This window comes from Coprococcus phoceensis (assembly GCF_900104635.1).
In the GTDB taxonomy this organism is placed as follows: Bacteria; Bacillota; Clostridia; order Lachnospirales; family Lachnospiraceae; genus Faecalimonas; species Faecalimonas phoceensis.
The window spans coordinates 515,780-631,122 of the sequence record NZ_FNWC01000007.1 but is presented as its reverse complement, the minus strand read 5'-3'; the positions used below and the strand labels follow the sequence as shown (position 1 = coordinate 631,122).

Genomic DNA, 115,343 nt, shown 5'->3' with positions numbered 1-115,343 from the left:
AATCCGGTTCCCTCAGAAAGTTCTACAATCTTTCCTTCATTCGTATCATTTGTCAGTTTTGCAAAAATATGCCCTTCATTGTCCGAATAAAAGTAATCACTGTCGATAATACCAACCGTATTATTAAGCTGCAGACGAAATTTAAAACCAAGTCCACTTCTCGGATAACATTTTAAAACCCAGTTTTCTTCCATCTCCACACGGATTCCGGTCGGAATCTTCACTGTCTCTCCCGGTTGAATTGTCAACGATATCGGGGTATAGAAATCATATCCCGCCGAACCCGAAGTTGCTCTTTTCGGCAGTTTGACAGCATCATAAATCTTTTGGATCTCGCTTTCTCCCGCCTCACCAAATGTATCTATCCATCCTTCTTTAAATTGTTCAAAACTTACTTTGTGAAACTTAGCAATCCTCTTCATGTAATACAATTTCTCCTTTTTCTAATGTCTTTTGTACATCAATCACCTTCTGATTGGAACTTCCCTTCCAATGTAGCGTAGCATCCTTTTTATCTACTTCAAACTCTCCATCCACAAGCACATCTACATATTTCATCAGTTTCATCGTCTGAATCTGTTCCCACGTAGATCCGGTATATAACCAAATTGTCTTTGTCGGATATTTTTCTTTGATTTCTTTTGCAAGCGCTGTCACTTCATACACGTTGTTGATATGAAGCGGATCACCTCCACTAAAAGTGATACCGCTGACATAACTTTTCTCTAATTCATCAAAAATCTCCTGTTTTGCCGACTCATCAAATTCCAATCCTCCATTCGGATCCCAGGTGATAGGATTATGGCATTCCTTACAGCAATGCACACAACCAGATACCCATAGTACAACACGAAGACCATCTCCGTTTAACATATCATCTTTTGTAATATTATGATAACGCATATTACATGCTCTTCCTTTCCGCTATTTCCGCCATTTTTGCGTCGTTCAGACGTGTATCTCCCTTGACGCGGGAGTAAGATAAATATCCATTCATACGCTCAATCTTTGTCAAGTTAGTACTTCCGCATTCCGGACATACATCCATCGACAACTCTTCATGTCCGCAGTCATCACAATATGCAAGCGACAGATTAACCCCCTCATAGAAGCCCATATCCATCGCTCTTCTTACAAGCGATTTGATTGCTTCCTTATTATAGTTAATCGGATATTTGACATACTGGATCTTACCACCGTTACTCAAATCCCAAAAACGTCCTTCTAAATCCTGTTTTTCAATCGGCGTAATATCTTCCGTTACATGACAGTGAAAACTGTTACTTACATATTCTCTGTCAGATACATTCTCGATAATGCCGTATTTTTTACGGAACTGCTGAACCTGCACTCCACACAGATTTTCTGCCGGTGTTCCATAAATTGCATATAAGTGACCATCTTCCTCTTTGAACTGATTGACTTTCTTATTAATATATTCCAGCACCTCAAGTGCAAATGCCCCATCTTCTACCAATGATTTTTTATTGTGCAGCTGTTGCAATTCGTTGAATGCTGTGATTCCGAAAGATGCAGTTGCTGATTTTAACAACGGCTTGATTTTGTCATACAGCCCCAAATGTCCGCCATAGAAACCGCCTTCACAATATGCAAGCGGGTTCGTTGATGCCTTCATCTCTCCAAGATAATCATATGTGCGGATATGAAGCTGACGAATCAGTTCCAAATAATAATCCAGCACCTCATAGAAATCTCTGCTTTCCTGTTTTGCTTTTGCATAAATCATAGGCAGATGCAGACTTACCGCACCAATATTAAATCGTCCCACAAATACTGGTGTATCTTTTTCATCCGCCGGAGTCATGCCTCCTCTTTCATACCATGGTGAAAGGAATGCACGGCATCCCATCGGGCTGATAATCTTTCCGTATTGCTTGTACATACTTGCAACATACCCTTTTCCTGTCAGACTCAGCCAATCCGGATACATTGTTTTTCTGGAGCATTCGATTCCCGCTTCAAACACATCTTCCAACGGTTTCCCCGGTCCATGAAGATTCTCATCATATAAAAATACAAGTTTCGGGAAAAGAACCGGCTTCTTATGTCCTTCCTTGCCCTGTCCTTCCTGACGCACCTGAAGCATCTTGATCGTGGCAAGTTTTCCATATTTTGAAGTATTTGTCCCTGCTGTCACAGTGATAAACGGATAATCCCCACGGCTGGATGACACGGAATTAAATTTATATTCCCATCCCTGGAATCCCTGCTCCATCTCTTTTTCCAGATCTTTCCACGCTACTTCCTCAGCTTTTTCTTGCGGAAGTCCTAAAGATATATATTTTTCCAAATGTCTTTTATAAGATTTTTCTGCATATGGCTCTAAAATATCATCTACGCTTGGCACTGTAAATCCGCCGTACTGCTGACTCGCAGCACTTAACACGATATCTCCAATTACATCAAATGCTGTATCCAATGTCTTCGGCTCATTATACCAAAGATTACCCATCTCAAATCCGCCGCTCAAAACATTCTGCACATCAAACAGGCAACAGTTCATTGTATCTCTTCTCGCAGACATATCATGAATATAAATATAACCTTCACGGATTGCCTGAATTTCTTCCACTGTCAGGAAAAATTTCTTATAAAGCTCTTTATTCAGTTCGTTAAAAATCAAACTTCTTTTTGTAGACACAAGCGCACTGTCTGTATTACTGTTCTCTTTATCTCCGATATACATGATAGACTGGCTTTTTTTGTAAACCTCATCTAACATCTGAACAAAATCCTGCTTATAATTGCGGTAATCTCTATAACTTTTTGCAACAGTCGGGTTGACCTTTTCAAGAGCTCCCTCCACAACATTGTGCATCTGTGCGATACGGATCTCTTCTGTGTCCATCTTTTCTACTTCTTCTTCTACAAACTGGCAGATAAATTGCAGCTCCTCATCTGTAAACTTGATCAACGCACGATATGCTGACTTATTGACCGCAACAACCACTTTCTGTACGTTAAACTCTTCTTTTGTCCCATCTTTTTTGATTACTCTGATCATCCGTCTCTTCCTTTCCATTTTATATTATCATCTATATTTAGTGTTAATCCAATTTCAAATCACTATATACAGTATTTCCGTGTAATACTAATACTATCACTCTGATGGTCTTTCGTCAAATCGGAATAATAGACAAAAATATCAGATTCTCTCTTCCATATTTTTGGATAAAAAAATAGGCCGTCATCTATTGACAGCCTATTTTGAAGTTCTTTGTACTCCCATGCTCTGGCGCTAATCGTGATACCGAATTACAAGTTATCGTATATCAATACTGGAATACCGATGAAGTGGTAGCGGAAATCGAAGCAGAACATAACCAAATCAATGGAACTCCCACTATCCTTGCAATCAATCTATATCACTCTAAATGGTCTTTTCACAACGGATATGAACCATTTTATAGCACCACTATCAATTATGATTAAAAAGAGAAAAGCAGACAGTCAATCAAAAAACTGTCTGCTACAACTGAAATTTGTTATTACCAAAATTCATTTAATCATGTTCTTTAATATATTGAAATACCTTTTTATCATTCTTTGATTTTTTATACCAACCTATACCTATCATTATAATTGCAACAATAATGACTGTAGTTCTTATCGATGAATCTGGGGAAAATAAACAAGATACAGCAATTCCTGTTCCAGCACCTGTAAAAAAATCTACAATTGATTTTTCATGTTTTATTATGCCCATTGCTCTTTCTTTATCCATAGATTGTACCATCTTCGAATCCTCCTTTAATAATGTATCAAGAGAAATATCAAATTGATTACTCATGCTTACAAGAATTTGCAGATCAGGATAACTTTTTCCGTTTTCCCAATTTGAAACAGTTTGTCGAGTAACATGAAATAATCTGCCAAACTCCTCTTGTGTTAATTGTTTTTCTTTACGAATATTCAATATTTGATTTCCTATATTCATAATATCTCGCCCTTTCCTGTGTTGTTACCTTGTTCATATTTTCGTCCTCCTTTGAATATTATTATCCCCAAAATAATATCTAAAGTAAAGCAATCAACATCTTACATTACATATATAGTTACGCAAAGATTCTTTGACAGGTACTTTTCTCTATAATTTTATGCTTTTCAGTTCTACAAGCTGGAAGTTATAGCAAACTTCCTTTTAGCCCTTTTTTGAAAATCAACACAACTTTATCTGTTCCCCAAAAGGACATGGTTTTAATCTGATAACCGTCTTTTCCCATTTCTTGTACTTTTTCATTTATTTTTTCTGTTACATTCTCAATGGTAATTTCTTCAATCAATATAGTTTTGTGCATTACTACACCTCCATAATTTCAAATCTGTTTATTCCTGCCATTCTATCACATTTCCTAGTCTTTAGCATTACTTTTCTCATAAATTTAAGGGCATATTGCACTTACACAATACGCCCTCATAATATTGTTCCAAAAGACAGTTTATATCATACTTTTTGTACTCCCATAAGGGCTTTTTTATACTCCCTTTGTACTCCCAATTTTGCAATACTGCCCGATATTTAACATCATTTTACGATACTTTGACTTTTCAACAAATCCCGTAGATCCCGCATTAAAACGGTGTTCCGTACAAGTCATACGGCGTCACCTGATATACATAATAATTCACCCAGTTTGTATATAAGTTATTTGCATGTGAGCGCCATGTCAAAAGCGGTCTGTTCTCAAAATTGTCATCTGGATAATAATTTTTAGGAAGTGCAATCTCCAATCCCTTATTCTTATCTCGCATGTATTCGTTATTCAATGTCACACGGTCATATTCCGGATGACCCATCACAAAGATCTGTTTTCCATCCAATGACATCGTCAGAAATACTCCGGCTTCTTCTGATTCCGCAAGAATGATCAGCTGTTCTTCACTCTCAATTGCTTCTGTCGGAACCGTTGTATGACGAGAATGCGGTGCATAAAACACATCATCAAATCCCCTCACCAATGGTGTTTTCCGATTTTTTACACGATGTTCAAACACGCCAAATACCTTTTCATCCAACTGTACTTTTTCAATTCCATAATGATAGTAAAGTCCCGCCTGCGCTCCCCAGCACAAGTGCATTGTAGAAGTCACATGTGTCTTTGTCCATTCCATAATCTCTTTCAGTTCTTCCCAGTAGTCAACCTCCTCAAACGGCATCTGTTCTACCGGAGCGCCTGTGATGATAAAGCCATCAAATCTCTGGTCTTTGATTTCTTCAAACGACACATAAAACTTGTTGAGATGGCTGGTCGATGTATTTTTCGATTTATGGCTGGACACATTCACAAAAACCACATCTACCTGCAATGGTGTATTTGACAGTGATCTTAAAATCTGAAGTTCTGTATCCTCCTTCAAGGGCATCAGATTCAACAGACCAATCTTGATCGGACGGATGTCCTGATGCATCGCACGATGTTCATCCATCACAAATATATTTTCTTGTTCCAGTATTTCTTTTACCGGCAAATCATTTTGTACACGAATCGGCATAAATTATTCTCCTTTTTCTTCACATTCAATAAATTCTCCTTCATCATTCACATAGCTTTCACTGCCATACCTTTCAGATGATGTTGGAAGTTTTTTGCGCTCCAACTTTTGGTTGATAAACATTTGCGCAATATAATATAGGACAGCGAAAGTCGGCACTCCCATGATCATTCCGACAAACCCGAAAAGTCCTCCTCCAAGCAGTATGGAAAAGACAACCCAGAAAGCGGACAGACCGGTAGAGTCTCCCAAAATCTTCGGTCCAATGATATTCCCGTCAATCTGCTGCAAAATCAATATAAAAATAGCAAAATACAGCCCCTGTATCGGTTCTGCAATCATAATCAGAATCGTACTCGGTATTGCTCCGATATAAGGTCCGAAAAACGGAATTACGTTCGTCACTCCGACAATCACGCTGACAATAAGGGTGTATGGCATCTTCATAATGCTAAGTGCTATAAAACACAATACTCCGATAATCGCAGAATCAATGATTTTTCCAATGATAAACCCGCCAAAAATCTCATTGCTCTTTTTCGTAATATGAAGTGTCATGTTTGCGTGATCCGGTTTCATCAGTGCATATACAATCTTTTTGCACTGACCGGAAAACAGTTCCTTACTAAACAGTACATAGACAGAGACAATAAACCCGATCAACACATTCATAATCTCACTCACAACATTGATTACTCCTACCGTCAGATTCGACATTAAAGTGTTCGCCTGTTGGAGTAAATCCGTCTTCAGCCAGTTTTCCACCGTATCTGTTCCCTCTGTAATGATATTCTTCAGCATCGTATCCAAAGTTGAGTTACTGATTAAAAATGCATTCATATCTTGTGCCCAGCTATTCATCTGCTCTGGAAGTGTCACAATCAAATCTCGGATACTTTTATATAATTCCGGAATCAGCATGTTGCACAGTGCCACAATCACAAACACCGAAAAAATCAAAGCTGCGAAAATTCCGCTCCCCCGCCCAATTTTATGTGCCGTCTCTTTTTTCTTTAGTTTTTTCTCCAAAAAAGGAGTAAGATGTCTTTCCACCAATTTCACAATCGGATTCAGAAGATATGCAATCACAAGACCATATATAATTGGTTTTAATATCTGAAATATCTTTTCAAAAATATTAGAAATTCCATTAAAACGCAAAAATGCAAAATAAAAAACAATGCTTGCTGCAACAACAAGAAATGCTGTCATTCCTTTTCCAAACTGCTGTCTTAATTTTGAAGGACCTTTATTTCGAAACTGAGGTCTTTTATCATGATAAGTTTTCGTTTCCTTTGAATTTTCCATAATATGTATTCGAATCCTTTCCTCGCTCAATTTACATCTATGTTTCATTATAACGCTACCTTCTTAAAAACGTCAACAAGAACACAGTTAAGGGCGCAGCAAAAGTTTCAAACCTTTACTGCGCCCAACCTTATTCACTATTTACTGCATTCAAAACTTGCACATTCGGTCTCGCCGCATTTGCATGCGTTGCTGCCCTCCACGCTGATCTTACCCGCATGGCATCTGCACGCATTGTTATACATGCATTCAACTGCTTTGCAGTCGACATTGCTTGTCGGAGACGCCTCTCCTGTTACATTGCTGTAAGAATCTCCTTTTCGCTTCACGAAGCTTCCACAACATGTCTCATCTGACTTTCTTGCAGAATCCCCCTGAACCTCGATAGCATCAAGGTCACAATAAAATTGCTTATTGTGCGTACATGTCTGTACTGTACATTTCAACTCTGGCATGATCATACCTCCTTATATTTTTTCTAATTCTATCAGAGATAGTATTTCACACCTGTTTTTATTTTATACATCTATTCTTCTGTCTTGTGCTTTCGCAGTCTCAGAAACAGAGCGAGCACTGCAAAGAATTCTCTCACCATATAATTTGGAAATACAGCAAGATTACTGCTTGCTGTAATCGCGTAAACTTTTCTGTATCCGATTGATTTTGCCAATTTCACAGCTCGGTAAATATGAAAGTTATTTGTAACAATTCCTATTTTATCCCGTCGCTCATCATCTATAAAAGCAAGACTTTTTTTCAGATTCTCATATGTTGACGTCGATTTTTCTTCCAGGCAGATTCTGTTTGCATCAATCCCACAATTTTCCAAATATTCTGCCATCGCTTCTGCCTCCGTGATATCCTCACCTTTCCCTCTGCCTCCCGATACGATTACAATCGTCTCTGGATTCTCATTGAGATAACGAATTCCACGGTCAAGTCTTCTTTTCAATGCCTCAGTCACTCTTTTCCCGCGAATCTGTGCCCCTAAAATAATAATGTATTTCATATTTTTCGGAGCAACTGATATCATCGCACAAAGAATCAACACTTCCACACAGAAAAAAATCATCCACAGAACAATAAAAATACCGGTTAAAATATACTCAAGCCAAACCGGAATTCCCCTGGTCAGTATTCCGATTCCGATATTCGCCAATCCAAACACCGCCCAGAACCATGTAAACGTTCCATTCCATCGCTTCGTATACCATACAACAAATCCATAATACAGGATACTTAAAATTCCAAGTGCAATGAATCCTGATGCCATGGACTATTTACCGCAGCATTTTTTATACTTTTTCCCGCTTCCACATGGACAAGGATCATTTCTTCCAACTTTCTTTTCTTTGCGGACTGTTCCCGAATTTTTCTGTTCTTTATACAATTCTCTCTTGCGTTCTGGTGTAAAGATGTTATTCCACTGTGGTAATTCATACAGCCAGTCAGCTTTTGCATCCACCATATTCTTATATAACTTTTCTTTGTCAAAGATCAGGTTTACAACTGTATCTTCTTCCATTGTCTCAATTGGATTCTCTTCTTTTAAGCTTTCATTGATTCCATCCAAAAATCCTGTCATTGTAAACACGTCAATTTCATACTTTTCTGCAAGTTCTTTGACTGTTCCTTTTACTTCCTCATCCGGATTTGTCAATAATTTCTCATAGATATTTTTTTCAATTTGAAAATAGGTTCCCCAAAATTTTTGTAATGCTGCACGATCCATCTCCTTTGAATATGCAACTGCTCTCCATTCTTCTAATAATGCCATGTTTATAACTCCTTTGTATTTTCATTCTTATCGCTTTATTATATCTCATTTTTCTTCATAAAACAAGCATACCGAAACTGTTTTTTCTCAGTATGCTTTGTTTTACACTTCAAAATTTAGCAGCTGTTTTTGCTTCCAATGCATTTTGTTTCACTTCTTCAAAATCAGCTCCTGCGGATGCTGCAACCGTGGCCGCCACTGCTCCTTCTACAATCGGGCAGTCTATCATCTCAATTTTCTTGTCAGACATCTCCTCCAGAACCATCTCTGTTGTCATAACAGCACTGCCCATGTCCATCATCACAAGCACTCCGTCTTCGGAATAAACGTCCTCGATTGCCTGATATATTTTTTCATAACTCGTCCCGAGTGTTCCGTCATCCATACCTCCCGCCGCACGGATAAGCGCTTCCGGAGCCATCATCTTTGTAAACTCCACAATGCTGTCCGCCAACTCCCGACTATGAGATACAATTACAATTCCTACCATACTTACCCTCCTTACAAACTTTTGGCAATCACGCTTAGCATTAATGTAAACGAAGTAGCTCCCGGATCCTGATGCCCAATACTGCGTTCTCCCAAATAGCTTGCTCTTCCCTTTGTGGCAATGATAGTCTTCGTATATGCGACACCATCCTCTGCTGCCTCCACTCCTTCCAACAATATTTCTTTCGGATCTTTTGCCGCCTTAAGAGCACCTTCCATTGCAGCAAGCGCCGGAACCATTGCATCCAGCATCGTCTTTTCACCGGTTGTGGATTTGCCGCGCATTTTAATTCCCTCTATGGAAACCCTTAGAATTTCCACAAAATCATTGATGTCCACCGCATCTTTTCCTGCCATCAATTGCCCTGCCTTCATAAATGCAGTCCCATAAAGTGGTCCTGATGCGCCTCCCACCGTAGATACAAGTGTCATTCCAACCGTCTTTAAAATCGTTCCAATGTCTTTATCAGCAAGCGTATCTAACTTTTTTTCCACCTCCTGAAAACCGCGTGAAAGGTTAATTCCATGATCCCCATCACCGATTACATTATCAAGTTCCGTCAAAAACAGTTTTTCTTTCTCAATCGTCTCTCCGATGTTTCTTAAAATTTCAATTACCTTTTGTTGATTTACCATAAGTCGTTCCTTCTTTCTACATTATGCCTTAAATGCGGGTGTATCTGCCTTTGCATCCAGCAGTTTCTTCATCTCGTCATCCAATCTCAACAGAGAAATTGAAAATCCGTCCATTTCAATCGATGTCATATAATTTCCGACAAACGTCTTATATACTTTGATTCCTTTCGCAGCGAGTACATCTGACACATGGTTGTTTACAATAAATAATTCCATAAGAGGAGTTCCTCCTGCGCCGTTGATCAAAACAGCCACTTCGCTATCCGCATAATCGATATCCGCCAGAATCTTTTCCAACAGCATATCTACAATCTCATCTGCCTTTTTCAACGATTCCCTGTGCGTCCCCGGTTCCCCGTGAATTCCGATTCCTACCTCCATCTCATCGTCACTCAGCTCAAATCCCGGTTTCCCTGCTGCCGGAACCGTGCAAGGCTTGATTGCCATTCCCATGGTTCTCACATTGTCGACCACTTTTTGTGCAACTGCCTGTACCGCTTCAAGCTCTGCACCTTCCTCCGCTTTCGCGCCTGCTATTTTATGTACAAAAATTGTTCCTGCCACACCACGGCGCCCAACTGTATACAAACTGTCCTGAACCGCAACATCATCATTCGTAACAACATATTTGACTGGAATACCGTCCATCTCCGCCATCTCTGCTGCCATCTCAAAATTCATAACATCCCCGGTGTAGTTCTTTACAACCATAAAGACACCTTTGTCCGTCTCTATCGCTTTGATACCTTCATAAATCTGATCCGGTGTCGGAGAAGTAAAGACCGGTCCTGCAACGGCAGCATCCAGCATACCTTCTCCTACAAATCCACCATGTGCCGGCTCATGCCCGCTTCCGCCACCACTGATCAGAGCAACTTTTCCTTCTTTTTTTCTGGCTCTTACTACTACATTTCCGCAATCTAATTTTTTTATATATTGCGGATATGCTTTTACCATTCCCAAAACCATTTCATTCTCTACCGCATCCACATTGTTCATAATTTTTTTCATTGTCGAAACCTCCTTGATTCTTTACATTTTCACCATTTTGTATAGTTTTTCATCATTTAAAAGCTTCTTTTTATAGAATATCACCATACAACTTTCTGGTCAATAGTTTCTATTTGCATTTTTGAAAATCTATCGCTATAATCAAACTATCATATATGAGGAGACGATAGTTATGAGTAAGACAAAACGAATTCTTGCGCTCTTAGGCGTTATTCTGTTAGCAGCGCTTTATCTGAGCACTCTTTTCTTTGCAATTTTTGATTCACCAAATACAATGTGGCTATTCAAAGCTTCTATTGCTGCGACAATCCTGCTTCCGGTTCTTTTATATGCATACTCACTGTTTTACAGATTGTCGCACAAGAATAAGGATGACTAACTCTGTGTTACACATATAGCTCTGCCGCAAAAAAGGCAGGGCTTTCTTCTTGTCTGAATTGTCTGTCTTCGATTTCTTTTTGTTTTCGTCTCTTCATCAGGTATTCCTCAATCGATATCATTTCCTGATATTTCTGTTTCTTTTCTTTCTGCATACTAAATTCCTCCATCTATATCTATTTCCAACTTTATCATTATATTCATACTCTTACATTTATATTCCTTTTTGAAACAATTTTATTTTAACAACAATTCATGACTAACTTGTGTCAGTTATATAAAATCTTTCTAACTCAATTCTTAAGTTTTTCTATGCGAATTCCTTATTTTCTCTTGACACATTGCCATTACTGACACTACACTATTACTATCGTTTGTGTAATTCAAATCCACACGTTCGATAATCTTAGTAAAAAGGAGACTTGCATATGGAACATTTAATCATCCCTGAAGGATACACTGCACCACTTACGATTCGTGAGACAGAAGTTGCAATCAAAGAAATCAAAGACCACTTTGAGCGTGCCCTCGCAAAATCACTGCATCTGACACGTGTATCCGCTCCACTTTTTGTCAAACCGGAGTCTGGACTGAACGACAACTTAAATGGTGTGGAACGTCCAGTAGCGTTTGGAATCAAAGAGCAGAACGATACCCCGGTGGAAATTGTACATTCCCTTGCAAAATGGAAACGCTATGCATTAAAGCGCTACGGTTTTCACTCAGGTGAGGGTTTATATACAGATATGAATGCAATCAGAAGAGACGAGGATACCGATAACATACATTCGATTTATGTCGATCAATGGGATTGGGAAAAAGTAATTTCTAAAGAAGAACGCAATATGGAGACATTGCAGTACACTGTCCGCAAAGTATACGCTGCGCTTCGCGAGACAGAAGAATATATCTCGAGAAGATATAACTACATAGATCCGATTCTTCCGGAAGAGATCACTTTCATCACTTCACAGGAATTGGAAAATCTATATCCTTCTTCCACTCCTAAGGAAAGAGAATATAAGATTGTCAAAGAAAAGGGAGCTGTCTTCATCTCTCAGATCGGAAAAGAATTGATTTCCGGCGAGAAGCATGATGGGCGTGCACCGGATTATGACGACTGGGAATTGAACGGCGATATCATTGTATATTATCCGGTTCTTGACATTGCATTAGAACTTTCTTCCATGGGAATCCGTGTTGATGAGGAAGCATTAGAACGTCAGCTTGGCTTGGCCGGCTGTCCGGAACGGGCGGAACTTGATTTCCAAAAAGCTCTTTTGAATCATGAACTTCCATATACAATCGGCGGAGGTCTTGGACAGTCCCGTATTTGTATGTACTGCCTAAGAAAAGCTCATATCGGAGAAGTACAGTCTTCTACATGGCCGGAAGAGATTGTAGACACAGCTTTTGCTAACGGAATTCGGTTATTATAATTTCTGGTACACCTAAAAATGGTGCTGCATATATTATGCAGCACCATTTTTTTATTAGTTTGTATAATTATCAAAATATCCCTGAACCAATACAACCGGTGTTCCTTTATCTCCTGAGCCACTTGTAAGGTCACACAAAGAACCGATAAGATCTGTCAACTGTCTCGGAGTTGTTCCCTGAGACGCCATATCTCCAACAAGATTATCGCTCTTTTCTCTGATACGCTTTGAAATTGCTTCTTTCAATGCTTCCCCACTTAAATCTTTGAAATCATTATCTGCAAGATATTTTAACTTCACTTCATTCGGTGTTCCAATCAGACCTTCTGTGTAAGCTGGTGATACAACCGGATCAGCAAGTTCCCAGATCTTTCCTTGTGGATCTTTGAACGCACCATCTCCATATACCATAACCTCTACATGCTTTCCAGTCTTATCCAAAATCTGTTTCTGAATATCTTCTACTAAATCAAAACACTCATTCGGGAATAATTTAATTTTGTCTTCTGTCGATTTATTAGATCCCAATAATCCATATTTTGTATTGTATCCGCTTCCATTTACCGATGCATTCAAAATATCGTCTAATCCGCATACTCTTTCTGCGCCATTCTCCCGTAAAATACGTTTTGTTCTAACGCGTGTATGAATATCACAGTTCAACACATTCTTTGTATAGTTTAAGATTGTTCTTGGATTGTTCGCAAAAATAACTTCTACTTCTGCCCCTGCTTCTTTGATGATATTTGCATAGTAATCTACATAATCTACACCTGTAAATTCGTGCTTGTTCTCGCCAAATAATTCTCTGTATTTTTCCAATGTAAGGACATCGCTGTATGGGTTGATTCCTGCCTCATCTAATTTATCCAGTGATACAAGTTCATTTCCCACTTCATCACTTGGGTAGCTTAACATCAAAACAACTTTTTTTGCTCCGGCAGCGATTCCTCTGAGACAGATAGCAAATCTATTTCTTGATAAGATTGGGAAGATTACTCCGATTGTCTCTCCGCCTAATTTTGCTTTTACATCTTCTGCAATGGTATCAATAGAAGCGTAATTTCCCTGTGCTCTTGCTACAATTGACTCTGTAACAGAAATAACATCTCTGTCTCTCAGTTCAAATCCTTCGCTTTTTGCAGCGTCCAATACGCTTTCTACTACAATATCAGCTAAATTATCATTTTCTCTAATGATTGGACAACGAACTCCTCTTGAAATTGTTCCAACTTTTCTTTCCATGTGTTTTTCTCTCCCATCTTACTTTGTAATGTCACGCATTTACAAATCACTTTATTATTGTGTCTTCTTATAAAATACTTTAGCACTGCTTATAAAGCACCGATAGAATTATACTATACTTTCTCCGTGTTATGCAATATTTTTTTCGATATTTGTTTGTTTACATCAAAGGTGCAATCAGTCTTAAAACTCTTCCGACCATCTTCATACCGATTCTTCTTGCTTTCACATCAAGCATCGTAATCTTCTGACATGCTTTTAAAGTATTTTGGAAATCACGTTCAATCTCCCACACGACTGGATTGTTATAAATGAATGTACCACATTCAAAATGGTGATACAAACTGCGATAATCAAGATTGATCGTCCCGACCGTCGCAGTATCATTGTCCGACACAAACACTTTCGCATGTACAAATCCCGGTGTATATTCATAAATCTGCACTCCCGCACTGATCAGTTCTTCATAATAGGTCTGCGCTACTGCAAACGCATACCACTTATCCGGAATATGCGGCATAATAATGATAACTTCAATTCCACATTTTGCTGTATAAGTAAGATTTGTCACCATCTCATTATCTAAAATCAGGTATGGCGTCATAATGTGCACGTATTTTTTTGCATGATTCAGCAAATGAAAGTACACCTGCTCTCCAATATTTTCATGATCAAATGGGCTGTCTGCATACGGAAGCACAAAACCAAGTTCTCTTCTGATGTCAAGTGACTTAGGGGTAAGATATTTCGCATAATCTTCCTTTCCCCGCTCGCTGACATTCCACATCTGAAGAAACATCATCGTAAAGTTCTGAACTGCCTCTCCCTTTAACATGACTGCCGTATCCTTCCAGTGTCCGAAACGGACTTTCTGATTAATATACTCATCCGCCAGATTGATTCCCCCAGTAAACGCAACACGTCCATCGATCACACATATTTTCCTGTGATCTCTGTTATTCTGATGTGAAGAGAGAACCGGTTTGATCGGGCTGAACATCTTACATTTAATTCCATATTTTTTCATCGTCTTCGGATAATGGTAAGGCAGTTGTACCATACTGCACATTCCGTCATACATGAAACGGACCTCCACACCTTTCGAGACCTTATCAATGAGAATATCCAGTATCTCATTCCACATGATACCTTCTTCCACTATAAAATACTCTAGAAAAATATATTTTTCTGCAAGTCTTAACTGCTTTTTCATCTCCTTGAATTTATTTTCACCAAGGGGAAAATACGTCACTTCTGTATTGCGATGCACAGGAAATGCCGCCTGATGTGTCAGATAATGTGCAAGATTGGCATTGGCAGGCTTCGATACACGAAGCGCCTCCACCGTCTCCTTATCCTGTTTCATAAATGGCGATGTCGCATCATTCAATGTCCTGAGGCGATGGTCCAAATAACTTGTTCCAGGCTGTATTTTCATAAACAGATAAAACACTGTTCCCACAATCGGAATTAAAAGGATAAACAATATCCACGAAGTCTTAAACGCAGGATTGCTTTTACTGTTTATAATATAAACGACAGAAATCACTTCCAACACGATAAAAATCACATAAATGTAAGTTGCATAGTCTTCCAAATATGTGACTGTCCCTACAATCAAAGCAATCTGGATGATCAATAATACCGCAAGCAACGAAATTCTGCTAAATACAATACTCAATATTCCCTTTTTCGCTTTTTTTACAGGTTCTTTGTTCAATACTCTCACTTCCTTTTCTACTATATAAGAGTTAGTCTAACACAATTCTGATACAGAAACAACAATCGGCTGAATTCCCCTTTCATTTTTCCGACAAAAGTATTATAATGTTTTTCAATGAATCATATTATTTTCAGAAAGGAGTCATCATATGTCAAAAAAATGGAGTAAATTTTTATTAGCACTTGCAGGCATTGGTGCTGCAATCGGCATTGGAATTGCATTTTTCAAGAAAAAGCAACATACACTTGACGATAACAGTGAATTTTCAGATGATTTTGAAGATGAGGATTTTGATCTGGACAGTGACTTAGAACCAGTCACCCAAAGATCTTATGTTTCGCTCAATCAGGAGACAGAGGAGACACCCGCCGAGGAAGAAACCTCATCTGAACAGGACGCAGAAGTATAAAAGAAATAAAAGGAGTTCCACAGTTGGAACTCCTTTTATTTCCATATCTCACACAGGATGTTGCTCGCATCTCGAATCGCTTCTTCACTCATATTTGCATATCCGAGCAATATCGTTGCTTTTGCGTTTTTTTGTTCATCAATATCATATTCTGACAATCCATAAACTCTGATTTCTTTTTCTTCCGCCTGTCTGATCAGTTCTTTTTCTTTTTCTCCCGATGGAAACGTTAAAAGTAAATGTACTCCTGCATGCTCTCCCGAAATGCTGCATCTCGTAAGCAACGGTTTTAACCCAGCCATTAATATATCATGTCTGTTTTTATAAAGTGCTCTCATTTTATTCAGATGACGCTCATAATATCCTTCTTCGATAAACCGTTGGATAATAAACTGATCGACTTTTGAGACCGTCGAGCTTAAAAATCTGCACTTTTCATTATATGCTGTAAGAAGTCGTTTTGGAAGTACCATGTAACTGATTCGGATTGCCGGCGCCAGCGACTTTGAAAAAGTCCCAAGATAAATCACTTTATCATTCATATCATATCCCTGCAATGCCGGAATCGGTCTTCCTTTGTACCGAAACTCACTGTCATAATCGTCTTCTATAATATATCTTTCTTCGGATTCTCCCGCCCATCTGAGCAGTTCCATTCTTCTTTTGATCGGCATAACGATACCAAGCGGATATTGGTGAGACGGCATAACATATGCGGTGTCTGCATTCGATTCACACAATTTTGAGACTTCCATTCCATATTTATCCATATCAATCGTCATCACTTCACAGGAAAGATTTCGAAACAAACGATACGCCTGCTTGTAAGTAGGATTCTCAAATGCAACCTTTCGTTGCTCTCCCATCACCATGCTAAGCAGCATAAGCAGATAATCATTTCCCGCACCGACAATAATCTGTTCCGGCTGACAATTCACTCCACGTGCCTGATACAGGTAGTTACGGATTGCATTTCGAAGCCCCTCTTCTCCCTGTGAATTTCCGAGACGGAACAAGTCCGTTCGATCGTCCACCAATATTTCTTTTGATAATTTTCTCCACACATTATACGGGAAGCTGCTCAAATCAATTCCACGCGGGCTGAAATCATAACGGTATTTTTTCTTCTCGGTTTTCTCTCCTGCTTTTGATACCATGTTAAGCTCCGCAAATTGATACAATCCTTCCAATTGTGCGGCAAAAAAGCCTTTACACGGCTCCGACTCAATATACCCTTCCGACAAAAGCTGTTCATATGCCAGCTCTACCGTACTTCGGCTCACCTCCAAATGTCTGGAGAGAGCCCGTGTAGAAGGCAGTTTTTCTCTGCAGGCAATCCGCCCGCTTTGAATCTCTGTCTTAATATGCCGGTAAATCTGCTCATACAGTGGCATATCCGATTTTGTCTTCAAATTGATTGTCAATTCATTCATCTGTTTATTTTGGCAGTTTGAAAGAGCTCTTCAAGGATACGATACGGTTAAATACAAGCGCATCCGGTTTTGAATCTTTCGCATCAATACAGAAATATCCGTTTCTCACAAACTGGAAGCTGTCATATGCTTTTGCATCGTCAAAGCTTGGCTCTAAATAGCAGTCTTTCAAGATTGTCAATGAATTTGGATTCAAGTTCAAAGAACCGTCCTCTTTATTGTAAACACCTTTTTCTTCGTCAACAATATTTTCATAAAGACGTACTTCTGCTTTCACTGCATATGGAGCTGGTACCCAGTGAATCGTACCTTTTACTTTTCTTCCTGTAAATCCACTTCCACATTTTGTCTCTTGATCATACGTACAGTGAATCTCTGTGATATTACCGTTTTCATCTTTTACAAAGCTTTCACATTTTACAAAATACGCATGCATCAGGCGCACTTCGTTTCCTGGGAACAAACGGAAATATTTTTTCGGTGGCTCTTCCATAAAGTCTTCTCTCTCAATGTAAAGCTCTCTGCAGAAAGGTACTTTACGGTATCCTAATTCTTCATTTTCCAAATTATTTGCCACATCCAAATATTCAACCTGTCCTTCCGGATAATTGTCGATGATCAGCTTGATCGGATCAAGCACTGCCATCATACGTGATTTTTTCATCTTCAAATCTTCACGGATACAGTATTCTAACATTGCGTAGTCCACAGAGCTGTTGCTCTTAGACACTCCGCAGAGATCTACGAACATCTTCAATGATTCCGGTGTAAATCCACGTCTTCTAAGTGCCGCAATTGATACAAGTCTTGGATCATCCCATCCATCTACAATACCGTCTTCGACTAATTTTTTGATATATCTCTTTCCTGTCACCACATTTGTCAAATATAATTTTGCAAACTCAATCTGTCTTGGTGCCGGTTCAAACTCACATTCTCTTACAACCCAGTCATACAGTGGTCTGTGATCTTCAAACTCTAATGTACAGATAGAATGTGTGATTTTCTCAATCGCATCTTCAATCGGATGTGCGAAATCGTACATTGGGTAAATACACCATTTATCACCTGTATTGTGATGCGTCATATGTGCCACACGGTAAATGATCGGGTCACGCATGTTGATGTTCGGTGATGCCATATCGATTTTTGCACGGAGCACTCTCTCCCCATCTTCAAACTCTCCATTTTTCATCGCCTCGAACAGCTCTAAATTCTCTTCCACCGTACGTTCACGGTACGGGCTGTTTCTTCCCGGTTCTGTCAAAGTTCCTCTGTACTCGCGAATCTCTTCCGCTGTCAGATCACATACATATGCTTTTCCTTTTTTGATTAATTTCACAGCACATTCATACATCTGGTCAAAATAATCTGATGCAAAAAACAGATTGTCTTTCCAGTCTGCTCCAAGCCATTTGATATCTTCTTTAATAGACTCTACAAATTCCACTTTCTCTTTTGTTGGATTCGTATCATCAAAACGCATATGGAATGTACCGTTATATTTCTGTGCCAATCCATAGTTCAGCAAAATAGATTTTGCATGTCCGATATGAAGATATCCATTCGGCTCCGGCGGGAATCTTGTGCATACCGTATCATATACACCTTCTCTTAAATCTTTTTCAATTTCCTGTTCTATAAAATTTTTTGAAACTACTTCGTTTTCCATGTCATTCCTCCACTATCTATTCTTCTTCCGTAAAATCCAAGACCACTTCACAGAAGATTCACTTTATTCTATAGGATACCATAAAATAAAGTTTGGAACAACACGTAATCTGCATTTTGCTATGATTTCTCTGTAACTTTCACGTAGGTACATCCATGCTCCATAAAATTGTCTTCATCTATTAGACAGCGAATTCCCTAAAATGGTTTCACTTCGAAAATTTTTTACTAAAAATAACATTGACAGATGAAACAAGCTATAGTAATATAAATTTGTTGTAAAAATATATGCTGCTGTGGCGCAGTCGGTAGCGCGTCGCCTTGGTAAGGCGGAGGTCACGGGTTCAAGTCCCGCCAGCAGCTGTACTCAGAACCTTTGATTTTTCAATGGTTCTTTTCTTTTTATCATATCAAATTCAAAATTCCACGATTTTTTACAATATAAGAAATACTGTACATTGGTAATAGTATACTTACCCAGGGAGCTGATGAGGTGCTATGCCAGCCACCCAGTAGAAAGGGGGTTGGTGCTTATGGTAACATGGTCTGATTTGTTTTCCTTTATCGCTATGCTTTGTGCAGTGATTACCCTTGTAACTAACAACAAACGCAAAAATAGCGCCACACCCGCAAAGTGTAGCGCTATTTTGTAATACATATTTCGCCGGGTGTCTTCTATATCTGTACAATCCCTGCCATTTTCGCTTTAATTCGCTGCAATGCATTATCAATGGATTTTGGGCTTTTATCCAAAAGCTTTGCAATCGTCTGATAATCGATTCCCAACAAATGCAAATGCAGTACCTGATTTTCCAGATCACTCAACCTTTTTTTTAACTCCTGCTCAATCATCTGCAGATATTCTTTATTCAGGAATAACTCCTCTGGATTATTGTCTTTCATTGTCTGAATCGTCTCGATCAGAGGCTGCTGTTTTTCTTCTTGTGTATCCTCTCCCTGCTCGTACAGGGAAATATAAGAGTTCAACGGCATATGTTTCTGCCTCTGAGACGCTTTGATTGCACTGTACATCTGTCTTGATATGCAAAGATCCGCAAAACTTGCAAAGGACGTTCCCTGCTCACTGTCATAATCACGCACCGCTTTGAAAAGTCCGATCATCCCCTCCTGAATCAAGTCATCGTTTTCCCCGCCGAGAAGATACATCTCTTTCGCCTTTTTCTTCACAAGAAATTTATACTTATCCATGACATAATCGGTAATTTCCTGTTCCCCTGCCCGCAGATTGCAGATTAGCTGCTCATCTGTCATTTTTCCATAATCAGACATTCTTTTTCTCCTAAAACTACTGCAAACGCTGTCTTACAATCTCATATGCTAATACACCTGCCGCCACAGATGCATTCAAAGAATCAATGTCACCTTTCATCGGAATAGATGCGATGAAATCACATTTTTCTTTCACAAGCCGGCTTACTCCATCTCCTTCATTTCCAATAACCATCCCGATTGGACCTGTCAGATTCAGTCGGTACATGGATTCGCCGCCCATATCTGCACAGACAAACCATAACCCTTTTTCTTTCAGCTCTTCCATTGTTTTTGCGAGATTTGTCACCTTTGCGACCGGAGTATAATTAAGCGCTCCCGCAGATGTCTTTGCAACAGTAGCTGTAAGCCCGACTGCACGTCTCTTTGGAATGATCACGCCATGTGCCCCTGCAAGGTTTGCGGTACGGATGATCGCACCAAGATTATGTGGATCTTCAATGTTATCAAGCAAAATCAAAAACGGATCTTCGCCCTTCTTCTTTGCCAGTTCCAACATGTCTTCCACTTCTGAATACTCATAGGCCGCTGCATATGCAATCACACCTTGATGTTTCTTTGTCTCAGAAATCTGATCCAATCGTTCTTTTGTCACAAAATTAATGATAGTATCATGTTTTTTCGCCTCTCTGATAATTGTGCGGACCGGACCATCCTGACAGCCGTCAAGCACAAACAGCTTATCCACAGGTTTACCGGAGCGAAATGCCTCAATCACTGCATTGCGTCCCTCAACCATCAAATTTTCTACCTTTATCTCTTCGCTCATATAAGCCTCCTACACTTCTTTTTCTTTCAAACTGTCCAGACCGATTTTCACCAAATCCAACATTCGTTTCCATTCTTTTTTCAAATACAGATATCCGAGCAACGCCTCGAATCCGGTTGCTCTTCTATAATCGGTAATCGATTGATTTTTTGCCGGAGATACCGATTTTGCGTTTCTTCCACGCTTGTAAACAGCATGTTCTTCTTCTGTCAGCTCTTCCTGCATCGCGCGCATCATGAGAGACTGGGTGGACGCCTGAACATACATGCTGGTCTCCTTGTGCAGCTTATTCACCTGGCGGTTGCCTTGATTGATCACAAGGCTTTTGATAATCAAATCATATATACTATCTCCTATATATGCCAATGTAAGAGGTGAATAACTGTGAACATCCACCTCTTTCATTTGAAAAACTTCTTGCATATAGGAATCAAATTCAAACCCTACGCTCTTTTCCATTTTACTCCTTCACGTGTATCCTCTAAAATAATTCCTTTTTCCAACAACTCGTTACGAATCTCATCTGCACGTTTAAAATTCTTTTCTTTTCTCGCCGCCTGGCGCTCCTCGATCAGCTTTTCAATATCTTCTGCAAGCAGCTCCTCTTCTTTTTCTACGATCAATCCAAGTACATCTGCCAGCTTCACAATCAGATCATGAAGTCCTTTCAAATACTCTTTTGAACTTTCTGCTGTCGCAGTCGTATTTGCAAATTTTACAAGTTCAAAAATAGAAGCAATTGCATCGGCAGTATTAAAATCATCTTCCATCGCCGTCTCAAAGCCCTCCACGAATTCTTTCGTCTTTTCGAAGGTTTCCTTCTCCACATCTGTCATCGCCTCAGCCGAAGTTGCATTTTCCAAATGTTTCAGATTATCCACAGCGGTCACGATACGTGTGAGACCATTTTTTGATGCTTCCATTAAATCAGCACTAAAGTTCAACGGGCTTCTGTAATGTGCACTCAGCATAAAGAAACGAAGTACCTGAAGGTCATACTGTTCGCTGATTTCTCTCACTGTTCTGAAGTTACCAAGTGATTTTGACATCTTACGGTTATCAATATTTAAAAATGCATTGTGCATCCAATACCTTGCAAACTCTTTTCCATTTGCCGCCTCACTTTGTGCAATCTCGTTTTCATGGTGCGGGAATACAAGGTCCTCCCCTCCCGCATGGATGTCAATCTGATCTCCGAGATATTTTTTCGACATCACAGAACACTCAATATGCCATCCAGGACGTCCGTCACACCAAGGCGACTCCCACGCCGGCTCTCCTTCTTTTTTCGGTTTCCAAAGAACAAAATCCAACGGATCTTCTTTTTCGTCTTCCCCCGACACTAACAGAGAGCGTCCTCCTGACTGCAGATCATCCAGATTCTTATGAGAAAGCTTTCCATACTCATCAAACTTTCTTGTACGGAAATACACCGTACCATTCTTTTCGTAAGCATATCCTTTGTCGATCAATTCCTGAATCATCTCGATCATGCCACAGATTTCTTCTGTTGCAAGCGGATGCTTTGTGGCAGGCTTCACGTTCATCCCAGCCATATCTTTTTTGCATTCTGCAATGTATCTTTGCGAAATCTCATTTGCAGATACACCTTCCTCAATCGCTTTTTTGATAATCTTATCATCGACGTCTGTAAAGTTTGATACAAAGTTCACATCATAGCCTTTGTACTCAAAATAACGTCTCACTGTATCAAATACAATCATCGGTCTTGCATTTCCGATATGGATAAAATTGTATACCGTCGGACCGCAGACATACATCTTAACTTTTCCTTCTTCCAACGGAATAAATTCTTCTTTTCTTCTTGATAATGTGTTATATAATTTCATAATGTCCTCCTTCTTGTGCATCATCTGCGTCCTTCTTAGTGACACATCTGAGCTGACTTTCTAATTCTTTTAATTGTTTTTTCAATTTCAGATTATCCTGATGAAGTTCTCTTAGGTCATTCAGTACCGGATCCGGTAAATGCACCTGATCCATATCTGTTCTCGGGATTTTTTTATCACCCATTCTCACAATTCTTCCCGGTACACCGACCACCGTACAATTTGGCGGGACTTCTTCCAGAACAACTGAGCCTGCACCTATCTTTGAGTTCTCCCCTATCGTGAAAGAGCCAAGAATCTTCGCTCCGGCGCTCACCATAACATTGTCTTCCAACGTCGGATGCCGTTTCCCCTTTTCCTTTCCGGTTCCTCCAAGTGTGACTCCCTGATACAGTGTCACATTGTCACCGATCACCGTCGTCTCTCCTATGATCACACCGCTTCCGTGATCGATAAAGAGCCCTTTTCCGATGGTCGCCCCCGGATGAATCTCTATCCCGGTCTTTCTGGCAGCACGCTGCGAAACCCATCTCGCAAGAAAATAGTGTTTGTTCAAAAACAGCTTATGTGCCACCCGATAACTCAATATGGCTTTAAAACTGGAATAAAGAAGCACCTCCATCCCTGTCTTGATGGCAGGATCTCGTTCTTTGATTACGTTTAATTCCTCTTTTATATATGATATCATTCCCATCAACGTTCCTCCCAAATTCACAGATCTTCTATGTCGCAATTATTGCACAGGCGAAATTTCCTGTGCAATAAAAAACTTCGCCTCTAATACTCTAGAGACGAAGTTCAATCCGCGGTTCCACTCTAATAAAGGAATCTCCTTCCTTCACTTGATGCATGTAACGTATGCTGCCCGAATTCGACTACTGTCTGTTCGCCAAACCAACTCCCGAATGCACTTCATATATTCTTTCCTCAAAATTGCTTTCAGCCGATGGCAATCTCTCTCTGTCAGTTCCAAATATACTACTCTTTTCGTTCTAAGTCTTTCTCACTATATTTATACAGTTTATGAAAATTTTTTTGTTTTGTCAACCTTTATACTACTTCATTCAAAAAAACTTTTGACAACGGAATAAATTTTTTAAGATTTTCTTTTAATTCTTTTTCGAGATGCCTATCTTCTTTGGAGGGATAGCCAAACATGAAATTTGTGAGTTCTCCAACAGAAATTGCTCCGCAGGAATGCTCCGGTGTTTCACATCTTCCCACAACAGTCACGCCGTTCAGTGCATCTCCAACAATATGAAAGATATGATGGTTCTCTTCCAAAAATGAATCTATAACTTGTACATAAAAATCCACATCTTCTTTTAAAGAAAAGCATTTTAAGAAGGTCTCTAAATGCAAAATCCGCACCATGATCATCGGCACTTCTTTTTCTGTTCCATATGCACCGCATTTTACACGTTCCTGTTCATTTCCAGTTAATGTATAAACGGCATGCAAAAAATCTTCTTCTCTCAAAAACAGTGGTTCACGAATCTCATACCGCTCCCCTTTCGCATAACAGTACATTCCCACGATGTGATCATCTCTCTTTGCCATGACAATTCCACCTTGTTCACTTTTCTGCTCTGCGAGAACCGTTCTATAATACTTCTCATCCCGCACTGCCACAACCTGCTCATCCTCCAGAAATTGATTTGCAAATTCTGCAAGTTTTACACAGTCCTTCTCATCTGCAAGGACAATCTTTAGCGTCTCTTCTTTTTTCTCTCTCCCCGACACTTCACATTGCCCTTGATTGTAGACAAATCGAAAATCATACGGATAGTATATTGCCTCCGCAGCCGGCATCAAAAACGTAAATGGTTCTTTTCTGTCATACATTTCTCGCATCACATGTTTTAAAAGCCGTCCCATCAGCCCACGTTTCCGGTATTTTTCATCTGTCGCAACCGCAATAATGTAGTTCGTAGAAAAGCTGGCTTTGTTCACACGCAGCCGGTAAGGATTCAGTTGGAGCATTGACCGAATCGTTTGATCTTCTTCCATGACAAAAATCTCATTTTCAGCTGTTTTAATACTATAATAATAATCCAAAAACGCCTCCGTATCTTCGGTAAAAATCTCCTCCCAAAGTCTCCGCGTCTTCTCATGTTCCGTCTTTTCTAATTTTCTCAGATTCATTCTTTACGCTTCCTTACCATTGCTTCTTACACACCCTCTGCAACCGACGCAATTTTTTTCTTCACTGTCAGCCACTTTATAGCTGGCAAGATTTGTAATCTTTTCAATCGCACAGATTGCCTGAGAAGAAATTCCATCTCCATTCCCTGTAAATCCAAGACCTTCTTCTGTCGTCGCCTTTACATTTACCTGATCCACCTCGATTTTCAACGCCTCGGCAATATTTTTTCTCATCATCTCTATATGCGGCAGCATCTTTGGGCGCTGTGCAATAATCGTAGCATCAATATTCTCAATCACATAAAGATGCTCGTCCAAAAGTTTTCCCACATGCTGAAGCAGGAGAATACTGGAAATTCCTCTATATCGCTCATCGCTGTCCGGAAAATGCTTTCCGATATCTCCAAGTGCCGCTGCTCCCAAAAGTGCATCCATAATTGCATGAACAAGCACATCCGCATCAGAATGACCGAGCAGTCCTTTCTCGTATGGAATATTCACGCCCCCTAAAATTAAATCTCTTCCCTCTGTCAATTTATGCACATCATATCCTAATCCTACTCTCATCTATGCCACTCTCCTTTTTATGGAATTTTTTATTACGCAAAAAGAGGCTAACGCACCAGCATCAACCCCTTCTTCTTAGTAGCGGGAACTGGATTTGAACCAGCGACACCACGGGTATGAACCGTGTGCTCTAGCCAACTGAGCTATCCCGCCATATTCTGTTTGAAATACACCTCACTGCTAAGTGAAATGTTATGGGACCAATAGGGCTCGAACCTATGACCCTCTGCTTGTAAGGCAGATGCTCTCCCAGCTGAGCTATGATCCCATATAGTAGCGGGAACTGGATTTGAACCAGCGACACCACGGGTATGAACCGTGTGCTCTAGCCAACTGAGCTATCCCGCCTTGCTGTGAACACTTAGTGACAGTTCTCTTGTCACTTACGTGCGATGCACATCGACGCCCTTAGTGAGGTTCTTTCGAACTTAGTAGTCGATGCTATATTACCACATTCGATAATATGATGGTAATATCATGGGACCAATAGGGCTCGAACCTATGACCCTCTGCTTGTAAGGCAGATGCTCTCCCAGCTGAGCTATGATCCCATATGCTTGCGGGTTATCTCTAACCCGCTCTGCTATTATACTATCATCTTCGACAAAATGTCAACACTTTTTTTAATTTTTTTTATTTTTTCAAATTTTTACACAATTCCCTGTGCTGTCATAGCCTCTACAACCTTCTCAAATCCGGCGATATTGGCACCTACTACGTAATTTCCTTTTGCTCCGTATTTCTCAGCAGCATCTGCCATATTGTGGCAAATATTTACCATAATACCTTTCAACTTGCTGTCAACTTCTTCGAATGTCCAGCTCAGACGTTCGCTGTTCTGTGACATCTCAAGCGCAGATGTAGCAACTCCACCAGCATTTGCAGCCTTACCTGGTGCGAACAATACACCATTTGCCTGAAGATATTCCGTAGCTTCCATTGTTGTAGGCATGTTTGCACCTTCTGCCACTGCAATAACACCGTTGGCAACTAACGCTTTTGCATCCTCTAAATGTAATTCGTTCTGAGTTGCACATGGAAGAGCGATATCCACTTTCACATTCCATACGCCTCGTCCTTCATGATATTCAGAGTTTGGACGATAATTTTTATATTCTGTCAAACGCGCACGTTTTACTTCTTTGATCTCTTTCAATGCCGCAACATCAATTCCTTCCGGATCGTATACCCATCCTGTAGAATCACTCACTGTCACAACTTTTGCTCCAAGCTCCTGTGCTTTTTGTGTTGCGTAGATTGCAACATTACCAGAACCTGACACTGCAACTGTCTTGCCTGCAAGTTCGATTCCATTTAATTTCAGCATCTCTTCTGTCAGATATAACAGACCATATCCTGTTGCTTCTGTTCTCGCAAGAGATCCACCATAACTTAATCCTTTTCCTGTAAGCACACCTTCGTATACTCCGCGAATGCGTTTGTACTGTCCGAACATGTAACCGATCTCTCTTGCTCCTGTTCCGATATCTCCTGCTGGAACGTCTGTATCTGCTCCAATATATTTACACAATTCTGTCATAAAGCTTTGGCAGAATGCCATTACTTCTCTGTCTGATTTTCCTTTTGGATCAAAATCAGAACCACCTTTTCCTCCACCGATTGGAAGTCCAGTCAATGAGTTTTTGAAAATTTGTTCAAAACCTAAGAATTTGATAATACCTAAGTTTACAGAAGGATGAAGACGTAATCCACCTTTGTATGGTCCGATCGCACTGTTGAACTGTACACGGTATCCTGTGTTAACCTGAACCTGTCCGTTATCATCTACCCAAGGCACTCGGAATTTGAACTGTCTTTCTGGTTCAACAAGTCTTTCTAAAAGCGCGTCCTTTCTGAATTTCTCTTCATTCGCTTCCACAACAACTCTAAGAGATTCCAACACCTCTTTTACAGCCTGATGAAATTCAGGTTCTGCTGGGTTTTTTTTCACAACTAATTCAATTACCTCATCTACATATGACATATTGTTTTCCTCCTAAATAATAAAATTAGCCGCACAGAATCCATCTGCACGGCCCCATTGCCTCATTACACTTTATCAGTATAACGTGTTGTCCTATGAAAGTCAAGATTTTTTTAGATAATATACTTTTTTTCCTTTTATCATATCCTCTCTCAAAATCTCGTTCTTTGTCATGTATTCAAGAAACGGATTGATAAACTCTTTCGGATTCGTCACACCCATCTTATTTTTACTGTAAAACTGTCCCACCTGAACATCCTTGATCAACTGTTCAATCTCATTTTTCCGAAGATATTCTTTCTTTTTCAGTTCCTTTTTCACAATCTTGCAGCACTTTGCATATAGCATCCTTGCAAGCTCCTGTGACTGGCTCTGTGCTTTTTTCAGTCCCCACGCATAGAGAACTGCCCCAAGAACCGCAAACATTAAAATATAGATTACATATCTACTAAGCATCTTTTCTTTCCTCTTTCAACAACACAAACTTATTGTCCCTCATAATCTCAACAAATTTAATCAGTCTTTCATAAACCGGATCCGCTTTTTTCCCAAACTCCTGCCTCACCAGCTCGGCAACCTCATGCATATCTCTTTTTCCGTCTAACTGTTTCCACACAAAGCTTCCGAGTGCATCCATCGCAATCTCGCTCTGCTTTGGTCTGTGAAATACTTTCTGTGCAAGCCAATGATAGAATCCTTTCCACTCAATGATCAGGTATACCAAACCATCTTCTTTTTCCTTCCATGCATAAGCCGGATTCTTCATAAACACATAATCCAAATAATTCTCTTTCTTTTCTTTCTTCCGTCCCATAGCTCTATCAGCCTTTCCGTTAAAATAGAGTTTTTTATATCATAACAAATTTCATGCAGCCTGTCAAAAGGCTGCATGAACACTTTACTCTTCTAATTAATTTTTATTTTCTTTTGAAAACAGTGTTACTTTGAACAGTGAACCGATAACTACAACTAAGAAGATGAGAATCGCGCCAATCTGTCCAAGTGAGAATCCTCCTAACAATTTTGTCAGATCAAGTTCCACTACAGCGAATACCGCAAGTAAAATTCCGACAAGACCTTCACCGGCAATCATACCGGAAGTATAGAGAATACCTCTGTCGATAGCAGCTTTTTTCTTTTCTTCTGAAAGACCGCGTTTCTTTTCAACAACAAGTCTTACAAGACCACCTGCCATGATACCGGCATTTAAAGAAAGTGGTAAGTACATACCTACTGCAAACGGAAGTACCGGAATTCTCAAAATCTCAACTACAATTGCGATTGCTGCACCGGCTCCGATCAATCCCCAAGGAAGATCTGCATTCATAACACCTTCCACGATCATTCTCATCATTGTAGCCTGCGCTGCCGGAAGTTCTGTTGAACCATATCCCCATGCTTCGTTGAGCAGGTAAAGTACTCCACCGATTGCAAGTGAAGATGTAAGAACACCGATCAATTCTCCCCACTGCTGTTTCTTTGGTGTGGCACCAACGATAAATCCAGTCTTCAAATCCTGAGATGTATCACCCGCAATTGCTGCTACGATACAGATAATAGAACCGATTGCGATTGCACCTTTCATACCTGTCGCACCATCGAGACCTGTTGCTTTTAATAAGATTGTCGCAATCAAAAGTGTTGCGATTGCCATACCGGATACCGGGTTATTACTGCTTCCGATCAGACCAACCATTCTAGATGATACTGTCGCAAAGAAGAAACCAAAGATTACGACGATAACTGCTCCCAATAAATTGATTGGGAATGTAGGAAGCAACCAAATTGCAATTGCAATGACTCCAACACCGATTAAGATAACCGGCATCGGCATATCCTGATCTGTTCTCAGTCCACTTGCTGCTTTTCCCTTATTATTAGACATACTCTTCATTGCCTGAGAGAACGTCTTTACAATCAATGGCAATGATTTGATCAAACTGATGATACCACCTGTTGCAACTGCACCGGCACCTATGTACTTAATGTAAGTTCCCCATAACTCACTTGGCGCAAGCGAACTGATTGGTTTTGTTCCAGGGAAGATGATCGCATCCCCTGCAAACAAGCTGATCAATGGCATCAATACGAACCAGCTGAGCACACTACCGGAGAACATGTAGCTTGCAATTCTTGGTCCACAGATGTAACCAACGCCTACAAGTGCAGGAAGCACATCCATACCGACTGCCGACCCTTTGTATGCCTTAATATCATAGTTTACACTGCTTGGGAACACTCCCAAACCGTCAGCCACAAATTTGTATACTGCCGCAATCCCAAGTCCGGAAAATACGACAGATGCTTTTGATCCTCCCTCTTCACCTGCAAGAAGTACTTCTGCACAGGCAGTTCCTTCCGGATATGGAAGCACACCGTGTTCTTCAACAATCAACGCTTTACGAAGCGGAATCATGAATAAAACACCCAATGTACCACCGACAAGTGCTATCAAGAAAATCTCAAAAAGTCCAGGTGCTTCAATTCCTTCCACACCATCTGCTGCCCACAAGAATAATGCAGGCAATGTAAAAATTGCTCCGGCCGCAACTGATTCACCAGCTGAACCGATTGTCTGTACCATGTTATTCTCTAAGATAGAATCTCTTCTGAGAATCACACGAATAATTCCCATGGAAAGAACTGCCGCAGGAATTGATGCAGACACAGTCATTCCAACTCTCAATCCAAGGTACGCATTCGCCGCACCAAAGACTACCGCCAAAAGAATACCAATGAACAGCGATGTAAATGTGAACTCTGGTACTATTTTGTCAGCGGAAATAAATGGTTTAAAATCTTTTTTGTTATCCATCCTTTTCTCTCCCATTCTTTATTATTTTAATGCTTTATCTCCACAAAGCATTATAGCACCTTTCTGTCCATAAGTCACGTACTTTTGTTTTTATTTTATATTTTTTCGTAATTTTTGCATTTTATTCAGTTTTAAATCCGCCACTTTCAATAAAATTGTCTATACTTCTCATGATGACAAATCCAATCACAAACAAAAGAATCAATGCTAAAATTAATATAAAGTTTCTCATTCTCACTCACCTCTTCTTCTACACTGTATTCTAGCAATCCTCTTGTTAAAATCTGATAAAAACAAATCTGTTTCCGTAAAGATTGTATTAAAACATTTTTTTCTTTATATAATCTTTATATTAATTTTTCTTTCTTAATGTGTTTTTAATTTACTATCTCTTATAATCTATATAGTTTATAAATAATCAAAGAGGTGATTTTTATATCTTCTATACAAAAACTTTATCATCATTTTCTTCACCTTTCGCCTATGAAGATTATTTTATTTGGATACTGCGCGATCATATGTATCGGTTCTATACTTTTGGCTCTTCCTATTTCTACAAGAAATCCGGATGCAGCCAATTTATTTACCGGTTTTTTCACAGCCACGTCTGCAACGTGCGTGACCGGTCTGATCCAGGTTGATACATACACCCATTGGTCTTTCTTCGGTCAGGGTGTCATTCTCTGTCTGATTCAGATTGGCGGAATCGGATTCATGACACTTTGCATTTCGATCATGACACTCACGAAGCGAAAGATTGGTTTGGTATCCAGATCATTGATGCAGAACTCGGTCTCTGCTCCACAAATTGGCGGAATTGTAAAAATGACACGCTTTATCATAATAGGTACGTTTTCTATTGAATTTTTAGGGGCTTTTTTACTTGCCTTTCACTTTTGTCCCAAGTTTGGGCTCTCAAAAGGAATCTGGTTCTCCATTTTCCACAGCATCTCCGCATTTTGCAATGCAGGATTTGATTTAATGGGGAGTGTACAGCCATTTTCCTCACTGACAGGAGAAGTTGGAAACTGGTATGTGAATCTTATCATTATGGCGCTTATTATCATCGGGGGACTTGGTTTCTTCGTTTGGCGGGACATATTAGCAACAAAATTACATTTTCACAAAATGCAGCTTCACACCAAACTTGTTTTGAGTGTCTCACTTTTCCTGATCGCAGCCGGCACGCTTTTGCTTTTTGTATGTGAACGTGGGACAGGTGCCTATCAGGATCTGACACTTTCCGAACAGGTCGCAGCATCAGCTTTTCAGTCTGTCAGTGCAAGAACTGCCGGATTCAACAGTGTTAACCTGTCTGCTCTGACTCAGACTGGTCGATTTCTGATTATCAGTCTGATGCTGATTGGCGGTTCCCCTGGCTCTACCGCCGGCGGAATCAAAACAACAACTTTTGCCGTTTTGGTTCTTTCTGTCATCACGACATTTCGCAGCAGAAAATCTACCGAAGTGTTCGGCAGACGCCTGGAAGACTTCATCACAAGAAAGGCAACCTGCATTTTCTTTTTGTATATTACATTCTCGTTCTCTGCGGCTATGATCATATCCAGAATTGAGAACATTGACTTTTTAGATTCTTTATTTGAAAGTGTATCGGCAATCGCAACAGTTGGACTTTCCACTGGAATCACACCGGAACTGATGCCGCTGTCTCACGCGTTGCTTGCATTTTTAATGATATTCGGAAGGGTTGGTTCCCTTACCATGCTTTTAGCTTTTTCATTTACAAGAAAACAGCTTCCATCGGCTCTGCCACTGGAAAAAATTCAACTTGGTTAAGAGGTATTGATTATGAAATCTATTTTAGTAATTGGACTTGGACGTTTCGGACGTCACATCACACGTAAATTTTTAGAGGAAGGCAATTCGGTACTTGCTGTCGAAAAAAACGAAGGGCGTGCAGACAATGCCATCAACATTCTGCCGGACATTCAGATTGCTGATGCCACAAACGAGACCTTCATCAAATCTCTTGGTGTCAATAATTTCGATCTTTGTGTAGTCGCAATCGGAGATAATTTTCAAAGCGCACTTGAGATCACTGTTCTGTTAAAAGATTTTGGAGCGAAGTACATTCTCGCCCGCGCCTGCAGAGACGTACACCGCAAATTACTGCTTAGAAACGGAGCTGATCACGTCGTCTATGCAGAACGCGAAATGGCAGAGCGTCTCGCCATCAAATATGGCTCAAAAAATATTTTTGATTACATCGAACTCACACCGGAGGTTGCGATCTGTGAAGTGGCAGTTCCAGGCAATTGGATTGGCAAAAGCATCATCGAAAAATCTATACGAAACCGGTACAACATCAGCATTCTCGCAACAAAAAAAGAAGGGAAAATCTCCCCTCTTCCAGAACCGGAACACATTTTCACCCGCGATGAAACTTTAATCATCATGGGCGAAAAGAAAGTTATCCACTCTTTTACTTATTAACAACTCGAAGCATGCGGTAGCCGATGCCGATATGTGTCTGAATATATTGCGGCTGCGACGGGTTTTCTTCAATCTTCTTTCGAAGGGTTGCCATGAAAACCCGAAGCGATGCCACATCATTATCCCACGCACTTCCCCATATTTCTCTTGTAATGTAGGTGTGCGTCAACACTTTCCCTACATTCTTTGCAAGCAGACTCAATAATTTATACTCTGTCGAAGTCAGATGCAGTTCTTTTTCTTTCAAATATACACATCCGGACACATAATCAATCCGCAGATCTCCATTAACAAATTCTGTCTGCTCCTGCGACACACTCATGTACTGCAGCCTTCTTAGCGTCACGCGAAGCCTCGCCAAAAGTTCATCCACAGAAAATGGTTTGGTCAGATAATCGTCCGCCCCTGCATCCAGCGCATCAATCTTATCACGATCTTCGCTTCTTGCGCTGATTACAATAATTGGAAGATTTGACCAGGAACGAACTTTTTTAATAATCTCAATTCCATCCATATCCGGAAGTCCCAGATCCAAAAGCATAATGTCCGGCTTTTGAGACACCGACTCTAAAAGAGCCTGCACGCCGTTTGGCGCTGTATGGAAACGATAGTCCTGTGTCTCTAATGTCGTCGTGATCAGGTTCCTGATCGCTGTATCGTCCTCTACTACTAATATCAATGGTTTATTCACTTATCGTTACCTCCTCAGCCTGTAATGTAAATGAAAATATCGTTCCGCTTGGAACGTTATCCGCAACCCAAATTGTTCCGCCATGTGCATGGATAATAGATTTTGCCAAAAACAGCCCAAGTCCAAGTCCTCTTCTGCTGTCCGCCGGCTTATTCTCAGCCGTATAAAACATATCAAAGATTTTTTCTTTTGCTTCCTCTTTGATTCCCTTTCCATTGTCTGCAACCGATATTTCTATCATATCTGCCTTTTGCACCGCAGAGACCTCTATGCGGGAACCTTCCTGTGTATATTTTATTGCATTTTCCACAAGATTGATCAGCACCTGCACTATCAATCTGGAATCCATCTTCGCAAGAAGCAATTCCTCGGACGGTTCGTACACTAGCTGATGTTCTTCCCGCTTTCTGCTAATATGCTTTAGCGCCTCCTCAATCACCTCGTCCACAAGCTCCACCTGCATATTGAGCTGCATAGAACTTTCTTCCAGGCGCGTCACGGAAAGCAGATTTTCCACAAGGTTGATCAGCCACATCGAATCGTCATAAATTCCCGTATACAGCTGTCTGCGTTTTTCTTTATCAAACGCTTCCTCGTTATTCAAAAGAATTGCCGCATTCCCCGATATACTTGTAAGCGGTGTTCGCAGATCATGCGAAATCGATCGCAGCAGATTTGCTCTCAGCTGCTCATTTTTCGCTTTTGTAACCGCCTCTTCTCGTTTTCGGTTATAGATCTCTTTCTCCAACGCCAATGCACATTCTCCCAAAATCGAGAGAAGCAGATTGCTTTCAAATGTATTTAACTGTACCCCTTTCAGAGCGATCCCGATCACACCATATACATTGTCACAATTGCGGATCGTCAAATACATACAGACTGCATCTTTTTTTACTTCTGTACCCGCACCGGCACGCTTCTTGCTCTCAAATGCATACCGGGCAGTTTCCCGCTCTTTCGCGCTTATATAGATCTCTTTTTCCTGTTCTCCTTGCGCAAGGCAGACCGACGGCTCACAAAGAATTCCGTCTGTACATTCATAATACACGACACTTTTCCCGATCAATTTCACAATCTGTCCTGCCGCCTCTCGTATGATTTCTTCTGCGTTTTCTGCCTTCTGCAGTATCTGATTCGTCTCCAGAAGAATTTTTGTGCGATAAGCCATCAACGCCGACTGTTCTGCCTGTTTTCTGAGCTGGATCGCTAAATTACTCGCAATGATCGCCGCAAGAAATGCAATCACGAACGTAATCGGATACCCGGAATCATATGCAGTGAGTGAAAATCTCGGCTCCGTATACAAAAAGTTAAAAAGCAGAACACTGCAAAGGGAGGAAAGCACACTCCACATTCTGCTTGCCGTGATCACGGCAGTGATCATAACCCCGAGCACATATACAATCAATATATTTGCTTCTGTAAACCTCAGGTAGCGAAACATCGCTCCAATCCCTGTCGCTATTGCCAAAATAACTATTGTGACACCAATTCCTTTCCAACTGTCATTGTGACGTTTGGCCCCTTGTTCTCCCATACACCTCTCCTATCAGATTGTAATTTATACCCATTATACCATACTATCAGTGAAATGTGTCTTGAAGTTTTACTCCGGTCTCATTTAACATCGCAATCAACAGCCCATATTCAAATTCCTGCAATTTTCGGCGTTCTTCCAAATAGATTCCAAGAATTCCTTTCACTTCTTTTTCGTTCTGAATCGGGATATACATCGCCTTTGCAGTCGGGAGTGTATGCGTACATGTTCCCGCGCGGTGATGATTTGCAGCTGACCACTGCGCCACTGCACGCTCCTGAGAATCCAAAAGGAACTCCAGCTGCTCCTTCGTCACGCCTTTTTTCGGAAATACAAGCGCATCATTTAAGAGTCCTTTTTCATTTACCGGATAAATGATCAAAGATAAATTCAGCAATTTTCCAACCTGTCCTGCCACTTGGTTCCACACTTCCAGCTCTGATTTACAACGTCGAAGCTTCTGACTGTTTTCCAGCAAAATCTCTGTACGGTACGCCTTTTTTACGCTCTCCCTGTTTTGCAATTTCAGTTTTCTTGTCTGAACAGCTGTAAACAGCCCCACAATAAAGAGCATCAGAAATGTAGTCGGATACCCCTTGTCATAAGCTTTTAAGGACAAATACGGCTCCGTAAAGAAAAAATTAAACGCCAGCACACTGAACATGGAAGAATACACCGCAAACAATTTATTGTCAGAGATATAAGATGACAACAATACCCCCAGAATGTACACCATAATAATGTTGGATTCCGGAAGATTCCATTTTTGTAGGACAAAGGCAACCATCGTAGTCAAAATCATTACAACCGTAATTGCAGCAAATCCCCAAAAAATTCGTTTCCACTTTTTCTCCCATCTCTCCGATCTGATATTCATCCTTGTGCGTATCTTTTTCTGCTTGATGTCCGGGATTACATAGACATCGATATTCGGTGCCCGGTTGTTAAGCTTCTCCAAAAGTTCCGGTCTTGGTTTTTGAATAAAACGGTTGTGATTTGTTCTGCCAAGAACCACTTTTGACACATTTCCGACAACTGCATACTCCGCAATCTGAAAACCGATATCTGAACCAAATACCGTCACAATCTTCGCTCCGAGCGAACGCGCAAGTTCCATGTGATTTTGAAGGCTCTGTTTTGTCTTTTCTCCTGCTTCCTGCATTTCCGGAGTCTCTACATAGATTCCTGTAAACTTTGCATGAAAAGCATATGCAAGCCGCGCAGCAGATCGAATTACCTTTGGGCTGGATTCGGCAGCCGAGATACATACGAGCACATGTTCTCCGGTATGGTATTCCATATCTCCCATAATATTTCGTTCTTCTTCCGCAATACGGTTCACACGATCCGCTGTCCTTCGCAGTGTAATCTCACGCAGTGCCGCAAGTTTTTCTCTTCGGAAAAAATGATCCAGCGCCCTCTGCGCCTGCTGCTTTTGATAAATTTTCCCTTCCTGCATACGCTTGATCAAATCTTCCGGCTCAATATCGATCACTTCCACCTGATCGGCATGGTCAAAAATGCGATCAGGGACTCTCTCCCGCACCTCGATATGCGTGATCGTCCCTACAAGATCGTTCAAACTCTCTAAATGCTGGATATTGATGGTTGTATACACATCAATTCCAGCTCTCAGTAATTCTTTTACATCCTGATATCGCTTATGGTTTCTGCATCCGGCAACATTGGTATGCGCAAGCTCATCTACCAGAATCAGTTTCGGCTTTCGTTTCAACGCCTGCTCCAGATCAAATTCCCGGAATTTCACTCCCTTATATTCAATCCAAAGCGGCGGTATCATCTCCAGTCCTTCCGTCAGCTTCAAGGTATCCGGTCTGTCATGCGGCTCAATATAACCGGCAACGACATCAATTCCATGCTTTTTTGCCTCATGCGCCGCCTCCAGCATAGTGTAAGTCTTTCCGGAGCCGGCTGCATAGCCCAAAAATATCTTTAATTTCCCACGTGTCGTCTGTTTTTGTTCTTCTTCATATTTCAGCCTTCTTAGAAGCTGTTCTGAATTTGGTCGCATCTCTTCCATCTATATGATCCCCATCGCTGCTGCAATATCCAGATTACATTTCAGTACATTTACTTTTTCTTCCCCGAAAATTCCAAGGAATTTTTCTTCTGTATGACTTTTTACGATTTCTTTGACTTTTTCTTCTGATAATCCAGAATTTTTTGCAACTGTTTCAATTTGAACTTCCGCTGCTTTCGGGCTGATATGTGGATCCAGTCCGGAACCGGAAGCTGTAAGTAAGTCAGCCGGAATATCTTCTTTCTTCACATCCGGATGCTCTTTTAAAAATGTTTCCAAATCCTTCTCCATTCGTTTTTCCAGCTCCGGATTCGAATTTCCATAATTAGAGCCTCCTGATGTAACTCCACTGTACTCTCCATTTTCTTTTTGCTCTTCTGTATATGTATTATAGTTTACAGCAGATACTCTTCCATGAAAGAAATAGTCTTCTGTAAAATCCTGTCCAATCAATTCAGAGCCGACCGCCTCTTCTGCATTTGAAGTAGGTTCGCCGTTTTTATCGATCAGATTCCCGTTGGCTTTGTTTTTCATTGTAAGCTGACTAATTCCTGTCAATGCAAACGGATAGATAAATGCACAGATCACAATCATCACAAAACAAAACACAATGGATTTCCTTAACATTTTTCCAAGTTTCTTCATAGAATTTTCCTCCTTACATTCCGATCATACTAAGCAGCGGAGCAACGATCAGGTCAATCAATTTGATGCCGACAAACGGTACAATAATTCCGCCAAGTCCATAGATACTCATATTTTTCAAAAGAAGTCTTTCTGCTTTCATCGGTTTATATTTAACACCTTTCATAGCAATCGGAATCAACGCTGGAATAATAATGGCATTGAAGATCAACGCTGAAAGGATTGCACTTGCCGGTGTTGCCAAATGCATGATATTTAAAATCTGCATCTGTGGAAGTACCAGTGTAAACATTGCCGGGATGATTGCAAAGTATTTTGCAATATCATTCGCAATACTGAATGTCGTAAGAGAACCTCTTGTAATCAATAGCTGTTTTCCAATCTCTACCACTTCCAAAATTTTTGTCGGATCAGAATCCAGATCCACCATATTGGCCGCTTCTTTTGCAGCCTGTGTGCCGGAATTCATCGCAAGTCCGACATCCGCCTGCGCAAGCGCCGGCGCGTCATTTGTTCCATCACCTGTCATCGCAACCAATTTTCCTTCTGCCTGTTCCTTCTTAATCGCCTCGATTTTATCTTCCGGACGACATTCTGCGATAAATCCATCTACTCCTGCTTCCTTTGCGATTGTCGCAGCTGTGAGTGGATTATCTCCGGTACACATAATTGTTTTGATTCCAATCTCGCGAAGCCTCTCAAAACGCTCTACCAAGCCTGATTTCACTGTATCTTTCAGATAAATGACACCATAAATTTTCTCATTGACACATACAACCAGCGGTGTTCCTCCGAGATTAGATACCTCCGCTACAATCTCTTCCAAATCTTTCGGAATGTTTCCACCTTTTTCCTTTACAAATGTCTTGATCGCATCTGAAGCGCCTTTTCTTACAATCGTTCCGTCTTTGCAATCCACACCGCTCATCTTTGTCTGTGCTGTAAATTCCACAAAATTCATGCCCTCTGTATGAAATGCTTCCGTGTCACATCCCATCTGTCTTCCAAGATCTACCGTAGATTTTCCTTCCGGAGTCTCATCAAGTAACGAAGAAAGTACACTATACTGAATCAATTCTTCTTTTTCAACACCCTCAACCGGATAAAACTCTGCTGCCAGACGGTTTCCGTATGTGATGGTTCCTGTCTTATCCAAAATCATTGTGTCGACGTCGCCACAAGCCTCCACCGCTTTTCCGGACATTGCAATAACATTGAAGCGAGTAACACGATCCATACCTGCAATACCAATCGCAGAGAGAAGTCCTCCGATCGTCGTCGGAATCAGGCAAACCATCAGCGCAATCGACCATGATATCGGAATCTCTACGCCCAAATAATTTGCAAATGGATACAGCGTGATAACCACGATCATAAAAATTACTGTCAACACGATCAAAAGTGTATTCAGCGCGATCTCATTTGGTGTCTTCTGTCTGGACGCCCCCTCTACAAGAGAGATCATCTTATCCAAAAATGATTCCCCAGGTTCTGCCACAATTCGAATCTTTAACCAGTCAGATACAACTGTTGTTCCTCCTGTCACGGAAGAGAAATCTCCGCCCGATTCACGGGTTACCGGTGCAGACTCTCCTGTGATTGCGGATTCATCTACTGATGCGATTCCTTCGATGACTTCACCATCATTTGGGATGACTTCCCCCATTTTCACCAATACGATATCACCTTTTCGAAGCTCTGATGCAAAGATCATTTCTTCTTCACCATTTTGGCGGATCACTCTTGCCTTTGTATCCTTTTTCGTCTTCTTCAAAGTTGCTGCCTGTGCTTTTCCACGTCCCTCTGCCACAGATTCCGCAAAGTTTGCAAACAACACCGTGATAAACAAAACAACTGTCACAATACCATTATAAATTCGATTTTCTCCTCCTTCACCGAATAAAGTCGGAAAAATCGTAAGCACCAATGTAATGAAAAATCCTAATTCTACGACAAACATTACCGGATTTTTTATCATATATCTCGGATCCAATTTTTGAAATGCTCCTATAATAGAAGATTTCATAATATCCGGTGTAATAAATTTCGTCTTTTCCTTTTTAGCCATGTCCCTAATCTCCTTTTCTTTGCTTTATCACATCCACATTGACAGATGCTCTGCAATCGGTCCCAATGCAAGTGCCGGGAAGAATGTCAAAGCTGCAAAAATGTAGACGATAAATACAAGGATAATCATAAATGTCACATTATCTGTTCGTAATGTTCCGATTGTCTCATTCACTTTCTTCTTTGCAAGAAGTGAACCTGCAATCGCAAGCTGTGCGATAATCGCAATATAGCGTCCGAAGAACATCGCAAGTCCGGTCGTCACATTCCAGAATGTGCTGTTGTCAGCCAAACCTTCGAATCCTGAACCATTGTTTGCCGCCGAAGAAGCATATTCATACAACACCTGCGTAAATCCATGGAATCCCGGATTCGTAATTCCATCTGTGCCTCCTGTGACAGACACAGCCAATGCTGAAAATCCTAAAACCAAAAGCGGATGAATCAAGATGACAATCGCAACCAGTTTCATTTCTTTTCCTTCAATTTTTTTATTCAAATATTCCGGTGTACGCCCTACCATCAATCCGCAGATGAACACTGCAAGGATGACATACACAACCATATTCATCAGACCGACACCTTTTCCTCCAAACACACAGTTGAGCATCATATGCAGCAACGGTACCAGTCCTCCAAGCGGTGTTAGTGAGTCATGCATATTGTTTACAGTTCCTGTCGTAAATGAAGTCGTAACGGTCGTGAATAACGAAGATTGTGCCACTCCAAACCGAACTTCTTTTCCTTCCATATTTCCGGCAGTCTGATCTACTCCCATGTCACTGATCACAGGGTTTCCTGCCATCTCCGAATGGTAGCAAAGTGTGAGTCCTACTGCAAAAAGAATTGCCATTGCTCCAAAGATTACCGCTCCTTGTCTTCCCATCAGAATCCGTTTTTTTGTCGGCATTACTGCCTGCATCTCTTTTTTCTCTTTTTTTCTGTCATGCAGCATATGTCCAAATGTGACAACACATGCTCCCGGAAGAATCATCATAGAAATCAATTCTACCATATTCGAAATGATTGTCGGATTTTCAAAAGGCGTCGTTGAGTTTGCACCAAAGAATCCCCCACCGTTTGTTCCCAGATGTTTGATGGATTCCAGCGCTGCCACAGGTCCCATTGCCAAATCCTGAAACTTTCCTTCGATGGTGTTTACTGTCACATTTCCCATCAGTGTCTGTGGAACTCCCTGGCTGACTAACACCAATCCCAAGATCAGTGATACCGGAATCAAAATTCTTGTTATGATTCTCACCATGTCTTTATAAAAATTTCCCATTTTTCTTCCGGAAAGTCCTCTGCAAAATGCCATACATGCTGCGTATCCGCTTGCTGCGGAAGTGAACATCATAAAGATGATGACACACATCTGACTCGCATAAGAAAGACCACTTTCTCCTGCATAGTGCTGTAAATTCGTATTTGTCATAAAGCTTATGATTGTATTGAATGAAAGGCTTGCGTCCATTCCTTCAATCCCGTTAGGATTTAAAAACAATACATTCTGAATTCTTAAAATCAGATATCCGACAAACACCATCACTGCATTGACCATCACCAAGGTGAGCGCATATTTTTTCCAGCCCATCTCCTCGTCTTTGATACCGCAGATTTTATAAATAAAATGATCAATCGGATTAAATACCTTATCTGCAAATGTTTTTTGATATGTGGCAATGTGGTACATATATTTTCCCATTGGAATGACAAGTATCAGAAAAATTGCCAGTGTAGCTATAATTTGTAACATGTCTCTTACCTCTCTCTATTCGTTTCATTCTTTTTCGGCTCTATCTGTGATTCGCAAAAATCAGCGAATAGTTTGATCAATCCGAAACTACCAAGTAAAATTCCAATCATAATAAGATCCATCATCTTTTTCTCCTCCTTGTTTCATAACATCTTTACAGTCGCTTTCATCAAACACGTAGCGACTATTTTGTGGAAACGCTCCAAAGGCTTCCAGATTCTCCCTCACAAAATTGCAAAGCCTCTGCATCTCTTCTTTATCACTGTTCTTTATTTTCATCATGACAAAGACCTCCTTATTGCTCTCTTTTTCTTTGCATGCTTATATTAATCTCTTTTTTGTGAGATGGGTGTGAGAGTTCCGCGTGATGCTGTGAGAATCCTGTGAGAAAAAAATACCGTTTTGACTTTTTATGCCAAAACGGTATTTGTATTCTGCACTATTCTATTCATTTACCAGACGATAACCGACTCCTATCTCGGTCAAAATATATCTTGGTTTTGCCGGACTTTTCTCAATTTTTCTCCGAAGCCCCGCCATCAACGCTCTCAGCGCCTGCGTATCTGTTCCATAGCTGATTCCATAAATTTCTTTGATGATATACTGCGACGTCAAAACTTTTCCCGCATTTTTAAAAAAGAGCGTAAGTAAATTGTATTCCAGCGGAGTTACATGAATCTCTGCTCCATCTAAATACACAAGTCGTTTTTCCAGATCAATTGACAGACCTCCGACCGTGCGCACTGCCTGCCCACTTTCCGTACCTGTCTTTTTCAAATGTCTAAGCGCCACTCGGATACGCGCCATCAGCTCAGTGGTAGAAAACGGTTTTGTCAGATAATCGTCTGCTCCCGTATCCAGCGCCGCCGCTTTTTCATGATCCTGATCCCTCGCCGACACGACGATAATCGGTATTTCCGACCATTCTCTGATTTTTTTGATCACATCCATCCCATCGCAATCCGGAAGTCCCAAATCCAAAAGAACCAGATCCACCGGATTCGTCACAAGCAAAGATAGTGCATTTTTAGCAGTTCCTGCACTCAAATGCGGAAAACCTTCCTGCTGCAGCACATAGCTTATAAAATTTCGGATCTGTGCATCATCCTCCACAATGAGAATTGTTTCACTTCTTGTTATCATGCTCTTATTCCCCCATCGGCAGTGTAAATATAAATTCTGCCCCTTTTGTATCTTTTCTGCTTTGCACACAGATCTCACCGCCATGTGCAGTTATGATCGACTCACAGATTGCAAGCCCAAGCCCTATACCTCTGCTTGTATCTGCGCCCCTTCGATTCGTTGTATAAAACATCTTAAAAACATTCGGAATATCTTCCTTTGCAATTCCCGTGCCCTTGTCAGCAACTGAAAACACTGCTTTTTTTTCTTTTTCATCTACTGAGACAGTCAACCGAATCTCTTCTTCCACTTTTGTATGCTTCACCGCATTATCCAAAAGATTGACCAGCACTTGCCCGATCAGCCTTGCATCCATCGGTACCAACAACATCTCTTCGGGAATATCTATCAAAATATCGCGTTCCGGAGCCCTCTTGCCAATGACCTTTACCGCCATCTCAATCACTTCCTCCACCGCTTCCATCTGTTTTTTCAATACTAGCTTTCCATCCTGCATACGTGTCAGATTCAATATATTTTCCACAAGTGCATGCAGCCACGCCGCATCTTTATAAATATTTTCTGCAAGCATATACCGCTCATCCTGTTTTTCTGTCATTCCCATCAATATCTCACTTGTCCCCATAATACCAGAAAGCGGTGTTCTAAGATCGTGGGAAATTGCTCTTAGCAGGTTCCCTCTGTAACGTTCTTGCGCAATCTCTTCTCCCACCTTGATTCGCTCCGCCTCGCTTCGAAATCTGTCCATTGCAAACGCTGTACTCTCAATCATCGAACGCAGTATCTTTTTTTCAGATTCACTCAATGTCTCCGAATTCTCTTTCGGAATCCGTACAACTCCTAATATGGATTTCTTTCCACATATCTGCCATTCTTCGAACGCCGGATTTTTTCTTTCTTCTTTTTCCTCCAATTCCTCGTCAAAACAGATACAGGAAACTTCCACACCTACTACTTTTCCTATTGCTTTTGTCGCTATTTCCATCGTCTCGTTCAGATTTTCCGCGTTCGTCAAACGGTTCGTCAAATGGTACAACGACCTTGCGGACACCTCTTTTTCCTGTGCTTCTCTCACTTTCTGTTTTACCTTCGCCGTCAAAGTACTTGTTGCAACAGATGTAATCGTCATAACAGCAAACGTGATCAGATAGGTTGGATTACTCACAAACAAGGTAAAATATGGCGACGTAAAAAATATATTAAATGCACATGTCGCAATGAGCGATGCCATAATCCCATAAACATGTCCTTTTGTAAACCGCGCTGTCAAAACTACCGATAAAATGTAGACAATTACAATGTTTGTCTCCGGAAAATGTAGCACGCGAAATGTCCAGCCAATCACCGTTGCCACCGAAAGCAACAGAAGTGTGATCATAAAAGATCCCGCTTTTTCCAATTTCTCTTTCATAAATATCTCTTTTCCTCTCTTTCCTTCTTATCATACCAAATAAAAAGATACGATGCACCCTTTTTTTATATGCATCGTATCCTTTTCTGATATAGAAACTATAACACTCTATTCTTATTTGAAATATTTTACACCGGATTCAAAGATCTGCAGATCCTGTTCTCCGTAAATATTGATTGCAACAGAATCACCGCGGCGTTCTGAGTGAGCCATTTTCCCAAGTACACGTCCATCCGGGCTTGTGATACCTTCGATCGCTCTGTAAGAGCCATTTGGATTCCACTCTTCATCCATTGTGATTGTTCCATTCAGATCACAATACTGTGTTGCAACCTGTCCGTTTACGAATAATTCATTCAACACTTCTTCTGATGCTACAAAACGTCCTTCTCCGTGAGATGCCGGGTTTGTATAAACTCCGCCAAGCTCAGCTCCCTGCAGCCAAGGTGATTTGTTTGTCACAACTTTTGTATATACCATTTTCGAAATATGACGTCCGATTGTATTGTAAGTAAGTGTCGGAGATTCTGCTGTCTGTCCACATACTTTTCCGTATGGAACCAATCCTAACTTAATCAACGCCTGGAATCCGTTACAGATACCAAGTGCAAGACCGTCACGTTCGTTCAATAATTTTTCTACCGCTTCTTTCAACTTCGCATTTTGGAATGCAGTTGCAAAGAATTTTGCAGAACCATCTGGTTCATCTCCCGCACTAAATCCACCTGGGAACATAATCATCTGTGCCTGTGCAATTGCTTTTTCAAACTCAGCGACAGAATCACGGATATCTGCTGCATCCAGATTTTTGAACACTTTTGTGATCACTTTCGCTCCGGCGCGTTCAAACGCTTTCGCACTGTCATATTCACAGTTTGTTCCTGGAAATACAGGAATAAATACAGTTGGCTGTCCAATCTTATGGCTGCAGATATGGATGCTGTCTGTGTTGAACAGTTGTTCTTTCACAGCTTTCGCCTCCGTCTGTCCCGAAACAGTTGGGAATACTTTTTCAAGCGGAGCTTTCCATGTATCAACTGCTTCTTTCAATTCGATTGTCACGTCACCATATTCAAACGCCGCTTTATCTGTCACTTCACCGATGACTGTATATGTAATTGCAAGCTCTGATACTTTTTCTGCCGCTACTTCTGCAATGATATCAGCAAATGCAGGTGCAAACAGATCTCTCTTATCCACATTGCTTTCAATTTTCACACCCATACCGTTACCAAATGCCATCTTGCTGACAGCTGCTGCAATACCGTGTCTGTCTAATACGTAAGCGGATACGATGTTTCCGTTTTGGATATCTTCTCTGAATTTACCATACTGATCCATTACCTGAGCATATACCGGAAGATCATACTGATCCTTTTCCACACGGAGCCATACTAACTTGTTACCTGCTTTTTTCAATTCCGGTGTAATGATGTCTTTCTGCTCTGCCACATCCACTGCAAATGATACAAGTGTCGGAGGCACGTCGATATCCTGGAATGTTCCTGACATACTGTCTTTTCCACCGATAGATGGAAGTCCTAATCCAAGCTGTACATCATATGCTCCAAGAAGCGCTGCAAATGGCTGGCTCCATCTTGATGGATCTTCTGTCATTCTGCGGAAATATTCCTGGAACGTAAGACGAATCTTACTGTAATCTCCACCGTTTGCCACAATTTTCGCCACAGATTCAAGCACTGCGTAAACTGCACCATGGTATGGACTCCAGCTTGACAGATACGGGTCAAATCCATAACTCATCATAGTCACTGTATCACATTTTCCGGTCAATACCGGTAATTTTGCAACCATAGCCTGTGTCTCTGTCATCTGATATTTTCCACCGTGCGGCATAAATACAGAGCCAGCCCCGATAGAACCGTCAAACATCTCCACAAGACCTTTCTGAGAACATACATTTAAGTCCTTTAAGGTATTCAACCATTTTTCTTTTACATCATCGACATCCTCTTTCACAAGAATACTGTCTTCTCTGTTCGGAATGTCAACTGCCACTGTTGTCTCCTGATGTGCACCGTTTGTGTCAAGGAATGCGCGGGAAATATTAACAATCTCTTTTCCTCTCCATGACAATACTAATCTTGGAGTCTCTGTCACAACAGCCACTTCTACAGCCTCTAAGTTCTCTTCTTTTGCATATGCCAAAAATTGCTCTACATCTCTCGGATCAACGACAACAGCCATACGCTCCTGTGATTCAGAGATCGCAATCTCTGTTCCGTCAAGACCTGCATATTTTTTCGGCACCTTATCTAAATTCACCTGAAGTCCATCTGCCAGCTCACCAATTGCAACAGACACACCACCGGCACCAAAGTCATTACACTTTTTAATTAATTTACTTACTTCTTCTCTTCTGAACAGACGCTGAATTTTACGTTCTGTCGGTGGATTTCCTTTTTGAACTTCTGCTCCACATGTCTCGATAGACTCCTCTGTATGCACTTTAGAAGAACCTGTCGCTCCACCACAGCCGTCGCGTCCTGTACGTCCACCCAATAAGATAATGATATCTCCCGGATCCGATGTCTCTCTGATAACCGCTCTTCTTGGCGCCGCACCTAAAACAGCGCCGATCTCCATACGTTTTGCCACATAATCCGGATGATAAATCTCTTTTACTGCACCGGTTGCAAGACCAATCTGATTACCATAAGAACTGTATCCATGCGCCGCTCCTGTCACCAGTTTCTTCTGTGGCAATTTTCCTTTCATTGTCTCTTTTACGGACACAGTCGGATCTGCTGCACCGGTCACACGCATTGCCTGATATACATAAGTACGTCCTGACAATGGGTCACGGATTGCTCCACCAAGGCAAGTAGCTGCTCCACCAAACGGTTCGATCTCTGTCGGATGGTTGTGTGTCTCATTTTTAAAGTTCACAAGCCATTCTTCTTCCACACCGTCAACCACTACCGGAACAACGATACTGCACGCGTTGATCTCATCAGACTCTTCCTGATCTTCTAACTTTCCTTCACGTTTTAATTTGCGCATTGCCATAAGAGCAAGATCCATCAGGCATACGAACTTATCTTCTCTTCCTGCAAAAATCTCACTGTGTGTGTTCAAATAATGTTTGTATGCATTGACGATTGGCTCTTTGTAATCGCCTTCCCCAAAACTTACTTCTTTTAATTCTGTAGAGAATGTTGTATGACGGCAGTGGTCAGACCAATATGTATCCAACACACGAATCTCTGTCATAGAAGGATCTCTCTTTTCTTCTCCCTTGAAATAGTTCTGAATATGAAGAAAATCTTTGAATGTCATGGCAAGTCCTAAAGAATCATATAATTCTTTTAACTTGTCCTCTTCCATATCTTTAAAACCGTCAAAGATTTTTACATCTTCCGGCTCTTCAAACTGTGTAATCAATGTCTCTGGCTTTTCCATACCAGTCTCTCTGGAATCTACCGGATTGATGCAGTGCGCTTTGATTGCGGCAAATTCTTCATCTGTAATCGCACCTTCAATGACATAAGTCGTTGCTGACTTGATTACCGGCATCTCGTCTTCTTTGATGAACTGCACACACTGCACTGCAGAATCTGCACGCTGATCAAACTGCCCCGGCAAATATTCTACCGAGAAAATTCTGCTTCCCTCTTTCACTTCAAATTCTTCTTTATATAAAATGTCTACCGGCGGTTCGGAAAAAATACCGTTGCACGCCGTCTCAAATGTTGCATCTGAAATATTTTCAATGTCATAGCGAATCAGCACACGTACATTTTCCACCGTCTGAATTCCCAAATAGCTTTTTAATTCTTGTTTCAACTCTTTTGCCTGTACTGCGAATTCTTGTTTCTTTTCTACATATACACGTTTTACACTATTCATATTATCCTCCATCTGTAATTCCATTTTGGCTACTACCCTTATCCTACCACATTTCGCATCATTAGTATAATTAATATATCTTAACTCACTTATAAGTTTTTCTTATTCGCTTTCTGTCGGTGCAAAATAAGCATACTGAGAATCAGCAGTATTGCCAGCATACCAATAAAAATACTTCCTATCCGAATGACCATATCAAAGAAAAATCCTTCCGGAAGCATTCGGATCATCAAATCCGTTGCAGGATCCAACAGCCATAAATCATTGTCAAAAAAGATCTCATGAAATAAGAAAAAATACTTATTAAAATCAGATGCGAACAATACTCCAAGACCTCCTGAAATTACAAGAAACGCTCCCAAACCTGTCAAAAATGATTTTGGCAAAATCCGTTTCCAGTTCCCCTTTGTGAAAATCAATCCACTCAACGAAATCACAAGCACGATAATCGCACTAAAACGCAATGTCAGACCTCCCAAAAATAAATTCTGTACATCCACCATATGCGCCTTCTCCCGATCATTAAAAAATTCCTGTTTTTCTCCATTCACAGTTGTCCAAACAACCAGATCCTCCCTGTCTCCTCTCAGATACGCCATCATCTCTTCTGTCACATCCATGACATCATCCATCTTCATCTCCAAATCTTCCGTGACATTGTATTTTTCATATTCCTTTTCATACCACCCAAAATCACTGTAAATTCCGATTTCAAAACTGGAAATGAGTAAGATGACAATCACAGAAAGAATTGCTGTCATTCCCAAAAACCAATGTACTATCTTCATACATTCATCTTCCTTTCCCACTAAATTTTCTATTCTCTATTGTAATTATACCTTTTACCCCTTATAATAAGAACAGCACTTTTATAAGGAGGACTAATAATGGATATCAATTACGAGTTATATAAAGTATTTTTTTATGTTGCGACAACCTTGAGCTTCTCGGAGGCGTCCAAGCAGCTGTTCATCTCTCAATCAGCCGTCAGCCAATCAATCAAAGCGCTTGAAAAAAAATTGGACCAGACCTTATTCATCCGGAGCACAAAACGTGTACAGCTAACACCGGAAGGCGAGATTCTCCTTCGTCATGTGGAACCAGCGATGAATCTGATCAAACGTGGAGAATCACAGCTGATTGATTCTTCTTCCACCGGAGGACAGATTCGCATCGGCGCAAGTGACACGATTTGTCGTTATTTTTTAGTTCCATATTTAGAACGGTTTCATAAAGAATTTCCAAACGCACATATTAAAGTAACAAACCAAACTTCAATCAAATGTGTAGAATTATTGGAGACAGGTCAGGTAGACCTGATTGTCATCAACTACCCGAATTCCTATTTGAGCAATCTTTATTCTTTTAAACAGATTGCGGAATTCAAAGATGTCTTTATCGCCAACCGTTCTTTTGCAGAACTGAAGGATAAAGCCTTATCATTACGCGATTTACTGAACTATCCTATTTTGATGCTCGATCGAAAAAGTACGACAAGTGAATTTTTACACAGTCTTTTCCAAAAACATCAGCTGGATCTCGTCCCTGAGATCGAACTCAGCAGCAATGATCTTTTGATCGACCTTGCTAAAATCGGATTGGGAATCGCCTTTATTCCGGATTACTGTGTCCCGAAAGATTCCGACGATCTGTTTGTGGTTCACACTGATGAGGTTCTTCCTACAAGACAACTCGTTGTCGTTCACAATGAGCATGTCCCGGTATCGAAAGCAACCTTGGAATTTTTAAACTATTTTCAACCTATTGAATAACCTTTTCAGACGCTTATATCAGACTCCGGTTCGATATAAGCGTTTTCCCAAAACTGCTCTACTTTCTCTCCGATTGTCTTTACATTACAATAAGTAAGTTTTCTCCACTCTCTTGGAAAAATCTCCAAATATCTTCTTCCTGCAAAGCGATCGTCCAAAAGTGCAATTACCCCTTTGTCTTCCTCCGTTCGTATAACACGCCCCGCTGCCTGAAGCACCTTGTTCATCCCCGGATACAAATATGCATAGTCGAACCCGTTTTCTCCATGCCTGTCAAAATATTGTTTTAAAATCTCACGTTCATTGCATACTTGCGGCAGTCCGGTTCCGACAATCATCGCCCCAATCAGACGCTCCTTTGTCAAATCAATTCCCTCTGAAAAAATGCCTCCCATCACACAAAATCCTGCCAGACTTCCTTCTCTTTCTGCTTCGAATTCCTGTAAAAATGCTTCTCTGTCCTGTTCATTCATATTCTGTTCCTGCATCATACAACACATCTCTTCTGTCCTGTATCTCTCAAATGTCTCCCGCACTTCTTCCATAAATCGGTACGACGGGAAAAACACAAGATAATTGCCTGGTTTTGCCTGCATGACATTCTTGATATAAATTGCAAATCGCTCATACATCTCATATCCGCGCCTTGTGTACTTTGTACTGACATCCTGTCCCAACACCAAAAGGCGATTCGCCTCCTTAAACGGCGAATGTGCGTACACCGCATAGTCATCCGTCTCTACGCTCAACAACTTTTTATAATACCGGATGGGCAAAAGTGTTGCCGAAAAGAACACAGTACTGTTGCCCTGACTTAAAAAATTTTGCAATTTTACTGCCGGATTCACACAGAATAATTTCAACTTAAAGTCTCCGCCTTCCTCCAATTCTGTATAAATCACATAATTTTCATCCACTTCTTCATAGATGTTAAGAAAGTTCCGAACATGAAAGTAGAACTCTAAAACTTCCTCATCTACCTGCTCCTTCTCTTCCAAAAGCTTTTGCAGACCATTCATTACATTCAACAATTTCAACGCAAAATGGGAAATACTATTATATTCTTTATAAGTCTGGCACTCTCTTTTCATCTCCAGCAACATTTGATTGCATCCCTCTAATTGCCGTGTCAGTTTCACACTCTCATATCTGACTGCTTTTTTCATCTGTAAAAACTCTTCTTTATAGAGAACCGCACTGTACATCTCCCTGCCACGCTCCACAAGGTTATGCGCCTCATCAATCAAGAATAAGTATTCTCCCTTTTTTCCCTCTGAGAAAAACCTCTTCAAATGTGCATTCGGATCAAATACATAATTATAGTCACAGATAATGGCATCCACCCACAACGACACATCCAATCCCATCTCAAACGGACATACACTATGCTTTTTCGCTTGAGTCTCTATATTCTCCCGGCTCATCTCCTCCATCGTAGTGATCATTTCATAAACCGCATCATTCACCCGGTCAAAATGTCCCTTTGCATATGGACATACATCTGGGTTGCATTCCGCCTTTTCACAAAAACAGATTTTCTCTTTCGCGGTCAATGTTGCAACTTTATACTGCAGACCGTTCTTTTTTAGAATCTGAAATGCCTGCTCTGCCACAGTTCTTGTAATCGTCTTCGCCGTCAGGTAAAAAATCTTATCCCCCAGTCCTTCTCCTACCGCTTTCACCGCTGGGAATATAGTTGTCATCGTCTTTCCTACACCTGTAGGCGCCTGAATAAATAATTTTTTCTTCCTCAGAATTGTCCGGTAGACAGATGTCACAAGCTCTCTTTGCCCCTCTCTGTAAGGATATGGAAATTCTGCCTCCTTTATGGTCGCATCCCTTGTCTGCCTCCACTCGATTTGAAAGCGCGCCCACTTCTCATATTGCATCACAATATCAAAAAACCATCTCTCCAATTCCTCAATCGAAAATGTCTCCTGAAAACGTTTCACTTCCTCTGTCTCCATCTGACAATATGTCATCTGTACTGTAATGCTATCCAGTTCCTGCTGTTTTCCATAGATATACCCATAACATTTTGCCTGTGCAAGGTGCACGCTGACGGGCTTCTCAATATATTCCAGCTCACGCAAGACTCCTTTGATCTCATCAACCACAACTCCATCTGCTGTCTTCTGAATTCCATCTGCTCTTCCCTCTATTTGAATCGCAAATCCCTCACAGGGAACCGTAATCTTTAACGGAACCTCCGCATGATAGTCAGATCCCATCTGTCTTTGAATCTTCCGGTGAATTCTTCCACCAAGCTGCATAGCCTCTTTATCCGGCAGCCCCGCTTTTCTATTATCAATATCGCCTTCCCGCAATATAAACTCCACCAAATTGCGAACAGAAATACGAATTATCTTCTCTTCCATCTGTATTTCCTCCCGCCTCATTATAGCATGTTTATTTATCCATGTGTAAAATAAAAGCCCCAAACCTTCGGCTTACACCGAAAAAGATTCAGAGCTTCCTTCCATCACATATCTATGCTGCAAATTTTCTTAATGTCTTTTCAAAATTATCATTCTGTCCACCATACTGAACAGTCAGAGGCTGAGTCAAATCTAAGCTTAGAACTCCTAGAATAGATTTAGCATCAATTACCACACGGTTATAAAATACATCGATGTCAAAGTCGCACTGCCCAGCTGCTCTTACAAATTCTTTTACATCTTCGGTAGCAGATAGTCTTATTTGAAACTTCTTGTCCACTGTGATCACTCCTTTCATGGTATTGCTAAACACATTTTTTTATTATACCAATTCAATCGCTTGTCGTCAATTGTCGAATTGTATAATTAGAACTCATTTTTTGTCGATTATTGTACAAATTCAACCATATTTCCACGAAACCGAATCGGTAAATGCTGTCTCTGTCTCTGGTAACTCTCTCTTTCTTCTATTGATATATTTTCAAAGAAGCCCTTCCAAAGTTCGGAGTACGTGTTCTCTGCATAGGATACCCTGTTTATCTTTTCTTTATTCAATTTTTCATTCCAAACAAGAAACCAATTCTGCTGTTTGCGATGTATCAGAAACATCTGGTGGGTCTCATCATAGATCATCCAGTTTTCTAACGGCAAACGATTTGCAAAATGATCTGCGATGCATGTAAGCACTTGATTTTTAGGTGCAATTTTCGAAAAAAGCACTCCACTCTCCAACTCAGAAAAACGGATAAATTCCTGAAAACAGTGTGCTTCATTCTCCACTGTTCTCTTTAGCTCGAACACTTTTCTAACCTGCTTATGCGACAAATGCTCCATAATCTTCCTTTTATCGTGTATTCGCCTCGCCTCCTGCATCATTCCAAGAACTGCATTCGCCTTCTTTGCATCCTCTGCCAATATTGCATAATAAATATTCCGGTACACCTCCATCCCCAGATTCTTTTTTATCATATTCTCCACTGCAATTGCCTTTTTCTCACTCTCCACACTTTCAGTGTATTCACAAAAAAGTTCCTGGTTCATCATCCCTTTCAGCGCAATCCCAGTCTCTCCGGAAGAGAGTACAATCTTCCACGCATCGTAAATTGCCGAAAAAATTCCTGTAATCGTATCATTGCATACAAAAATCTGCTTCATATCATCTTCTCCATTACCTAAAAACTTTATCCACTCTGTTTTGTTTTGCCCGTTCGCTCCCAAAGCTTACATCATCAAATAACGACAATTGTCTGTAGTTCATCTGTTCTACTGTAAGCGGCAGTTTTTCCCCTACATGAAGTAGATTGCGCAAAATATAATCTTGTTCTATCTTCGTCGGATACATCATCTTTCCATTACAGGTCAGAAAATATAACGCTCTCTTTAACACGACCCCCATCTTCTTTAAATCCGTAAAATCCAATGTTCCCATTCTTCTTGCTTTGACAATTCTTCCAGCAGATTTATACCCGATTCCCGGAACCCGCAAAAGCATATGATAATCAGCTCGATTGACTTCCACCGGAAAACATTCCAGATGTTCCAGTGCCCAATTGCATTTTGGATCTACCAACACATTGAAATTCGGGTTCTTTTCAGACAGCAATTCTTTCGCCTCAAATCCATAATATCGCAGCAGCCAATCAGCCTGATACAAGCGATGTTCCCGCAACAATGGAGGACCGTCTCCCGTTCTTGCCGGAAGATGTTCATCCTCATTCACATGGATAAACGCAGAATAAAACACGCGTTTCAATTCAAACTTTTTATAAAGAGATTCTGCAACATTGATAATCTGAAAATCCGTCTCCGGAGTAGCTCCGATGATCATCTGCGTACTCTGTCCTGCCGGAACAAACCGCGGCGCATTCCGATAGACTGCTACCTCATTCTGATTCTCAGCCATCTTACTCTGCACAAGGCGCATCGGCGCTAATATATTTTTTCTATTCTTATGTGGAGCAAGCTTTTTAAGTCCTTCTGCTGTCGGAAGCTCCAAATTCACGCTCATCCTGTCTGCCAAAAATCCTGTTCTTTGTATCAGTTCCTGATCTGCTCCTGGAATTGCCTTTACATGGATGTATCCCTGAAAATGGAACTCTGTCCTTAACTTATAAAGCGTCTCATAAATCAATTGCATCGTATAATTCGGACTATGCAGAATTCCGGAACTCAAAAACAATCCTTCTATATAATTCCGGCGGTAAAATTCAATTGTCAGAGTACATACTTCATCCGGAGTGAAGGATGCTCTTCTCACATCATTTGAAGAACGGTTAATGCAATATTTGCAATCATAAATACATTCATTTGTAAACAAAATTTTCAATAATGAAATACATCTTCCATCTGCTGAAAAACTATGACAAATTCCAGCCTTCGCACAGTTCCCTATTCCATTGCCAGCGTTCTGCCTGTCAACTCCGCTCGATGTACATGCCACATCGTATTTCGCCGCATCTGATAAAATATTCAGTTTTTCTAAAAGAGACATCTGTTCTGTGATTTTCATCTTTTTGCTCCTCTTTACTCGAATGTATGTTCTGTTTCTTATATTATCACACAGAACAGATGTTTGCAATAGTGACTTCAAATTTTCTGCAGTTTTAAGATCTTCGCTTACAAAAAAGACGCACAAGATTCTCTCTCATACGTCTTCTTTTCTACTGCAGTCTTTCCACTGCATCTTTCAAATATTCATTTTTCACTTCATAGAATTTCTCTGCTTCCACCATCTCAGCAAGCTTCGGATCGATTGGCATTTTCCCAAGTACACTCATGCCAAGTTCTTTTGCAATCTCATCAATATGGCTTTCTCCGAATACAGAGATTTTCTTTCCGCAATCCGGACATTCCAAGTAACTGTAATTTTCAACAACTCCGATAATCGGAATATTCATCTGTTTTGCCATATAGTAGGTCTTTTTCACAATCATCTGAACAAGATCCTGCGGCGATGTCACGATGACCACTCCATCTACCGGCAAAGACTGGAACACTGTCAATGGCACATCCCCTGTTCCCGGTGGCATATCTACGAATAAGTAATCCAAATCTCCCCAGAGTACTTCATTCCAGAACTGTTTTACAACACCTGCAATGACCGGGCCTCTCCAAATCACCGGTGTATCCTCACTGTCCAACAAAAGATTGACAGACATAATTCTTGTCTCATCTTTTGCAATACACGGAAACATTCCAACTTCTGTTCCCATCGCGTGCTCATGGATTCCGTACATCTTCGGAATAGATGGACCTGTGATATCTGCATCTAAAATCCCCACCGAATAACCTTGCTCTCTCATAAGTCTTGCAAGCGAGGCTGTAACCATCGATTTTCCAACTCCGCCTTTTCCACTGATCACACCGATTACTTTTTTAACATGTGTGTATTCATTTGCCGGCACTGTCATATCTACTTTCTTGCTCGCACAAGAATCTGCGTGTGCACAGCCAGAACAGCTCTCAGAAGAGCATGCTCCGTTATTTTCCTGTTCTGCCATCTTGATTTCCTTCCTATTCTTCTACAACTGCGATTAGTTCCACTTCACAAAGCACATTTTTTGGTAATGTCTTAACTGCCACACAGCTTCTCGCAGGCTTTGATGTAAAATATTTTGCATACACTTCATTGAATGCTGCAAAGTCTCCCATGTCGCTCAAGAAACATGTTGTCTTTAAAACTTTGTCAAATGAAGTTCCAGCTGCTTCCAACACAGCTGCAAAGTTCTTGCACACCTGCTCTGTCTGTCCTGCAATATCTGTTGCCTCCACAGTGTCTGTCTCAGGATTGATTGGAATCTGCCCTGCTGAATAAAAAATACCGTTATGTACATATCCCTGTGAATATGGTCCCAATGCTTTTGGTGCTTTTTCTGTTGCTACTACTTTCATAATCCTGTCTCCTTTATTTCATCATTTGCAACCGTTCAACTGCTAAAACTTAAATCAGCCGAACTGTTACTTAAAACTCAATCTGCTGCCCGATTCCTTTTTGATTGGCATCGTCCATTAATCTCTGTGCTATACACACATCAAACAGCCCCATACCGACTGACTTGAAATATGTTGTCTTTTGAGTAAGTGCATCTTCATCTATGTCTGAATCGATCAGTTCATGCATATATCGAACTCTGTCTTTTGTCAGAATCCCGTCTGCCAGCGGCTGACTTAAGTCCCCGCTCTCTTCACATGAATATTCCAGTTCCACATAAACGTCATCCACCAGCTCAAATACAACATCTGGAATCTCGCGCATTGTCGGTGTATAAGAACCGATTGCAATAATGCATTTTCCACTTAACAGCTCTTTATCATTTGGCAGCACTGCCTTCTCAGATGGTGTTGCAGTACAGATAATTTCGCTGCTTTGCACCAGTTCCTCCACCGTATTACATTGTACCACTTTTGTCCCCGGATTATCAATCGCTTTTTCTAAACGTGCCAGATAATCTGTCAAGTCCCGTCCACTGTGATTGAACACATAGACAGTGTGGATATCTCTCGCCTTGCATGCATAGAGCGCCAAATGAAATCCCTGTACGCCTGCGCCCACAATTCCGACCGTGTGGCAATCTTTTCTCGACAAATGCCGGATACCGACTCCGCCGACAGCTCCTGTTCGGTATGCCGTCACTGTCTGTCCATCCAAAATTGCCAGCGGTTTTCCTGTCTTTGGATCATTCATCAACACCAGCCCATCAATTGACGGAAGTCCAAGACTTGCATTTTCCGGAAAAATCGTAAGCATTTTTGTCCCCAAACTGTCTTTGGTATAACACGGCATGTAAATCAGTGTCTTATTATCATGCTCCACTGTCGGTCTTGGCGGCATATAGTAAGCTCCCGATTCAAAGATCTTATATGCCTCCTCGATCTGATCCATCATTCCGTCCAAATCAACTGACTTTTCAATATCTTTCTTATTTAATAGTAACATCTCTATTCTCCTTATTTCTATAATTTGCACCTTGAAATCGTGATACACATCTTCAGTGTGCCACGCTTTCTTTTCGTTCTATTTTAACACAAACAGCACTCTTGTACTATTTATTTTTATTTTGTTTATTCTCTAAAATTATGCTACAATATAGTCATATTGTTAGACAACTCAATTTCAGACAAAGGAGGACGGCTTATGCAAAAATCAATGATACACTCAGACCACATGGTTCCTCTTGATACTTTAGAGGGGTTTCGGATTCGCCCCGGATTCTTTGATATAAATGGAGCAACCGCACTTTCTGACGGCGTATGTTTTACCATCCACTCACAAGGTGCCACTTCTTGCGAACTTCTGCTTTATGAGCCTTATGCAAAAGAACCATTTGCTATTTTAAAATACCCTGACAACTACCGCATCGGAAATGTTTTTTCCATGATTGTATTTGACCTTGATGTGGAAGATTTTCAATATGCTTTTCGTCTTGACGGTCCTTATGATAAGAAAAAAGGTCTTCTATTTGATAAACACAAACCACTTCTGGATCCGTATGCCAAAGCTGTTGTCGGACAAAGTGAATGGGGACAAAAACCGGATGCATTTCTTGGATACCGGGGCAGGGTTGTGAAAAACAATTTTGACTGGGGGATTACCAAACCTTCGATTATCCCCATGGAAGATTTGATCATTTACGAAATGCATGTACGCGGTTTTACAAAAGATGCTTCTTCCGGTGTTGCACATCCCGGCACATTTCACGGAATTATGGAGAAAATCCCATATTTGAAAGAACTTGGAATCAATGCAGTCGAGCTGATGCCCATTTTTGAATTTGATGAGATGCGGGATCACCGTGTGATTGATGGAAGGGAACTGCTTGATTACTGGGGCTACAACACAGTCAGCTTTTTTGCGCCAAATACAAGCTACGCATCTGACAGAGAATACAATCATGTCGGTACAGAATTAAAGCAACTGATAAAGACACTCAAAGAAAACGGTATTGAAGTCATCCTGGATGTCGTATTCAATCATACTGCCGAGGGCAATGAAGATGGACCGTTTTTCTCCTTCAAGGGGATTGACAATAATGTGTATTACATGCTCACTCCGGATGGAAACTATTATAATTTCAGTGGTTGTGGAAATACCGTCAACTGCAATCATCCGGTTGTCCAACAGATGATTGTGGAATGTCTGCGATACTGGGTTACGACATACCGGGTGGATGGTTTTCGTTTTGATCTTGCCTCAATCCTTGGTCGCAATGAAGATGGAACTCCGATGGATAAGCCTCCTCTTTTGCAGACACTCGCTTTTGATCCGATTCTCGGTGATGTGAAATTGATTGCGGAAGCATGGGATGCAGGCGGTCTCTATCAGGTAGGAAATTTCCCTTCCTGGAAGCGTTGGTCAGAATGGAACGGAAAGTACCGGGACGATCTGCGCGACTTTCTAAAAGGAGGGTACTGGAAAGCGCCGGAAGCCGCACTTCGAATTTCCGGATCCAGCGATCTATACAATCCATTTGAACGTGGAACAAATGCTTCTATCAACTTTATCACCTGTCATGATGGTTTTTCATTATATGATTTGTACTCATACAATCACAAGCACAACGAAGCAAACGGCTGGAACAACACAGACGGCAGCGACGACAACCGGAGCTGGAACTGCGGCGCAGAGGGCGACACAAAAGATCCTTTGATTTTAAAACTCCGCTACCGTATGATCAAAAACGCTTTCGCTGTATTGATATGCAGCCGTGGGACTCCGATGTTCTTATCCGGCGATGAATTCTGTGACACCCGGTTTGGCAACAACAATCCCTATTGTCAAGACAATTTGACCTCTTGGCTTGATTGGAAATTACTTGATACTCATCGAGATATCTTTGAATTTTGTAAATATATGATTCATTTTCGCCGCAATCACCCGGCGATACGAAAAAGCATCGCACAAAGCCACTGCGGATTTCCACCAATCAGCCAGCACGGCGCCACGCCGTGGGATGATAATTTCACTCAGGATTCCAAAATAGTATGCACCATGTTCGCCGGTCACGATGAAAAACAGGACTTGGAAGACATTGTCTACCTCGCTGTCAATCCCTATTGGGAGTCTATTCTCATCCATTTGCCAAAACTTCCGGAACCGCTGCAATGGCATCTTGCTGTGGACACCTCCCTGTCAGACACTGGCGGATGCACGTTTGAAAAGGAACAGATGTCCCATGTCGGCAATGATTATCTGATTGGGGCACGTACTGTCGTCGTCCTGACCGCCCACTAAAATAAGGAGGTACTTACGTACCTCCTCACTAATCTTCAAAGGACTCTTTTAATTTATCCATAAATCCTTTTTTCTTTCCTTTTTTCTTATCCGTCTTCTCGGAATCGATATCCTGATTCAATGTGTTTCCAGTCAGTGCATCGAATTTACGAAGCGCTTCTTTCGCTTCTGCACTCAATTTCTCCGGTGTCTGGATGACAAGTGTCACATAGTGATCTCCTCGAACCTGTTTGTTGCGAAGCGATGGTACACCTTTTCCTTTGAGACGTACTTTTGTGTCTGTCTTTGTTCCTGGTTTTACATTATATAGAACATCCCCATCCACCGTCTTAATGCGCACATCTCCACCGAGTGCCGCCTGCGCAAATGAAATCGGCGCAGTAGAGAAAATATGCATATCCTGACGTCCAAAAACAGGATGTCTAGATACCGTTACTTCTACCAGCAGATCGCCTCTTGGACCACCGTTTGTTCCCGGTTCTCCTTTTCCACGGATTCGGATACTTTGTCCATTATCGATACCTGCCGGAATGGATACCTGTATCGTCTTTTTGCTTGCCACATAACCTGTTCCCGCACAATCAGAACATTTCTCTTTGATAATCTTCCCTGTTCCATGACAATCCGGACAAGTCTGTACATTCTGTACGGTTCCAAAGAAGGACTGAGAAGTATATACAACCTGACCTTTTCCACCACATTTTTGGCAAGTCTCCGGAGAAGTTCCAGGTTTTGCACCTGTTCCGTTACATGTTGTACATGGGTCTTTGATGACCACTTCCAATTCTTTTTCACATCCGAATACAGCTTCTTCAAATGTAATCCTTACACCTTTTCGGATATTTGCCCCCTGCATCGGTCCATTGCCAGCACGACCTCCACGGCGACCTCCCCCGAACAAATCTCCGAAAATATCTCCGAAAATGTCTCCAAAATCCGCACCACTAAAATCGAAACCGCCGAAGCCGCCACCAGCTCCGCCTGCCCCGCCTTCAAATGCCGCATGACCAAACTGATCATATTGACGACGTTTTTCGGCATCACTAAGTACGGCATACGCTTCTGATGCCTCTTTGAATTTCTTTTCTGCTTCCTTATCTCCCGGGTTCATATCCGGATGGTATTTTTTGGCCAATGCCCGATACGCTTTTTTCAATGCTGCATCATCTGCATTTCTGTCAACGCCAAGCACTTCATAATAATCTCTCTTCGTTTCAGCCATAACTTTTTAACCTTTCTATTTTTTCATAAGGAAGTTCTGCGAAACCTGATTTTACTCAAATTCCGCAGAACCCTATTCATCTCGCTAAGCCCGCTCGAACAGTCTTCGCCTAAGTGCTCTAGACTTCTTTGTAATCGCCGTCTACAACATCGTCTCCGTTAAATCCTTCCGGTGCCGGACCTGCTTCTGGTGTTGGTCCTCCTTGAGCTCCTGCTGCACCTGCTGCGGCTCCAGCCTGTTCATACATCTTTGTAAATAACTGCTGTGCACTTGCCATCAGTTTTTCTTTACCAGCTTTAATCTCCTCTACCTGAGCATCTGTCATCTCTTCTGGATTCGATTTTGCCAAAGTATCTTTCAGTGCCTGAATATCCGCTTCTACAGCTGCCTTTTCTGTTGCATCAATCTTATCTCCAACTTCTGAAAGTGCTTTCTCTGTCTGGAAGATCATTGCATCTGCATCGTTTCTTGCATCGATTGCTTCTTTACGTTTTTTATCCTGCGCTTCAAACTCAGCAGCTTCTTTTACAGCTCTGTCGATATCCGAATCTGACATATTGGATCCTGCTGTAATCGTAATATGCTGCTCTTTTCCTGTTCCCAAATCTTTTGCAGATACATTTACAATACCGTTTGCATCGATATCAAATGTAACTTCAATCTGAGGAATTCCACGTGGAGCCGGAGCAATACCGTCAAGTCTGAACTGACCGAGAGATTTGTTATCTCTTGCAAACTGTCTTTCACCTTGTACGACATTGATATCTACTGCTGACTGATTGTCTGCTGCTGTAGAGAAAATCTGACTCTTCTTTGTAGGGATTGTTGTATTTCTCTCAATCAATCTTGTAGCAATACCACCCATTGTCTCAATAGATAATGAAAGTGGAGTTACATCAAGTAAAAGAATGTCGCCTGCACCTGCATCTCCTGCTAATTTACCACCCTGAACAGAAGCTCCTAAAGCAACGCATTCATCTGGGTTTAAGGATTTGCTTGGCTCTTTTCCTGTAAGCTGTTTTACTTTATCCTGTACTGCCGGAATACGTGTAGAACCACCGACTAACAATACCTGACCTAATTCAGAAGCTGTAAGACCTGCATCTGACAATGCTCTTGTAACAGGTTCTGCTGTTCTCTCCACCAAGTCATGTGTCAATTCATCAAATTTTGCTCTTGTAAGGTTCATGTCAAAATGTTTTGGACCTTCTGCTGTCGCTGTGATAAATGGCAGGTTGATATTTGTTGTAGTTGCAGATGAAAGTTCTTTTTTCGCTTTTTCTGCTGCTTCTTTTAATCTCTGAAGCGCCATCTTATCTGTAGAGAGATCCACACCTTCCATGCGTTTGAACTCTGCTAACATGTAATCTGTGATCTTCTGGTCAAAGTCATCTCCACCAAGTCTGTTGTCTCCGGCTGTAGATAATACTTCGATAACGCCGTCACCAATCTCAATGATAGATACGTCGAATGTACCACCACCAAGGTCATATACCATAATCTTCTGTTCTTTTTCGTTGTCAAGACCATACGCAAGTGCTGCTGCTGTTGGTTCGTTGATGATACGTTTTACATCAAGACCTGCAATTTTACCAGCATCTTTTGTTGCCTGACGCTGAGCATCATTAAAGTAAGCCGGTACTGTGATAACTGCTTCTGATACTTTTTCTCCAAGATACCCTTCTGCATCTGCTTTCAGTTTCTGAAGGATCATTGCTGAAATTTCCTGTGGAGAGTATTTTTTATCATCGATAGATACTTTGTGATCTGTACCCATCTCTCTTTTAATAGAAGAGATTGTCTTGTCAGCGTTTGTAACTGCCTGACGTTTTGCAGGTTCTCCTACGAGACGTTCTCCTGTCTTTGTAAATGCTACTACCGATGGTGTTGTTCTTGCACCTTCTGTGTTGGCGATAACAGTTGGCTGTCCACCTTCCATAACTGCTACACAGCTGTTTGTTGTTCCTAAGTCAATACCAATAATTTTTCCCATGATTTTGTCCTCCATTTTCTTGGTTTTTATAAGGAAGTCCGATTCACTAGGCTCGTGAAATACCTCGCCAAGTTCCTTCGGACAACCTTCGCACTAAGCTCGAAAACACCTTGCTAAGTGCTCTAGGTTTAGTTTGCTACTTTTACCATACTGTGTCTTACGACACTGTCTCTATAAGTGTATCCTTTTTGGAATTCTTCTACGATGATATTCTCACCTGCTTCCTCGTCCTCCACATGCATCACTGCATTGTGAAGATCCGGATTGAATTCCTGTCCTACTGCCTCAATTACTTTTACCCCGACTCCGTCGAGCGTTGTCATGATCTGTTTGTAGACCATCTCCATACCTGTCACAAAAGAATCATCCTTTTGTTCTTCTGTCACTGCGCTAAGACCTCTCTCAAAATTGTCGATCACCGGCAATATCTTTTCGATAATATCTTTTGCTCCAACTTCATACATCGCTGATTTTTCTTTCTCTGTACGCTTGCGGAAATTATCAAATTCTGCCATCTGTCTTGTCAGTCTATCAGTAAGTTCTTCAATCTGCTCATCCTTTTTATCTTTTTTCGGTTTGCGTTTGAATAACTTTTTGTCTTTCTTTTCTGCACCGTCTTCCCCTGCTTCTGAATCTTTCTCTTCCGCAAGTTCTTCGTCAGTTACCTCTTCTGATGTCTCTTCCATCTCTGTCTGCTGCTCTTTAGCCGCTTTTTTCGCTTCCTCCACGGCTTCTTTTACCATCTCTTCTTTGCTAAATTCTTTTTCCAATGGATCGTTCCACCTTTCTAATGTTCTTTATGGAATATTGCATCCAACTCTACCATCAGAGTCTTCAGCGTTGTCATTACATTTTCATAATCCATTCTCTTTGGTCCGATAATTCCTATCGTTCCCTGCATTCCCTCTCCCAATTCATAGGTCGCTGTCACGACACTGCAGTCCTTCATTGTCTGTACCGGTGTTTCATTGCCGATATAGACTTGAATTCCTTTGTTCTCCTGACTGGAAAGTGTCTGTGTCACAAGCTCTGCGAGCTGTTGCTTTTCCTCGAAGGCACTGATAATCTCCTGTGCGCTTTGATTGTCGCTCAGTTCCGGATATTTAAAAATATTCGTTGCACCGCTTGTATAGATTTCCAAATCGTTGTCAAGCTGAATGGTATTTGCCACCGCATCAAGAACATCGCTGATCACTTCACTGTGAATCCCTGCCTGCTCTTTTAATCTTGCGATCATCCCTAAGTTGATCTCCTCGATTGCCATTCCATTGAGGTTCGTATTCAGAAGCATGTTAAGCTTTAGTAAGGTCTCATTGCTCAGTGTTTCTGAAACAGTCACAATCTTATTCTTAATGATGTTTCCCTCCATGACAATGACTGCAATAATCTGATTCTCATCAACCTGAGATAATTGAATGAATTTTAATTTGTTTCTATTATATGTCGGAGCGGAAATCATCGTCGCGTAATTCGTGTTGGCTGCCAAAACTTTTGCCGCCTGCTTTAAAAGCTGATCCATCTTGTCTGCTTTCACAAGCATCTGTTCTTTCATCTCTGTAACTTCCTGCTCTTTTTCTTCCATCAGCATATCTACATACAACCGATATCCTTTGTCTGATGGAATACGACCTGCCGATGTGTGAGGCTGCATGATGTATCCCAAATCTTCCAAATCCGCCATCTCATTGCGAATAGTCGCTGAGCTTAAATTCAAATCTGTGTATTTGGAAATTGTTCTGGAACCAACCGGATCACCTGTCTCCAAATATGTCTTGATGATCGTCTGCAAAATCTTCATCTTACGATCATCTAATTCATGATTCGATTTCATGTCCACCCTCCTTCTCGGTTTTTTCTATTAGCACTCTATTCTTTCGAGTGCTAACACCTTACGATTATTAAGATAACACTCCGGTTTTCGTTTGTCAACCTAGTTTATATTTTTTTTACATTTTTTGCAGACTTTGTGTATGGCTGAACTGTTTCACCTCTATGATATCGCCACACTCACATCTATCCTTCTTTTCCCGGAATCCATTTCCCTTTCCACGCATACAGCACCATCAAAGCCGCCCCAATTGCCCAGGAAATTGGATATGCTATGTAAACTCCACGGATACTGTCAAAGTGCGGAACCACAAACTGTACCCACAACACCCTGTAAATGCAGAGCGAGAATAAAATGATTGCCATCGGCGGAATTGTTTTCCCGGTTCCACGAATGGTTCCCGCCATCTCATGCATGATGCTCAGCAGTGAATAGAACGGACAGAAATACCACATCGCCAATGTCCCAAAATAAATTACATCCGCATCTTTTGTAAATATGCCAATAATCTGATGTGAGAAACTAAGCAGCAGCACTCCCGTCACGATTGTATAAACAATCCCCATGCAAAGAGTCACCCACATTCCTTTCTTTACACGGTCAATCTTGCCAGCACCGATATTTTGTCCGGTAAATGTAGTTGCAGCCATACTAAAGCTCATCACCGGAAGAATATTAAATCCGTCTACTTTTATATAAGCCGCAAATCCAGCCATCGCTTTCGCTCCAAATCCATTCACGCTAGACTGAATCAGCACATTTGAGAACGAAATGACCATGTTCTGAATTCCAGTCGGCAAACCGATTTTGATGATACGGTTTGCCATCGGGACATCCCATCTTATCTTTTTCAGTTCCGCACGATATGGTTCATCTACACGCGTCAAAAAACGTAGGATGAAAATGCTTGACAACACCTGACTGATATCTGTTGCAATCGCAACACCTGCCACACCCATATGCAATCCCATGACAAACACAAGATCCAATACGATATTAGAAACAGATGCGATTGCCAAATAAACCAAGGAACGTTTGGAATTGCCGACCGCATTTAAAATTCCAGCTGCCATATTGTAAATCACATTGAACACAAGTCCTCCGAAGAAAATCCGCAGATACAGAACCGAATTCGGCATAACCTCCTTCGGAGTTCCCATCCACTGCAAGAGCAGCGGACTTGCCACTATTCCTACAATAGACAGGATTGCTCCTGTCACCACTGCAATCGCCAATGTTGTATGCACTGCATCCTGCACTCTCTTTTTGTCGTTCGCACCATAATACTGGGCAATGACTACTCCGGCACCCGCAGACGCTCCCATGCAGAACGATATCAAAAGATTGATCAGCGATCCACTGGAACCGACTGCAGCCAACGCCTCACTTCCCACAAAATTTCCTACAATAATGGAATCTGCTGTATTGTAAAGCTGCTGAAGCAGATTTCCCAAAATCAGAGGAATGGAAAAGAACAGAATCTGTTTCCAAATATTTCCCTCCGTCATTAATGTTGTCTTTTTCATCGCCATATCATATCCTTTGTAATTTCTTTTAGACTATTTGCTCCACACATTGCCATCGTATCCGCAAGCTCTGAACCGATTCTTTCTATATATAATTGCACTCCGTCTGTGCCTCCTCCGTACGCAGCCGTTACAAATGGACGACAGATAATCACACCGTCTGCACCAAGTGCCAATGCTTTAAACACATCCACACCGGAGCGGATTCCTCCATCCACAAAAATCTTCATTTTCCCCTTTACTGCTTTTGCAATCTCTTCCAGAACTTCTGCGGTAGCCGGACATTGATCCAGCACACGCCCTCCATGATTCGACACGACAATCGCATCTGCTCCTGCTGCCTCTGCTTTCAGTGCTCCCCTCACAGTCATGATCCCTTTCACAATAAACGGGGCGCGGGTTGATGCCGCAATTTTATGTAACTCTTCCACGGATTTTCTTCCTGCCGGCGGAGTCATATTTTTCAAAAATGGAAGTCCCGCCGCATCCACGTCCATTGCAACAGCAAATGCCCCGGAATCTTCTACTAATCTCATTTTTTCTTTAACCGTTTCCAAATTCCAAGGTTTTACAGTCGGAATTCCAATGCCTGCTGATTTTTTGATTGCCTCTGTCGCACATTTCATCACATCTGCATTGACTCCATCACCTGTCATAGCAGCAATCCCCGCCTTAGCACAAGCCGAAACCAGCACCTCATTGTAAGATGCATCATTATATTTTTCTCCATAGTGTAGATTTACCGCTCCGACCGGCCCCGCAAAAAACGGATATCTGAATGATTTTCCAAAAATATTGAGACTTGTATCTACCTTCTTATTTGCGCAGAGTGTATCCATATTAATACGGATATCCTTCCATTTTTCATAATTGCGAATTGCCGTATCTCCCACACCTTTTGCTCCCGGTCCCGGCATCTGGTTCCCACACGCCTTCCCGTTACATACCGGACATGCCTTACAATATTTTCCCATCTCTGGTCTTGCGTTTTCTAATAATTCTTCGTATGTCATTTTTTGCTTCCTCCCTCATGTAATCAGCATTTTTATTGATATAGTATTTCTGCAAATACATAGTTACTCACATCGATTCCTTTTTTTGTCAGACTTAAACAGCCTTCCCGTTGCTTTAACAAACCTTTTTCCATGACTTTCCTGATATTTTCTCCGTAGCAGTCCCAAATTGTTTTTTGGAAACAATTCCAAAAAGCCTGTTCTGAAATGCCATTCATCTTCCGAAGTCCTAAAAAAATAAATTCTTCCATCTGCTCTTCCTCCGTCAGATGCTCTGTGTTTTTTCTGATCTTCTCTGGCTGTCCTGCACACTCTGTATATTCTCTTAGATTCTCAGTATTACTATAACGTCTGTTATCTAATAAAGACGACGCTCCAAGTCCGAGTCCTAGATAATTTTTCCGTTCCCAGTATCCTAAATTATGCCGACATTCCATTCCCTCTTTTGCATAATTGGAAATCTCATAACGATGATATCCATTTTCGCCTAATATTTCTTCGGTCTTTTCATACATGAGACGCTCTTCCTCCTCACTTGGAAGATCTCGCTCCAGTGGGCTGCCTTCTCCATACAGTTTTGCGAATGACGTGCCCTCTTCAATAATCAAACTATATGCCGAAATATGTTCCGGCTTGAGGCGTATAATTCGCTTTAGTGTCTCTTCCCAGCTTCTTACTGTCTGCTTTGGAATTGCCGAAATCAAATCTATGTTGATATTCGTGAATCCTGCCGTTCTTGCCATCTCATAGCTTTCCAAAAATTGCTCATATGTATGGATTCTTCCAAGTAGCTTCAATTCTCCATTGTCTGCCGACTGTAAACCAAAACTGATACGATTGATACCAAGTTTTCGATAGGCAGACAGCTTCTCTTGTGTCACGGTTCCAGGATTTGCCTCCACTGTAATCTCTGCATCTTCTGCAATCTCAAACACCTCATGTAACGCCTCAAAAATTCGCTCCATTTGATTTCCTTCTAAAACAGACGGCGTACCTCCGCCCAAAAAAATAGTCACTACTATGTCATTTAGGGACAGGGCTTGGTAAGCTTTGATCTCTCTTATCAGTGCCTCCACATAATTTTCTATTGTTTCCCCATTTTCCGGGCTTGAAAGGAAATCACAGTAGGCACATTTCCTTACACAAAACGGAATATGAAGATATAATTCCAGTTCGTTTTTCATTATCCACCTCCAAAAAGGGACAGGGTCACATTTAATTGGGGACGTAGTAAAATTCAATTTTACTACGTCCCCAATTACTATTTATCATCTAGTTTCAACACGCTCATGAATGCTTTCTGCGGAATCTCTACGTTTCCAACCTGACGCATTCTCTTCTTCCCTTCTTTTTGCTTTTCCAAAAGCTTTCTCTTACGGGAAATATCACCACCGTAGCATTTTGCCAGCACGTCTTTTCGCATCGCCTTCACTGTCTCCCGCGCGATGACTTTGCTTCCGATTGCCGCCTGAATCGGAATCTCAAACAGCTGTCTTGGAATCTCTTCTTTTAATTTTTCACACATCTTACGTCCACGTTCGTATGCAGTCCCACTATGGACAATAAAAGATAATGCATCGACTTCTTCTTTATTAATAAGAATATCCAATTTCACAAGTTCTGACCGTTCATATCCTGCCATCTCATAGTCAAATGACGCATATCCTCTAGAACGCGATTTTAACGCATCGAAGAAATCATAAATAATCTCATTCAAAGGAAGAATATAGCGAAGCACTGCTCTTGTCTCTTCGATATACTCCATTCCCTGATAAATCCCTCGACGTTCCTGGCAAAGATCCATGATCGCTCCGATAAATTCAGACGTAACCATAATCTCAGCTTTCACAACCGGCTCTTCCATATAATCGATTTCAGCCGGATCCGGAAGATTCGACGGATTTGTCAGTTCAATCACTTCTCCATTTGTCTTATAAACTTTGTAAATAACGCCCGGAGCGGTTGTCACAAGATCCAGATTGTACTCTCTCTCCAAACGCTCCTGAATAATTTCCAAATGCAACAATCCTAAAAAACCACATCGGAAACCAAATCCAAGTGCAATCGATGTCTCCGGCTCAAACTGAAGTGCGGCGTCATTGAGCTGCAGTTTTTCCAGCGCATCTCTCAAATCCTGATATTTCGCCCCATCTGCCGGATAGAGTCCGCAGTATACCATCGGCTGCACCTTTTTATATCCCGGAAGTGGTTCTTTGCAAGGTCTGTTCGCATCTGTCACGGTATCACCAACACGAGTATCTTTCACATTTTTCAAACTGGCGGTAATATATCCAACCATTCCCGCACTTAATTCCTCGCAAGGAATGAACTGCCCCGCCCCAAAATATCCAACTTCCACGACTTCTGCCTTCGCTCCTGTCGCCATCATCTGAATCGATGTCCCTTTTTTCACCGTTCCTTCTTTGATACGGCAAAACACAATCACTCCCTTATAGGAATCATACAGAGAATCAAAAATCAACGCCTGAAGCGGAGCTTTCGGATCTCCTGTCGGCGCCGGAATCTTTGCCACGATCTGCTCTAGTACATCTTCGATATTCAGTCCTGTTTTTGCAGAAATACGCGGTGCATCTTCCGCCTCGATTCCGATGACATCCTCAATCTCTTCTATCACCCGTTCCGGATCCGCACTTGGAAGGTCGATCTTATTAATCACCGGCACAACATCCAAATCATGATCCAATGCCAGATATACATTTGCCAATGTCTGCGCCTCTACTCCCTGTGCCGCATCCACGACAAGAATCGCCCCGTCACACGCCGCAAGGCTTCGGGAAACTTCATAATTGAAATCCACATGCCCCGGAGTATCAATTAAATTAAATATATATTCTTCACCATCTTTTGCCTTATATACAATACGAACCGTCTGCGCTTTGATCGTAATTCCACGCTCGCGTTCCAATTCCATGTTATCAAGCACCTGAGACTGCATCTCACGGCTTGTCAATAATCCGGTCTTCTCAATGATCCGGTCTGCCAATGTTGACTTTCCATGGTCAATATGCGCAATAATACAAAAATTTCGTATTTTACTCTGATCTATTCCTGCCACTGTTATTCCTCCAACTATTACTTTCTCACAATTTTTTATTATAACGTAATTTCAAACGGGATTCCACTATAAAAACATTATTTTGCGGAATACTTCATTATAAACAGCTCTACCCCAAGCATATCACTCAGCCGCCCCGTCTTGACAGCCTCTTCCATATCCACGCTGTCTTCAATAATTTCACGAAGTGCCTTGCTTGAAAATGCCCTTGCCTGCTCCTGATATTTTCCCACTACAAATGGATGCAATCCCACTTTTGATGCAATCTCTTTTCGTGGATATCCTCTTTTGTCCATGTCCTTAACTTCCAAAAGCAGTCGAAACTGTCTGGTCAACAAGAACAAAATTCGCATCGGCGGCTCTTTCAGCGCCACTAGATCATAATAATAATCAAGTGCCTTTCTCTGCTGCTTTTCTGCAACTGCATTGACCATATCAAAGATCTGATTTGTAATCTGTGTCGTACAGATCTCTTCCACATCCTGTGCGGTAATCTCCGACTTGTCCAATGTATAGCAGAATAATTTTTCCAGTTCCCTTTGGATATTCTCCATATCAGTTCCAACCTTTGTCAAAAAGAACCGAATTACCTGCTCCGTGACCTGCTTATTCTCGCGCCTCACACTCCCCGCAATCCACCGAAGAAGTGTCGACTCATCCTGCCGTCCGAGCTCCACGACCCTTCCTTTATCTTTTACCGCCTTATAAAGCTTCCCTCGCTTATCGATCTCACTCTCGACAAAAATCATAGAAGTGGTCTCCGGAAGTTCCTTGATATAATCCGAAAGTTCCGGAGACGCATTCTTAAAAAATCCGCTGTTTGCCAAAATAATCAATCTGCGCTCTGCAAAAAACGGCAGCGTCTCAGCAAGATCAATGACTTCTTTCGCGTTAATTCCTTTTCCTTCATAGTATGCGTAATTCATCGTATCATCCGGTGGAACAATCGCATAGTGCAGCTTGTCTTTATACTGTTTTTTTAAATATGCCTCTTCGCCATACAAAAGATATATCTGTTTCAATTGTCCGGTTTTCAAATCTTCATTCAGACTTTTCATATTCACTACACTCCATCTACTTTATCTTCTCTTAGTCTAAATGCAAGCTTCTGAAATGTCAATGAAATCCGACAATCGAAAGCGTATTTCCATCACTTTTCAATGTGATCGCCCCATTTTCAATTGTACTATAAACTGCACTGTCTATAGCGTTCAGTCTCTCCAGTGTCTCTTTATGCGGATGCCCGTATCGGTTTCCTTTCCCAGCCGAGATTAGCGAAATATTTGGCTGGATTATCTTTAAAAGCTCTTCCTTGGTCGAATTTTTTGACCCGTGATGTGCCACTTTCAGCACCGAATACACCTTTTTTTCCACCTGCTCCAGCAAAATTTCCTCCCCTTTTTCCTCAACATCACCTGTACAAAGCATACCAAACTTCTGATAACAGATATCAAGTACCATAGAGGAAGCATTTCCGATTTCCCCTGGGAACTCCTCCTCTGGTTGAATGCAGGTCACCTGAAGATCCCCTTCCTGGAGTCTCATGCCGGGACGAATTACCAACACCCTTATTCCAGCTTTTTTTGCAAGTGCTGAGAGTTTTGTTAACGCCTCATCTTGTTGATAAGTTGCCGGAAGCACAAGGTTTTTGATTCTTACCCCGACATCCTGTCTTGTGATCATCTCCTCAACGCCACTGTAATGATCACTGTCTCCATGCGAGATCAGGACATAGTCTAAAGTTCCAATCCCCTGTGATTTCAAAAAAGGTTCTATCCGATATTTCCCTACTTCTTTGACATCACTGCTTCCCCCGTCAATCAGGTAAGTTCCATTTTTCGGTCCTCGAAGCAGAATACCGTCTCCCTGTCCCACATCAATTACCGTCACGAAAAGCTTTCCTCCTGTCCCATGACCGATGGAAAACCAAAACAGAATCATTGGAAACACACACCACACACTCCTTCTAAGAAACCGAAACAATTCTTTTTTGTTACATTTCAACACAAGAATAACACTCCCAAATACGAAAAGATAGTAAGCACTGATCTGCCACCACGCCGGCTGTCCAAACACCATTCTCGCCCCCGGCAATCGTCCTGCGGATCGACTCATCCACTCAAACAGTTCCAAAAATATTCCACACACTTTTACCAAAACCATACCTATCGGCTGACAGATTGGCAAAAACAAGCTGCCGATAAGTCCAAGTCCCAGAACCCACGACATCATCGGTATCACTGCTATATTCAATAAAAGTGAATATAGTGGAAATTCAAAATAAAAGTACAAAAGCACCGGAAACAGCATTAGATTAATGCCTATGCTCGCATACATCCCTTTCACAATCTGATATTTGCACGGGAACAGTTTTTCTATTGCAGGAAGAATGGTTAAGATCCCAAGTATCGCTCCGTATGAGAGTAAAAATCCGGCGTCTGCAAGGTATAATGGCTGCCAAAGAACAGTCACTGCCCCTGCGAAGAATAATCCAGTAGCCATATCATAGACTCTTCCTGTCATATCTGCACCAATGCGAAGTAAAAGCATAATCGCAGCACGTATCACTGACACAGATAAACCGATCATTAAGACATACAGAAAAAGCAGTATACCAGATCCGATCCCGGCAACAAAATAAGGACTTCCGACTTTTCGAAAAATCTGATACACACTCAGTCCAATAAAAGATATATGAAGTCCTGAAATTGCCAAAACATGTCCTATCCCATTTTTCTGATACAGCTCCTTGATCTCTGCATCCATCTCCTTCTTCTCACTCAATAAAATCGCACTTAAAACAGCGCCATTTTTTTCACCCATCGTCTCTGTCAGCTTCTCCTTCCATGCCTGCTTCAGACCGTAAAGAGAATTCATAAGTCGATTAGTCTTTCCACTCACTTCCATAATCTGTTCACCCCAGACCATGCCATAAATATTTTGTTTTGCATAATATTGCCTTTGGTCAAAATTCCCCGGATTGTGTGCCGTTTCAAACACATTGGCTTTCCCACGCAATTTGACCGTTTTCCCAATCGCAATATTTTGAAATGTCTTATCATATACTATTATCTTGGATTCATAAAATGATTCATTTTGACTGTTTATAGAATTGTTTTTTAGATACAAGATCTGCATCTTTGATGTGCTCGTCTTTTGATATACCTGCCCCTGCAAGATGACTTCTTTTTCTTTCTCTTCCTGAAAAATAGAATCGGCAGACAGTCCTCCCGACTGCCCGCCTGTCAGAAGCAGGAGCACGCTTTTTATCAGTAAAAAGACCAGACACACATAACATAATGGTCTTTTTTTCATTCTTCTTTTTTCTCCTCGATTAATTCTGAATTCCATTCCAAGGGACGATCCAATTGGATACTTCCCTTATACGTCACATCACTTGCACCGTTGACCAATATCTGTACACGGCTCGCATTCCCACTTTCGATAATGGAATTTACAGTCGAGTAAATTGCCACCTCCGGCTTCTGATTATAACCTTCCGTCAAAAATGTGGAATCCAGATTCACATAGCAAATGCCATCTTTTACAGATACTCCCAGCAGCTTTGTGTCCTTCGGGATCGTCGCCTGCGCCTTGCTGGATGCCGGCCCCCGCATCAATTGTTCCACAATCAATTTTTCGATAGAGGTATTGCTGCTGTAATGCACGTCATTAATCTTTTCACTCACAAGTTTTGTTCCATCCTCGTTTGAAAAATAAAGATTCAGCGACGTCACTTGATAACTGTTCAAAGAAGATCCTGTATTTTGTACAAAATCATCCGCACTCATCAATCCAATCGGTATACCTTCTCGATCTTTCAGCACGTCATCACCAACATAAAAAGATACAAAATCAATGCCATCAACCTGAACAAGCGTCTGCACAACTGCCGCCCTGCAAAGTACTTCCCTTGACTTTTTCATTTTTTCATATGCTTTATTAAAATGCAATTCCAGACAATTGTCTTTGATCTCGAATGATTCCACCTTGACTTCTTTTGGGAATACCGACTTCATCTCAATCGACTCCGGCGCTTTTTTAAGCTCCTTAAGCATATCTTTCACGACAGTCTCCGCTTTCTCCGAGTTGTTTTCATACTCTTGCTTTTCCAACGCATCATCATCGGTATTCAGATAGTAAATATACATTCCCGCATCTTCCATATGTTTCCCTGACGTACAGCCACTTGCAAGTATCATGCACAGAAACAACACCGCTGCATATATTCTTTTTTTCATGTCATTCCCCTTTTCTCCGCCTGCATTTACACAATATAGTTCAGTGGAACACGCACGGTAAAGGTTGTTCCTGTCCCCTCTTCACTGTATACCTTCACAGCTCCACGGTGCATGACGATCGCATTTCTCGCAATCGCCAATCCAAGCCCTGTTCCGCCAATCTCTCTAGAGTGCGATTTATCCACACGATAAAATCTCTCAAAAATATGTTCAATCGACTCCTCCGGTATTCCAATTCCAGAATCTGCAACCTTCACATAAAAATATTTGTGATCCGCGTTGAGTGACACATGTACCCACCCATCTTCTTTATTGTACTTGATTGCATTCTCCACTAAATTCGATATAGCAAGAGAAAGCTTTACTTCATCGACTTCTGCTGTTACCGGTCGAAAACTTTCAAACACAACTTCTATATTGCGCACTGCCGCAATCGGGCGCACCCGCTTCAATATCCGTTCTACCAACTCGTTAATATTCTCCGGTTTTACATTCAGATCAGAGGCTGTCTTATCCATCTTTACAAGAGAGAGTAAATCGTTGATAATCTTGTTCTCACGCTCAATCTCCTCTGTAATATCTCCCATAAATTCCTGATATAGTTCCACCGGCACATCCTCCTGTGCAAGAAGTGAATCTGCAAGTACTTTCATAGACGTAAGCGGCGTCTTCAATTCATGCGACACATTGGATACAAACTCCTGTCTAGAGTCATCCAATACCTTCAAACGTCCCAACATCTTGTTAAACGCATCAGAAATCTGTTTCGTTTCCGTATAGGCATTCTCTTTCAGATAGTCATTGTCATACCCTTCTGTCACATCCTCAATCGCCTGAGTGATTCTCGCAAACGGTTTGACCATCTTATTAGAAAGAAACGATACTATGACAACCAAAAGTAATACTGTCATCCCTAAAATAATATTGGCATTTGATTCCAGCATCTCCAATGTATCCAAAATACTATCCGCAGAGATGCTAATGAGAACAACTCCGATAATCTCTTTACCGCTTCCCGCCATAATAGGGGACGTCACCTCAATATAACGCTCCTTCGCATCATAATGGTTCGTCGATTTCCCGTCAAAACACTGAACAACATCAGAGGAGATGATCGTCTTTCCTTCTTCTGTTCCGAAAGTGTCCTTCACAATGCGATATTCTGAGTCAATCACCATCACTCGCCCATTATAAATATTCGACAACTGCAAAATCTCTGAGTTGATTGCCTCTGAAGCAGTTCCTTCCAAGTAATTAGAACTGCTCAACTGATTACACAGAATCGTTCCCTGATTCTGTACTTCAGCACTTTTTAGTGAAACCGCATTCTCCTCATACTGCTTCAAAAGCGTCTCTTTCAATACGATACACGGAAGTATACTGGTAATCATAATGAGCAGAACAAGTCTGGAACGCAGACTTTTAATAAGTTTACTTTTAATCTGCCATTTAACCCCTAAAATAGTAACCAACTCCCCACTTCGTATATACATATTTCGGATCACTTGGATGTTTCTCTATTTTTTCTCTCAAACGTCTGATATGTACATCTACCGTTCTTGCGTCTCCCGGGTACTCATATCCCCATACCAGATTCAACAGCTTTTCTCTGCTGTATACTTTATCCGGATTCTTTGCGAGCAGTTCCAAAAGATCAAATTCTTTCGCTGTCAGATTGATCTCTCGCTCCTGAATAAACACTCTTCTGCTCTCACAGTCGATCTTCATATCATGTTTGACCAAAACATTACTTTCTACCGTTTTTTCTTCTTTTCTTCCGGTTCTTCTCATAATGGCTTTGATTCTTGCTTTCACTTCCAAAATGTTAAATGGTTTTGTAATATAATCATCCGCACCATATTCCAGCCCCAAAATCTTATCCATGTCATCTCCTTTTGCAGTCAGCATGACAATCGGCACATCAGAAAAATCACGAATCTGCTGGCATACTGCAAATCCATCCATCTTTGGCAGCATGACATCTAAAAGGAGCAGATCATATTCGTTATTCTTCGCAAGTTCCAATGCCTCCTCCCCATCATAGGCACAGTCCACTTCCATACCGTCCTGCATCAGGCTGAAACGAATCCCTTTTACAATTAATTTTTCATCATCTACAACTAATACCCTTTTTCCCATTGTTTATCTCCCTCTATATTTAAACTGTAATAAGATCTTTTATTTTCTGAAAGACACCGTCTTTAATTCCTTCAATCTGCTTAATATCCTCTATGGATTGGAATTTCCCATGTTCTTCCCGATATTTTATAATACTGTCCGCTTTGGATTCGCCAATCCCGGCAAGTGTCATCAATTCTTCTTTTGTGGCGGTATTCAGATTGACTTTCCCACCCGCATCACCTGCTTCGCCCTCTTCTTTTAATGAATGATCCACTTCGCCCGCTGCCGGCACATAAATCTGTTCTTCATCCTGCAAAAGCGCGGCTTGATTAATCTCAGATATATCCGCATTCTCTGCAAATCCTCCTGCTTTTTGTATCGCCTCATACACTCTGCTGTCTTGTTGTAACTCATATACACCTGCCTGCATAACAGCTCCGCAGACATAGACATATATGCTCTTTTTCTCTTTTGTCTCTTCTTTTTTGGATGTCTCTGACTTCTCAGATCCAATCTCTTCCAATTCTTGTATCGGCTGTTCCTTCTTCTGACACCCACAGCAGCCCAACATAAAAATGATCCATATAATACTTGTTTTTATAATCTTTTGCATAAACCCTCCATAGTATAAACTACTACAGACACCCCTCTATGCTTAGACATTCTTATTGTAACGAATTTCTTTTTAAATTACAACAAATTTTTACAGTCTTGTTACATTTCCATGAAATCTTTTAACGCTCCCATTGAAAGATAGCCACACCGATCAAAGCAAGCGCCATACCACCGATTTTTCTCCAGTCAACCGGCTGTTTATCGACACCGAACAGACCCAGCAATTCAATGACATATGCGATGATAAGCTGCGAAATCACGATCAAAAGAGCCGCCTTTGCAGGTCCTAACTGCTCCATACTCTTGATAACCGTCCATGTAATCCCAGCTCCGATCACACCTCCAAGCAACATATATTTCGGCTCTACTTTTGCAATCGTCATGACATCGTCTCTTCCGGCGATGAACCATGCCACAAGACATACCGCAAATGCACTGAGCTGCACCCATCCATTTGACACCCACATTCCTGTCGTCTTCGTCACCTGTGTGTTAAACACCCCCTGTACACTCATCAGCGCACCTGATACTAACGCAATAAAAAACCCAATCATTGAGATCCCTCCTAAAAATTTTTCACTTTTAGTCTGTCCAATGAATCGGGTTTTTATTTATTCTTCTGAATTTTATTCTTCCAACGCTTTTGACAATTTCTCGATCATCTCATCCACATGTTCTTTTGTGATCACTAGCGGTGGTACAAGGCGCAGCACATTACCTCCTGCAGAGATTGTGATAAGCCCATGCTCCATTCCTTTTCGAATCACTTCTGTGACCGGTTTTTCCAAAACAAGCCCCTGCATAAGTCCTTTTCCGCGTCTTTCTTTCACAGCACTGCTTTCTTTCACAAGCTGATCTAACTGTTCTTCCAGATAGACGCTCACTTCCTTTACATGCTCCAGCAGATGTTCCTCTTCAAAAATCTGAAGCACCGTGTCAACCGCCGCACACACAAGCGGATTTCCTCCGTATGTCGTTCCGTGATCTCCCGGGAGCAGCGAAGCCTTTGCGACCTTCTCCGTCATCGCAAATGCCCCTACCGGCACACCGTTTCCAATCGCCTTTGCCATCGTCATAATATCTGGTTTGACTCCGTATCCCTGCCATGCAAACATAGATCCGGTTCTTCCCATACCGCACTGAATCTCATCAAAGATAAGCAAAATATCCTGCTCGTCGCAAAGCGCTCGAAGCCCTTCCAAAAAAGAGGTTTCCGCCGGGTAGATCCCGCCTTCCCCCTGCACTGTCTCCAAAATAATCGCACAGGTCTTGTCAGACAGAAGTGCTTTCACACTTTCCAAATCATTATAATCGGCAAATTTTACACCTTCCACCAACGGTTCAAATGGTTTTCTATATTGTTCTGTACCTGTCACGGAAAGCGCCCCCATACTTCTTCCATGAAAGGAATGGTTCATCGCAATAAACTCATACCGGCCACTCTGTTTCGTATAAGCATACTTTCGGGCAGCTTTCAGCGCCCCTTCAATCGCCTCTGTTCCGCTGTTTGTAAAAAATACACGATCCATGCAAGACACTTGTCTTAGATGTTCTGCTGCTTTTGCTGACGGCACGCTGTAGAACAGATTGGACGTATGTAACAACTTCTCCATTTGTTGTTTCAGACCTTCTGTATATTTAGGATGGCCATATCCAAGGGAACATACCGCAATTCCGGCTGCAAAATCTAAATATTTCTTTCCTTCTGTGTCATACAGATAGACGCCTTCTCCTTTTTCCAGAACAATCTGATAACGGTTATATGTATGAAGAAGTGATTGTTCTGCTGTCTCAATATAATTATTTTTCATGGTAAAACCTACTTTCTTCATCCTTTAAAATCGCAGTTCCAATCCCTTTGTTTGTAAAGATTTCCAACAACAGACAATGCGGGATTCTGCCGTCCAAAATATGCACTCTGGATACACCGTTCTCAATCGCATCAATACAGTTTTGCAGCTTTGGAAGCATGCCTCCGCCGATGTAGCCCTCTTTCATAAGCGTTTCTGCCTGTTCTACCGTCAGCTCCGAAATCAACGTCTTAGGATCTTTCGGATCTTTGTAAACTCCCTCGATATCTGTCAAAAATGCAAGCTTCTCCGCCTCCATCGCACGCGCGATCGCACATGCCGCATCATCTGCATTGATGTTATAAGTCTCAAAATTATCATCCAGACCAACCGGACATACAATCGGCAAAAAGTCTTTTTCCAAAAGATCGTACAAAATCTCAGCGTTTACCTGCGTTACTTCCCCCACATATCCGATGTCTGCGCCGTCTGACAGTTTCTTTTCCACTTTCAACAATCCACCGTCTTTTCCGCTGATTCCGATTGCTCGAACCCCAAGAGACTCCACAAGTTGTACCAGACTTTTATTCACTTTTCCAAGAACCATCTCAGCAACTTCCATCGTATCGGCATCAGTCACACGCAGACCGTTGATAAACTGTGGCTTCATCCCTGCTTTTTCCACCCACTTGCTGATCTCTTTTCCACCACCGTGCACAATAATCGGCTTAAACCCAACAAGTTTTAATAAGGTTACATCCTCTATGACACGTCTTTTCAGGTCTTCATCCACCATGGCGCTTCCGCCATATTTTACGACAATAATTTTCCGGTTAAATCTCTGTATATATGGAAGCGCCTCGATCAGCACCTCCGCTTTACTTAAGAATTTTTGCATATTTGGACTCATCTTCGTTTTCCTCCCTTTATTAGCTTCTGTAATCTGCGTTAATTTCAATGTATCCGTGTGTCAGATCACATCCCCATGCCGTCGCTTTTGCATCACCCATCTTAACGTCAGCTGTTGCTGTCACAATCGGCTGTGATAAAATTTCAGTTGCCTTCTCCTCACTGTAATCTACAGCAGTTCCATTTTCTGCAATCTGAATCTTTCCTGCCGCACTCTCAAAAAACAAATCCACTTTCTCTGGATCAAATTGTGCTCCTGAGTATCCCATCGCACAGATAATACGACCCCAGTTCGCATCGTGTCCCGCAATCGCTGTCTTTGTCAGATTCGAGCATGCAATTGCTTTGCTTAATAAGACAGCCTGCTCCTTTGTCTGGGCTCCGACAACATTTACTTCGAATAATGCAGTCGCCCCTTCTCCATCTCCTGCAATCTTCTTTGCCAGATATTCATTAATCTCATGAAGCGCCTCTGCAAACACCTCGTATTCCTTCGTTCCTTCCACAATCTTTTCGTTTTCTGCCATTCCATTTGCTATGACAAGCACCGTATCGTTTGTAGATGTGTCTCCATCCACAGAAATCATGTTATAAGTATCGTCGACATCCTCACTCAATGCTTTTTGAAGCGCTGTTTTGGAAATCGCAGCATCTGTCGTGATAAAGCTCAGCATCGTACACATATTCGGGTGAATCATGCCGGAACCCTTCGCCATTCCGCCAATCGTGACTGTCTTGCCGCCAATCTCAATCTCCACTGCAATCTCTTTCTCACAGGTATCTGTCGTCATAATTGCTTTTGCAGCCTCTGTCCCGGCCTGAACAGTATCACTTTTCGCCTCTGCAAGCATTTTTACTCCTGCCTGGATGCGGTCAATTGGAAGCTGTTTTCCGATGACTCCTGTCGATCCAAGAAGAACACTGTCTGCCGAAATCCCCAACTCTTTCGCTGCCGCATCCGCAGTATCTTTGCAGTATCCGTATCCTTCAGCCCCTGTGCAGGCATTAGCAATCCCCGAATTCACAATGATCGCCTGTGCCGCTTTGCCTTCCTTTACAATTTTCTGATCCCATGTAACCGGCGCCGCTTTTGCCACATTCGTCGTAAATGTTCCTGCCGCCACACACGGCTCTTTGCTGAAAATGATCGCCATATCTGTACGTCCCTGATACTTGATATTTGCCTCGACACCTGCCGCCTCAAATCCTTTTGCTTTCGTCACTCCACCTTTTACAATCTTCATCATGCACATCTCCTTTTTATTTATTAAACGCAGTAATATTTGCTTCATTCAACGTAAATTCGTAATAATTTAAATCTTCCCGCTTCGTCCATCCGATTTCATTCCAAAATGCATTTCCAATATCGTTTTCCATAAACGCAATCAATGATACTTTATTAATCTTCTCTTCTTTTAATGCCTCCATCGCTTTCACTACCATACTCCGTCCGATTCCGTGCATCCGATACGCTTCGTCCACACATACATGATAGAGGCATCCCCTTCTTCCATCGTGTCCACACAGGATGCTTCCGACAATCTTTTCATCCTCCACTGCGACAATACTTGTTGTTGGATTCCGTTTCAAAAAACGTTCGACCCCTTCTTTCGAATCGTCAATACTCCGGATTCCAAACCCGTGAATCTTCATCCACAGTGCATAGACACCTTCATAATCTTCTATCGTCATTTGTCTAATCATGTTACCCTTCTCCTGACTGTTTTATGGAAACATCGGAACAAGCTCAAGTCCTGTCGTCTCCGGCAGTCCAAACATCAGATTCATGTTCTGTACCGCCTGACCTGCCGCACCTTTTACAAGATTGTCCATCGCTCCCATCATAATGATTCTGTTCGTCCGCTCATCGATTTTAAAATTCACATCTACATAGTTGCTGCCCTCCACCCATTTTGTCTGCGGGCAGACATCTTTTTCCAATACACGCACAAATTTTTCTTTCTGATAATACTTATCATAAATCGCCTTTACTTCCTCATAGGTCACTGTTTTCTTTAAGGCTGCATATGCCGTCACCAAAATTCCCCGATTCATCGGAACAAGATGTGGCGTAAAATTCAAAAGTACGTTCTCGCCTGCGGCATAGCCAAGCTGTTCTTCAATCTCTGGTGTATGTCGGTGAACAGCCACCCCATACGCTTTGATATTCTCATTCACTTCACAGTAAAGATTATCCACTTTCGCCCCTCTTCCGGCTCCAGAAGTTCCTGATTTTGCATCAATAATAACCGTGCTCATGTCAATCAGTCCTTCTTTTGCGAGCGGATAAACTGACAGTGTTGAGCATGTCGGATAACATCCCGGATTTGCCACAAGTCTTGCATGTTTTACATCCTCACGGTTGATCTCACAAAGTCCATACACTGCCTCCTCGATAAACTGAGGACTTTTATGCTCGATCCCATACCATTTTTCATACGTCTCCACGTCCTTAATACGGAAATCTGCGCTCAGATCTATGACTTTTACTTTGGACAAGATTTCCTCATCGATCAGTGATGCGCAAAGCCCCTGCGGTGTCGCCGTAAATATGACATCCACCTCATCTGCCAGCGCTTTCATGTTATCATCCATACAGACTGCATCAACAATCTGAAACATGTTCTGATACACTTCACAATACTTTTTATCAATATAACTCCTGGAGCCATACCACTTGATTTCTGCATGTTTATGTCCCATTAAAATACGGACAAGTTCTCCCCCCGCATAGCCGGTGGCACCAATAATTCCCACTTTGATCATACAACCAACATCCTTTCTTCCTTTTTTCTAATTTTAACACTTGCATCGCAAAATGCAACACAAACCTTTCGCACGTTACCAAAGTAACGTTTTACGATACATAAAAGAAATACTTGCATAAGTATACATCGTTTTTGCATATTATGCAAGTATTTCTTTTCATTTTATCGAATCTGACCATCTCCGAAAATAATATATTTGGTTGTCGTAAGGGCGTCCAATCCCATCGGACCTCTCGCATGAAGTTTCTGTGTACTGATTCCAATCTCGGCCCCAAAACCGAATTCAAATCCATCGGTAAATCTCGTCGAAGCATTCACATACACTGCCGCTGCATCTATCTCATCCTGAAATTTCAGTGCATTTCGATAATTCTCTGTAATAATAGATTCCGAATGCCCAGTATTATACGTATTGATATGGGCGATTGCTTCATCTATGGAAGAGACGACTTTCAGAGAAATCATCTTATCTAAATATTCCGTCCCCCAGTCATCGTCCGATGCTGTTGTAATTCTTTCGTCTATCGCCATCGAAGTTTGATCTCCTCGAATTGCAACTCCCTTTTGCGTCAGCCTGTCACAGATCATCGGAACGACCTGACACGCCACATCTTCATGAATCACCAACGACTCACATGCATTGCATACACCAAGGCGCTGTGTCTTGGCGTTATCAATGATTTCCACTGCCATCTGAAGATCTGCAAACGCATCTACATATATATGACAGTTGCCCGTGCCTGTCTCAATAACCGGAACTGTACTGTTCTTTACAACTGTTTGGATCAATCCTGCTCCACCTCTCGGAATGAGCACATCAATATACGTGTTCATCCGCATTATCTCCTGTGCCACTGCACGATCCGTATTTTCAATCAGGATTACCGCATCTTCCTCAATCTGTGTGGCGTTAAGTGCTTTTCGAAGCACACTCACAATCGCCTTGTTGGAAAAAATACAATCACTGCCACCTCTTAAAATCACAGCATTTCCTGATTTCAGGCACAAACCAAATGCATCTGCTGTCACATTTGGTCTGGATTCATAGATGATTCCAACAACTCCCAGAGGCACTCTTTTCTTTCCGATGCGAAGTCCGTTCGGTCTCACTTTCATATCCGTCACTATTCCGATTGGGTCTTCCAGATCCGCAATCTGTAACAGCCCATCTGCAATTCCTGCAATGCGTTCCCTAGTCAGCATCAATCGGTCTATAAGAGATTCCTTCATTCCTTTTTCTCTCGCATTCGCAATGTCTTTTTGATTCTCTTCCAGTAAAAATGCTGCTTGTTTCTTCAATTCTTTTGCTGCCTGTTTCAGCGCCTCGTTTCTTCTGTTCTGTCCCAGTAAGCCGATACTCCTGCTCGCCGCCTTGCTTCTCATTCCGATTTGTTCCATGTATTTCATATGATTTTCCTCCCGTTTTCCCTCTCTGCCATAAACAATGTTCCAATCTTCTTTCCTGCCATGATATCGTTGATTGCACAAATATTGGCTCCATTGGCAATAACCATATCTGCCCCGGACTTCGTCGCAACCTTCGCAGCTTCGATCTTCGTCGCCATTCCTCCTGTTCCCATAGCGCTTCCAGCTCCTTTTCCCATCCTCTCCAGTTTCTCATCAATATACCGCACCGTATGGACAAATCTGGCATTTGGATTCTTCCGAGGGTCATCTGTATAAAGTCCCTCGATATCCGACATCAGGATTAAAAGATCTGCCTCCACAAGTCTGGCAACATGAGCCGCCATTGTATCATTGTCTCCAAAATTTCCATACGCCTCTTCCTCCACAGAAATCGCATCATTTTCATTTACAATCGGAACGACGTTCATACGCAGCAGCTCCTCAAATGTATTTCTCGCATCCTGCCTGCACTCTTTACTCATAATGGATTCTTTTGTCAGCAACACCTGTGCCGTCAACTGATCATACTCTGCAAACAGTTTTTCATACATCATCATCATTCGTCCCTGTCCGACTGCTGCGCACGCCTGCTTTATTGCACTTTCTTCTAGTCGTTCCCAGATTCCAAGCACCTGTCTGCCGATTCCAACTGCTCCAGACGATACAACAATCACTTCTTTTCCCTTATTTCTCAAATTGATTAAAATTCTCACAAATTTCTCAAGCTTTTCCAAATCAATGTTTCCCGTTTCCTTATGTGTGATCGTCGTTGTTCCCACTTTGATCACGATTCGTTTTTTGCTTTTTATTGTCTCTCTCTGTTCCATTTCACACACCTCTTGTTCTGCTTCTTTCTATGCCCTATGCCGTTTAAACGCAAAAACAGGATAGAAGTATACAACAAATACTTCTACCCTGAATATTCCTTGGCAGACACAGCATCTACTTCTCTACAACTACAATATTGAATTTATGCTTCGCTGAACACCCCGAGGGGATTGCACGGCACAAAAACAACACTGCGTGTAATAGGCAGCTTTCGATTAGATCTTTTTATGAAATTATAAGTTACATGATACTGTCTTTCTTCCATAACTCATTCTCCAACCTTTTCTGTGTGATATTTTTATTTTTTTATTCTACACCTCTTTTGGCTTTTGTCAATAGTTTTCTACGCTAAATCAGGAAAGCGCATCTCTTTAATGGAATATTTATTCATGTTTTTTGCATATTTTATTATTTTTTTGCAATTTACACTTGATTTATGCAAAAAATAGGAGTATAGTAACCTTAGTTGAACAGTAAAAAAAGTTTAGGAGGCATTACATTATGAAAGAAAAAGTAGTTTTAGCATATTCTGGCGGACTTGATACAACTGCCATCATCCCTTGGTTAAAAGAAAATTTTGATTACGATGTCATCTGCTGCTGCATTGACTGTGGGCAGGGCGAAGAATTAGACGGATTGGAAGAACGTGCAAAATTATCCGGAGCATCTAAATTATATATTGAAAACATCATTGACGAATTCTGTGATGACTATATCGTTCCTTGCGTTCAGGCAAATGCCATCTACGAAAACAAATATTTACTTGGAACTTCTATGGCTCGTCCGGGAATCGCAAAAAAATTGGTTGAAATCGCAAGAAAAGAAGGCGCTACAGCCATCTGCCACGGTGCTACCGGAAAAGGAAATGACCAAATTCGTTTTGAACTCGGCATCAAAGCACTTGCTCCTGATTTAAAGATTATTGCTCCTTGGAGAATGACAGATATTTGGACAATGCAGTCTCGTGAGGAAGAGATCGAATACTGCAAAGCACATGGTATCGACCTTCCATTTGACGCAAGCCACAGCTACAGCCGTGACCGTAACTTATGGCATATCAGCCACGAGGGATTGGAATTAGAAGATCCTGCTCAGGAACCAGATTATGACAATTTGCTCGTGCTTGGTGTCACTCCAGAAAAAGCGCCAGATGAAGGGGAATATGTGACAATGACATTTGAAAAAGGTGTTCCTACCAGTGTAAACGGCACACAGATGAAAGTTTCCGAGATCATTACAACATTGAACGAACTCGGTGGAAAACATGGTATCGGTATCGTTGACATCGTAGAAAACCGTGTGGTAGGTATGAAATCTCGTGGTGTATACGAGACACCAGGTGGAACAATCCTTATGGAAGCTCACCAACAATTAGAGGAACTGGTATTAGACCGTGCTACATATGAAGTGAAAAAAGATATGGGTAACAAACTTGCTCAGATTGTATACGAAGGAAAATGGTTCACACCACTTCGCGAAGCAGTTCAAGCTTTCATCGAATCCACACAGGAATATGTAACCGGAGAAGTAAAATTCAAACTCTACAAAGGAAATATCATCAAAGCCGGAACAACTTCTCCATACTCACTGTACAGTGAATCTTTGGCAAGCTTTACAACAGGCGACTTATACGACCATCACGATGCCGACGGATTCATCACACTGTTCGGTCTTCCGCTCAAAGTTCGCGCAATGAAAATGGCTGAAGTCGAAAAGGAAAACAACAAATAATCAGATAGACAAAGAGGACCGATTTTCGGTCCTCTTTATCTATCTCTATTACATTTGCATCTCTTCATATTTTTCTGCAATATTCAGTGCATGATCCCCGATTCGTTCAAAATCAGTGAGCATCTCAGACAGGATAACCCCTGCTTCTGCACTGCATTTTCCAGACTGCATTCTCTCAATCTGCCCTTTCAAAAGACTTTCCTGCATATCATCAATACGCTGTTCGTTCTTTGCTGCAATCTCTAACACATGCTTTCTGCCATTCATATTTTCTTTGCTGATTCCTTCTAATGTCTCTGTACAAAGATCTTTCATCTGCTCTAACGACTCAATTGCTGACTGTGAAAATTTGATATCCCACTCACTCATATTGTGCAGATAGTCCACAAAGTTGATTGCATGATCTCCAATTCTCTCCAAATCTCCGATGATTCGATAGTAGGCGTTTAACTTCTGAGAATCCTGAATCGTCATCTCTGTTGTCATCAGATGTACAATATATTTTGAAATCTCTTTATTCAGATAATCGATATACTGTTCTCTGTCCTCCAAATCTGCAACCATATTTTGATCATTTTTGATTACAGCACGAAAACAACCTTCTGTGTTCTTTTTTACCATCTGAAGCATACGTTCTACCTCATTTTCAATCTGGCTAATCACCATTGCAGCATGTCCGACTGTATGGTTGTTTTCAAATGGACGGATATATTTCAATCGCTTGATATCCTCTTCCTGTCCTTCTTTATCCGGCAGAAGCACCTTGGCAGCTTTCGCCATAAGTGTTCCAAATGGAAGAAGTACTAAAGTAGTGACAATATTGAATGTTGTATGTACATTGGCAATCTGTGCTACCGGATTATCCGGTGTCAGCGCTGCAATCCAGTCTGTAAATGGAGTGATCAGACAGATTACCGAGAATAAAACCGTACCAATAATGTTGAACATCAAGTGGATTACCGTCGTTCTCTTTGCATTTACCTTTGTTCCGATAGATGCCAGCACTGCTGTAATACAGGTTCCGATATTCTGTCCAAACAAGATAAACACTGCACTCGAAAGCGGAATCGCACCTGTGCTTGCAAGTGCCTGCAAAATACCAACTGATGCAGAAGACGACTGTATAATCGCAGTAAATACCGCACCGATCAAAATGCCAACAAGCGGGTTGTTAAAGTTCGCCATAAAGCCGATGAACGTCTCTGACTGCTGAAGCGGCGCCATCGCATCTCCCATCATACCCATACCAATAAATAATACACCAAGTCCGGCAAAAATCTCACTGATATGTTTGATTTTTTCATTTTTTGCAAACATAATGACCGCAACACCAGCAAACGCAAATAGCGGTGCAATCACATCAATATCAAGTGCGATCAGCTGTCCGGTAATCGTCGTACCGATATTGGCACCCATAATTACCCATACAGCCTGATTCAATGTCATCAATCCAGAGTTTACAAACCCTACGACCATGACGGTTGTCGCCGAAGACGACTGGATTACTGCTGTGATCGCAGCCCCGACAAGAACCCCTTTGATTCTGTTTGATGTCAATTTTTCCAAGATGCTTTTCATCTTGTTTCCTGCTGCTGTCTCAAGACCATTTCCCATCATCTGCATACCGTACAAGAACAATGCAAGTCCTCCAAGCAACAATAGTATATCATTTAATTCCATTGTTTATTTATCTCCTATTCTCCTCTTTTGCAATAATTTTGATCACTGAGTTGCATATAGCTGCTCTTTTCGTTTTTTCCCATCCATCCGCTGCGAGACTCGAACCTGTTTCAGAAAATAGAGCATCTTCATTCTCTTTAAATATAACTTAATCCATTTTTCAGTTTTTCCATATAAAATTTTCCAAGTCAGAAACAGACAATAAATGAGTGTTGTTTGGATACGCCTGACTGTCTTGATTGCGCTGACTCCGCTTGTCAAACCTGCACCGGCAGAATAAATCTGATGTGTCTCACCATAATTATAATCCCGCTCTCGCTCTAAGGGATCCACTGAAAAAAGCAATCCCACAAATAGAAATATGCTTAATATCAATGCCATATTTTTCCTATCCATAGAATTGCCTCCGTAAATCTTATCATTTTTCTAAATTTTTACACGATTCTTACAAAAGCTTAACATAATAAAATTTACCTGTCAATTAGAAATTCTCCCGCTTTTTTTCCACAGGCAAAAAATCCCAATATTAAAAGTAGTATTTCAATTCCAAACATACCTATAATAAACAGCATCCTCGGAACTTCCCATAAAAATTCTCCCATTGCCATAAAGAACTGTCCTTTTTCTTGCTGGATCTGTGTGATTCGCACTCCAAGCACTCCTATCCAGCAAAGTTCCATCTGACCGGCAACTATATAGGTGAGTGTAAACAAAATCAACATAAGTGCTTTTTCATACCACTTTTGTTGCCGAAGAAATATGCCACGCTTTCTGCTTTCTTTCTCTAAATGTGCGTTCCATATACAGAAAAATGCCGTCAGCATACACTGCCCGAACAGAATTGTATTCGAAAGTTCTATCTCTTTCATCTGATTCCATTCACCGATTAACCAAATGTGAACAATGCCAAACAATATGAGATTACAGATTCCAAACACACTATTTTTCGTCAAAATTTCCTGTATTCCCATCTTCTTTTTCCACAATTCTTGCTCTACATCAAGTTCCGAAAGCGTCTTTCCTTTTTGAACCTGCTCTAACAGTTTTTTTCGCCTTCCGGCGGTTTTAATTGCATCCTCTGTTTCTTCTATTTTTTCTTTCACAATCTGTTCCCAATTCCGATCATTTTGATAAGCTGCAATGTCGCTTACGGAAAAATCCAAAAGACGTAATTTTTTAATCTCCAAAAGACATTTTACAGTCTCCTCATCATACTCTTTATATCCATTTGCCCCCTTGACAGTCTGAATCAGTCCATTCTCTTCATAATAGCGAATCGCTTTTCTTGTAAGTCCCGTCAAATCTTCGACTTCTTTTATTCGCATCTTCCCCACCTCCTTTATGCTATTTCTATCTTTTTTATATCATGTTCCCTTAGGGCACAGTCAAGCTTTTTCCATAAATACTACAAAAAAATACAGATTGTAATTTTTTATTACAACCCGCATTTTCTTTTTTCTGGAAAAATCGAATGTTTACCCAATTCCTCCATATGCAATTCCAAGAACAACAACCAAAATCGTCACAATCGTAAACACATATTTTGCAAAGTATAAAAATGTATTGCCAAGCGGCTTTTCTGCACCTTCGTTGATTCCCGCAAGCGCTTTCTTCGCATCATAGAGATAGTAGAATACAATCAATACCAGCAACGCCATGACCGGTGAGACAACTACTGTAATCAAGTTTGTAAAATTGTCAAATGTTGTCATGCTTAAGTTTAATGGAATCGACAGTACAAATGTCACTACACCAACAAGAATGACCGCTTTTACACGCGTTAATTTTGTGTTTGATATAATTGCCTCCACAACACCTTCCAGCATATTGATGGAAGAAGAAATTGCTGCAAAGAACAAACTTAAGAAGAATACAATCGCAATAATCGTTCCTCCCGGCATCTTATCAAAGATGATCGGCATCGTCATAAACAGAAGTGGCGGTCCCGCATTGACATCCAGACCAAATGCAAATACTGCGGGCATGATCACAAATGACGCAAGCACTGCTGCCAATGTGTCAAGCACTGCTGTACTGATTGCAAGTTTTGGAATATTGTAATCTTTTTTCAGGTAACTTCCATATACGACCATTCCACATCCATTAAGCGATACCGTAAAGAATGCCTGTCCAAGCGCCATAACCCATGTATCTGGCTCCAGCAAATGATGCCATTTCGGCTGCAGTAAAAATTTTACCCCTTCCATAGATCCCGGAAGCGATAAAGATCGAATCGCAAGTAAGATAAAGATCACAAACAGCGCCGGCATGATAATCTTGCTGACTCTCTCGATTCCCTTAATTACTCCCGCACAAATTACTACTACCGTAAGTACAATCGCAATCGCATCCCACGGAATAGATGCCGAAGAACCTGCAAACTGATTGAAATATGTATCCTTATCGATTGTCTTTAATTTCCCAGTTCCGCTTAAAACAAAATATTTTAGAATCCATCCCACAACAATATTGTAAAACATAAAGATTCCAAGCAGACCGATCGCCGGAAGCATCCCGACAATTTTCCCGCCTTTTAATTTCTTTTCTTTGAACACGGTCATAATACCTGTCATCGATCCGCCACTAAAATGCCGTCCAAATGCGAACTCTGTAATCAATCCGGTTGTTCCCAGAATGAATACAAAGATAAAATACGGAATCAAAAACGCTGCCCCTCCGTAGGCACCTAATCGATATGGAAACATCCATATGTTACCAAGTCCAATTGCTGAACCGATGCAAGCCATAACAAAGCCAAGCTTGCTTGTAAATTTCTCTCTTTTATCCATAATAACCTCTCAAATATGTATTTGATACATTTGTATCTTCTACATACTATCACACTTTAACGCATTGTAGCAATAAAAATATCGGGCAAATTTCTAGTTTTCAAAAATCCATTTACAAAACAGAAAGATAAAAAAATGACAGCATAATACCAATCAGGCAAATCCCGGACAATATTTCTGCTGTCCTTGGTATTTTTTCTTGCCGCGTAATCGAGTAAGCAACTCGATAGCAAACGATCACACTAAGATAAAAAAGTGTAACATCAATCCAAAGAATTGGATGTTTGAAAACCGCCATATACGTGTAGAAAACGATGACAATCGTCAATGCACCACTCACGATTCCTGCAAGTCTTCCGGTAACATAGCCCGAATATTGTTTCCCGATATATGCATATTGGAAAACCGAATAAATCAAAACAGGGAAAAACAATAGTTTCAAGTGTTCCCAGGTGGATTCGTTGTACGGGGCAAACAGAGCAACTATAGGATTCTTTCCGGACCAATCATAAAAAAAGTGCATCAACGTCCCAAACACCATCACAAATATCGCACCAAATATTTCTGATTTCTTTAAGCTATGCTTCATCCTTCCAAACCTCCAAAAGAACGGGATTATTTTTTATTTCAGGCACCGTGGCATGTTGCTTTACGATGCCTGAAATTCATACCAATGTTATTTCATAGATGGTTGTGTCAAAATGTTTTTTACATGATCGATTTCTTCACGTGTCGCCTTCGCGGCAGGAACATAATAACTCTTTTCACGCGCCACCTGATATAATTTTTCCTGTGACATTTCACATTCGCTTCGAATCTGTTTCAGGCATTGTTTTAACTCTTTGTTCTCTGTCTGCGGAATCATCTCTCCAAACATTTTCAACTCTCCGTTTACACCGACAAGCGCATCCGATACCATTGTTTTCTCGTTCATTCTACTTCCTCCCTCTTACAAAAATTTCATCAGATCTTGTTTATTTTTCATTGCAGAATCCGCTGCATCTTGAAAAAGTTTTTTAATCTCAGCATCCTGCGCCTGATTTGCATAATCAGTCATTTTGCAGTGTGTCGTTTCATACCCGCCGATTAGATGACGGAGATTCTGTAAATCTAAAATAGAAATATCAGACATAATGGGTTCCTCCTCATAATGAAAAATTTATAATAAGTTTCCAAGTTTATTATGTCTGTATTGAAAGATAATATGCTATAATGAGAACAAAATAATTTAGGAAGGATATTTTTTATATGGAAGAAAACAGAAAAACACTGAAAGTATATCACGGAATCATCATGCTGGTCTTGTCAGCTGTCTGTGTATTTTTTGTAAGTCCAATTTTAGGAGCAAAGCTTGGACTTTACGGTACTTTGCTAAACGAAATACTTCTGCTTATGCTTGCAGTTGCTCTTACTGCTGCTGTCAGAGGTGATTTCAAACAAGTCTTTCCAATTCACAAGCCAAAACTTTCGGCTGTTTTTGGGACGATTTTACTATGGATTGGATCATTTCTTGCAATTATGATCATCACCATGATCATCGCATACTTTTTCCCTGAAGAAGTGATCGGTGTCAGTCAGGGTCTTGGAATGGAATTCGCAAGTTTGACATTTATAATTTCTTTTGTGATTGTGTCCATCTCACCTGCAATCTGTGAAGAAGCCGTATTTCGCGGTGTTGTAATGCACAGCTTTGACAATGGAAAAAACAAATGGATTGCCATTGTTGTCACAGGCTTGATTTTCGGTGCATTTCACGGAAATATTTGGAGATTTGTTCCGACGGCACTGCTTGGCATTATGCTCGGCTACATTGTATATGAGACCGACAATATGATTTACGGAGCACTGTTTCATGCAATCAACAACGCCATGCCGCTGCTTAGTATTTTCGTAATGAAATCCATGTACTCAAATGAGATGTTCCAAAGCCAAATGTCGACTATGACAGACAGTGGAATCCCTTTGATCTCGATTGGAATGTATGTGATGTACGGAGCTGCTATTCCACTTTTACTCACAATCGGAAATTATCTGATTCACAAAGGGACAAAACAAGCAAAAAACAGCCTGTTTGCGAAAGAAGAACGGATGAAACTGGTCGTACTGCTCTTGATATCCGTAGCATTTCTGGTCGTCGGCTTTTTCATCATCATTTTCTCCTTACTATTTGATCCATCTGTATTAAATAGTATGATGTACTAAGATTGCGAATTTATTTTTCTGCAAAATGCATAAATGCGCGAAAAAGATAGCGCATGTCTGATGAAATTTCATACATGCTTTCCGGATGCCATTGTACCCCGAGCACAAAGGGGTGCGATGGCATTTCTATTGCCTCAATCACGCCGTCTGCCGTTCTTCCGGTAACTTGCAGCGCTTCCCCCACCTCCTCAATTACCTGATGATGAAAACTGTTTGTGTAGGCAAACTCTCCGATAATCCGGTGCAGCCTGCTGCCAGCAACAGTATTCACTTTATGACTGATGTCCTTTCGCGAGATGCTTGTCTGCATATGGTTGATTGAAGGTTCTTTTCGAAGTTCTATATCCTGACAGATTGTGCCATGACAAGCTACATTTAAAATCTGCATGCCACGACAGATGGCAAGCACCGGCTTTTTGCTCTTAAGAATCGATTTCATAAGTCGAATCTGAAACAGATCCAACGCAATGTCCGTCTCCCCGATTCCACGTGCCGGCTCTTCTCCAAAAAGCAGTGGCGTAATGTCACCGCCCCCACAAAACAGAAAACCGCTGCACAGTTTCACATAGTCCGCAATCACTTCATTCGATTTGACAAGCGGCAGAATAATCGGGAGACCTCCTGCCGACTTCACCGCCTTTATATAGGCGTCACTCACAAACTGCTTTTCCCCCATCAACCCACAAATAACAATTCCAATTTTTGATTTCATATATACATCCTTTTTATAATAGAGTAGACTATAACAATACAGATTATGCAAGGAGTAAAAAAATATGAATTTGATTGATATGCACTGTGACACCATTTGGAAATTGATGGAGACAAACGGGACTACATTAAAAGATAATCCGTTTTGTGTAGATTTACAAAAATTGAAACGAGCCAAGAGTACTGCCCAGTTTTTTGCCTGTTTCATTTATCTAAAGCAATTTGAGGGAAATGGTCGTTATACGAAGGGCTATGACTATGCTATGCAAATGCTTACACGCATAAAGCAAGAAGTTGTTCAAAACAAAGACGCAATCGCAATCGCACGAAATTTTCTGGAATTTGACAAAAATCAGGCGCAGGGAAAACTTTCCGCTTTTCTGACGATCGAGGAAGGCGGTATTTTGGATAGCCAAATGAATCGCTTACACACGCTCTATCAGGAAGGAGTCCGTTTGGTTACGCTCCTTTGGAACGAAGAAAACTGCATTGGCTCTCCAAACAGTAAAGACCGCAAAATCATGCAGAAAGGATTGAAACCATTTGGCTTTGAGGTAGTTGAGCAAATGAATTCCCTCGGAATGTTAATCGATGTGTCACATTTATCAGACGGTGGCTTTTGGGATGTGCTAAGCACCAGCTCCAAACCTATTGTCGCCTCCCACTCCAATGCAAGAGCACTCTGTGAGCACCCGAGAAATCTGACTGACGACATGATTCGTGCACTGGCAGAAAAAGGAGGCGTAATCGGATTGAATTTTTATCCATATTTTGTAAACCCAGCCGGACACGCATCCGTTTCAGCTCTGGCAGAACACGCTCTCCATCTGTTTTATATCGGCGGAGAAGATTCGGTGGCAATCGGAACTGATTTCGATGGATTTGATGACGGCAAATTAGAACTGACAGATATCGGTCAGATTGACCGTCTATACGCAGAATTGCAAAAGAGAGGATTCACCGAACGGCAACTGGAAAAAATCTGGTCAAAAAACATTCTCCGCATTGTAAAAGATGTTCTTTAGCAGAAGTTTGATGACAAAACTCTATTTATCGTGTAAAATAATTTTAATTGACAATATACATCAATTAAATTATCAACAATAAGGAGTTTCGAAATGAGTATTTTAAATGTCGAACATTTATCACATGGATTTGGTGACCGTGCCATCTTCGGCGACGTCTCGTTTCGTCTTTTAAAGGGCGAGCATATCGGTCTGGTCGGAGCAAACGGTGAAGGAAAGTCCACATTTTTAAATATTGTAACCGGAAAACTACAGCCTGACGAGGGCAAGATCGAATGGGCAAAAAATGTCCGCGTCGGATATCTCGATCAGCACACTGTATTGGAAAAAGGGATGACCATTCAGGACGTTCTAAAATCTGCATTTGCATATTTATTTGAACTGGAAGAAAAAATGAATACCATCTGTGACTCTCTGGGAGATGCAGACGAAGAAGAGATGATGACGCTCATGGAAGAACTGGGAACAATTCAGGACACACTCACGCTGCATGATTTTTATGTCATTGATGCAAAGGTGGAGGAAGTTGCCCGCGCACTCGGTCTTTTGGATATCGGTCTTGAGAAAGACGTAACCGATTTAAGTGGCGGTCAGCGCACAAAAGTACTGCTTGCCAAACTACTTTTGGAAAAACCGGACATCCTGCTTTTAGATGAACCGACAAACTATCTGGATGAAGAACACATCGCATGGTTGAAACGTTATCTGATTGACTACGAGAATGCATTTATCCTGATTTCTCATGACATCCCATTCCTGAACGAAGTTATCAACATCATCTACCACATGGAGAATCAGGAATTGAACCGCTATGTTGGAGATTATGATCATTTTCAGGAAGTGTATGCCGTAAAGAAAGCCCAGCTTGAAGCGGCCTACAAACGCCAACAGCAGGAAATCAGTGAGCTGAAAGACTTTGTTGCCAGAAATAAAGCTCGTGTTTCCACAAGAAATATGGCGATGTCCCGCCAGAAAAAACTGAATAAAATGGATGTCATTGAACTTGCGGCAGAACGTCCAAAGCCGGAATTTCATTTCAAACAGGGACGGACTCCTGGAAAATATATCTTCGAGACAAAAGATTTAGTTATTGGATACAACGAACCACTTTCCAAACCTCTGACTTTATCTATGGAACGCGGACATAAAATTGCATTGGTCGGCGCAAACGGAATCGGAAAAACAACCTTATTAAAAAGTATCTTAGGCCTGATCAAACCACTGAGCGGTTCCGTCGAACTGGGTGAAAATCTGCAGATTGGATATTTCGAACAAGAATCTGCACCAGACAACAAAACAACCTGTATCGAAGAGATTTGGCAGGAATTCCCTTCCTATACTCAGTATGAAGTACGTTCCGCCCTTGCCAAGTGTGGTCTGACGACAAAACATATCGAAAGTCAGGTGCGTGTGTTAAGCGGTGGTGAACAGGCAAAAGTGCGTCTCTGCAAATTGATCAACCGCGAGACAAATATCCTGCTTTTAGATGAGCCAACCAACCATCTCGACGTAGATGCCAAAGACGAATTAAAACGCGCCTTACTGGAATACAAAGGCAGTGTCCTTCTCATCTGTCACGAACCGGAATTTTACTGCGACGTCGTAAATGAAGTTTGGGACTGCACAAAATGGACAACAAAAATTATCTAAGTTACATTTGGGGAAGCTTGCGCCACTGGAGCAGCTTTCCCTTTCTTTTTACTCAGTCCTTTCAAAAATACGCACTCACGAATCCATCCTGTAAAATTTCTCTGTGAGCGAAACATCTACCCCAAGCTCTCTCCCCACACGGACAATGTATCGCAAAATGTCTCAAGCTCTGTATTGTGCTTCCCATCCTCCACATCTCTTTGCAGTGAACTTGTCGCATCATCTGCAAGTTTATTTTCAAATCGATTCTGGTGCCTTACTATATCTTCTTCCTCCAGATGCACTCCTTTTGCCTTCCCGACTTCATAAGCCTCCTGCAATAATCGGCGAAACTCTTCCCGCTTCTTTGCATCTGCACGAAGTTCTCCGACATTTTGCCGATAATGAGCGGTTAGCACATTGTACGCACAGTTAAATATGTATTTTCTCCAAATCTCTGCCTCAATATCTTCCGCAGCAACGCAGTCCACCTTCGCCCCTCTCAGCAACTGGTATACGTCTTCTACTGCCTTTTTCTCCCTCTCATTCGCATTGGAAATTCCAATCTTAATATCGGCAAAATTCTCTTTCTGCACTACTGAAAAATCCTCTTTCGTATAGGATAAGATATAAATCAAAGAATCCACAACAATTCCTTTTCCAATATAACAAGCCCATTCTCTTCGAGACTTTTCTTTCGTTCACCTCTCGCAATAAATGAAACTTCATCATAGGTATCCACCAATATTCCTGCAAGATATCCTCCAACTCCACCAATTCCTGCAACTGTAATTTTTTTACTCATATCTGCTCTACTTTCCCTTCCACTTGCATTTTGTTACAGTATATCCCAAAATCTCACCTTTTTCCACCTTTGAAGTGCATAAAAATACGGACGAAAGTTTCCTATCGCCCGCAATTTTTCTTAATTTTCTTTTTCAAAAAAATCCTGCCATTTCTCTTTGTTTACGGCAAGGTAAATACCACCGCCTAAAAAGACAACCGCCACAACTGCATTTTTTATCATTCCACTTACCATAGCAAATGAATCCGCCAAATGCATCGGAAGTAAATAATATAAAATATCTCCAAAAGTATGGAACAACACCGAACCTCCAAGTAAAATACATACTGCTGCAATCACTACCCGATACTTTTTCAGCATTTCTCGTTTGTGTTCCAAGACATAGCCAAAGTGAAATGCATATTCATCTTTTTGCAAGTAGAACACTTCTTCCGGCAAAGATTTCAAATTGTGTATCTGGAAAAAACTATATGCCCAGACAACCGGAAGCGCCAGTGCAAACCATTCTAATCCCGATACACATGCCAGTGCGACAATTCCCCAAAAGATTGCCATCATACTGACACCGCGTTTCTTAAATCCCATATATAACTCTCCCGCTCCTGGAATCAGGGAACATAAAAATAATAATAATCCTTTCTTTTGCATAATCATAATACTCATCCTTTCGTTACTTCATTTGATTTAATTGTATTGTAGCTTAGAAAGTTTAAGTTTCCCGCCATGAAAATCTTAAGAATTCCGAAAGATTCCGTCCCTCTATTTTTTTCGAAACTGGTGTTCCTGATACAAATCCAAAAACACAATAAACAAAATCATCATAATCATCCAGCCGCAAAGAACCTTAATCGCACCGAAACAAAGAACCGCAGGAGAAAATATACAGTCATTAGCAATTGTCATGATTGCGTAAATGCAACTTGCACCGATTATAAAATAAAGAATAGTCTCTAAAAACAATCTCACCCGCACTTCATATAATTTCTTCTTACGCATCGGTACAATTGCATATTTTTCTAACAAATAAACTTTCTTTCCCTGCTCTCGTATAAAAAAGAGAGTATCGTTTACAGATAACAGAAGAAAGAATCCTAAAAAAATCAATATGCTTGCATCAAAATCCAATATCATATTTGTTCTTTCCTCATAATGTTGCGAATAAAATGAAGGTACTTGTCCTTGTAATTTTATAAGATACAGAATCCACGTGATGGTAATCCAACTCCATCTTTCAAATCGTATTCTCCGCTTCTCTCTTCGATACATTTCTTTCATCTCATTCCCTCCTCAAAAGATCTCTGACTGTCGCTTTCTTATGTCCATATTGTCCTATCAGTTCCTGTATAGAATGATTTCCAAGCTCCTCTCTTGTCTTGGAGAACTTTAACTCTCCATCATCAATAAGCATTACATAGTCTGCAATCTGATCAATATCACTGATAATATGAGTGGACATCAGCACACCGATTTCCCGATCTCTGATATCCTGTATGATTCCGATGAAATCCTTTCGAAATACCGGGTCGAATCCTGCCGTCGGCTCATCCAGCAGCAAAAACTCCGGCTGATAAGACATTGCAAAGGCGAGTTGATATTTCATATACATTCCTTTAGAAAGCTGATAAATCGGCTGTCCTTTCGGTACTTCCAGCCGGTCCAGCCAAAGATACAGCTCCTCCATACTCCACCGTTCAAAATAAACTCCAAGCAATTCTCCATTTTCCAAAGGTGTCTTATCCATAAAATATGAAAGCTTCTCGGATACCAGCGCCACCTTCTGCTTTGCTTCCTCATATTCGGTCCGCAGATTTTTTCCGGCAATGATGACCTCTCCCTGATACCTGTCATCAATACCTGCCAGAATATTCAAAAGCGTAGATTTCCCCGCTCCATTTACACCCACAAGTCCTGTCAGATATCCTTTTTCAATCTCAAATGACATTGGTTTTAATGCAAATCCCTGATACAACCGCGCCACATGCTCACATTGTAATACTCCAGACATACTATCGCCCTCCCACATAAAACATTTCCAACATTTTTTTCAGCTCCCGAAGAGACACTCCCATCTCCTTTGCCTGTTCCACCACATCCATCATCTTTTCTTCTATCTGGCGGATCTGATCTTCTTTCAGCAATTCTCTGTTTCTCGCTTTTACATAAAATCCTTTTCCCGCCACCGAATAGATTAATTGCTCTTTTTCAAGCTCCTCATATGCACGTTTTGTTGTGATAACACTAATCTCCAGCTCTCTGGCAAGCGCTCGGATGGACGGCATCATATCCCCCGGCATAATCTCTTTTTTAATAATCGCCTTTTTTACTTCCCTCACAATCTGTTCATAGATTGGCAAACTGTCATTTTCCCGTATGATAATTTCCAAGTCTGTTCCTCCTCTCGTTATTAACAAATATCATACTGCACATCATCTCTTTTTGATCTCTGACAATAGACATTTTCATATAAAAGGATCTCCTTCAAAAAGGCTCCCACATACACCACGACAAAAAACAAATTTATCAAAAAACAAACTCCCCAAATGATTCCTCTCACCAGAGGAGTCATTGAGATAACCGTGTCCGCAAAGAGAATGACCCACTGTACCAGAAGTGTACACGTCCAGTATACCTTTACGACAATCTCTGTCTTTGTCTGAATCACATATCCATTTTCATCGACTCTTCGCTCCCCGGTATCACCCATTCGAAAAGTCAGACTCACATTTAACAGCGTAAAAAAACAAAGTCCATACATTATAACCATAAACATGATATCTCCGCCCCAAAATGCGACTCCTACCAAACATTTTAAAGATACTCCAATAAAAATCATTCCGACGACAACTTTCACAACAAGCATTCCGAATAAATATCGTTCCTTCTCTTTTTCTCCTGCCGGGCATAGATACATTGCTTTACAAATACGAAGTGGAATGCCACGCATCAGTTGAACAATACATATAAGAAAAAAAGCTGCACAGACTAAAATCATTTTTTTCAAATCTGCCATTTGTAGATTTATGCTAATGACTTGTACTGTCTCTATTCCCAAAAGCACAGCCATGTTTTGAAAAGCAATGGCTACTATTAGCATATACCAAAGCAGAGAAAATTTCTCTTTCTTCACATATCTCCACATATCTTTCAGCATCACCATCATCATCACTCTATACATCTTCGTATCCTCCCTTCTCCAAGCAGTACATCACTTCTTCCAGTGACGGCTGCTTTGTTCTATATCTTCCATAATCGATATTCGTATCTTTTTTGATAAATGCATAATTTTTGTATTCTCCAAAAGACCTGTAGATCACTTTTCCTTGCCGAAACTGTTCTACCTCTTCTTTTGTGCCATAGACGATCAGATAACGCTCCCGCACTTCTTCTATTTGTAAGTCCCATACAATCCGTCCATCTTTCATCAGCAATATATAATCTCCGATGCGATCCAAATCTTCTGTGATATGCGTGGACATAAGTACGCTTCTCGTTCCATCTTCCACAATTTCCTGCAGATATCTCATCAATTCTTTTCGAAATAATGGGTCCAATCCTGATGCAGGCTCATCCAGAATAAAAAGTTTCGCATCATGAGAAAGTGCAAATGCAAGCTGAAACCGCACCTGATATCCTGTCGACAGTTTTCCAACCTTCTGATTCAGCGGCACCTGAAATCGTTCGCAGCATTCTCGAAAAACTTCTTCATCAAATCTAGAATATAACTTTCCAAAAAGCTTTGCATTCTTCCACACACTCAATGATTCCTCAAACACATTTTTATCAAGCACAAATCCAATCTGATCCTTCGCTTCCCGCTCTTGTTCCTCCATTGAATAGCCGTTAACATAAACATCTCCCGCGTCTTTCTTATACAAATTTAAAATTGTCTGTATCAGTGTTGTCTTTCCTGTGCCATTCACACCAATCAATCCCATAATATATCCCGGCTGCAACGTCAGATTCACATCTTTTAACACAAATTCATCCAGATTCTTTTCCAAATGATTCACATGTAGTAATGCTTCCATCTCCACTCCTCCTTGTTTATTCCTGTGCATATACTGTTTATATTTATATACACAGTATATGCACAGAGTGCGCATCTGTCAACCCATATTCACAAATATCTACAAAAAATGGCTGCGAAACCACATAAAAATGCAGGAGCTTTCGCTCCTGCATCCACTTAATTCCACACACTATTAATCAAGGCAATAATAATCGGCACCACTATGATAACCAAAGCAAACCACGCTGCGATTCTCGGCGTCCTGGCTTTCTTTACCTTTAAATCCTCCTCAACATTGGATTTGTCAGGGGTGACCGAATCCAGCAGTCTTTTTGCCCGTTCATAGTCCTCTTCATCTACATAAATCTCTTTTCCAAATACAGAATATCCCATATAGATACTCAGATAATCTCCCGTCTCCAAATCCTTTATATAGCACGGGATTTCCTCTTTCTGCAACAGACCTGCTGCCATCTCAGCACTAATCGCATTGTCTGTTGAAAACACCTTTACCGGATGCATTGCTCTCATAATCACTGCCCCCTTTTTCTTTTCAGTATATCCAAGCATATACTCTTTTTCAATATAAATTTCAAAAGAACTTTTCATTGCAAGTTCTTTTTGAAACGCTTATAATAAACTCACTGACAAGGAGGACTATTATATTTATGGAACAGACTAAAAAAAGAATTCTGACCTTTTGTGTTGCCTGCATTTTTTTCCTGATTCTTATCTTCGTGCTTATCCATCCAGATCAAGCCGACAGCACGGAGCCAATTTCTAAAACTGCATTTAAACTCAACACTGTCGTCACCTTAAAAATCTATGATTCAAAAGATGAGACACTGTTGGACGATGCACTTGCAATCTGCGATAAATATGAGAATATCTTCAGCCGTACGAAAGAAAGCAGCGAGCTTTACAAGCTGAATCACAAGACTTTACCACAAAACGACGGGGCATTTACAGTATCCTCAGATTTTGCAGATTTAGTCTCAAAAGGACTTTATTATTCCCGTCTTTCGGGTGGCGGATTCGATATTACCATCGAACCGATCTCTTCTATGTGGGATTTTGTTTCAGATGAGAAAATCGTTCCGGATGATGCCGCTTTGAAAAATGCGCTTCCTTTGGTAAATTATGAAAATGTTACACTGGAAGGAGACCAAATCCGATTTGCAAAAGATGGCATGGGACTTGATTTCGGAGCAATTGCCAAAGGATATATCACAGATCAGATAAAAGAGTTTTTGATCTCCAAAGGGGTTAAAAGCGCCATTATTGACCTTGGCGGTAACACACTCTGCATCGGCAAAAAACCAGATGGATCACCATTTCACATTGGCATTCAAAAACCATTTGCCGAACGCAGCGAGACAATTGCAGCTTTAGAGATAAACGACAAATCTGTCGTTTCTTCTGGTATCTACGAACGCTATTTTGAAAAAGATGGAAATTTTTATCATCATATTTTAAATCCAAAGACCGGATATCCTTACGATAATTCTTTAATCTCTGTCACGATTATTTCAGACAAATCCGTAGACGGTGACGGTCTGAGCACAACTTGCTTTGCACTTGGATTAGAAAAAGGCATGGAACTGATCAACAGCCTGCCGGATGTACAGGCTGTCTTTATTACGGACGATTATCAACTGCATTACAGTGACCATTTTAATGACGAACTGACTGTCATAGATGTAAACTAAAGCCGGAAGCACCTAAGCTTCCGGCCTTTTTTCTAAAACACCTTTTCATCTATAGTGTAAACTCGAAAAAATTTACACCATACATCTGTTGCAATCACCATCACAGTCTCTCCATTTTGATTTTCAAACAAATAACCATTTCCATCATTAGAGCAATATTTATATCCTCTCTCTTCCAAAGCCTCTTTTGGATTCCATTCAGAGCGCCCTAAAACCGATTGAAAATCCTCCTCGCTTTCCAGTACGACTGCATCTTTCATATGTGCATTCACTGCCAGAACATCCATCACTCCTGCCCCTTCAACCTGATATTCTTGCAATGTCCTTTGTAACAGAGACACCCATAAAACTCCCGAAAGCAGACATAGCATAACAACCCCTATCACAAACCATTTCATCTTTCTCATATTTATGTTTTTCTTCATACCATTCTCCTCACTTGCTATATTCACACTGTTCTATAACTTAATCTTCATAGCATCCACATCCAAATTCCACTGCATGTTCTGTGTCATTCATCAATCCAAACGGTGATATACTTCCCTGTTTTAACCCTAGATATTTTTCTAAACGGTCTTCCGAAGCAAAGCTTAAATTTCCTGCGCCCAACTGTCTTCCCAACGTCTTTAAATCCACGGTCTTCTTCTCATCACAGGTTACGAGAAAGTGTCGTTTCCCTTTTCTGAATGATTGACTTTCGGTTTAGAAAATTATACCATATATTTTAGGGTATATTATAATAAATTTATATATTATATATCACTGAAAAACACAAGGGGGAAACGTACAGATGAAACGAATTGATTTTGAAAATGGAAACACAACAAGTAATCTTTTAAATGCGGCTTTCCCGATGCTGATTGCTCAATTATTAGCACTGTTATACAACATTGTCGACCGCATCTATATCGCTCGTATTCCAGATATTGGGACTACCGCCCTTGGGGCTGTCGGTCTATGCTTTCCGATTATTGTAATAATCACCGCCTTTGCCAATCTGCTTGGCACCGGTGGCGCACCGATTTTCTCAATCTGCCGAGGAAAAAAAGATGTCGAACACGCCAGACAAATCATGGGAATTTCTTTCACGCTGCTCTGCGGCTGTTCTTTGATCCTGATGCTTGTCGGCATGCTCCTTGCAAATCCTCTTCTCGTATTATTCGGTGCCTCCAAAGATGCGCTAAAATATGCCTATCCATATCTGATGATCTATCTGATTGGAACACTTCCATCCATGATCACTACAGGGATGAATCCATTTATCAACGCTCAGGGATATGCTGCTGCCGGTATGTATTCCGTTACAATCGGAGCTGTTGCAAACATTATTTTAGACCCAATTTTTATCTTTGTATTTCACTTCGGTGTTCCGGGAGCCGCAATTGCAACCGTCATCTCTCAGGTTGCATCTGCCGCATTTGTGCTTTATTTTCTAAAACACCGCGCCGAGATCAAAGTCCGGCTTTTTTCGCTCCGCAAAATGCACTCCTGCATTGCTGATATCAAGGACATTATGAGCCTTGGAAGCGCGGGATTTATTATGCAGCTCACAAATAGCCTTGTGACAATCTGCTGCAACAGCGTTTTGGCGCACCTCGGAGGTGATGTATATATATCCGTCATGACAATTATATCCAGCATTCGCCAAATAGTGGAGACCCCCATCTATGCAATTACGGAAGGTTCCTCCCCTATTTTAAGTTATAATTACGGAGCCAAACGACCGGAAAAAGTTAAAAAATGTGGCATTGAAATGGCATTTTTGGTTCTTTTGTATACCGGGATTGCCTGGAGTGTTATCCTGTTCGCTCCAAGATTTCTCATCAGCATCTTCAGCTCTGATCGATCATTGGCAAGCCATACCATTCCTGCCCTAAAAACATATTTCGCTGCATTCATCTTTATGGACCTACAGTATATCGGACAGACCGTTTTCAAATCACTCAACAAAAAGAAGCAGGCAATTTTCTTCTCACTTCTTCGAAAAGTGTTGATCGTGATACCACTGACTTACCTGCTTCCATATGCGCTTCATATAGGCTCTGATGGAGTTTTCCTCGCCGAACCAGTCTCAAACATTATCGGCGGAAGCTTGTGTTTTATCGTAATGCTCTATCTCATACTGCCTGAACTGAAACGAATGCAACTTGAAAATGAACATATCCACAATTAAAAATCATATTCCAACGGATTATAGCTTGTTCTGATATTTTCATTCATTGCATTTAATTTTGCCATATCTTCCGGCTCAATTTGAAAATCAAATACTGAAATATTTTCTATCAGCCTTGAACTGTTTTTCGTTTTTGGAATTGGAATAATTCCCTGTTGAATATTCCATCGAAGCAATAATTGAGCCGGACTTTTTGCATAGCGGCTAGCTATTTCTTTAATTCCATCATCCTCCATTTTTCCACGAAGCAATGGTCCCCATGCCATAATTTGAATTTTATTCTTTTTACAAAAAGAATTCAACTGTTCATCATGCAAAAAAGGAGTGTGCTCGATTTGATTTATCATCGGAGGAATTTCACAGTTCTCTAACAAAATCTCCAGCTGACTGATCTCAAAATTTGAGACACCGATTGCCCGGATCAGCCCAGCCTTATATAGTTCCTCCAAAGCCTTCCATGTACTCAAAGTCCTCTCTTTATTCAATCCCGGCCAATGTATCAAAAAAGAATCCAGGTAATCTGTTTGCAATCTTTTTAAAGAATCATGAAAACTTGAGATGGTCTTTTCATATCCCTGATTACAATTATCCACTTTACTGTTCAGAAAAACAGTCTCTCTTTGGATATGATTTTCTTTCAACGCATCTCCCAATGCCTCCTCATTCTTATACATCTGAGCTGTGTCAAACAATCTGTAGCCATATTGATATGCATTTCCAATTGCTTCGTTCATCTCAGCTCCCGCTTCCATCTTATAAACACCAAGCCCAATCTCAGGGATTTCTATATGATTTACTAATTCCATATGAAACATCCTCCTGTTTTGCCATTCATTTAATCCTCTGACCATACAATCTTTCGGTCTTTAAAATAATATTCTCTGTCATGTTCATTCACTTTGCGAAGTATCTCACATGGCACCCCGACTGCCACTACATTGGACGGAATGTCTTTTGTCACCACGCTTCCTGCACCAATCACAACATTATCTCCAATCGTAATTCCCGGCACGATAATCGCCCCTGCTCCAATCCAGCAATTCTTTCCTATATGAACAGGCGCATTATATTGGTACCCCTGACTGCGCAGCTCTGGCAGAATCGGATGCCCTGCCGTAGCCACTGTGACATTCGGACCAAACATTGTATAATCACCCACATAAATATGAGTGTCATCGACCAATGTCAAATTGAAATTGGCATAAATATTTTTCCCAAAATGTACATGTCCGCCACCAAAGTTAGAGTGAAATGGCGGTTCAATATAACAGCCCTCACCGATTTCCGCAAACATCTCTTTTAGCAACGCCGTTCTCTTCTCCTGCTCTAAAGGACGTGTCGCATTAAAATCATATAACCTCTCCAGTCTTTGTAACTGCTCATTCATAATCTCTTCACCATTTGGCAGATAAAGCTCTCCTGTATGCATCTTCTCTTTCATACTCATAACGCGTGCCTCCTATGTGTTATAGCATTGTTTCTATTTTCATTCTAGCATATCACATCTGCCTATTCCACACCTAACTGGGTAATGATCTCCCTTTTATAATTTAAAAATGCCTCCGTCAGATTAAACTCTCCGCCGCGTGGTTTTTTCTCCCGAATTACAATCTCTTTTGTAATCCTTCCCGGTTTTCCTGTCATCAAAAAAATACGGTCAGACAGCAAAATCGCCTCGTCAATATCGTGCGTAATAAAAATAGTAGACAATTCAATCTGATTCATAATATCCAAATACCATTTGTGCATCGCACTTTTCGTAATCGTATCCAGCGCACTGAACGGCTCATCTAACAATGCCACCCCTTCTGAAAACAGATAAGTCCGAAGCAGTGCGGCGCGTTGGCGCATTCCGCCGGACAGCTGACTTGGATATTTCTTTTCTGTTCCCGCAAGTCCAAATGGTCCAAATTGCGGACGCACCTTTGCAAGGGCATCTTTTTTCTTCTCTCCCTTTATCATGAGCGGAAGCGCCACATTTTCCTCAATCGTTTTATATGGAAGAAGCAAATCTTTCTGCAGCATATAGCTGATATGTCCCGCCTGGCCGGTAATCTCTTTCCCATTTAAAAGAACTTCCCCGGAATCCGGCTCCATCAACCCTGAAATCACATTAAAAAGCGTCGTCTTTCCAGCACCGCTGACGCCGAGAAGACTCACGATCTCATTTTTCTGTAAGGAGATGGAAATATCCTCAATCACTTTCTTTCCATCAAACGATTTTGACACTTGTTTGGTTTCCAATCGAATCATGCTGCTCATCCTACTTTTCCAAATAATCGTTAGAGAATCCAAATCCCGCCGGAATCTCCTGCTCAATCAACTCATTATCTCCGAGCCATTTATAAAATGCATCCCATCTCGCCGGATCGATATAACCCCACTGCTCTACTTCAGCTTTATACTGATCTGCCAGCCATTCCTGACTCGCGAGCACTAACTCTTTATCAAGTTCCGGAGCTGCCTCGCATAAAATATCCGCCGCCTCTTTCGGGTCTGCGATTGCATCTTCATACCCCTTCTTCACTGCACTCAAAAATGCTTTTGCAGTGTCCGGTTTCTCTTCCAAAAAGTCATTATTTGCAACAATTACCGGTGTATAATAGTCAAATACCGGATTGATATCTTTGAAAGCGAAATAGTCTGTCGGAAGATTTTTTACTTCTGTCGCAATTCCTCCCCATGCATAATACACCCAGATTGCATCTACCTGTTTGGATTTCAATGCAGTCACCTCGTCCGTCACATTACTCGGAATCATGTTAATTTTGCCGTAGTCCCCGCCATCAGATTCCACCACGTTTTTAATCATTGCTTTCTCCACTTCCATGTCCCAAGTCGCATATGTTTTGCCTTCCATTCCCTTAGGCCGGTCCATGCCCTCCCCTTTTCTGGAAATGATACCTGATGTATTGTGCTGAATCAAAGTGGCAACTGCTGTCACAGGCAACGGATCATCACTTGCAAAAGCAGGTGCAATAGAATCCTGAAAATCAATTCCAAACTGTGCTTTTCCGGATGCAACCAAAGCACTTGCACCGTCTTCCGGTGGCTGTACAATCTCTACATCCACCCCTGCATCCTCAAAATATCCTTTTTCTTCTGCCACATATAATCCAGTATGATTCGTATTTGGCGTCCAGTCCAGCACAAATGTAATTTTCTCAAGCTCTTTTCCTTCTTGTTTTTCCTTCTTTTCGCCGCAAGCTGTCACGGAACATACTGTTGCCACAGCAAGCGCCAACGCTACTATTTTCTTTTTCATTTTTATTCTCCTTTTCATTTCTCCCAAGGCATACATTTCTTCTGAAGTATTGACACAAGCCACATCAAAAGCAGACTGATTGCAGAAATCAGAAAAATAACCGCAAACATCTTGTCAAATGCATAAGATTTTCGCACCCGTGTCATGTACACACCGAGACCATTATATCCTCCAAGCCACTCTGAGATTACAGCCCCTACCACACAGTAGGACACCGAAATCCGAAGACTTGCAAAAAATCTTCCGAGAGAACTTGGAAATTTTACATGTAAAAAAATCTGAAGCCGATTCGCTCCCATCGCTTTCAATAAATTAACCGTGTCTTTGTCAGCCGACTGAAATCCTTCCAACAATCCGATTGCGATCGGGAAAAAAGTCACAATCACAATCAAAGTTACTTTCGGCGCCATCTCGTATCCCATCCACAGTACAAGAAGCGGAGCGATCGCAATCGTCGGTATCGTTTGTGTGATCACCATAATCGGATAAAACGCTTTGTAAAATCCTTGAAAATGATCCATTAAAACTGCAGCAACAAACCCGATTACCACTCCCAAAGTCAGACCTAAAAAACCTTCCGTTAAGGTTACTTTCGCGTGTTCCATCAAAAGTGGAAAGTCTTTCACAAATGCCTGTACGACCTCCAGTGGCGACGGCAGCAAAAAGGACGGCACAATTCCGGCACTTGACAGTATTTGCCATACGAACAGCAAAACTACAATCGCTGCCACAGAGTATGCCTTACTCGTGATGTTTTGTAACTTTCTTTTCAATGGTAAGCACATCTCCTTCAGGTTTGTATATCACTTTGATGTAAGCAGCCACAGACGGTGCTCCCGCGCGGATTGCGATGTGCTGACATTCTTTCACAATATCCATCAGTTCATCATAATCTCCCTCGATTGCTGTCTCAAACGGTCCTACATAATAATTTAGTCCGGTGCTCTTAATATAGGCGATCACCTCATCCACAATACGGATTAATTCCTCATCGTTTTTTGCCTCCGGTAAAGTTTGAATTGCTACACTTGCGTTCATCTTTGTCTCCTTCTTTCTTTTCATATTTGATATCTGGGTTCTTAAAAGAACTGCTTTTCCAGAAGAAAAAGCTTCCTTTCTTTCTGAAAGGAAGCCTTATATTGTATACAAACTCATCTATCTCATTATAGACTCTACTTTGTGTTTCAATATTCTCCCTACGCTGGCATTACCCAGATCAGGTTAAGGGTCTAAACATTCTCGTAGTTTACTCTCAGCCAGGTTCTCCCGGCACCCCTGATTTCTTTTCTAGTTTACTCTAAGTTTTTTTGGAAGTCAAGTTGAAAACTCAACTAAAATAACTCTCTATTCCTATCCACGGTATTTTGTCTTGCAAGGTAAATCATACCGGCATCATATGCAGCAACAAAAATGGTATGATGACAAAAGACATCCCTCCCATGCTCATACGGAGAAAACTCATATCAAATATTGCCCAAACGATCGCAAATGGCATCAATGGATTAAATATACTTTCAAAAATAAAACATTTTTTATCTGGCTTCCCTTCGTATAAGATTGTTTCTTCCAATCCGACCATACTTTTTAATTCCTCTACCATAAACTTCCTCCTACTAGATTAATTTACACTAATTCCATTTTTAATAACGAATCCTGGATTTTCAACAGTAAACTAAACAACTTTTTTAAGGTTATTCATCCGATATTCAACTGGTGTTAGATAGCCGAGTGAAGGAGGAAACAGGCGGCTGAATTGCCACCTGTCCTGCAATGATTTCTATCGCCTCGATAAAAGAATAACCGCTGACCTTAATCAGATAATCCAGCACTGATCTGCCACGGATACTCTGACTCCACCACATCCATTTCCCGTTGGAAATCTTCAAACCGTCATGACTTCTCGTTGTGTAGGTATTCCCTGAGAAAGGCACAAGCTCCTACGGTTCATAGTTCTTCAGGTATGTCAGTAAATCCATTCTCATTTCTTCTATCATTTCCCTTGCATTTTCTACGGACAGTGGCATATTCTTTATACTTCCTCATCTGCTTTCGATACATGACTATTCGTCTCTGTATCTTTTGCGGTTGTATCGATTTCCGGGAAATAAATGGTCTGCCCCTCATAAGAAAGATCTGTATGTACTGCAATCTCTTTTCCTTTCCACTCTAAATGGTCTTTTCACAACGGATATGAACCATTCTATACCACTACTATCAATTATGATTAAAAAAGAAAAAGCAGACAGTCCTATCAAAAAACTGTCTGCTACAAACTGTGGTTTTCTGTTATAGATTTACAATCATAATATATTCTTCACTATTTTCATCAACAACAGTAAATCCCACTTTCTCGTACATCTTCACTGCATAATTACTTTTCTGAACAGATAGGGATATTTTTGAATATCCAGCCAATCTTTCTGCTTGTAATAGTTGCTTCAATAATAAAGTTCCAATACCCAATCCTCTATATTCTTGACAGACATGGCAAGTGATGGAGTATCATCATCAATGTTTCCATAATCATTCATAATTCTTACCCAAATAACTCCTACTACTTTTCCCTGAATTTCTGCAACTAAGGCTTTATCGTGTTTTCGATTTCCAAACTCGATGATATATTCTTGTAATTCTGGACTTTCTATTACTGATTTAGGTGGCGGTTCAATTCCGTCTGGAATATAAACCGCTTCATACAAAAAATCACTTAATAAACAGTATTCTTCACTTTTCATTTCTCGTATTATATAGTCCATAATTTCACTCCAAGTTCCAATTTTACTTAACGATATGTGCTGTGATAATTGTATAACTATATGAATTGATGGTCATTTTGATATTTTCAACTTCGCAATACCAATTTTTACCCTGTTTGTATATATTACAATTTTTATCTAACATCTTATTTTTGCAATACTCAACAACATCTGCTGTATCTATTTTTAGATTTCTTTTAATTCTATCAATTCCCATTTCGGTTGTATGAATTTTATCAATATTATCAAGTAATATTTTTTTATCTTCCATTTTTTCTTTTCCTCAACCTTCCTATTCTGTCAAGTCTAAATCTATTGATTTTACAGGCTTTGACGATTTTTATTTACCTCAAAAACAGAGCCGGAAGTGATGGATATCGTAGTATCTTGTACCGAATAGCTGATAAATGGGTGCTATTTATAAAGCGTCCCTGTTTGTTCACTTTATAAAGGCTATTTCCCCTCTGAACAACTATGAGGATGAACCTTCCGTGTCTAATGGTATCCTGTACCAACTTCCTTCGTCCCACCTGTTCATACACCGAGTGCCCGCTAAGCTTTCTATCAAATCACAAGTTTCGTAGGATTGAATTTATGACAATCAATGTACTTAAAAACTATTTAAAAAATTAAATGCAATATATCATTATCAATCTGAAACTCAGTATACATTATACAGTGAGCAAATTCTGATTTCCCAGGTTAATAAATTGGAATTGTCACTTCCGGCATAAGCAAAACGGATGTCCTGCCGGATCAAACATGGTTACAAAATCATCTCCTCCAAATTGACTTTCCGCTTTCTTTGCTCCCAATGATTCCGCTTTCTTAACCATTTCTGCAACATTATCAACCTGAAAATCAAAATGCATCTGTTTTTGTTGTTTTCCTGCATTTTCTGGCCATACAGGAGGAACATAATCTTTTTCCTCAATAAACAAAAAAACAATCCCCGAAGAACTACGGACAGCCGGTCTTGCAAATAGTTCACACATTTCCCAACCTAATAATTCTCCATAGAATCTTTGCAATTTTCTTTCATCATCACAATCAACCATAACATTCCCTAAGACCACTTCATCTACCATATTTTTAACATCCTTTCAAATCCAATTTGTCTTTATCCCCAATGTGGCATAACCAGCTGATAAACAAATGCAATCACAATGGATAATCCAATTTCGATAGCATACTCTTTCAGTTTTCTTCTCAAGAGTATTACACCAATTATCCATGTAAGTACCTCCAAAAAATGGTATATATAAAAGCCCTGGATAATATTGAGATTAAATGCCTGTGCAAGTAAAACACCCATAATTATGCTTGATATGAATATTGCAATAATACCTTCCCCCTTTGCATACCAACATATATATGCCATAAAGAATGTAACAAAAGAAATCGCTATCCATATCATCATATAGGTTTTCGGCAAGAACCCCAAAATGTAATTGCAATAGAGATAGTATCCTGCCAACATGCTTATAAAGAAAAAGAATGTGTTAATAGCAGCTCTCAATGGAGATTTCGCATACACAGAAATTATAGTTGCCAATAAAATCCATATTGCCAAGCGTCCAAAATAGTTGCGGATATCCAGTTGCTGTATTATCACTGGAAAAGCATTTGCAGTTGTACCATCCAGCCATTTCTGCAAGACACCAAGTGCAAACCCAAACAGGATTATTCCTGCTGTTTCGGTTATCTGCCTGTTTAGTGGAATATCTTTTCTTGGCGCCCTAACATTTTCAAGAAATGATTTAATTTTCAACACCTCCAAAAATTCTAATTTATCTATTCAATCCTCTGTAAACCCTGTGTTTTCAAGGCATATCGCCTATTAAATATTCAAACCTTATGTATTTTCCCTTGTTTTTGCCCTTATGAGCCGAAACAAGGGAAATTTTTTATGCTCCGCCGATTACCTTATCCAGTAGTCTTGCGGAAGTACGCTTCGCTTCCCTTGTAGCGTGAGCGTAAATGTTCATTGTGGTACTAACATCAGTGTGTCCGAGTAGTTCCTGCACATCTTTAGGTGCTGCACCGTTTGAAAGCAGATTGCTTGTATAGGTGTGTCTGAGCATATGGAAGTGGAAATCCTCCAATCCCTCCAACTTTTTTCTCGCTGTCCTGCACATAATCCCCACCGTACTCGGTGCTTCAAATGCCCCGTCAGGTCTAAGGCAGACAAAGGATAATTCCTTGTACCCCTCTGGGACTTCCTCCGCCCTCGGCAGACTGTAAACCTCATAATAGGTGCGGTCTTTTTCTTTGACCTCCAAATAGTAATTAAGACTGTACAGTTCCCCGTATCGGAAACGGTTTTTATGCTGTTCTGCTTTCGCAGTTTTCAGGATTGCGGCAAGCGTATCGCAAAAGTCAACGGTGCGGATTTTTTTACGCTTTGTTGCCCCTATTTCTGTTTTGTGCCTTGCCCCGTTGTAACGCATACTGCGGCGTACTGTCAGATATTGTTCTTCAAGGTTGATGTCCTGCCAAGTCAGACCACAGACCTCTCCAATACGCAAGCCTGTATAATAGGCTATCTGTATAGGAAGAAGTGCAGGATTGTTTTTCTTTTTCAGGAAGTCCTCTAACCTCTGATACTGGTCATAGCTGAGCGTTGGTGTGGAAGTTGTTTCCCCATCCTCGTAAGAGAACAGCTCGTATTCTTCTTTCTTTCCTCGCCATACCACATACTGCATCGGGTTAAAGGTTATCAGCCTTTTCGGGAATACTGCAAAACGGAACGCCCCTTGTAAAACAGCCGAAAACAATCGGAGATACCCTTTGCTGAGTGCCTTTGCAGTTGTACCGTCAGGATTTGTGCCTCCAAAGCTGAGAAAGTCTATATACGCCTGTAAATGGTCGGCGGTTACGGTTTTCAGCTTTCGGTTTCCTATCGGGTGCTGTTTGATACGGTTGACCGTTCCTTGATAGGACATTACCGTACCATTGCTGAGATTACCGGGTTTCAGTTCTTCCTCCACCCACAGATCGAGCAGCATACCAACCGTGATGTTTTCAGACTTCGCAACGAATTTCTTTTCCTCATAGTCAGCGATTGCTTTTCTGAGCAGGGCTTCTGTTTCAGACTTGCTTTCTGTTCCCACAAACTCTTTCTGTACTTTTCTGCCGCTTTCATCTTCGATGTAGAAGCGTGCGTACCACTTTTTACCTTTTTTTCTTACAGAACCTTTTGCCATAGATAAATTTCCCCTTTCTATCCGTGGCAATCGGGACTGTGACATATGGTGTGCGTAAAGTAATAAGGTTACTTATGCCGATGAGTGTCAGTCATCGTTTTCACTTGTCAAAGAGCCACGGAATTTTTCTTTTTCAGCAACCCTTTCTTCAGCTGCTGTCACTATCCCGAACAGGTCGCCCATCTTTACAGCGGTGCGTCCCTCATCGTAGATATGTAAAATCCCATCTAAAAACTGCTTCATATCCTCGATAGGAAGTTCCATTTCTTTACGGTAAACTCTTTCCATAATTGCCCTTGACTCAATCGCATAGCGGCGTAAGGACTGCTTTAAGCCTTCGTCCTCCGCTACACGGTCAACTTCAGCCGTTGCGTCTGCAAAGTGATAAGCCATAACCGTATAGAGGTCAATCATCTTTCCGAGGAATGTCGTGAGCAGCTGTTGGTGCGGTTCTCCCTTTACCACAGAAGAAACCGTATCAAGATATTTTTTGATATGTTCCTCCATATCCCTTGCACATAAAGTGCGGCTATCATATTCCTTATCTTCGGAAAGTCCTGTCAGCCATTCGGGAGTGGTCAGGAGTGCCTCTGCCAGTCCATTGATAATCATTGTACGCTTCGGGTCTACTCCGTCCGCTTCATATCTCTGAATAGTAGATTTGTTTACCCCGACACGCTTACCAAGTTCGGGCATTGTTAAGTTTAATTCTGTTCGGCGTTCTTTCACTCGTTCACCGACCTGTTTTGCGGTGAATGTAATTTCTTTTTTCAAGGTTTTCACCTCCTATTGCTGATAGTATAGCAT

Annotated in this window: 114 protein-coding genes, 5 tRNA genes, 2 pseudogenes, 1 riboswitch and 1 other annotated feature (1 of these 123 cut by a window edge); of the genes and pseudogenes, 14 read left to right on the top strand and 107 right to left on the bottom strand. The window is 41.1% G+C overall.

Annotation, left to right across the window (positions count from 1 at the left end; all coding sequences use genetic code 11):
* The 13 genes from BQ5364_RS06710 to dhaK form a co-directional block, all read right to left on the bottom strand.
* Positions 1–422 carry the 5' portion of a dCTP deaminase/dUTPase family protein gene (locus tag BQ5364_RS06710; RefSeq protein ID WP_004613570.1) on the bottom strand. The gene continues 91 nt to the left of window position 1, outside the view, so the window shows 422 of its 513 coding nt (coding positions 1–422); it begins with the start codon at positions 420–422; its stop codon lies off the left edge, out of view.
* Positions 406–903: an anaerobic ribonucleoside-triphosphate reductase activating protein gene (gene nrdG, locus BQ5364_RS06705; protein ID WP_004613571.1), complete on the bottom strand. Its 498-nt coding sequence runs from the start codon at positions 901–903 to the stop codon at positions 406–408. Before nrdG ends, BQ5364_RS06710 begins: the two co-directional genes overlap by 17 nt.
* Before the next feature lies 1 nt (position 904).
* Positions 905–3,025: an anaerobic ribonucleoside-triphosphate reductase gene (gene nrdD / locus BQ5364_RS06700; RefSeq protein WP_044987615.1), complete on the bottom strand. Its 2,121-nt coding sequence runs from the start codon at positions 3,023–3,025 to the stop codon at positions 905–907.
* A 498-nt stretch (positions 3,026–3,523) separates the two neighbouring features.
* A complete protein-coding gene (locus tag BQ5364_RS06695) occupies positions 3,524–3,958 on the bottom strand; it encodes a helix-turn-helix domain-containing protein (protein ID WP_022250306.1) in 435 nt (144 codons plus the stop codon).
* A 187-nt stretch (positions 3,959–4,145) separates the two neighbouring features.
* Entirely contained in the window at positions 4,146–4,319 is a 174-nt protein-coding gene (locus BQ5364_RS18085) for a hypothetical protein (RefSeq protein WP_004611202.1), read from the bottom strand.
* Positions 4,320–4,593: 274 nt separating this feature from the next.
* Entirely contained in the window at positions 4,594–5,514 is a 921-nt protein-coding gene (metA, locus tag BQ5364_RS06690; RefSeq protein ID WP_004611204.1) for a homoserine O-acetyltransferase MetA, read from the bottom strand.
* Positions 5,515–5,517: 3 nt separating this feature from the next.
* Entirely contained in the window at positions 5,518–6,822 is a 1,305-nt protein-coding gene (locus tag BQ5364_RS06685) for an AI-2E family transporter (RefSeq protein WP_227039009.1), read from the bottom strand.
* 137 nt (positions 6,823–6,959) lie between these two features.
* The gene (locus BQ5364_RS06680) at positions 6,960–7,277 is read right to left on the bottom strand and encodes a DUF1540 domain-containing protein (RefSeq protein ID WP_044986573.1); all 318 of its coding nucleotides are present in this window, start codon (positions 7,275–7,277) and stop codon (positions 6,960–6,962) included.
* A gap of 71 nt (positions 7,278–7,348) precedes the next feature.
* Positions 7,349–8,095 carry a YdcF family protein gene (locus BQ5364_RS06675; RefSeq protein ID WP_004611207.1) on the bottom strand — a complete coding sequence of 249 codons (747 nt, stop codon included), beginning with the start codon at positions 8,093–8,095 and terminating at the stop codon, positions 7,349–7,351.
* Between the two features lie 3 nt (positions 8,096–8,098).
* Positions 8,099–8,599 (bottom strand): SEC-C metal-binding domain-containing protein, encoded by a 501-nt coding sequence (locus BQ5364_RS06670; protein WP_004611208.1) that lies wholly within the window; start codon positions 8,597–8,599, stop codon positions 8,099–8,101.
* A gap of 109 nt (positions 8,600–8,708) precedes the next feature.
* Positions 8,709–9,089 (bottom strand): dihydroxyacetone kinase phosphoryl donor subunit DhaM, encoded by a 381-nt coding sequence (gene dhaM / locus BQ5364_RS06665; protein WP_004611209.1) that lies wholly within the window; start codon positions 9,087–9,089, stop codon positions 8,709–8,711.
* Positions 9,090–9,100: 11 nt separating this feature from the next.
* The gene (dhaL, locus tag BQ5364_RS06660; protein WP_004611210.1) at positions 9,101–9,724 is read right to left on the bottom strand and encodes a dihydroxyacetone kinase subunit DhaL; all 624 of its coding nucleotides are present in this window, start codon (positions 9,722–9,724) and stop codon (positions 9,101–9,103) included.
* A 21-nt stretch (positions 9,725–9,745) separates the two neighbouring features.
* A complete protein-coding gene (dhaK, locus tag BQ5364_RS06655; RefSeq protein WP_004611211.1) occupies positions 9,746–10,735 on the bottom strand; it encodes a dihydroxyacetone kinase subunit DhaK in 990 nt (329 codons plus the stop codon).
* A 172-nt stretch (positions 10,736–10,907) separates the two neighbouring features.
* On the opposite strand from dhaK, the gene BQ5364_RS06650 reads away from it, so the two are divergent.
* Entirely contained in the window at positions 10,908–11,114 is a 207-nt protein-coding gene (locus tag BQ5364_RS06650; RefSeq protein WP_004611212.1) for a hypothetical protein, read from the top strand.
* Positions 11,115–11,121: 7 nt separating this feature from the next.
* Here the strand turns inward: BQ5364_RS06650 and BQ5364_RS18080 are convergent, their stop codons facing one another.
* A complete protein-coding gene (locus BQ5364_RS18080) occupies positions 11,122–11,268 on the bottom strand; it encodes a hypothetical protein (RefSeq protein ID WP_022250312.1) in 147 nt (48 codons plus the stop codon).
* A gap of 273 nt (positions 11,269–11,541) precedes the next feature.
* Here BQ5364_RS18080 and asnA point away from each other — a divergent pair, with 273 nt between their 5' ends.
* Positions 11,542–12,552: an aspartate--ammonia ligase gene (asnA, locus tag BQ5364_RS06645; RefSeq protein ID WP_004611214.1), complete on the top strand. Its 1,011-nt coding sequence runs from the start codon at positions 11,542–11,544 to the stop codon at positions 12,550–12,552.
* A 54-nt stretch (positions 12,553–12,606) separates the two neighbouring features.
* Here asnA and BQ5364_RS06640 read toward each other — a convergent pair whose 3' ends face one another.
* Positions 12,607–13,797: a coenzyme F420-0:L-glutamate ligase gene (locus tag BQ5364_RS06640; protein ID WP_004611215.1), complete on the bottom strand. Its 1,191-nt coding sequence runs from the start codon at positions 13,795–13,797 to the stop codon at positions 12,607–12,609.
* A gap of 160 nt (positions 13,798–13,957) precedes the next feature.
* The gene (gene cls, locus BQ5364_RS06635; protein ID WP_022250314.1) at positions 13,958–15,517 is read right to left on the bottom strand and encodes a cardiolipin synthase; all 1,560 of its coding nucleotides are present in this window, start codon (positions 15,515–15,517) and stop codon (positions 13,958–13,960) included.
* Positions 15,518–15,668: 151 nt separating this feature from the next.
* Between cls and BQ5364_RS06630 the strand changes: the two genes are divergently transcribed.
* Complete coding sequence (locus BQ5364_RS06630; RefSeq protein ID WP_004611217.1) at positions 15,669–15,929, top strand: hypothetical protein; 261 nt, start codon at positions 15,669–15,671, stop codon at positions 15,927–15,929.
* Positions 15,930–15,964: 35 nt separating this feature from the next.
* Here BQ5364_RS06630 and pdxR read toward each other — a convergent pair whose 3' ends face one another.
* Positions 15,965–17,362, bottom strand: a complete 1,398-nt coding sequence (gene pdxR / locus BQ5364_RS06625; protein WP_004611218.1) for a MocR-like pyridoxine biosynthesis transcription factor PdxR — start codon at positions 17,360–17,362, stop codon at positions 15,965–15,967.
* A gap of 4 nt (positions 17,363–17,366) precedes the next feature.
* On the bottom strand, positions 17,367–19,034 hold the full coding sequence (locus BQ5364_RS06620; RefSeq protein WP_071143883.1) for a glutamine--tRNA ligase/YqeY domain fusion protein: 1,668 nt from the start codon (positions 19,032–19,034) through the stop codon (positions 17,367–17,369).
* A 289-nt stretch (positions 19,035–19,323) separates the two neighbouring features.
* Between BQ5364_RS06620 and BQ5364_RS06615 the strand changes: the two genes are divergently transcribed.
* A tRNA-Thr gene (locus tag BQ5364_RS06615) sits at positions 19,324–19,396 on the top strand.
* 312 nt (positions 19,397–19,708) lie between these two features.
* Here BQ5364_RS06615 and sigH read toward each other — a convergent pair.
* The 15 genes from sigH to BQ5364_RS06540 form a co-directional block, all read right to left on the bottom strand.
* Positions 19,709–20,323 carry an RNA polymerase sporulation sigma factor SigH gene (sigH, locus tag BQ5364_RS06610; RefSeq protein ID WP_071143882.1) on the bottom strand — a complete coding sequence of 205 codons (615 nt, stop codon included), beginning with the start codon at positions 20,321–20,323 and terminating at the stop codon, positions 19,709–19,711.
* Positions 20,324–20,339: 16 nt separating this feature from the next.
* Positions 20,340–21,092, bottom strand: a complete 753-nt coding sequence (gene rlmB / locus BQ5364_RS06605; RefSeq protein ID WP_004611222.1) for a 23S rRNA (guanosine(2251)-2'-O)-methyltransferase RlmB — start codon at positions 21,090–21,092, stop codon at positions 20,340–20,342.
* A 9-nt stretch (positions 21,093–21,101) separates the two neighbouring features.
* A complete protein-coding gene (locus BQ5364_RS06600) occupies positions 21,102–21,551 on the bottom strand; it encodes a Mini-ribonuclease 3 (RefSeq protein ID WP_004611223.1) in 450 nt (149 codons plus the stop codon).
* The gene (gene cysS / locus BQ5364_RS06595) at positions 21,536–22,942 is read right to left on the bottom strand and encodes a cysteine--tRNA ligase (protein WP_022250316.1); all 1,407 of its coding nucleotides are present in this window, start codon (positions 22,940–22,942) and stop codon (positions 21,536–21,538) included. The genes BQ5364_RS06600 and cysS overlap by 16 nt, the downstream gene beginning before the upstream one ends.
* A complete protein-coding gene (gene epsC, locus BQ5364_RS06590) occupies positions 22,929–23,636 on the bottom strand; it encodes a serine O-acetyltransferase EpsC (RefSeq protein WP_004611225.1) in 708 nt (235 codons plus the stop codon). The genes cysS and epsC overlap by 14 nt, the downstream gene beginning before the upstream one ends.
* Positions 23,637–23,726: 90 nt before the next feature.
* Positions 23,727–23,946 (bottom strand) — a binding site (T-box leader).
* Positions 23,947–23,992: 46 nt separating this feature from the next.
* Positions 23,993–25,087 carry a GNAT family N-acetyltransferase gene (locus BQ5364_RS06585; RefSeq protein ID WP_004611226.1) on the bottom strand — a complete coding sequence of 365 codons (1,095 nt, stop codon included), beginning with the start codon at positions 25,085–25,087 and terminating at the stop codon, positions 23,993–23,995.
* Positions 25,088–25,090: 3 nt separating this feature from the next.
* A complete protein-coding gene (gene ispF, locus BQ5364_RS06580; RefSeq protein WP_004611227.1) occupies positions 25,091–25,654 on the bottom strand; it encodes a 2-C-methyl-D-erythritol 2,4-cyclodiphosphate synthase in 564 nt (187 codons plus the stop codon).
* Positions 25,655–25,733: 79 nt separating this feature from the next.
* Positions 25,734–25,807: transfer RNA gene (locus BQ5364_RS06575), tRNA-Met, on the bottom strand.
* 42 nt (positions 25,808–25,849) lie between these two features.
* Positions 25,850–25,922, bottom strand: a tRNA-Val gene (locus BQ5364_RS06570).
* A 6-nt stretch (positions 25,923–25,928) separates the two neighbouring features.
* A tRNA-Met gene (locus BQ5364_RS06565) sits at positions 25,929–26,002 on the bottom strand.
* 130 nt (positions 26,003–26,132) lie between these two features.
* A tRNA-Val gene (locus BQ5364_RS06560) sits at positions 26,133–26,205 on the bottom strand.
* 98 nt (positions 26,206–26,303) lie between these two features.
* Entirely contained in the window at positions 26,304–27,638 is a 1,335-nt protein-coding gene (gene gdhA, locus BQ5364_RS06555) for an NADP-specific glutamate dehydrogenase (protein WP_022249945.1), read from the bottom strand.
* Positions 27,639–27,740: 102 nt separating this feature from the next.
* Entirely contained in the window at positions 27,741–28,094 is a 354-nt protein-coding gene (locus BQ5364_RS06550) for a hypothetical protein (RefSeq protein ID WP_022249944.1), read from the bottom strand.
* A complete protein-coding gene (locus tag BQ5364_RS06545; protein WP_071143881.1) occupies positions 28,087–28,452 on the bottom strand; it encodes a PqqD family protein in 366 nt (121 codons plus the stop codon). The genes BQ5364_RS06550 and BQ5364_RS06545 overlap by 8 nt, the downstream gene beginning before the upstream one ends.
* Before the next feature lie 96 nt (positions 28,453–28,548).
* Complete coding sequence (locus BQ5364_RS06540) at positions 28,549–30,453, bottom strand: OPT family oligopeptide transporter (protein WP_022249943.1); 1,905 nt, start codon at positions 30,451–30,453, stop codon at positions 28,549–28,551.
* 483 nt (positions 30,454–30,936) lie between these two features.
* Here BQ5364_RS06540 and BQ5364_RS06535 point away from each other — a divergent pair, with 483 nt between their 5' ends.
* On the top strand, positions 30,937–32,250 hold the full coding sequence (locus tag BQ5364_RS06535) for a TrkH family potassium uptake protein (RefSeq protein WP_004611233.1): 1,314 nt from the start codon (positions 30,937–30,939) through the stop codon (positions 32,248–32,250).
* A gap of 12 nt (positions 32,251–32,262) precedes the next feature.
* Complete coding sequence (locus BQ5364_RS06530; protein WP_004611234.1) at positions 32,263–32,907, top strand: potassium channel family protein; 645 nt, start codon at positions 32,263–32,265, stop codon at positions 32,905–32,907.
* Here the strand turns inward: BQ5364_RS06530 and BQ5364_RS06525 are convergent.
* From BQ5364_RS06525 to BQ5364_RS06475, 11 genes are all read right to left on the bottom strand, one after another.
* Entirely contained in the window at positions 32,897–33,598 is a 702-nt protein-coding gene (locus BQ5364_RS06525; RefSeq protein WP_004611235.1) for a response regulator, read from the bottom strand. The genes BQ5364_RS06530 and BQ5364_RS06525 overlap by 11 nt on opposite strands.
* Entirely contained in the window at positions 33,591–35,135 is a 1,545-nt protein-coding gene (locus BQ5364_RS06520; RefSeq protein WP_004611236.1) for an ATP-binding protein, read from the bottom strand. The genes BQ5364_RS06525 and BQ5364_RS06520 overlap by 8 nt, the downstream gene beginning before the upstream one ends.
* Positions 35,136–35,181: 46 nt before the next feature.
* A complete protein-coding gene (locus tag BQ5364_RS06515) occupies positions 35,182–37,176 on the bottom strand; it encodes a DUF4118 domain-containing protein (protein ID WP_071143880.1) in 1,995 nt (664 codons plus the stop codon).
* Positions 37,177–37,821, bottom strand: a complete 645-nt coding sequence (gene kdpC, locus BQ5364_RS06510; RefSeq protein ID WP_071143879.1) for a potassium-transporting ATPase subunit KdpC — start codon at positions 37,819–37,821, stop codon at positions 37,177–37,179.
* A gap of 13 nt (positions 37,822–37,834) precedes the next feature.
* Positions 37,835–39,889: a potassium-transporting ATPase subunit KdpB gene (kdpB, locus tag BQ5364_RS06505; RefSeq protein WP_071143878.1), complete on the bottom strand. Its 2,055-nt coding sequence runs from the start codon at positions 39,887–39,889 to the stop codon at positions 37,835–37,837.
* A 27-nt stretch (positions 39,890–39,916) separates the two neighbouring features.
* Entirely contained in the window at positions 39,917–41,644 is a 1,728-nt protein-coding gene (gene kdpA / locus BQ5364_RS06500; protein ID WP_022249938.1) for a potassium-transporting ATPase subunit KdpA, read from the bottom strand.
* 87 nt (positions 41,645–41,731) lie between these two features.
* Positions 41,732–41,926 carry a hypothetical protein gene (locus BQ5364_RS06495; protein WP_004611243.1) on the bottom strand — a complete coding sequence of 65 codons (195 nt, stop codon included), beginning with the start codon at positions 41,924–41,926 and terminating at the stop codon, positions 41,732–41,734.
* A gap of 162 nt (positions 41,927–42,088) precedes the next feature.
* Positions 42,089–42,787, bottom strand: coding sequence for a response regulator (locus tag BQ5364_RS06490; RefSeq protein WP_004611244.1), 699 nt, complete (start codon positions 42,785–42,787; stop codon positions 42,089–42,091).
* 4 nt (positions 42,788–42,791) lie between these two features.
* The gene (locus BQ5364_RS06485; RefSeq protein ID WP_022249936.1) at positions 42,792–44,198 is read right to left on the bottom strand and encodes a sensor histidine kinase; all 1,407 of its coding nucleotides are present in this window, start codon (positions 44,196–44,198) and stop codon (positions 42,792–42,794) included.
* Between the two features lie 114 nt (positions 44,199–44,312).
* Positions 44,313–48,068 carry a phosphoribosylformylglycinamidine synthase gene (locus BQ5364_RS06480; RefSeq protein ID WP_071143877.1) on the bottom strand — a complete coding sequence of 1,252 codons (3,756 nt, stop codon included), beginning with the start codon at positions 48,066–48,068 and terminating at the stop codon, positions 44,313–44,315.
* An 89-nt stretch (positions 48,069–48,157) separates the two neighbouring features.
* The gene (locus BQ5364_RS06475; RefSeq protein ID WP_071143876.1) at positions 48,158–48,856 is read right to left on the bottom strand and encodes a TIGR01906 family membrane protein; all 699 of its coding nucleotides are present in this window, start codon (positions 48,854–48,856) and stop codon (positions 48,158–48,160) included.
* A 99-nt stretch (positions 48,857–48,955) separates the two neighbouring features.
* Between BQ5364_RS06475 and BQ5364_RS06470 the strand changes: the two genes are divergently transcribed.
* On the top strand, positions 48,956–49,840 hold the full coding sequence (locus BQ5364_RS06470; RefSeq protein WP_004611250.1) for a LysR family transcriptional regulator: 885 nt from the start codon (positions 48,956–48,958) through the stop codon (positions 49,838–49,840).
* A gap of 5 nt (positions 49,841–49,845) precedes the next feature.
* On the opposite strand, the gene BQ5364_RS06465 is transcribed toward BQ5364_RS06470, so the two are convergent.
* The 7 genes from BQ5364_RS06465 to BQ5364_RS06435 form a co-directional block, all read right to left on the bottom strand.
* Entirely contained in the window at positions 49,846–52,218 is a 2,373-nt protein-coding gene (locus BQ5364_RS06465) for an ATP-dependent DNA helicase (RefSeq protein WP_071143875.1), read from the bottom strand.
* Between the two features lie 112 nt (positions 52,219–52,330).
* A complete protein-coding gene (locus BQ5364_RS06460) occupies positions 52,331–52,576 on the bottom strand; it encodes an HPr family phosphocarrier protein (protein WP_004611252.1) in 246 nt (81 codons plus the stop codon).
* 89 nt (positions 52,577–52,665) lie between these two features.
* Positions 52,666–53,433 (bottom strand): TIGR03915 family putative DNA repair protein, encoded by a 768-nt coding sequence (locus BQ5364_RS06455; RefSeq protein WP_022249930.1) that lies wholly within the window; start codon positions 53,431–53,433, stop codon positions 52,666–52,668.
* A gap of 13 nt (positions 53,434–53,446) precedes the next feature.
* Complete coding sequence (locus BQ5364_RS06450) at positions 53,447–54,787, bottom strand: putative DNA modification/repair radical SAM protein (protein ID WP_004611254.1); 1,341 nt, start codon at positions 54,785–54,787, stop codon at positions 53,447–53,449.
* Between the two features lie 151 nt (positions 54,788–54,938).
* Positions 54,939–55,778 carry an Mrp/NBP35 family ATP-binding protein gene (locus tag BQ5364_RS06445; protein WP_004611255.1) on the bottom strand — a complete coding sequence of 280 codons (840 nt, stop codon included), beginning with the start codon at positions 55,776–55,778 and terminating at the stop codon, positions 54,939–54,941.
* Positions 55,779–55,791: 13 nt separating this feature from the next.
* Positions 55,792–56,169, bottom strand: coding sequence for a RidA family protein (locus tag BQ5364_RS06440; protein ID WP_004611256.1), 378 nt, complete (start codon positions 56,167–56,169; stop codon positions 55,792–55,794).
* Positions 56,170–56,239: 70 nt separating this feature from the next.
* Positions 56,240–57,214: an ornithine cyclodeaminase family protein gene (locus BQ5364_RS06435; RefSeq protein ID WP_071143874.1), complete on the bottom strand. Its 975-nt coding sequence runs from the start codon at positions 57,212–57,214 to the stop codon at positions 56,240–56,242.
* 198 nt (positions 57,215–57,412) lie between these two features.
* On the opposite strand from BQ5364_RS06435, the gene BQ5364_RS06430 reads away from it, so the two are divergent.
* Positions 57,413–59,509: a glycogen debranching protein gene (locus BQ5364_RS06430; protein WP_004611259.1), complete on the top strand. Its 2,097-nt coding sequence runs from the start codon at positions 57,413–57,415 to the stop codon at positions 59,507–59,509.
* 28 nt (positions 59,510–59,537) lie between these two features.
* Here BQ5364_RS06430 and dnaJ read toward each other — a convergent pair whose 3' ends face one another.
* From dnaJ to proB, 22 genes are all read right to left on the bottom strand, one after another.
* Positions 59,538–60,731, bottom strand: coding sequence for a molecular chaperone DnaJ (dnaJ, locus tag BQ5364_RS06425; protein WP_004611260.1), 1,194 nt, complete (start codon positions 60,729–60,731; stop codon positions 59,538–59,540).
* 118 nt (positions 60,732–60,849) lie between these two features.
* Complete coding sequence (gene dnaK / locus BQ5364_RS06420; RefSeq protein ID WP_022249927.1) at positions 60,850–62,724, bottom strand: molecular chaperone DnaK; 1,875 nt, start codon at positions 62,722–62,724, stop codon at positions 60,850–60,852.
* Positions 62,725–62,852: 128 nt separating this feature from the next.
* Positions 62,853–63,467: a nucleotide exchange factor GrpE gene (gene grpE, locus BQ5364_RS06415; protein WP_044986635.1), complete on the bottom strand. Its 615-nt coding sequence runs from the start codon at positions 63,465–63,467 to the stop codon at positions 62,853–62,855.
* 44 nt (positions 63,468–63,511) lie between these two features.
* Entirely contained in the window at positions 63,512–64,555 is a 1,044-nt protein-coding gene (gene hrcA, locus BQ5364_RS06410; protein WP_022249926.1) for a heat-inducible transcriptional repressor HrcA, read from the bottom strand.
* A 182-nt stretch (positions 64,556–64,737) separates the two neighbouring features.
* A complete protein-coding gene (locus tag BQ5364_RS06405; protein ID WP_201991309.1) occupies positions 64,738–66,078 on the bottom strand; it encodes an MATE family efflux transporter in 1,341 nt (446 codons plus the stop codon).
* On the bottom strand, positions 66,075–67,091 hold the full coding sequence (locus tag BQ5364_RS06400) for an alpha-hydroxy-acid oxidizing protein (RefSeq protein WP_004611267.1): 1,017 nt from the start codon (positions 67,089–67,091) through the stop codon (positions 66,075–66,077). Before BQ5364_RS06400 ends, BQ5364_RS06405 begins: the two co-directional genes overlap by 4 nt.
* Before the next feature lie 32 nt (positions 67,092–67,123).
* Positions 67,124–68,275 carry a radical SAM family heme chaperone HemW gene (gene hemW, locus BQ5364_RS06395; protein WP_071143873.1) on the bottom strand — a complete coding sequence of 384 codons (1,152 nt, stop codon included), beginning with the start codon at positions 68,273–68,275 and terminating at the stop codon, positions 67,124–67,126.
* A gap of 77 nt (positions 68,276–68,352) precedes the next feature.
* Positions 68,353–70,167 (bottom strand): translation elongation factor 4, encoded by a 1,815-nt coding sequence (gene lepA / locus BQ5364_RS06390; protein ID WP_004611269.1) that lies wholly within the window; start codon positions 70,165–70,167, stop codon positions 68,353–68,355.
* 77 nt (positions 70,168–70,244) lie between these two features.
* Positions 70,245–71,225 carry a DNA polymerase III subunit delta gene (holA, locus tag BQ5364_RS06385; RefSeq protein WP_071143872.1) on the bottom strand — a complete coding sequence of 327 codons (981 nt, stop codon included), beginning with the start codon at positions 71,223–71,225 and terminating at the stop codon, positions 70,245–70,247.
* A gap of 58 nt (positions 71,226–71,283) precedes the next feature.
* Entirely contained in the window at positions 71,284–73,482 is a 2,199-nt protein-coding gene (locus tag BQ5364_RS06380) for a DNA internalization-related competence protein ComEC/Rec2 (protein ID WP_071143871.1), read from the bottom strand.
* Entirely contained in the window at positions 73,479–74,408 is a 930-nt protein-coding gene (locus BQ5364_RS06375) for a GerMN domain-containing protein (RefSeq protein WP_071143870.1), read from the bottom strand. The genes BQ5364_RS06380 and BQ5364_RS06375 overlap by 4 nt, the downstream gene beginning before the upstream one ends.
* A 26-nt stretch (positions 74,409–74,434) precedes the next feature.
* Positions 74,435–75,901 carry a sensor histidine kinase gene (locus BQ5364_RS06370; protein WP_004611274.1) on the bottom strand — a complete coding sequence of 489 codons (1,467 nt, stop codon included), beginning with the start codon at positions 75,899–75,901 and terminating at the stop codon, positions 74,435–74,437.
* Positions 75,858–76,547 carry a response regulator transcription factor gene (locus BQ5364_RS06365; protein WP_004611275.1) on the bottom strand — a complete coding sequence of 230 codons (690 nt, stop codon included), beginning with the start codon at positions 76,545–76,547 and terminating at the stop codon, positions 75,858–75,860. The genes BQ5364_RS06370 and BQ5364_RS06365 overlap by 44 nt, the downstream gene beginning before the upstream one ends.
* Positions 76,548–76,566: 19 nt before the next feature.
* Positions 76,567–77,142 carry a helix-hairpin-helix domain-containing protein gene (locus BQ5364_RS06360; RefSeq protein WP_004611276.1) on the bottom strand — a complete coding sequence of 192 codons (576 nt, stop codon included), beginning with the start codon at positions 77,140–77,142 and terminating at the stop codon, positions 76,567–76,569.
* Positions 77,143–77,263: 121 nt separating this feature from the next.
* Positions 77,264–77,698: a DMT family transporter gene (locus tag BQ5364_RS06355; RefSeq protein ID WP_004611277.1), complete on the bottom strand. Its 435-nt coding sequence runs from the start codon at positions 77,696–77,698 to the stop codon at positions 77,264–77,266.
* A 72-nt stretch (positions 77,699–77,770) separates the two neighbouring features.
* On the bottom strand, positions 77,771–78,976 hold the full coding sequence (locus tag BQ5364_RS06350; protein WP_004611278.1) for an aspartate aminotransferase family protein: 1,206 nt from the start codon (positions 78,974–78,976) through the stop codon (positions 77,771–77,773).
* Positions 78,945–79,844 (bottom strand): acetylglutamate kinase, encoded by a 900-nt coding sequence (argB, locus tag BQ5364_RS06345; RefSeq protein WP_022249919.1) that lies wholly within the window; start codon positions 79,842–79,844, stop codon positions 78,945–78,947. Before argB ends, BQ5364_RS06350 begins: the two co-directional genes overlap by 32 nt.
* 19 nt (positions 79,845–79,863) lie before the next feature.
* Complete coding sequence (gene argJ / locus BQ5364_RS06340; protein ID WP_044986591.1) at positions 79,864–81,087, bottom strand: bifunctional glutamate N-acetyltransferase/amino-acid acetyltransferase ArgJ; 1,224 nt, start codon at positions 81,085–81,087, stop codon at positions 79,864–79,866.
* Between the two features lie 16 nt (positions 81,088–81,103).
* Positions 81,104–81,547, bottom strand: coding sequence for a GNAT family N-acetyltransferase (locus BQ5364_RS06335; RefSeq protein ID WP_004611281.1), 444 nt, complete (start codon positions 81,545–81,547; stop codon positions 81,104–81,106).
* A gap of 21 nt (positions 81,548–81,568) precedes the next feature.
* Positions 81,569–82,609 (bottom strand): N-acetyl-gamma-glutamyl-phosphate reductase, encoded by a 1,041-nt coding sequence (gene argC, locus BQ5364_RS06330; RefSeq protein ID WP_022249917.1) that lies wholly within the window; start codon positions 82,607–82,609, stop codon positions 81,569–81,571.
* Positions 82,610–82,773: 164 nt separating this feature from the next.
* On the bottom strand, positions 82,774–84,018 hold the full coding sequence (locus BQ5364_RS06325) for a glutamate-5-semialdehyde dehydrogenase (RefSeq protein ID WP_004611284.1): 1,245 nt from the start codon (positions 84,016–84,018) through the stop codon (positions 82,774–82,776).
* A complete protein-coding gene (gene proB, locus BQ5364_RS06320) occupies positions 84,015–84,845 on the bottom strand; it encodes a glutamate 5-kinase (protein WP_004611285.1) in 831 nt (276 codons plus the stop codon). Before proB ends, BQ5364_RS06325 begins: the two co-directional genes overlap by 4 nt.
* 502 nt (positions 84,846–85,347) lie before the next feature.
* Here proB and BQ5364_RS06315 point away from each other — a divergent pair.
* Positions 85,348–86,577, top strand: coding sequence for an argininosuccinate synthase (locus tag BQ5364_RS06315; protein ID WP_004611286.1), 1,230 nt, complete (start codon positions 85,348–85,350; stop codon positions 86,575–86,577).
* 48 nt (positions 86,578–86,625) lie between these two features.
* On the opposite strand, the gene BQ5364_RS06310 is transcribed toward BQ5364_RS06315, so the two are convergent.
* From BQ5364_RS06310 to BQ5364_RS06280, 7 genes are all read right to left on the bottom strand, one after another.
* A complete protein-coding gene (locus BQ5364_RS06310; protein ID WP_071143869.1) occupies positions 86,626–88,257 on the bottom strand; it encodes a Na/Pi cotransporter family protein in 1,632 nt (543 codons plus the stop codon).
* 42 nt (positions 88,258–88,299) lie between these two features.
* Positions 88,300–88,653: a hypothetical protein gene (locus BQ5364_RS06305; protein WP_071143868.1), complete on the bottom strand. Its 354-nt coding sequence runs from the start codon at positions 88,651–88,653 to the stop codon at positions 88,300–88,302.
* 74 nt (positions 88,654–88,727) lie between these two features.
* Entirely contained in the window at positions 88,728–89,582 is an 855-nt protein-coding gene (locus BQ5364_RS06300; RefSeq protein ID WP_071143867.1) for a MerR family transcriptional regulator, read from the bottom strand.
* A 150-nt stretch (positions 89,583–89,732) separates the two neighbouring features.
* Entirely contained in the window at positions 89,733–91,046 is a 1,314-nt protein-coding gene (locus tag BQ5364_RS06295; protein WP_071143866.1) for a sodium-dependent transporter, read from the bottom strand.
* Positions 91,047–91,158: 112 nt separating this feature from the next.
* A complete protein-coding gene (locus tag BQ5364_RS06290) occupies positions 91,159–91,635 on the bottom strand; it encodes a DUF6512 family protein (protein WP_071143865.1) in 477 nt (158 codons plus the stop codon).
* Positions 91,636–91,722: 87 nt separating this feature from the next.
* Positions 91,723–91,980 carry a spore coat protein gene (locus tag BQ5364_RS06285; RefSeq protein ID WP_004611292.1) on the bottom strand — a complete coding sequence of 86 codons (258 nt, stop codon included), beginning with the start codon at positions 91,978–91,980 and terminating at the stop codon, positions 91,723–91,725.
* Positions 91,981–91,995: 15 nt separating this feature from the next.
* Complete coding sequence (locus tag BQ5364_RS06280) at positions 91,996–92,178, bottom strand: hypothetical protein (RefSeq protein ID WP_004611293.1); 183 nt, start codon at positions 92,176–92,178, stop codon at positions 91,996–91,998.
* 116 nt (positions 92,179–92,294) lie between these two features.
* Between BQ5364_RS06280 and BQ5364_RS06275 the strand changes: the two genes are divergently transcribed.
* Positions 92,295–93,248 (top strand): type II CAAX endopeptidase family protein, encoded by a 954-nt coding sequence (locus BQ5364_RS06275; RefSeq protein WP_071143864.1) that lies wholly within the window; start codon positions 92,295–92,297, stop codon positions 93,246–93,248.
* 10 nt (positions 93,249–93,258) lie between these two features.
* On the opposite strand, the gene BQ5364_RS06270 is transcribed toward BQ5364_RS06275, so the two are convergent.
* Positions 93,259–93,960: a gamma-glutamyl-gamma-aminobutyrate hydrolase gene (locus BQ5364_RS06270; protein WP_004611295.1), complete on the bottom strand. Its 702-nt coding sequence runs from the start codon at positions 93,958–93,960 to the stop codon at positions 93,259–93,261.
* 64 nt (positions 93,961–94,024) lie between these two features.
* Between BQ5364_RS06270 and BQ5364_RS06265 the strand changes: the two genes are divergently transcribed.
* Positions 94,025–94,984: a dipeptidase gene (locus BQ5364_RS06265; protein WP_071143863.1), complete on the top strand. Its 960-nt coding sequence runs from the start codon at positions 94,025–94,027 to the stop codon at positions 94,982–94,984.
* A gap of 93 nt (positions 94,985–95,077) precedes the next feature.
* Positions 95,078–96,634 carry an ABC-F family ATP-binding cassette domain-containing protein gene (locus tag BQ5364_RS06260; protein WP_071143862.1) on the top strand — a complete coding sequence of 519 codons (1,557 nt, stop codon included), beginning with the start codon at positions 95,078–95,080 and terminating at the stop codon, positions 96,632–96,634.
* A gap of 116 nt (positions 96,635–96,750) precedes the next feature.
* On the opposite strand, the gene BQ5364_RS06255 is transcribed toward BQ5364_RS06260, so the two are convergent.
* The 9 genes from BQ5364_RS06255 to BQ5364_RS06220 all read right to left on the bottom strand — a co-directional run bounded on the left by BQ5364_RS06255 (position 96,751) and on the right by BQ5364_RS06220 (position 102,036).
* Positions 96,751–97,260 carry a ketopantoate reductase family protein gene (locus BQ5364_RS06255; protein WP_071143861.1) on the bottom strand — a complete coding sequence of 170 codons (510 nt, stop codon included), beginning with the start codon at positions 97,258–97,260 and terminating at the stop codon, positions 96,751–96,753.
* Positions 97,248–97,418 (bottom strand): ketopantoate reductase family protein, encoded by a 171-nt coding sequence (locus BQ5364_RS17405; protein ID WP_083382719.1) that lies wholly within the window; start codon positions 97,416–97,418, stop codon positions 97,248–97,250. The genes BQ5364_RS06255 and BQ5364_RS17405 overlap by 13 nt, the downstream gene beginning before the upstream one ends.
* 120 nt (positions 97,419–97,538) lie before the next feature.
* Positions 97,539–98,003 carry a hypothetical protein gene (locus tag BQ5364_RS06250; RefSeq protein WP_136017799.1) on the bottom strand — a complete coding sequence of 155 codons (465 nt, stop codon included), beginning with the start codon at positions 98,001–98,003 and terminating at the stop codon, positions 97,539–97,541.
* 174 nt (positions 98,004–98,177) lie between these two features.
* Complete coding sequence (locus BQ5364_RS06245; RefSeq protein WP_071143859.1) at positions 98,178–98,693, bottom strand: hypothetical protein; 516 nt, start codon at positions 98,691–98,693, stop codon at positions 98,178–98,180.
* 1 nt (position 98,694) lies between these two features.
* Positions 98,695–99,423: an ABC transporter ATP-binding protein gene (locus tag BQ5364_RS06240; RefSeq protein ID WP_235837131.1), complete on the bottom strand. Its 729-nt coding sequence runs from the start codon at positions 99,421–99,423 to the stop codon at positions 98,695–98,697.
* Position 99,424: 1 nt separating this feature from the next.
* The gene (locus BQ5364_RS06235; protein ID WP_071143857.1) at positions 99,425–99,802 is read right to left on the bottom strand and encodes a GntR family transcriptional regulator; all 378 of its coding nucleotides are present in this window, start codon (positions 99,800–99,802) and stop codon (positions 99,425–99,427) included.
* A gap of 20 nt (positions 99,803–99,822) precedes the next feature.
* A complete protein-coding gene (locus tag BQ5364_RS06230; RefSeq protein WP_071143856.1) occupies positions 99,823–100,593 on the bottom strand; it encodes a hypothetical protein in 771 nt (256 codons plus the stop codon).
* Positions 100,586–101,446 carry an ABC transporter ATP-binding protein gene (locus BQ5364_RS06225; RefSeq protein WP_071143855.1) on the bottom strand — a complete coding sequence of 287 codons (861 nt, stop codon included), beginning with the start codon at positions 101,444–101,446 and terminating at the stop codon, positions 100,586–100,588. Before BQ5364_RS06225 ends, BQ5364_RS06230 begins: the two co-directional genes overlap by 8 nt.
* A gap of 158 nt (positions 101,447–101,604) precedes the next feature.
* Positions 101,605–102,036, bottom strand: coding sequence for a putative signal transducing protein (locus tag BQ5364_RS06220; protein WP_071143854.1), 432 nt, complete (start codon positions 102,034–102,036; stop codon positions 101,605–101,607).
* Positions 102,037–102,095: 59 nt separating this feature from the next.
* Here BQ5364_RS06220 and BQ5364_RS06215 point away from each other — a divergent pair, with 59 nt between their 5' ends.
* Positions 102,096–103,136, top strand: coding sequence for an FAD:protein FMN transferase (locus BQ5364_RS06215; protein WP_071143853.1), 1,041 nt, complete (start codon positions 102,096–102,098; stop codon positions 103,134–103,136).
* 32 nt (positions 103,137–103,168) lie between these two features.
* Here BQ5364_RS06215 and BQ5364_RS17740 read toward each other — a convergent pair whose 3' ends face one another.
* Positions 103,169–103,561: a hypothetical protein gene (locus BQ5364_RS17740; RefSeq protein WP_071143852.1), complete on the bottom strand. Its 393-nt coding sequence runs from the start codon at positions 103,559–103,561 to the stop codon at positions 103,169–103,171.
* Positions 103,562–103,601: 40 nt separating this feature from the next.
* Positions 103,602–103,805, bottom strand: a pseudogene (locus BQ5364_RS17735) (YbaK/EbsC family protein); the annotation flags it as partial.
* Positions 103,806–103,926: 121 nt separating this feature from the next.
* Here BQ5364_RS17735 and BQ5364_RS06200 point away from each other — a divergent pair.
* Positions 103,927–105,309, top strand: coding sequence for an MATE family efflux transporter (locus BQ5364_RS06200; protein WP_004611310.1), 1,383 nt, complete (start codon positions 103,927–103,929; stop codon positions 105,307–105,309).
* On the opposite strand, the gene BQ5364_RS06195 is transcribed toward BQ5364_RS06200, so the two are convergent.
* The 15 genes and pseudogenes from BQ5364_RS06195 to BQ5364_RS06135 form a co-directional block, all read right to left on the bottom strand.
* Entirely contained in the window at positions 105,306–106,115 is an 810-nt protein-coding gene (locus BQ5364_RS06195; RefSeq protein ID WP_022249902.1) for an aldo/keto reductase, read from the bottom strand. The genes BQ5364_RS06200 and BQ5364_RS06195 overlap by 4 nt on opposite strands.
* Positions 106,116–106,144: 29 nt before the next feature.
* On the bottom strand, positions 106,145–106,756 hold the full coding sequence (locus tag BQ5364_RS18845; protein ID WP_004611312.1) for a sugar O-acetyltransferase: 612 nt from the start codon (positions 106,754–106,756) through the stop codon (positions 106,145–106,147).
* A 62-nt stretch (positions 106,757–106,818) separates the two neighbouring features.
* Positions 106,819–107,562: an ABC transporter ATP-binding protein gene (locus BQ5364_RS06185; RefSeq protein WP_004611313.1), complete on the bottom strand. Its 744-nt coding sequence runs from the start codon at positions 107,560–107,562 to the stop codon at positions 106,819–106,821.
* A gap of 10 nt (positions 107,563–107,572) precedes the next feature.
* Positions 107,573–108,574 carry an ABC transporter substrate-binding protein gene (locus tag BQ5364_RS06180; protein WP_071143851.1) on the bottom strand — a complete coding sequence of 334 codons (1,002 nt, stop codon included), beginning with the start codon at positions 108,572–108,574 and terminating at the stop codon, positions 107,573–107,575.
* 14 nt (positions 108,575–108,588) lie between these two features.
* Complete coding sequence (locus tag BQ5364_RS06175) at positions 108,589–109,347, bottom strand: ABC transporter permease (protein ID WP_022249899.1); 759 nt, start codon at positions 109,345–109,347, stop codon at positions 108,589–108,591.
* On the bottom strand, positions 109,316–109,612 hold the full coding sequence (locus tag BQ5364_RS06170) for a thiamine-binding protein (RefSeq protein ID WP_044986600.1): 297 nt from the start codon (positions 109,610–109,612) through the stop codon (positions 109,316–109,318). The genes BQ5364_RS06175 and BQ5364_RS06170 overlap by 32 nt, the downstream gene beginning before the upstream one ends.
* Positions 109,613–109,750: 138 nt before the next feature.
* A riboswitch (TPP riboswitch) is annotated at positions 109,751–109,861 on the bottom strand.
* 94 nt (positions 109,862–109,955) lie between these two features.
* The gene (locus BQ5364_RS06165) at positions 109,956–110,174 is read right to left on the bottom strand and encodes a hypothetical protein (protein ID WP_004611318.1); all 219 of its coding nucleotides are present in this window, start codon (positions 110,172–110,174) and stop codon (positions 109,956–109,958) included.
* A gap of 106 nt (positions 110,175–110,280) precedes the next feature.
* Positions 110,281–110,460, bottom strand: coding sequence for a hypothetical protein (locus BQ5364_RS18995; RefSeq protein WP_004611319.1), 180 nt, complete (start codon positions 110,458–110,460; stop codon positions 110,281–110,283).
* 143 nt (positions 110,461–110,603) lie between these two features.
* Positions 110,604–110,723, bottom strand: a complete 120-nt coding sequence (locus tag BQ5364_RS18910; protein ID WP_159431708.1) for a VaFE repeat-containing surface-anchored protein — start codon at positions 110,721–110,723, stop codon at positions 110,604–110,606.
* Between the two features lie 137 nt (positions 110,724–110,860).
* A pseudogene (locus BQ5364_RS06160) lies at positions 110,861–111,330 on the bottom strand (GNAT family N-acetyltransferase).
* Between the two features lie 22 nt (positions 111,331–111,352).
* Complete coding sequence (locus BQ5364_RS06155) at positions 111,353–111,601, bottom strand: DUF3781 domain-containing protein (protein ID WP_004611324.1); 249 nt, start codon at positions 111,599–111,601, stop codon at positions 111,353–111,355.
* Between the two features lie 448 nt (positions 111,602–112,049).
* The gene (locus tag BQ5364_RS06150; RefSeq protein ID WP_004611325.1) at positions 112,050–112,418 is read right to left on the bottom strand and encodes a VOC family protein; all 369 of its coding nucleotides are present in this window, start codon (positions 112,416–112,418) and stop codon (positions 112,050–112,052) included.
* Positions 112,419–112,450: 32 nt separating this feature from the next.
* On the bottom strand, positions 112,451–113,104 hold the full coding sequence (locus BQ5364_RS06145) for a hypothetical protein (RefSeq protein ID WP_004611326.1): 654 nt from the start codon (positions 113,102–113,104) through the stop codon (positions 112,451–112,453).
* A gap of 133 nt (positions 113,105–113,237) precedes the next feature.
* The gene (locus tag BQ5364_RS06140; RefSeq protein ID WP_004612414.1) at positions 113,238–114,536 is read right to left on the bottom strand and encodes a tyrosine-type recombinase/integrase; all 1,299 of its coding nucleotides are present in this window, start codon (positions 114,534–114,536) and stop codon (positions 113,238–113,240) included.
* Positions 114,537–114,623: 87 nt separating this feature from the next.
* Positions 114,624–115,310 (bottom strand): helix-turn-helix domain-containing protein, encoded by a 687-nt coding sequence (locus tag BQ5364_RS06135; protein WP_008789360.1) that lies wholly within the window; start codon positions 115,308–115,310, stop codon positions 114,624–114,626.
* Between the last annotated feature and the right edge of the window lie 33 nt (positions 115,311–115,343).

Coding starts and splice junctions, on each gene's coding strand:
- nrdG (WP_004613571.1), bottom strand. CDS start 903: ATGCGTTATCATAATATTACAAAAGATGATATGTTAAACGGAGATGGT.
- nrdD (WP_044987615.1), bottom strand. CDS start 3,025: ATGATCAGAGTAATCAAAAAAGATGGGACAAAAGAAGAGTTTAACGTA.
- BQ5364_RS06695 (WP_022250306.1), bottom strand. CDS start 3,958: ATGAATATAGGAAATCAAATATTGAATATTCGTAAAGAAAAACAATTA.
- BQ5364_RS18085 (WP_004611202.1), bottom strand. CDS start 4,319: ATGCACAAAACTATATTGATTGAAGAAATTACCATTGAGAATGTAACA.
- metA (WP_004611204.1), bottom strand. CDS start 5,514: ATGCCGATTCGTGTACAAAATGATTTGCCGGTAAAAGAAATACTGGAA.
- BQ5364_RS06685 (WP_227039009.1), bottom strand. CDS start 6,822: ATGGAAAATTCAAAGGAAACGAAAACTTATCATGATAAAAGACCTCAG.
- BQ5364_RS06680 (WP_044986573.1), bottom strand. CDS start 7,277: ATGCCAGAGTTGAAATGTACAGTACAGACATGTACGCACAATAAGCAA.
- BQ5364_RS06675 (WP_004611207.1), bottom strand. CDS start 8,095: ATGGCATCAGGATTCATTGCACTTGGAATTTTAAGTATCCTGTATTAT.
- BQ5364_RS06670 (WP_004611208.1), bottom strand. CDS start 8,599: ATGGCATTATTAGAAGAATGGAGAGCAGTTGCATATTCAAAGGAGATG.
- dhaM (WP_004611209.1), bottom strand. CDS start 9,089: ATGGTAGGAATTGTAATTGTATCTCATAGTCGGGAGTTGGCGGACAGC.
- dhaL (WP_004611210.1), bottom strand. CDS start 9,724: ATGGTAAATCAACAAAAGGTAATTGAAATTTTAAGAAACATCGGAGAG.
- dhaK (WP_004611211.1), bottom strand. CDS start 10,735: ATGAAAAAAATTATGAACAATGTGGATGCGGTAGAGAATGAAATGGTT.
- BQ5364_RS06650 (WP_004611212.1), top strand. CDS start 10,908: ATGAGTAAGACAAAACGAATTCTTGCGCTCTTAGGCGTTATTCTGTTA.
- BQ5364_RS18080 (WP_022250312.1), bottom strand. CDS start 11,268: ATGCAGAAAGAAAAGAAACAGAAATATCAGGAAATGATATCGATTGAG.
- asnA (WP_004611214.1), top strand. CDS start 11,542: ATGGAACATTTAATCATCCCTGAAGGATACACTGCACCACTTACGATT.
- BQ5364_RS06640 (WP_004611215.1), bottom strand. CDS start 13,797: ATGGAAAGAAAAGTTGGAACAATTTCAAGAGGAGTTCGTTGTCCAATC.
- BQ5364_RS06630 (WP_004611217.1), top strand. CDS start 15,669: ATGTCAAAAAAATGGAGTAAATTTTTATTAGCACTTGCAGGCATTGGT.
- pdxR (WP_004611218.1), bottom strand. CDS start 17,362: ATGAATGAATTGACAATCAATTTGAAGACAAAATCGGATATGCCACTG.
- BQ5364_RS06620 (WP_071143883.1), bottom strand. CDS start 19,034: ATGGAAAACGAAGTAGTTTCAAAAAATTTTATAGAACAGGAAATTGAA.
- sigH (WP_071143882.1), bottom strand. CDS start 20,323: ATGTCTGATTATGGAAAAATGACAGATGAGCAGCTAATCTGCAATCTG.
- rlmB (WP_004611222.1), bottom strand. CDS start 21,092: ATGAGCGAAGAGATAAAGGTAGAAAATTTGATGGTTGAGGGACGCAAT.
- BQ5364_RS06600 (WP_004611223.1), bottom strand. CDS start 21,551: ATGGAAAAGAGCGTAGGGTTTGAATTTGATTCCTATATGCAAGAAGTT.
- cysS (WP_022250316.1), bottom strand. CDS start 22,942: ATGAAATTATATAACACATTATCAAGAAGAAAAGAAGAATTTATTCCG.
- epsC (WP_004611225.1), bottom strand. CDS start 23,636: ATGGGAATGATATCATATATAAAAGAGGAATTAAACGTAATCAAAGAA.
- BQ5364_RS06585 (WP_004611226.1), bottom strand. CDS start 25,087: ATGAATCTGAGAAAATTAGAAAAGACGGAACATGAGAAGACGCGGAGA.
- ispF (WP_004611227.1), bottom strand. CDS start 25,654: ATGAGAGTAGGATTAGGATATGATGTGCATAAATTGACAGAGGGAAGA.
- gdhA (WP_022249945.1), bottom strand. CDS start 27,638: ATGTCATATGTAGATGAGGTAATTGAATTAGTTGTGAAAAAAAACCCA.
- BQ5364_RS06550 (WP_022249944.1), bottom strand. CDS start 28,094: ATGCTTAGTAGATATGTAATCTATATTTTAATGTTTGCGGTTCTTGGG.
- BQ5364_RS06545 (WP_071143881.1), bottom strand. CDS start 28,452: ATGGGACGGAAGAAAGAAAAGAAAGAGAATTATTTGGATTATGTGTTT.
- BQ5364_RS06540 (WP_022249943.1), bottom strand. CDS start 30,453: ATGGATAACAAAAAAGATTTTAAACCATTTATTTCCGCTGACAAAATA.
- BQ5364_RS06535 (WP_004611233.1), top strand. CDS start 30,937: ATGAAGATTATTTTATTTGGATACTGCGCGATCATATGTATCGGTTCT.
- BQ5364_RS06530 (WP_004611234.1), top strand. CDS start 32,263: ATGAAATCTATTTTAGTAATTGGACTTGGACGTTTCGGACGTCACATC.
- BQ5364_RS06520 (WP_004611236.1), bottom strand. CDS start 35,135: ATGGGAGAACAAGGGGCCAAACGTCACAATGACAGTTGGAAAGGAATT.
- BQ5364_RS06515 (WP_071143880.1), bottom strand. CDS start 37,176: ATGGAAGAGATGCGACCAAATTCAGAACAGCTTCTAAGAAGGCTGAAA.
- kdpC (WP_071143879.1), bottom strand. CDS start 37,821: ATGAAGAAACTTGGAAAAATGTTAAGGAAATCCATTGTGTTTTGTTTT.
- kdpB (WP_071143878.1), bottom strand. CDS start 39,889: ATGGCTAAAAAGGAAAAGACGAAATTTATTACACCGGATATTATGAAA.
- kdpA (WP_022249938.1), bottom strand. CDS start 41,644: ATGTTACAAATTATAGCTACACTGGCAATTTTTCTGATACTTGTCATT.
- BQ5364_RS06495 (WP_004611243.1), bottom strand. CDS start 41,926: ATGATGAAAATAAAGAACAGTGATAAAGAAGAGATGCAGAGGCTTTGC.
- BQ5364_RS06490 (WP_004611244.1), bottom strand. CDS start 42,787: ATGATAACAAGAAGTGAAACAATTCTCATTGTGGAGGATGATGCACAG.
- BQ5364_RS06485 (WP_022249936.1), bottom strand. CDS start 44,198: ATGAAAGAGAAATTGGAAAAAGCGGGATCTTTTATGATCACACTTCTG.
- BQ5364_RS06480 (WP_071143877.1), bottom strand. CDS start 48,068: ATGAATAGTGTAAAACGTGTATATGTAGAAAAGAAACAAGAATTCGCA.
- BQ5364_RS06475 (WP_071143876.1), bottom strand. CDS start 48,856: ATGAAGATAGTACATTGGTTTTTGGGAATGACAGCAATTCTTTCTGTG.
- BQ5364_RS06470 (WP_004611250.1), top strand. CDS start 48,956: ATGGATATCAATTACGAGTTATATAAAGTATTTTTTTATGTTGCGACA.
- BQ5364_RS06465 (WP_071143875.1), bottom strand. CDS start 52,218: ATGGAAGAGAAGATAATTCGTATTTCTGTTCGCAATTTGGTGGAGTTT.
- BQ5364_RS06460 (WP_004611252.1), bottom strand. CDS start 52,576: ATGAAAGGAGTGATCACAGTGGACAAGAAGTTTCAAATAAGACTATCT.
- BQ5364_RS06455 (WP_022249930.1), bottom strand. CDS start 53,433: ATGAAGCAGATTTTTGTATGCAATGATACGATTACAGGAATTTTTTCG.
- BQ5364_RS06450 (WP_004611254.1), bottom strand. CDS start 54,787: ATGAAAATCACAGAACAGATGTCTCTTTTAGAAAAACTGAATATTTTA.
- BQ5364_RS06445 (WP_004611255.1), bottom strand. CDS start 55,778: ATGGCAGAACAGGAAAATAACGGAGCATGCTCTTCTGAGAGCTGTTCT.
- BQ5364_RS06440 (WP_004611256.1), bottom strand. CDS start 56,169: ATGAAAGTAGTAGCAACAGAAAAAGCACCAAAAGCATTGGGACCATAT.
- BQ5364_RS06435 (WP_071143874.1), bottom strand. CDS start 57,214: ATGTTACTATTAAATAAGAAAGATATTGAAAAGTCAGTTGATTTGGAC.
- BQ5364_RS06430 (WP_004611259.1), top strand. CDS start 57,413: ATGCAAAAATCAATGATACACTCAGACCACATGGTTCCTCTTGATACT.
- dnaJ (WP_004611260.1), bottom strand. CDS start 60,731: ATGGCTGAAACGAAGAGAGATTATTATGAAGTGCTTGGCGTTGACAGA.
- dnaK (WP_022249927.1), bottom strand. CDS start 62,724: ATGGGAAAAATTATTGGTATTGACTTAGGAACAACAAACAGCTGTGTA.
- grpE (WP_044986635.1), bottom strand. CDS start 63,467: ATGGTAAAAGAAGCCGTGGAGGAAGCGAAAAAAGCGGCTAAAGAGCAG.
- hrcA (WP_022249926.1), bottom strand. CDS start 64,555: ATGAAATCGAATCATGAATTAGATGATCGTAAGATGAAGATTTTGCAG.
- BQ5364_RS06405 (WP_201991309.1), bottom strand. CDS start 66,078: ATGAAAAAGACAACATTAATGACGGAGGGAAATATTTGGAAACAGATT.
- BQ5364_RS06400 (WP_004611267.1), bottom strand. CDS start 67,091: ATGACATACGAAGAATTATTAGAAAACGCAAGACCAGAGATGGGAAAA.
- hemW (WP_071143873.1), bottom strand. CDS start 68,275: ATGAAAAACGAACTGGAATTATATCTTCATATTCCGTTTTGTGTAAGG.
- holA (WP_071143872.1), bottom strand. CDS start 71,225: ATGAAAAGTCTGAATGAAGATTTGAAAACCGGACAATTGAAACAGATA.
- BQ5364_RS06380 (WP_071143871.1), bottom strand. CDS start 73,482: ATGAAAAAAAGACCATTATGTTATGTGTGTCTGGTCTTTTTACTGATA.
- BQ5364_RS06375 (WP_071143870.1), bottom strand. CDS start 74,408: ATGAAAAAAAGAATATATGCAGCGGTGTTGTTTCTGTGCATGATACTT.
- BQ5364_RS06370 (WP_004611274.1), bottom strand. CDS start 75,901: ATGTATATACGAAGTGGGGAGTTGGTTACTATTTTAGGGGTTAAATGG.
- BQ5364_RS06365 (WP_004611275.1), bottom strand. CDS start 76,547: ATGGGAAAAAGGGTATTAGTTGTAGATGATGAAAAATTAATTGTAAAA.
- BQ5364_RS06360 (WP_004611276.1), bottom strand. CDS start 77,142: ATGCAAAAGATTATAAAAACAAGTATTATATGGATCATTTTTATGTTG.
- BQ5364_RS06355 (WP_004611277.1), bottom strand. CDS start 77,698: ATGATTGGGTTTTTTATTGCGTTAGTATCAGGTGCGCTGATGAGTGTA.
- BQ5364_RS06350 (WP_004611278.1), bottom strand. CDS start 78,976: ATGAAGAAAGTAGGTTTTACCATGAAAAATAATTATATTGAGACAGCA.
- argB (WP_022249919.1), bottom strand. CDS start 79,844: ATGAGTCCAAATATGCAAAAATTCTTAAGTAAAGCGGAGGTGCTGATC.
- argJ (WP_044986591.1), bottom strand. CDS start 81,087: ATGAAGATTGTAAAAGGTGGAGTGACGAAAGCAAAAGGATTTGAGGCG.
- BQ5364_RS06335 (WP_004611281.1), bottom strand. CDS start 81,547: ATGATTAGACAAATGACGATAGAAGATTATGAAGGTGTCTATGCACTG.
- argC (WP_022249917.1), bottom strand. CDS start 82,609: ATGATCAAAGTGGGAATTATTGGTGCCACCGGCTATGCGGGGGGAGAA.
- BQ5364_RS06325 (WP_004611284.1), bottom strand. CDS start 84,018: ATGAAATACATGGAACAAATCGGAATGAGAAGCAAGGCGGCGAGCAGG.
- proB (WP_004611285.1), bottom strand. CDS start 84,845: ATGGAACAGAGAGAGACAATAAAAAGCAAAAAACGAATCGTGATCAAA.
- BQ5364_RS06315 (WP_004611286.1), top strand. CDS start 85,348: ATGAAAGAAAAAGTAGTTTTAGCATATTCTGGCGGACTTGATACAACT.
- BQ5364_RS06310 (WP_071143869.1), bottom strand. CDS start 88,257: ATGGAATTAAATGATATACTATTGTTGCTTGGAGGACTTGCATTGTTC.
- BQ5364_RS06305 (WP_071143868.1), bottom strand. CDS start 88,653: ATGGATAGGAAAAATATGGCATTGATATTAAGCATATTTCTATTTGTG.
- BQ5364_RS06300 (WP_071143867.1), bottom strand. CDS start 89,582: ATGCGAATAAAAGAAGTCGAAGATTTGACGGGACTTACAAGAAAAGCG.
- BQ5364_RS06295 (WP_071143866.1), bottom strand. CDS start 91,046: ATGGATAAAAGAGAGAAATTTACAAGCAAGCTTGGCTTTGTTATGGCT.
- BQ5364_RS06290 (WP_071143865.1), bottom strand. CDS start 91,635: ATGAAGCATAGCTTAAAGAAATCAGAAATATTTGGTGCGATATTTGTG.
- BQ5364_RS06285 (WP_004611292.1), bottom strand. CDS start 91,980: ATGAACGAGAAAACAATGGTATCGGATGCGCTTGTCGGTGTAAACGGA.
- BQ5364_RS06280 (WP_004611293.1), bottom strand. CDS start 92,178: ATGTCTGATATTTCTATTTTAGATTTACAGAATCTCCGTCATCTAATC.
- BQ5364_RS06275 (WP_071143864.1), top strand. CDS start 92,295: ATGGAAGAAAACAGAAAAACACTGAAAGTATATCACGGAATCATCATG.
- BQ5364_RS06270 (WP_004611295.1), bottom strand. CDS start 93,960: ATGAAATCAAAAATTGGAATTGTTATTTGTGGGTTGATGGGGGAAAAG.
- BQ5364_RS06265 (WP_071143863.1), top strand. CDS start 94,025: ATGAATTTGATTGATATGCACTGTGACACCATTTGGAAATTGATGGAG.
- BQ5364_RS06260 (WP_071143862.1), top strand. CDS start 95,078: ATGAGTATTTTAAATGTCGAACATTTATCACATGGATTTGGTGACCGT.
- BQ5364_RS17405 (WP_083382719.1), bottom strand. CDS start 97,418: ATGAGTAAAAAAATTACAGTTGCAGGAATTGGTGGAGTTGGAGGATAT.
- BQ5364_RS06250 (WP_136017799.1), bottom strand. CDS start 98,003: ATGGGATTTAAGAAACGCGGTGTCAGTATGATGGCAATCTTTTGGGGA.
- BQ5364_RS06245 (WP_071143859.1), bottom strand. CDS start 98,693: ATGAAAGAAATGTATCGAAGAGAGAAGCGGAGAATACGATTTGAAAGA.
- BQ5364_RS06240 (WP_235837131.1), bottom strand. CDS start 99,423: ATGTCTGGAGTATTACAATGTGAGCATGTGGCGCGGTTGTATCAGGGA.
- BQ5364_RS06230 (WP_071143856.1), bottom strand. CDS start 100,593: ATGTATAGAGTGATGATGATGGTGATGCTGAAAGATATGTGGAGATAT.
- BQ5364_RS06225 (WP_071143855.1), bottom strand. CDS start 101,446: ATGGAAGCATTACTACATGTGAATCATTTGGAAAAGAATCTGGATGAA.
- BQ5364_RS06220 (WP_071143854.1), bottom strand. CDS start 102,036: ATGAAAAGTTCTTTTGAAATTTATATTGAAAAAGAGTATATGCTTGGA.
- BQ5364_RS06215 (WP_071143853.1), top strand. CDS start 102,096: ATGGAACAGACTAAAAAAAGAATTCTGACCTTTTGTGTTGCCTGCATT.
- BQ5364_RS17740 (WP_071143852.1), bottom strand. CDS start 103,561: ATGAAGAAAAACATAAATATGAGAAAGATGAAATGGTTTGTGATAGGG.
- BQ5364_RS06200 (WP_004611310.1), top strand. CDS start 103,927: ATGAAACGAATTGATTTTGAAAATGGAAACACAACAAGTAATCTTTTA.
- BQ5364_RS06195 (WP_022249902.1), bottom strand. CDS start 106,115: ATGGAATTAGTAAATCATATAGAAATCCCTGAGATTGGGCTTGGTGTT.
- BQ5364_RS18845 (WP_004611312.1), bottom strand. CDS start 106,756: ATGAGTATGAAAGAGAAGATGCATACAGGAGAGCTTTATCTGCCAAAT.
- BQ5364_RS06185 (WP_004611313.1), bottom strand. CDS start 107,562: ATGATTCGATTGGAAACCAAACAAGTGTCAAAATCGTTTGATGGAAAG.
- BQ5364_RS06180 (WP_071143851.1), bottom strand. CDS start 108,574: ATGAAAAAGAAAATAGTAGCGTTGGCGCTTGCTGTGGCAACAGTATGT.
- BQ5364_RS06170 (WP_044986600.1), bottom strand. CDS start 109,612: ATGAACGCAAGTGTAGCAATTCAAACTTTACCGGAGGCAAAAAACGAT.
- BQ5364_RS06165 (WP_004611318.1), bottom strand. CDS start 110,174: ATGGTAGAGGAATTAAAAAGTATGGTCGGATTGGAAGAAACAATCTTA.
- BQ5364_RS06155 (WP_004611324.1), bottom strand. CDS start 111,601: ATGGAAGATAAAAAAATATTACTTGATAATATTGATAAAATTCATACA.
- BQ5364_RS06150 (WP_004611325.1), bottom strand. CDS start 112,418: ATGGTAGATGAAGTGGTCTTAGGGAATGTTATGGTTGATTGTGATGAT.
- BQ5364_RS06140 (WP_004612414.1), bottom strand. CDS start 114,536: ATGGCAAAAGGTTCTGTAAGAAAAAAAGGTAAAAAGTGGTACGCACGC.